Source organism: Pseudokordiimonas caeni, assembly GCF_026719705.1.
GTDB lineage: Bacteria > Pseudomonadota > Alphaproteobacteria > Sphingomonadales > Kordiimonadaceae > Gimibacter > Gimibacter caeni.
Genome location: NZ_JAPPRR010000003.1, coordinates 57,672 through 173,014, shown reverse-complemented (window position 1 = coordinate 173,014; position 115,343 = coordinate 57,672). Strand labels below are relative to the sequence as shown.

Below are 115,343 nucleotides of genomic sequence, written 5' to 3'. Positions count from 1 at the left end.
ACACAAGTTTATACAGAGGTGGACGGCGCCCGGCTTGAGGCCGTATATGCGGAAGCCTTCCGGAGACGCTGAAAGACCATGACACCCCATCACGACCCACGCATCGAAGCGCTTCGCGGCTATGGCCTCACCGCCCTCTATGCCTCGCTCGGCCTTTTGGCCCTTATGCTGGTCTTCGCCGCCTTCCGCCTGTGGCCGGCCGCCCACAGCGCCGACGCCAATATCGAAGTGATCGTGCTGGTGCTGGCGGGCGGGGCGACAGCGCTCGCGTCCGGCCGCACCACGATCCTTTACTGGCGAGGCCTGCGCGCCAAGCCGCCGGCCTGCCCGCCCCTGAAGCTCGCGCCCTTTTACCTGATGGCCTTCACCCTGCTGATCGCCAGCGTCTATTTCACGGGCTTCTGAGCTTCCCGACAGAAGTCCGAAAATCGCGAGTGATGATGGCCGACTTCCGCTATCATCCCGCCCATGACCGAAGACCGACATATTCTTTATGAAGCCCTGCTGCACCGTGACGAACGGTATGACGGCAAGCTCTTCTTCGCGGTGACGACGACCGGCATCTATTGCAGGCCGATCTGCCCGGCACCCAAGCCAAAGCCGCAAAATGTGCTGTATTTCGCAAGTGCCGAGGACGCACAGGGAGCCGGCTTCCGCGCCTGCAAGCGCTGCCGCCCTGAAACCCGTCCCGGCAGTCCGGCATGGGAAGGCAGCAAGACAACGGTCGTGCGCGCGCTGCGCCTGATGGCCACGGGCGACGCCCCCGAAACGCTCGCTGAACTTGCCGACAAGCTCGGTGTCACGGACCGGCACCTGCGGCGACTTTTCGCGACCCACGGTGAGGAAAGCCCGGTGAAGAAGGCACAGGAAAACCGCCTGTCGCTTGCCCGCGTGCTGCTGGCCACCAGCGACGCGCCGATCGCGGATGTGGCCTTCTCGGCCGGATACAAAAGCCTGCGCCGGTTCAACGAAGCCTTCAAGGCGAGCGAGGGCATCAGCCCCACCGCCTGGCGCAGCAAACAGACGAACCAGAAAAAGGATCCCGGGTCATGACAGCCCTTGAACGTACTTTTATCGAAAGCCCTATCGGCAACATCACGCTGGTGCTGGAGGATGGCAAAATCGTCATCTGTGAATTCAGCGACCGCGACACCCGTGTCGTCCGCCAGCTTGCAAAGCGCTATCCCGGCAGGCCGGTTGTCGAAATCGATGCCCCTGCGCCTGTGAAGACTGCCTTCGACGCCTATTTCAAAGGCGACCGTAACGCACTCGACATCCTGCCGAGCGCACCGAAGGGCACGCCCTTTCAGGAACAGGTCTGGGCAACGCTCAAGCGCATTCCTGCGGGCGAGGTCTGGAGTTATGCCGATCTCGCGGACGCAGTTGGATCACACCCCCGCGCGGTTGGCGGTGCGAATGGCGCCAATCCCTGTGCGCTCCTTCATCCCTGTCACCGGGTGATCGGCGCGGATGGCAACCTCACCGGCTATGCTGGCGGCCTGGAGCGCAAGGCATGGCTACTCGCGCATGAGGAGTATCAAATAAAGGCCTGACTCTCCGTGCTTGCATCAAGACTTGTTCCTGTTTAGGAATCCAGATAGCCAAGTGTATGAGTAACAGGATGGGGACGGCCCTTGTCCATGCGACAGTATCTAGTAGGGAAAAGCGCCCTTATCGCTTTCAGCAATCGTCAACTTGCCAAACTTGTGCGGGATTTCCTGCGGTCAAACGGTGTTGAATATTGCGCCATAGCCGAAACATCACAAGCTGCGGTTAGCCTAACCGAGGCCCGACCGGTCGACCTTTTCTTCGTCGACTATGATCTTGAACCGATTGGTGGAATCTTCTTCGTAAAATTTCTGCGGATGCAGCCGACCGCCGTGGCGGAGGCCCCTTGCGTGATGGTGATCCCCTCCCCTTCGAAGGAAAAAGTGTGGGAAGCGCGCGATGCTGGCGTCAACGAAATCCTCGGCCTGCCGCTTACGGCCGAACTTCTGAAAAGCCGACTGAGCAAGATATATACAGAGCCACGCCCTTTCATCCGGGCATCCACCTATATCGGGCCGTGCCGGCGGATTCGGCAGGTGCAGATATATCACGGGCAGGAAAGACGGAAGCAGAAGGGCGGCAAGTAGCTCCCCGCATCTGCCGCGTATCATAACCCTGGGTTATCCTAGCCCCTTGCCATTACAGGCGAGTACCGCTAGCCTTGCCGACGATCAGCATGGCCCGCCGCCCCGATGGAGCGACAATGTCGGTTCGCCCTTATGTCGAGAAAAAAACTGCGCTCATCATTCTGAAGAATGATCATCTGGCGCTTTTCGTACGGCACTTTCTGCGGGCCAATGGCACCGATCAGACCACCATTGTCTACAGTACCCGCGAAGCGCAGGAAGCGATGCGGAACTATGATTTCGATCTCTTCTTCATCGATTACGACATGGAAGAGCCGACGGCGGTGGAATGGGTCCGCGCCCTGCGCCTTTCAGACGGGCCGGGCTCGGAAGTGCCGGTCGTGATCATCATTCCTGCTGCTTCGAAGGAAAAGGTGTGGGCAGCGCGCGACGCTGGGGTGAACGAGATATTGGGGCTGCCGATCACGTCGAACCTGCTTGAGGCCCGCCTCACCAAAATGTACGCTCACCCCAAACCCTTCATCCGCGTGCCCACCTATATCGGCCCCTGCCGCCGCCGCGAGGTGGTGCAGATTTATCACGGCGACAACCGCCGGGGCGGCAAAGGCCGGAACGGCGAGGAGAGCCTTCTCGGGGATGACTTCGATACCGCCGCGCTGGTGGCAGCCTCCGCCGCCGATATGCCCTCTCTGGCCCGAGAAATAAAAGGCCCGGCGCGATTGAACACGCCGGGCAAGCGTCAGGACTGATCCCCTATAACCGATCAGATGTGGATCGGGCGTCCGTGCACCGCGAGGGCGGCTTCCTTCATGGCTTCCGTTTCGGTCGGATGCGCATGGCAGGTCAGCGCGATATCCTCGGCTGAAGCGCCAAACTCCATTGCTGTTGCCGCCTGCGCAATCATGTTGCCGGCGTCAGCGCCGATGATATGGACGCCGAGCACGCGGTCGGTCGTCTTGTCGGCAAGAATCTTCACGAAACCTTCGGTCTGCCCGTTTGCCTTGGCGCGGCTGTTGGCCAGGAAGGGGAACTTGCCGACATTATAGGCCACGCCAGCGGCCTTCAACTCTTCCTCGGTTTTGCCGACAGAGGCAACCTCGGGCGAGGTATAGACGACACCCGGAATGATATCGTGGTTCACCACGCCGTGCAGGCCGGCGATATTCTCGGCGCAGGCCACGCCCTCGTCCTCGGCCTTGTGAGCGAGCATGGGGCCTGCGATCACGTCACCGATGGCCCAGATGCCCGGCACGTTTGTCGAGAAATCGTGACCGGTTTTCACGCGGCTACGGTCGTCCATCGCCACGCCAACTGTTTCAAGACCAAGGCCGTGGGTGTAGGGACGGCGGCCAACCGCCACCAGCACCACGTCACAGTCGATCGTCTGGGCGTCGCCGCCCTTCACGGGCTCGAACGTCACCTTCACGCCCGACTTCGACTTCTTCACCTCGGTCACTTTCGAGGAAAGATTGAGCGTCATGCCCTGCTTCTTGAGGATCCGGCCGAACTGCTTGCGCACCTCGCCGTCCATACCCGGCAGCACTTCATCCATGAATTCAACAACGGTGACCTCAGCACCAAGGCGGCGCCACACCGAGCCAAGCTCGAGCCCGATCACGCCGCCGCCGATCACCACCAGATGCTTCGGCACCTTCGGGAGCGACAGGGCACCCGTCGAGGAGACGATCTGCTTCTCGTCGATCTCGATACCCGGCAGGTTTGCGACATCAGAACCCGTCGCGATGATCGTGTTCTTCGCGGTCAGGGTGCGGGTGCCGCCGTCATTCAGGGCAACCTCGATCTTGTTTTTGGCGGTGAAACGGCCGGTGCCCTTCAGCCATTCGATCTTGTGCTTCTTGAAGAGGAACGCAATACCGCCGGTGAGGCCGGTAACGGTGTTGTCCTTGTGGGCCAGCATGGCAGCAAGATCCAGCTTCACACCGGTCGCCTTGATGCCGAATTTTTCGAACTCGTGATTGGCTTCCTCAAAGAGGTGCGAAGCATGCAGCAGCGCCTTCGAGGGCATGCAGCCCACATTGAGGCAGGTACCGCCAAGCGTGTCGCGCTTGTCAATACAGGCCACCTTAAGCCCAAGCTGGGCACCACGAATGGCTGCCACATAACCGCCGGGGCCGGCACCGATCACAACGAGGTCGAAATCATCAGACATTGCTCTTGTCCCTTACTGATACCGTCATGCCGGGCCTGACCCGGCATCCAGTCCTAGCTTTAAAAACTGGACCCCGGATCAAGTCCGGGGTGACCAAGATTTTTTACCAACCAGCTTACATATCCAGCAGCAGGCGGGTCGGGTCTTCCAGCGCTTCCTTGACGCGGACGAGGAAGGTAACTGCCTCGCGGCCGTCGATCAGACGGTGGTCATAGGAAAGTGCGAGATACATCATCGGGCGGATCACGATCTGACCATTTTCCACAACCGGGCGGTCCTGGATCTTGTGCATGCCAAGGATACCGGACTGCGGAGTGTTGAGGATCGGGCTCGACATCAGCGAACCGAAGATACCGCCGTTCGAAATGGTGAAAGTACCGCCCTGCATGTCTTCCACGGTCAGCTTGCCGTCCCGCGCCTTCTTGCCGTAATTGGCAATCGCGAGCTCGGTATCGGCGAAGGACATGTTCTGCGCGTCCTTCAGGACGGGCACAACAAGGCCGTTCGGGGCCGACACGGCAACGCCAATGTTGGCATAGTTGAAGTACACGACTTCATCGCCATCGATCTGGGCGTTCACCGACGGGATTTCTTTCAGCGCCAGGCAGCAGGCCTTGGTGAAGAAGCTCATGAAGCCGAGCTTGATACCATGCTTCTTGGCGAACAGGTCCTTGTAACGCTCGCGCGCGGCCATCACGGCCGTCATGTCCACCTCGTTATAGGTGGTGAGCATCGCGGCGGTGTTCTGGGCTTCTTTCAGGCGCTCGGCGATCCGCTTGCGGAGGCGGGTCATCTTCACGCGCTCTTCGCGCGGGCCAGTCGAGGCAGCCACTGCACCACCGGCAGCGGGGGCCGAAAGGGTCTTGGCCGTACCGCTTTCGATGGCAGCGAGGACGTCGCCTTTCGTCAGGCGGCCGTCCTTGCCGGATGCCGGGATGGTCGACGCATCGAGGTTATATTCCTCAACCAGACGGCGCACCGCCGGAGCGAGCGGCATGGCATCCTTCGCAGAACCACCGCTTGCGGCAGGTGCTGCAGCCGGTTCAGCCTTGGCTTTCGGGGCCGGTGCTTCAGCCTTCGGGGCCGGAGCAGCTTCAGCTTTCTTTTCAGGCGCCTTGGCAGCAGCAGGTGCAGCAGCCGCACCCTTGCCCGACGTGTCCACACGGGCGATCAGCGCACCGATTTCCACCGTATCGCCTTCGGCAACCAGCGTTTCAATCAGAACGCCCGCCACCGGGCTCGGCACTTCCATTGCAACCTTGTCGGTCTCGACCTCGACGATCGGCTCGTCGGCGGCAACAGCGTCGCCCACCTTCTTCAGCCAGGAGCCGATGGAGCCTTCGGTGATCGATTCACCAAGCTGCGGGATTACAATATCTTCGATAGCCACCTTAACGGTCTCCTACCCTGTTAAATCGTGAGTGCAGCGTCAACGAGCGCGGCCTGTTCAACCGCGTGTTTCGACGCCAAGCCCGTTGCGGTCGCGGCACTTGCGGCCCGACCGGCATAAACGGGACGTTTGACCTTCATATCGAGCGACACGAGCGACGCTTCAATATGCTCATTGATATAGCTCCAGGACCCCATGTTACGGGGTTCTTCCTGGCACCAGACGATCCGCTCGGCATTCTTGAAGCGGCCGAGCTCCTTCGCCACGGCATGCGCCGGGTAAGGATAGAGCTGCTCCACACGCAGCAGATAGGTATCGGTCTGCTCGCGCTTGTCGCGCTCGTCGAGCAGATCGTAATAGACCTTGCCGGTGCAGAGGACGACGCGCTTGATCTTGTCGTCCGCCTTAAGCTTGAGGGGCGAGTTGCCGCGCTCGGCATCATCCCACAGCACGCGGTGGAATTCCGAACCCGGACCGAAGTCTTCAAGCTTCGAAACCGCCATCTTGTGACGCAGAAGCGACTTCGGCGTCATCATGATGAGGGGCTTGCGGAACTTGCGCAGCATCTGGCGGCGCAGGATGTGGAAATAGTTGGCCGGCGTGGTGCAGTTCGCCACCTGCCAGTTATCCTCGGCCGAGGCTTGCAGGAAGCGCTCGAGACGCGCCGACGAATGCTCCGGCCCCTGGCCTTCGTAACCGTGGGGCAGCAGCATCACGAGGCCCGACATACGCAGCCACTTGGCTTCGGCCGACGAGATGAACTGGTCGATGATGATCTGCGCGCCGTTCACGAAATCGCCGAACTGGGCTTCCCACAGGGTCAGCGTCTTCGGCTCAGCGAGCGAGAAACCATATTCGAAGCCAAGCACGCCAAACTCCGAAAGCGGGCTGTCGAACACGTCGAATTTCGCATTGCTCGAAACATGATCCAGCGGGATATGACGCGCCTCGGTTTTCTGGTCCACAAACACGGCATGACGCTGGCTGAAGGTGCCACGGCCAACGTCCTGCCCCGAAAGGCGGACGCCGTAACCTTCACGCAGGAGCGTGCCGAACGCCAGTGCCTCGCCGGTTGCCCAGTCGAAGCCCTCGCCGGTTTCGAACATCTTGTCCTTGGCTTCCAGCACCCGCTTCAGCGTGCGGTGGATATTGAAGGTCTCGGGATATTCGGTGAGCTTGTGGCCCACTTCACGCAGCACCGTCTCGCCGACGCCGGTTTCAGCGCGGCGGGCTTCCGGGTCCTGGGCTGCAAGGCCAAGGCCCTGCCATTTGCCTTCAAACCAGTCGGCCTTGTTGACGCGGTAATCCTTCGCGGCCTCGAACTCGTCCTCAAGATAGCTGATGAAGTCGCTGCGCATCTTCTCCAGCATCTCGTCGGTCAGCACGCCTTCTTCCTTCAGGCGCTTGGCATATACGTCCACCACGCCCGGATGGGTCTTGATGGCGGCATACATCAGCGGCTGGGTGAAGGCCGGCTCGTCGGATTCGTTGTGACCGAAGCGGCGATAGCAGATCATGTCGATCACGACGTCGCGCTTGAAGGTCTGACGGAATTCGGTGGCAAGCTTCGTGGCAAAGGTCACGGCTTCCGGGTCGTCGCCATTCACATGGAAGATCGGCGCCTGCACCATCTTCGCAACATCGGACGGGTACGGGGACGAGCGGGCGAACTGCGGGCTCGTCGTGAAGCCGATCTGGTTGTTGACGATGAAGTGGATCGTGCCGCCGGTATTGTAGCCCCGAAGGCCCGACATGCCGAAACACTCGGCCACAATACCCTGGCCCGCGAAGGCGGCGTCGCCATGCAGGAGGAGCGACGCCACCTTCGTGCGGGTCAGGTCATCACGCTGCGCCTGCTTGGCACGAACGCGACCGATAACCACGGGGTTCACCGCCTCGAGATGCGAGGGGTTGGCATTGAGCGTCAGGTGGACCTTGTTGCCGTCAAATTCACGGTCGGCACTGGTGCCGAGGTGATATTTCACGTCACCCGAGCCCTGAACATCATCAGGCTTGAAGCTGCCGCCATGAAATTCGTTGAAGATGGCGCGGTAAGGCTTCTGCATGACGTTGGCGAGGACGTTCAGGCGGCCGCGGTGCGGCATCCCGAGCACGATTTCCTCAAGGCCATGCTGGCCGCCGGTTTTCATCACGGCTTCAAGGGCCGGAACCATGCTTTCGCCGCCGTCGAGGCCGAAACGCTTGGTGCCCGTATATTTGCGGCCCAGGAATTTCTCGAATTCCTCGGCTTCGATCAGCTTGTTGAGAATGGCGAGCTTGCCCTTCTCGGTGAAGTGGATTTCCTTGTCACGGCCCTCGATATTGCGCTGGATCCACGCCTTTTCCTCGGGGTCGTTGATATGCATGAACTCGACGCCGATGTTGCCGCAATAGGTGCGGCGCAGGATCGTGATGATCTCGGCGAGCGTCGCTGTCTCGAGGCCAAGGACGCCGTCCATGAAAATCTTGCGGTCCATGTCCTTCGGACCGAAGCCATAGGTCTCGGGCTCCAGCTCCACATGCAGCGGGCGTTCCTCAAGACCGAGCGGATCAAGATGGGCCATCAGGTGGCCACGCACCCGGTAGGTACGGACCAGCATCAGGGCACGGATACTGTCGATGGTGGCGTTGCGCACGTCGGCGGCGGAAAGACCGCCCCCCTTGGCGTCGACCTTCGATTTCTCAGCCTCGATGAACATGTCACCGGCGTCGAGCGCCTTGAACCGTTCGTCTGCGGGCTTCAGCGGCCAGTCGCTGCGCGCCCACGAGGGGCCTGCGGCGCGAATGCCGGCTTCGAGTTCCTCGAAATAGCGGGCCCAGGTCTGGTCAACCGAGAAAGGGTCGGCCTGATACTGGTCATAAAGGGATTCAACGAAGGCGGGGCTGACACCCTCGAGGGCGGAAATGCGGTCGAATTCTGCACCCATGTCCCAAACGCTCCTTTGGCGCGATGCGGCCTTGACTGTTACGTGGCCTTGTAACGGTTACAGGGGCGGCCCCGAAGCCACCCCTGCCGGATTGGTTCCTCAGGCACCCATGGCCTTGAGGAGGGTCTCGCCGAGGGCTGCCGGGCTGTCCGAGACAACGATACCGGCCGACTTCATGGCCTCGATCTTGTCTTCGGCGCCGCCTTTGCCGCCCGAAACGATGGCGCCGGCGTGGCCCATGGTGCGGCCCTTCGGTGCCGTGCGGCCAGCGATGAAGCCTGCAATCGGCTTCTTCGTCTTGGACGCTTTCAGGAATTCGGCTGCCTCTTCCTCGGCCGAACCACCGATCTCGCCGATCATGATGATCGCTTCGGTTTCCGGGTCGCCCAGGAACATGTCGAGGCAGTCGATGAAGTTGGTGCCGTTCACCGGGTCGCCGCCGATACCGATACAGGTCGACTGGCCGAGGCCGGCTGCGGTGGTTTGCGCCACGGCTTCATAGGTCAGCGTGCCGGAACGCGACACGATACCGACCTTGCCACGACGGTGGATGTGGCCGGGCATGATGCCGATCTTGCACTCGCCGGGGGTGATCACACCCGGGCAGTTCGGGCCCACAAGACGGGTGCCCGAGTTTTTGAGCGCGCGCTTCACACGGACCATGTCGAGGACCGGGATACCTTCGGTGATGCAGACAACGAGCGGCAGCTCGGCGTCGATCGCCTCGAGGATCGCGTCAGCCGCGAACGGCGGCGGCACATAGATGACCGAGGCATTGGCGCCGGTTTTGGAGACGGCATCGGCCACGGTGTCGAACACCGGCAGGTCCAGATGCTTGGAGCCGCCTTTGCCGGGGGTCACGCCGCCGACCATCTTGGTGCCGTAAGCGATTGCCTGCTCGGAGTGGAAGGTGCCCTGCGCGCCGGTGAAGCCCTGGCAGATGACCTTGGTGTCCTTATTGACGAGAACAGCCATTTACGCGGCCTCCTTCACTGCTTTCACCACCTTCTCGGCGGCGTCATTGAGATTGTCGGCGGCAATGATCGGCAGGCCGCTGTCGGCCATGATCTGCTTGCCGAGCTCGACGTTCGTGCCTTCAAGGCGCACGACAAGCGGTACCGAAAGTGCAACCTCGCGGGCAGCCGAAACTACGCCCTCAGCGATAACATCGCAGCGCATGATCCCGCCGAAGATGTTGACGAGGATGCCTTCAACGTTCGGATCCGACAGGATGATCTTGAAAGCTTCGGTCACGCGCTCTTTGGTGGCGCCACCGCCCACATCAAGGAAGTTCGCGGGTTCGCCGCCCTTCAGCTTGATGATGTCCATGGTGGCCATCGCGAGGCCTGCGCCGTTCACCATGCAGCCGATGTTGCCATCGAGGCTGACATAGTTGAGGTCGTATTTGGAGGCTTCGATCTCTTTCGGATCCTCTTCCGACTCGTCCCGCAGCTCTTTCACATCCGGATGGCGGAAAAGCGCGTTGCCGTCGAACGACATTTTGGCATCAAGGACGACCATCTTGTCGTCTTCGGTCAGCACCAGCGGGTTGATTTCAAGGAGCGAGGCATCAAGCTCGGTAAAAGCCTTGTAGATGCTGGAGATGAGCTTGATGCATTCCTTGGCGGCATTGCCTTCAAGGCCGAGGCCGTAAGCAACGCGGCGGCAGTGGTAAGCCTGCAGGCCGGCAACCGGATCGATGGTGATCGTGTTGATCTTTTCGGGGGTGTGCTCGGCCACTTCCTCGATGTCCATCCCGCCTTCGGTGGAGGACACGATGGCGATGCGGCTGGTGGCGCGGTCAACGAGCAGCGAAAGATAATATTCTTTCTTGATGCGGCAACCGTCTTCCACATAGATCCGCTTGACTTCCTTGCCCTCGGGGCCGGTCTGGTGGGTCACCAGCGTCTTGCCGATCAGTTCCTTGGCCATCGCCTCGACATCGTCGAGCGACTTGACGACCTTCACGCCGCCAGCCTTGCCGCGGCCGCCTGCGTGGATCTGGGCCTTCACGACCCAGACCGGGCCGCCGAGCTTCTTGGCGGCATCCACCGCTTCGTGCGGCGTGTAGGCAACACCGCCATCAAGGACCGGCGCGCCGAACTTCTTCAGAAGGCCCTTGGCCTGATACTCATGGATATTCATTGTCCCTCAACTCCTGTTCGAAGGGAGCCCCCGCCCTCAGGCGAGGGTCGGATCGATTGCTTTACAGGCGTCCATCAGGCCCTTCACGGCATTCACCGAATGATCGAAGCCCGTCTTTTCTTCGCCCTGGAGGTCGATCTCGACCACTTTCTCGATGCCGCCTTCACCGATGATCACCGGTACGCCGACATACATGTCCTTCAGGCCGTATTCGCCCGCGAGGAACGAAGCGCAAGGCAGCAGGCGCTTCTTGTCCTTCAGGTAGCTTTCCGCCATTTCGATGGCGCTGGTGGCCGGCGCATAGAAAGCCGAACCGGTTTTCAGGAGGCCAACGATCTCGGCGCCGCCGTCACGGGTGCGCTGCACGATCGCGTCGATCTTTTCCTGCGTGGACCAGCCCATCTTGATAAGGTCCGGCACCGGGATACCGGCCACGGCCGAGTAGCGGGTGAGCGGGACCATCGTGTCGCCGTGGCCACCGAGCACGAAGGCGGTGACGTCCTGAACCGACACATTGAATTCTTCAGCAAGGAAGTGGCGGAAGCGGGCGCTATCCAGCACACCAGCCATGCCGGTGACCATGTGGGTCGGCAGGCCGGAGAATTTCTGCAGCGCCCAGACCATCGCGTCCAAGGGGTTGGTGATGCAGATGACGAAAGCGTTCGGGGCATATTTGGCAATGCCTTCACCCACCGACTTCATGACCTTCAGGTTGATGCCGAGAAGGTCGTCACGGCTCATGCCCGGCTTGCGCGGCACGCCGGCGGTGACGATCACAACGTCGGCGCCCTTGATGTCGGCATAATCATTGGCGCCTTTGAGTTTCGCATTGAAGCCTTCAACCGGACCCGACTGCGCGAGGTCCAGCGACTTGCCCTGGGGCAGCCCTTCAACGATGTCGAACAGGACAACATCGCCCAGTTCCTTGAGCGCAGCGAGATGCGCGAGGGTGCCACCGATCTGGCCGCCGCCGATCAATGCAATTTTCTTACGTGCCATGAGAATGCTCCAGCTTAGCGTGTGAGGCCCATTGGGGATGAGGCCATACCACTGAAAACAGGGGAATAATAAGGGTGGTTCCTAGCGCGTTTGGCATGCACTGGCAACCGGGAAACCGCTTTCCGTCCCAAGTTTCAAAGTCAGCCGGACCACTCTAAGCCCTGAGGGACGAAAAGCACGTTCTTTTTTAAGGGGTCAGCCATGTGCCGGACGCATGGAACGACAAGGCCCGCCACCGGACCAATCGGCAGCGGGCCTTATCAATTCCGCGTGAAAGCCACCTCAGGCCGCCAGCACCACCCGGCGGCGACGCACCGCGACACCGGCAAGGCCAAAGCCCAAAATCAGGGTGAGCCATGTGGCGGGTTCGGGGACGGCGGGGGCGAGGGACATGGTGATGTTGGTAATATTGAGACGAGTGCGTTCTCCACTCTCTGCCCACAAATCGTCATACCCGTGGCCATACAATCCGTCAGAGATCGAGCCCCCATCGAGAAACTCGTAAATACCCGCAGCGTCGCCACTCTCAAAAAGATGCTCATTTGAACCGGACTTCAAATCAAATCCGAAATAAAGGTCTTCGTATTCGCTGCGATATCCATTGTTATATTTCAGATACGGCGTCCATATGCTTACACTATCCCCAACATCGTAAATACCATCCTGGATGCCGTCCAAGAAATATATAACGACCTCGTCATCTCCAAAAGAGAAATCCAGACCACCAATCATCATAGTCAAAGATTCTGCCTGGTAGTAAATCTCCCTGAACTCGTACAGAAATTCTCCATGAACTTCTCTATACACGTGATCGACACCGAGCGCGTCAGCCAACGTCTGGCCAGTATCAAGCTTTAAGACTGCGCTGAATTGGCCGAGAGTTGAGCCATGCACTCCGAACGCTTCCGCCATTGCTGACGTGCCAAAATCGACATCACCGCGAAACACAAACGTCTCAACGGCTGCCTGCGCTCCCGCGCTTAATCCCGTTGCGACCAGCACCGCAGCGATGGCTTTCTTCAGAACAGACATGAAGACCCCCGAAATGGATTCTTGAAAAAAAGCGCCGTGGCAACACCACCATGACGCACACCGGGTGATTTGCACACGCAGGGGGCGTATCGGTCAATCGAATTTTAATGAAGTTTTAACTGTAGGCCCCGTCTGCATAATTTCGGCGGAATTTTCATGGCATGCAATGGCATGACTGTCCCGATTTGGGACATGCGTGCTTCATCTCGCGAGCGGAAATCACAACCACAGATGAATCTGCGGCACTGCCTTGCGTTCAGCCCTGCGCCTCCGGCACGCCGTGGCCGCGGGCGAGATAGTCTTCGGATTGCATTTCCATGAGGCGCGATACGGTGCGCTCGAATTCAAAGGCGCCGTCGCCTTCGGTATAAAGCGCTTCGGGTGGCACCTCGGCGTTGCACAGAAGCTTCACGCCGTGCTCATAGAGCGCATCGATGAGCGTGACAAAGCGCCGGGCCTCGTTCCGCTTGGCGGGGCCGAGCTTCGGGATCGCGACCAGGATGACGGTGTGATAATGCCGCGCGATGGTCAGGTAATCGGCAGGGCCAAGCGCCGAGGCGCACAGCCGCTTGAAGGAGAAAACCGCCACGCCCTTCGCCGCCTTCGGCACGAAAACTGTGCGGCCAAGCACGGTCAGTTCCTCGGACGGCACCTTGTCGCGGTCCGATACGTCGCGGTCAGTCAGTTTGAAGAAGGCGGCCGAGAGCCGGTCGGTGGTTTCCTGATCAACGGGCACCAGATAGGTCTCCACACCCTTCATGCGGTCCAGCCGGTAATCGACAGGACCATCGAGTGTCATCACGTCAAACTCGGCCTCAAGCCGCGCGATGAAAGGCAGAAAGAGCTGGCGGTTGAGGCCATCTTTATACAGGTCCTTCGGCGGGCGGTTGGAGGTCGCCACGATCACCACGCCGCGCGACATCAGGCCTTCAAAAAGGCGCGACAGGACCATGGCGTCGGCAATATCGGTCACCTGCATTTCATCGAAGCACAGGAGCGTCGCCTCATAGGCGATCTGGCGGGCAATCGGCGGGATCGGGTCGTCTTCAGTGGCGCGTGCGCCCATCTTCAGCCGTTCGGCCGGGCTCATCTGGCGCCAGGCATTGAGCCGCGCATGGATATCCAGCATGAATTCGTGGAAATGGACCCGCTTCTTGGCTTTCACCGGGGCGGTCTCATAGAACAGGTCCATCAGCATGGATTTGCCGCGCCCGACACCGCCATAAAGGTAAAGCCCGCGCGGCACCTTTTTCTCGTTATTGCCCCAGCTGAAAAGCGTGGAAAGCCGCCATGACCGCACACTGAGGCCGGCGGCATGCCCCGAAAGCTCGGGATAGTCCTTCAGTTCGCGCCACAGCCGTTCCAGCCGCGCCACCACCCGCGCCTGATCGCCATCCGGTCTGATCTCGCCTGCCGCCTGCAGGGCCTGATAGCGGGCGGTTGGCCCTGAAGGGTCGAAACTGGCTGTCACACACGGGCTCCCCGAGTCTCATCGTCTTTCCTGTGTCCTAGCATGCGCCGAAAGCCGCCAGCAACGCCAAAGCGCGGTATGCGGCCCGCAGGGCCCGCCCTGTTGACAGCCCCCTGCCCCGCTTCCACACTGGAGCCAGAACAGGAAAGAAAAGATGCCAGAAAGCCTAGACCTCCCGAGACGACTGATCCCGCTGACCGGCGTGAAGAATTTGCGCGACCTTGGCGGATACCACACATCGGACGGCCGCCAGACCCGCTGGGGTACGCTGTTCCGGTCCGGCCACCTTGCTGACATGACCGAGGAATGCGGCACCGAAATGTGCGTGCGGGATATCGAGACCGTGATCGATTTCCGTACCGACCACGAAAAGGTGCGCCATCCCGTCCACTGGCCCTGCATGTGGACGCCGCGCTATCACGCCGTGCCCATCGGCGGCAATGTGGCGGCCCGCATCAAGGAACTTTTCGACAGCCTTACCGCCGGCAGCGTGTTTCCGGCGCACGAGCTGGACGAAGGCTTCCGCGCGGCGTTCGAGACGATCCCGATTGCCAACGCATCCGGCCTGAAGCGCATGATGGATGTGCTGATCGACGATCATCAGGGCAATGCCGCCCTCATCCATTGCACCGCCGGCAAGGACCGCACCGGCATCGGCTGCGCGCTTGTCCTCACCGCCCTTGGCGTGGACGAGGATGAAGTGATCGAGGATTTCGTTCTGACCAACAGTGCGGTGGACCGCGACGCCGCCACAGAACGCATGTCCGATTATATCTTCGCGAAATCCGGCCACCGCGTGGCGCCGCGCGCGCTGCGCCCGCTTGTGGGGGTGGAGGCCGACTGGCTGATGCGGGCCTGGCATGCGATGGAGCAGAGCTTCGGCTCGGTGGATGGTTATCTGCTAACCGCCCTCGGGCTGGATGATACCCGGCGCGAGAAGCTGCGCGAGCGCTTCCTCAGCCCGTGACGCCGCTGCCTAGTGCGCCTTGCTCGCGCGCAAGGCCGTGCCGATCAGCGCATCGATCCGCCCGTCCGATTTCATGCGGGCGATGGCGGCATTGAGCTGCGGCAACTGGTCCGCATGATCCTTGTGCACCCGGATGCGCAGGCCATAACGCTGGGTGACCGGGCCAAGGACTACCGGCAACCGGTTGGCCGCCTGCATCCGGAAAAATTCCTGCACGCCGAACACGGTCACGTCCGCCCGGCCATCGGCAAGTGCGGCAAACGCATCCTCGATCGTGTCGACCGGCACCCGCAGGCGGATCTGGTCATCGAGCGTATAGTTGAAACCCTTCACCGCGGCGAACCGCAGCCCCTCGAGATTGAGGGGTGCGCCTTCTGCGGGCTTCTTCACATTAGGGCCAAGGATCAGGTGATCGGCCGCTACGAAGAAATGGTCGCTGAAAAGCTGGACTTCGGCTTCGTCGGCCCGGGTGCGCCATTCGGGGATGGAACAGCAATCCATATCCAGTTCGCCGCGCACAAACTGCTCACGCAATATATCAACGGTCTCATGGATGATTTCGGCTTCGAACCCGGCTTCCTTGACGATGGCGACAATCGCATCGTCATAGATGGTGCTGTCGATCAGGCCGACCCGCAAGGGCTCGGCCTGCGCGGCGGGCACGAATGCCAGCGGCGACAGCAGCAGGGCCGCGAGCCCCGCAGCCATGTTCGAATTTCCCCACTTCATCAATCGGCACCACACTTCAAAACACAGGGGCAGTGCCTGTCTGCCCGATCCCTGGCGCCTTTATCCGCGCCAACCCTTAAAAAATCCTAAAAATTTATTGAATAAGCGTAAACGCCAGAAGGCTTCCGGCCTGGCCCGACACAAAGAAAAAGGGCCGGCGAAAGCCAGCCCTTTGATCCGGTTGATGAAAGGCCGAGATCAGCCCTTGCGTTCCACCATCATCTTTTTGATTTCGGCGATGGCCTTGGCGGGGTTCAGTCCCTTCGGGCAGGCGTTCGCGCAGTTCATGATGGTGTGGCAGCGATAAAGCCGGAACGGATCCTCAAGGTTGTCGAGGCGGTCGCCGGTGGCTTCGTCGCGGCTGTCGATGATCCAGCGGTAAGCCTGCAGGAGGATAGCGGGGCCCAGATATTTGTCGCCGTTCCACCAGTAGCTCGGGCAGGAGGTCGAGCAGCAGGCGCAAAGGATACATTCGTAAAGACCGTCGAGCTTTTCGCGGTCTTCCACCGATTGCAGGCGCTCTTTCTCCGGCGTCGTCGATTGCGTCTGCATCCACGGCTTGATCGAGGCGTACTGCGCATAGAAGTTGGTCAGGTCCGGTACCAGATCCTTCACCACCTCGAGATGCGGCAGCGGGGTGATTTTCACATCGCCCTTCACGTCCTCGATGGCGCGGGTGCAGGCCAGCGTGTTCTTGCCGTCGATATTCATCGCGCAGGACCCACACACACCCTCGCGGCATGAACGCCGGAAGGTCAGCGTGCTGTCCATCTCGTTCTTGATCTTGATAAGGGCATCAAGAACCATCGGGCCGCAGCTGTCCATGTCCACCTCGTAGGTGTCCATGCGCGGGTTTTCGCCGTCGTCCGGGTTCCAGCGGTAAACCTGGAACTTGCGGATATTCTTGGCGCCCTCAGCGGCCTTGACGGTTTTGCCCTTGCCGATCTTCGAGTTTGCAGGAAGCGAGAATTCAGCCATTTGTTTTCATCCCTTCCTTAGTACACCCGGGCCTTCGGCTTGATATAGCCGATTTCCTCGGTAAGCGTGAAATCATGGACCGGGCGATCGCCAAGCGTCACCTTGTTGCCGTCGAACCAGCAAACGGTGTGCTTCATCCAGTTCTTGTCGTCGCGGTCAGGGAAGTCCTCGTGCATGTGGGCACCGCGGCTTTCCTTGCGGTTTTCAGCCGAATGCATGGTCAGCACGGCCTGGCCGATCAGGTTCTGCAGTTCCAGCGTCTCAATGAGGTCGCTGTTCCAGACAAGGCTACGGTCGCTGGTCTTCAGGTCGCCCATGCCGGCGGCCACATCGTCGATCAGCTTCACGCCTTCCTCAAGGACTTCCTTGGTGCGGAACACCGCGCAGTTGTTCTGCATGGTGCGCTGCATCTTCAGGCGCATCTCGGCGGTCGGGGTCGAGCCCGATGCGTAGCGAGCGGCGTCGAGGCGGCTGAGCGCCATCTCGGCATAGCCTTCGCTGAGAGCCTTCTGGGTCGCACCCGGCTTGACGATCTCGGGCACCCGTTTGCCGACGGCGCGGCCGAACACCACAAGGTCAATGAGCGAGTTGGAACCCAGGCGGTTGGCCCCATGCACCGACACGCATGCCGCTTCACCAACTGCAAAGAGGCCGGGCACAACAGCGTCCGGATTGTCCTTCGTCGGGTTGATGACCTCGCCATGATAATTGGTCGGGATACCGCCCATATTATAGTGGACGGTCGGCAGGATCGGGATCGGCTCCTTGGTCACATCGACGCCCGCGAAGATTTTCGCGGATTCCGAAATGCCCGGCAGGCGCTTGTGCAGCACATCGGCCGGCAGGTGCTCAAGGTGCAGGAACATGTGATCCTTGTTGGCACCAACGCCGCGGCCTTCGCGGATCTCGTTCGAGATCGAGCGCGAAACCACATCGCGCGAAGCCAGATCCTTCGCCGACGGGGCATAGCGTTCCATGAAACGCTCACCTTCGGAGTTGCGAAGAATGCCGCCTTCACCGCGGGCACCCTCGGTGATCAGCACGCCAGCGCCGTAGATACCGGTCGGGTGGAACTGGACGAACTCCAGATCCTGCAGCGCAAGACCGGCGCGCAGTACCATACCGCCGCCGTCACCGGTGCAGGTGTGGGCGCTGGTTGCCGAGAAATAGGCACGGCCATAACCGCCCGTCGCCAGAACGGTTGCCTGCGCACGGAAGGCATGGATCGAGCCGTCTTCCATATTCATGGCAATCACGCCGCGGCATTCGCCGCCTTCCATGATCAGGTCGATGGCGAAATATTCGATATAGAAGTCGCTGTCGTATTTCAGCGACTGCTGATAAAGCGCGTGCAGCATGGCGTGGCCGGTACGGTCGGCGGCAGCACAGGTGCGCTGGGCCGCCGGGCCTTCACCGAATTTCGTGGTCATGCCACCGAACGGGCGCTGGTAGATCTTGCCCTCCTCGGTGCGGCTGAACGGCACACCATAGTGTTCCAGTTCGTAAACCGCTGCCGGAGCCTCACGGACCATATATTCGATCGCGTCCTGGTCACCGAGCCAGTCGGAGCCCTTGACGGTGTCATACATATGCCACTGCCAGCAGTCGTCGCCCATGTTGCCGAGCGATGCGGCAATGCCGCCTTGCGCTGCCACGGTATGCGAACGGGTGGGGAAAACCTTGGTGATGCACGCCGTCTTGAGCCCGCTTTCAGCGAGGCCCATGGTCGCGCGGAGGCCCGAGCCACCGGCGCCGACAACAACGGCATCATAGGTATGAAGGGTAATGGGATAGGCCTTGGACATCACTTATCCCCCAAAGGCGATCTTGAGAATGGAAAAGGCGCCAAGCGCCGCGAGCAGGACCGTGCCGAAGGTGATTGCCGTCATCACGATAATCTTGTTCATCTTCGTGTGGACATAGTCTTCGACGAAGACCTGAAGGCCGAGGCGCAGGTGCCACGTCACGTTCAGCACGAAGAGCAGCATCAGCACGGCGACGAGCGGCTGTTGCAGCCACGCCACCCAGTCAGCATAGGGCTTGCCTGCGTTGCCGATGAAGGAAGTGACGACAAACAGCGTCAGCGGAATGTTGGCTACACCGCTCATGCGTTGCACCCACCAGTGATGGGTGCCCTCTTTGGCGGAGCCAAGGCCGCGGACCTTGGCGAGGGGGGCTTTGAAATCGCTCATGATCAGATCATCCCCAACATGCGGTAGCCCATCGCCCAGATCACGACCGTGGCGACGGCAGAGAACACGAAGGTAAATTTGGCCGAGGCCGCATTGACCTTCAGGCTATACATACGGCCGCTGTCCATGATCAGATGCCGGACACCGGATGCAAAATGCTGCATCAGGGCCCATGTGAGGCCGAAAAGCACGAAACGTCCCAGAGGGCTCGCCAGACAGGTCATCACGGTTTCGAAGCTGTCGGGCCCCGAAGCCAGAGCCATGAGCCACCAGACAAGGATGACCGCCCCCACCGCGAGCGCCGAACCGGTCGCACGGTGAAGGATGGAGGCTGCCATCGCGGCGCTCCAGCGGTAAACCTGCAGGTGGGGAGAAAGCGGGCGGTTCGCCTGTGCCATGAGAAATCCCCTAGAAGAAATACAATGTTGAGGCGGGCACGGCCCTCGATCCGGGCCCGTCATCGTCCGACGCCCCTTTTAACGCCGCGCTGCCTTGTTCCGCAAGGCGGATATTCAACAAACGCCCAACTTTCGCCACGCTTCGGGTGACGCGAAATTTTCACAACCCAAACGATTGCGCATTGAAACTTTGGTTGGTAGCTTCGATCGATAAAATTGTATTCATGGATTTCATCTTCTATGCGCCACTATCTGCGGCCCCTGGCCCTTGCCTTCGCCCTTTCCCTGCCAGCCCTTGCCGATGAGACAATCGCACCGCCGCCCCTTTATCCGGTGGAGCAGTTTGCCGCCCTCGCCCGCGTGAACCAGCTGACCGTCTCGCCGGACGGGGAATTCATCGCCTATGTCTCGCCGCTTGACGGTCGCCAGCATGTGATAATGCACCGGCTGGGAGAAAAGGATTTCAATAAGATGGTCATCCTGCCGCCGATTGACGAAGGCCGGCTGACCGCCGACGTGAGCTGGATTGGCTGGGCCAACAATGAGCGGCTGTTTGTTTCCTACCGTTTCACGAACGACGATGCCTTCAGGCGCTATGTCCGCACCGCCATGTTCAGCGTACCACGCGAAGGCAAGATGGAATGGGTGGACATGGCAAAGCCAACCCGCGAGCAGCGGCAACAGGGATACAAGGCTTCGCCCGCCCAGTTCAAGGATGACATTATAGATCAATTGCCGGACGAGCCGGACTTCGTTCTGCAGGCTATCGATGCCGACCGCGATGGCAGCGCCGAAATCCGCAAGGTGAATGTCCGCAACGGCAAATATTCCGTGATCACGGAAGGTCGCAGCGACATTCAGAACTGGCTCGTGGACGCCAATCACGAACCCCGACTCGGCTGGGGGTTTGACCAGTATTCCAACAGCAAGACGGTGTACCGCAGCCCCGAAACCGGCAAGTTCATCGACCTGACGGACACCGAATGGCTTGATGCCGAGCGGATCGACCCGATCGGCTTCACCGAGGATCCGCGCATTGTCTATGCCCTTGAAACCATCAGCGATACGGCCAAGCGGCTGGTGACGTTCGATGTGCTGAACGGCAAGGTGAAAAGCATATTGTTCGAGCGCGAGGGCGCCACGGCTACCGGCCTGCGCCGCCACCCGGTCAATGATGCCGTCATCGGCTATACCTACATTGATGAAGATGGGGGCGACACCTTCTATACCGACCCCTTCCTGAACAAACTGAAAGCGCGGATCGATCAGCTGCTGCCGAACGGTCATAACCGGATCGTCGATTTTGTGCCCGCGCGGAACCAGTTTTTCATCCTGCACAGCAATGAGCGCAACGACGGCACCTATTATATCCTCGACCTGAAAGCCAAGACGCTTACGCCCGAAATCAACCGTCGCGACTTCGTCCCGGAAACCATGGCCGAAACTGTCAGCTACACCGTGACCGCCCGCGACGGGCTCGAGTTCGAGGCCATGCTGACCCTGCCGGTCGGCCGCAAGGCTGAAAACCTGCCGCTCATCGTGATGCCGCACGGCGGCCCGCATTCGCGCACCCCCGGCGGCTTCCAGTATCAGCGCCAGTTTTTTGCCAACCGCGGCTATGCGGTGCTTGAGCCCGATTTCCGCGGCTCCACCGGTTATGGCAAACAGTTCATGGAAGCCGGCTTCAACGAATGGGGCGGCAAGATGCAGGATGACGTGACCGACGCCACAAAATGGGCGATCAATGAGGGTATCGCAGACCCCAAGCGCATCTGCATCGTCGGCGGTTCCTACGGCGGTTATGCGGCCCTCATGGGCACCATCGCGGCACCCGGCATGTATGCCTGCGCCGTCAGCTTCAACGGTGTGGCCGACATCCCCGGCATGCTGCGGTTCGACCGTTACTTCCTGGGTGGCCGCGAGTGGAACAAGAAGATCATCCCCGAAGGCCGCAAGGCGGAGGATATCTCGCCGGTCGACCGCGCCGGGGAAGTTTCGGCCCCCGTGCTGATCATCCATGCCAAGGACGATCCGGTCGTCCGTTTCGACCAGGGCAAGGGCATGTATTCGAAGCTCAAGTCGCTCGGCAAACCTGTCGAGTTCGTCGAACTGAAATCCGGTGACCATTATCTCGATACCGCCGAGGCCCGCCTCACCACGCTGACCGCGATGGAGGCGTTCCTGAAAACACATTTGGGCGCCCCGGCGTCCTGATCCCAATTTATACATTCGGAGACTTTATGAAATCGTCCCATGCCGTGTTTGGCACATTTGCCAGAAGCACCATCCTCGCAGCCGCACTCGCGGGCCTTTCCCAGGCTAGCGCTGCCGATGCAGTCCCAGCCCTGATTCCGGTTGAGCGTTTCGCAGAATTGCCATCTGCGCAGCATTTCAACCTTTCACCCGGCGGCGACTATGTCGCCTATGTCTCGCCTATCAACGGGCGCCAGCATGTGTTCATGCATCCGATCGGTGACACGAGCCCCGAGACGCTTGTGGTCCTGCCGCCGATCGATCAGGGGCGGATTACCGCCGACATTTCCTGGATAGACTGGGCCAACAATGAGACGCTTCTCATCGCCTATCGCTTCACCGACCGCATCCGCGGTGAAGAATTCACCCGCACGGACATGTTCAGCCTGAACCGCAAGAAGGGCTCGAAATTCATGAGCATGGCGCGCCCCAGCAAACGTGAGAAAGACGAAGGCCTCACGTCCTCGCGCGCCCAGTTCAAGGACCGGGTGATCGACATGCTGCCGGATGACCCCGATCATATTATGACCACCCTCGACCCCGAGATGAACGGCAAGTACGAAATCCGCAAAGTGAAGGTGAAGAACGGCCAGTTCAGCGTGATCAGCGATGGCATGCACGGCATTCAGCAGTGGATGACAGACCAGAACCACGAGCCCCGCATCGGCTGGGGTTACGACCGCACCGAATTCCATATCGTCTACAAAGACCCGGATACCGACCGCCTTGGCGACATTCAGGATTCGGGCATGATGGCGAGCGGCGAGATCGAACTTCTAGCCTTCACCGAGAATCCCAAGGTCGCCTATGCCCTGCATCTGCAGGAGGACGGCAACCATACGCTTGTCACCTACAACATTCCCATGGGGCAAATCGTCGAAACCCTTTTTGCGCCAGAGGAAGGCGATGTGACCGGCCTGAAGCGCGACCCCGAAACCGACGCCATCATCGGCTATCGTTATAACGACCCGGACGGCGGGCGGGTTCACTATATCGACAAGCAGATTGCCGGCCTGAAGGCCAGCATCGACAAGCTGCTGCCGGACGGACTGAACGAGATCACCGATATCGTGCGCAGCCAGAAGATGTTCCTGATCCTGCACAGCAGCGTGCGTGATCCGGGCAGCTACTATCTCCTCGACCTGAAATCGAAGCAGCTGGCGCCAATCACCCGCATCCGGAATATCGACCCCGCTGCGCTGACCGATATCGAGGTGCAGAAGATCGCCGCCCGTGACGGATTGGAATTCGAGGTGCTGGTCACCAAACCAGCTGACCGCGAGGCGAAGAACTTGCCGATGGTCGTTTTCCCTCACGGCGGGCCGCATTCACGCAGCTCCATCTCCTTCCACTATATGGCGCAATTCATGGCAAACCGCGGCTATGTGGTGCTACAGCCGAACTTCCGGGGCTCAACCGGGTACGGGGATGCCTTCATGGAAGCCGGCTACAACGAATGGGGCCGCAAAATGCAGGAAGATGTGACCGACGCCACCAGGTGGGCGATTGAACAAGGGCTTGCCGATCCCAAGCGCATTTGCATCGCCGGTGGCTCCTACGGCGGCTATGCAGCCCTCATGGGCGCTGTTACCGAACCGGATCTTTACGCCTGCGCCATCAGTTTCAACGGGGTGGCCGATATTCCGCGCATGATCGAAGCCGACAAGGGCTTCATCGGCGGGAAATTCCGGGTAAAGAAAATCATCCCCGAAGGGATGAATAAGGAAGACATCTCGCCGGTGCACCGTGCTGGCGAGATCAACGCGCCGATCCTGCTCATTCACGCGAAGGACGATCCGGTCGTGCCGTTTGACCATGGCCGCGCCATGAACAGCAAGTTGAAAAGCCTGCACAAGTCGGTCGAGTTCGTGGAGATGGATTCCGGCGATCATTTTCTGGAATCAGCGGAAGCGCGGCTCATGACCCTGAATGCTATGGAAGCCTTCCTCGCCCGCCACATTGGCGGGGTGGCGGCGGGGCGCTGAGCCCCGCCAGTCATCTGAATTCAAAAATCTGCCCGGTGCCTCAGGCGCCGCGCAGTTCTTTCAGGAATATCTCGACCCGCTCGCTGAGCGTTTCGGCTTCGGCCGACAGGCTTTCCGCCGCCAGGCCAACCTCACTGGCGCCGCGCTCGGTTTTCGCGGAAGCCGTGCTCACGCTTGCCACATTGTGGGAAACTTCCTGCGTGCCCTGCGCCGCTTCGCGCACGTTGTTCGATATCTCGCCGGCCACCACGGTCTGCTCATCCACCGCGCTCGCGATGGTACGTGCACTTGTGCCCACGTTGGCGATGCGGGTGTCGATGGTGCGGATGGCTTCGGCGGTTTCGTCTGATGCGGTCTGCATCGCGGCAACCTCGGCGGTGATTTCCATCGTCGCCTGGGCCGTCTGGTTCGCGAGGTTCTTCACCTCGTTCGCCACAACGGCAAAGCCCTTGCCGGCCTCGCCTGCACGCGCCGCCTCGATGGTGGCATTCAGCGCCAGAAGGTTGGTCTGGTCGGCAATCTTGCGGATGAAGGTCAGCACGCCGCCGATCTTTTCAGCTGCTGCCGCCAGCCGGGTCACGGCTTCGGTCGCAGCACGCGAGGCGGTCACGGCCTGTTCGGCGGCGCCGTTCGTCTCGGCGACCTGACGGTTGATCTCGGTGATCGAGCCCGAAAGCTGTTCGGTCGCTTCCGCCACCGTCTGCACATTGGCCGACGCCTGCTCGGACGCCGCCGCCATCGCAACCGCAAGGCCGCTCGTTGTCTGGGCGTCTTCCTTCAGGGCGCTTGCAGTTGCATCCAGCTGCGCGACAGATGCCTTCAGCGTGGAGACGACCCCCATCACATGGGCGTGGAATTCCTGTGCCAGCGTCTCGCGGCCAGCCTGCTCCTCCGCTTCCATCTGTTGCATGCGGGCTGCGGCCCGGTTGATGATGGCAGCCCCCCGGCCGAACGCGCCGCGCATGCCGGTGGTCAGGAACTTGCGGTGATAACGTCCTTCAACCGCCGCATCGAGGGCCGCCGCGCTTTCACGCACATAGGCGTCCGTCAGGTCGAGCATATGGTTGAGGTCGCGCAGCACCTCGGCATGGGGGCCGTGGCTCTGCCAGCCGATGATGCGGGCCTCGCTGTCGCCCTGACTGAAGCGACCGGAGACGGCCGCAATGGCGTTGAAGGCCCGTTCATAGTCCGCGAGCTTGTCTTCCAGATCCCGCACATAGGCCGGATCATATTTCGGGGCGCTCGCTACAGTCTTGTCTTTCAGAAAACCGATCATCTTCCTCTACTCCTGCAGCGACCAGACAAATTCGTCATAAGTGACACCCGCATCCGCAAGCGTCTTCACCAGCAGCGCTTCACCGGCTGCGAGCCCTGCCTTGGGGTCGCCGTGGCGCTTCTCTTCCGCCAGAAGCGCTTCATAGATTTTGGAAATCTGCGCGACCGCCTTTTTCGACGGTACCCGGCGGTTTGAGTGATAGCCGATGATCTCGCCGTTCTGATCCAGCGTCGGGGTCACATGGGCAAACACCCAGTAATAGCCACCGTCCTTGGCGATATTTTTCACAAAGGCGAAAATCTCGCGCTTCGATTTCAGCGTTTCCCACAGCAGTTTGAAGACCGTCCGCGGCATGTCCGGATGGCGGATCAGGCTGTGCGGCTTGCCGATCATCTCGTCTTCACGGAAGCCCGAAATCTTGCAGAAAATGTCGTTGGCATAGGTGATCCAGCCGCGCGGGTCGGTTTTGGAAACGATGATTTCGTCATCGCCGAAACGATGCTCGATATTGGTCGGCTGGATAGGATGATGATCCATTGAATGTTCCCCAAAAACATTGCCAAGTATGTGTAGAATCACAGTACGGGCGAGAGCCCGCATCCTGCACACCAGTGGTTAACGCGGAGTTACCCCAGCGAGCCCGCCGCGCGCAAGAACGCGTCGTGCCTCCTCCACATGCAGGGCTTCGATCATGCGGCCATTATGCACGGCAACGCCCTTGCCTTCCACTGCGGCGCGTTCGAAAATTTCGACAAGCTCTTTCGCTGCCTGCAGCTCGTCAGCAGACGGTGAAAATGCCTGCAGAAGCAGCGGGGTCTGCGCGGGATGGATAAGCGATTTGCCATCGAAGCCGAACTCCAGCGCCTGCCGGCATTCGGCAGAAAAGCCGGCTTCATCGCGGAAATCGGCGTAAACCGCATCGATCACGCCGATCCCGGCGGCCCGTGCAGCCGTCACCACCTGCCCCATGGCATAGAGGAGCGGCGCCCGCCCCGCCACATGCCGCGCCCGCATCTCCTTCACCAGATCATTGGCCCCGAGGATCAATCCGGCAAGGCGCGGCGAGGCGGCAGCAATGGCGACAGCGGCCAGCACGCCCTTCGGTGTTTCGATCATCGCCCAAACGCGGGCAGGCGATTGTGCGACATCAAGTCGCACGGTGAGATCGGCCATCGCAGCCGCCGTTTCCACCTTCGGCACAACCAGATGCCGAGCGCCGGCCTCGATCACGGCAGCGAGGTCCTCTCCGCCCCACGGGGTATCAAGCGCATTGATGCGGATCGCTACAAGCCTGTCGCCGAAGCCCCCTTCGCGAACAGCCGCCACCGCCTGTTCGCGGGCAATCGCCTTGGCATCGGGGCTTACGGCGTCCTCGAGATCAAGGATGATGGCGTCTGCCGACAGTCCCCGCGCCTTCTCGATCGCGCGGGCGTTAGAAGCGGGCATGAAAAGCGGCGCGACCGGGATTCTCGTTTCAGGTGTCATAGTTGCAATCTTCCGACTTCGTCTGGTTGAATATTGCTAATTCTTTGGAATTACTCGATCAACCATCCCTGATTGAATTTTTTCTTGTAGGCATTTCTGCCGATCTGAACGATACTTCTGTCATACATGGATGACAGAATCATATGAATTCCGGCGTATCTCATGACCTTCATCGCCCCGATCAGCAGCAACAGGGAAACGGGTGACAGCTTGGTTGCCTCTTTATCAGACCTTGGCGGCATGAGCTATATGACAGCAGCCCTTGGCGCTATCGGCAAGGCCGTTGACGCGCGCCTTGTGGTGCTGATGCCCCCGGCCCGCGCGGCGGATGAACTAGCCGTCAGCCTTGCCGCCGTGGACCGCGACGGTGCCACCGATCCGATCAAGTTCCGCACCCTGCCGAGGGAAGCCGACTGCCGCTATATGGTCACGACCGAGAAGCTTGCAACATGGGAAGCTGCCGACAGCGTCTATCTTTCGCTTGAAGATGCCGACTACCAGCCTCTCGGTTACATCATCGCGCTGACGGCCAAACCCGCCACACACAAGATGCTCGTCGATGCCGTCAAATCGCTCGGTCTGCGCTTCATCGAGGAAGTCCGGCAGCTCGAACAGCTCGCCCGGCTGGAGCTTGCGTTGCAGAACGAGCGCTTCACCAACCAGGCCAAGTCGATCTTCATGGCCAATATCAGCCGCGAAATCCGCAACCCCTTAAGCGCCATCATCGGTTACGCCAGCCTCCTGAAGGGGCACGAACTGCCGCCCGAGGAAATCCATGAATTCGCGCTCGAAATCGCGCAGACCGGTGAACAGCTGCTGGCGCTGATCAGCGACATTCTCGATCTTTCGACCCTCGACCTTTCAAGCGGCGTGGCCAAGCAGGAAAGCTTCGACCTCAGCGAGGTGGCCCGCGCCGCGCGCCGCATCATGCTGGAACAAGCGGCGTCCCGGCATCTGGATTTCCCCGGCAGCGAACGCGGCGAACCGCTGTGGGCGCTCGGCGACATGGAAATGACCCGCAAAGCGGTGCTGGTGCTGGTGTCGAATGCCATCAAATACACCAACAAGGGCGAGGTCAGGATCGACCTTGAGGAACGCCCCGGCGGCGAGGTGGCGCTCATTGTGCGCGATACAGGCGTCGGCATGACGGCGGAGGAGCTGAAGCAGGTGACAACGCCCATCGGCGCCCTCGACACCGCCTATAGCGTCCATAGCGACGGCTCGGGCCTCGGCCTGCCGCTGAGCTTCCTGTTTGCAGAACGCCAGGGCGCGCGCATCGTGATCGACAGTGAAAAAGGCGTTGGCACATCCGCCGCCATCATCTTCCAGCCGGGCAAGGCGCCATCGTCGGATGAGGACAGTTTCATCTGACGAAAAAGGGGGCCATGCGGCCCCCTTCTCATGAAATCTTTTCGGTGCGTCTTATGCAGCGGCCTTCAGGAGACCCTGATTTACGAGGCTTTCTGCAATCTGCACCGCATTGAGCGCAGCGCCCTTCCTGAGGTTATCCGACACGACCCACATGTTGAGGCCGTGTTTCACGGTCGGGTCCTTGCGGATGCGCGAGATGAAGGTTGCATAGTCGCCAACGCACTCAACGGGGGTGATGTAGCCGCCGTCTTCGCGCTTGTCGATCACGAGGCAACCCGGAGCCTCGCGCAGGATATTGCGGGCCTGCGCATCGGTGATCGGGTTCTCGAACTCGATATTGAGCGATTCCGAATGGCCGACAAACACCGGCACACGCACGCAGGTGGCCGTGACCTCGATATCGGGGTCCAGCATCTTGTGCGTTTCGGCGATCATCTTCCATTCTTCCTTCGTATTGCCGTCTTCCATGAAGACGTCGATATGCGGGATGACGTTGAAGGCGATCTGCTTCGTGAACTTCTCGCGCTTGATCTCGTCATTGACGAAAATCGCCCGCGTCTGGGTGAACAGTTCGTCCATCGCCTCGTTGCCTGCACCCGATACCGACTGGTAAGTGGACACAACAACGCGCTTGATCTTGGCGGCGTCATGCAGGGGCTTCAGCGCCACCAGCATCTGCGCGGTCGAGCAGTTGGGGTTGGCGATGATGTTCTTCTTCTTGTAACCGGCCAGTGCGTGCGGGTTCACCTCGGGCACCACGAGCGGCACATCGGGATCCATGCGGAAATGCGAGCTGTTGTCGATGACAACGGCACCGGCTGCAGCCGCCTTCGGGCCATATTCCTTGGAAACCGAACCGCCAGCGGAGAAGAGCGCGATATCGACGCCTTTGAAATCGAAGGTATCAAGGGCGACCACCTTCAGTTCCTTGTCGCCATAACCCACGGTCTGGCCAATCGATTTTCGCGACGCAATGGCGATAATCTCGGTGGCCGGGAAGTCCCGCTCCGCCAAGATATTCAGCATTTCGCGCCCGACATTGCCGGTTGCGCCTACGACTGCGACACGAAAACCCATTTTATTTCTCCATAGTGGGTCGTTTGGGAAGTTGTTCAGTTTTTCTGAAGCTCGGCGAGGATAGCGTCGCCCATGCCTTTGGTGCCGACACGGGTCATGCCCTCGCTCATGATATCGCCGGTGCGGAAGCCTGCATTGAGGGCGCCGTCCACGGCTTTCTCAATCCGGTCGGCGGCCTCGCCAAGGCCGAGCGAATAGCGCAGCGCCATCGCCATCGACAGGATCATGGCGATGGGGTTGGCCACACCTTTGCCCGCGATATCGGGGGCCGAGCCATGCACGGGCTCGTAAAGGCCCGGACCACCGTCCCCGAGCGACGCAGACGGCAGCATGCCGAGCGAGCCCGTAAGCATCGCGGCCGCATCCGAAAGGATATCGCCGAACAGGTTATCGGTGAGGATGATGTCATATTGCTTGGGCGCGCGGACAAGCTGCATGGCGCAGTTGTCAGCCAGCACATGCTCAAGCGCCACATCGGGATATTCAGCGTCGCGCAGCTTGGTCACTTCTTCGCGCCACAGCACGCCGGATTCCATCACATTCGCCTTGTCGGCCGACGCCACACGGCTGCCGCGCTTGCGGGCCATTTCGAACGCCACGCGAGCCACTCGGATGATCTCTTTGTCGGTATAGCGCTGGGTATTGATACCCACACGGCCACCTTCCGGCAGGGCCTCGATCCCGCGGGGGGAGCCGAAATACACGCCGCTTGAAAGCTCGCGCACGAAAAGGATATCAAGGCCCGCGACCAGATCGCGCTTCAGGCTGGAGGCATCGGCGAGCGCATCGAAGCAGATGGCAGAGCGCAGGTTGGCGAATACATCAAGTTCCTTGCGGAGCTTCAACAGGCCGGCTTCGGGGCGCTTGTCGTAAGCAACCTTGCCGTCCCACTGCGGCCCGCCGACCGAGCCCATGACGACCGCATCCGAGGCCTTCGCCTTGGAAAGGGTTTCATCCGCGAGCGGCACGCCGTATTTCTCGTAGGCACAACCGCCGATCAGGTCTTCGCTCACATTGAAGGTCACGCCATAGGCGGACGCCGCCCAATCGAGCACGCGGCGGGCCTGGTCCATGATTTCAGGGCCGATGCCATCGCCGGGCAGCAGCAGCAGATTGAAAGTCGTCATCAGGCATTCCCTCCAAACAGCCAGGGCGTCTTCGCGGCCTGTTTGGCCTCATAGGACTTGATAGCCGGGCTTGCTGCCAGCGTCTGGCCGATTTCATCCAGCCCCTCAAGCAGCATTTTCTTGTGCACCGGGTTAAATTCGAACGCGTAATGGGCGTTGCCTGCCGTCACGGTCTGGTCTTCAAGGTCCACCGTGATCGCCACGCCGCCTTCGGCCGCCAGCACAAGCGCGTCGACTTCTTCCTGCTTCAGCGTCACGGTCAGCAGGCCGTTCTTGATGCAGTTGCCGGCGAAAATGTCGGCAAAGCCCGGTGCAATCACCACACGGAAGCCCATGTCGGCAAGCGCCCACGGGGCATGTTCGCGGCTTGACCCGCAACCGAAGTTGCGGCCGGCGATCAGGATTTCGCTGCCCGCATATTTCGGGGCATCGAACACGTTATCGGCGATATGGCTGCCGTCCGCCCGGTAGCGAACGGTTTCAAACGCATGCTTGCCAAGGCCTGAACGCGTGATCGTTTTCAGGTGTTTGGCCGGAATGATGATATCCGTATCCACATTCATCCGCGGGAAGGGCACAGCCTTGGCGGTGACTTTGGTGAAAGCGCGCATGAATCTTCTCCCTTCCCTTAAAACTTGCGGACGTCGACAAAGTGGCCGGCAATGCCTGCCGCCGCCGCCATCGCGGGGCTGACAAGATGCGTGCGCGCACCCGGCCCCTGACGGCCCACAAAGTTGCGGTTCGAGGTGGAAGCCACCCGCTCGCCCGGCCCGGCCTTGTCGGGGTTCATGCCAAGACACATGCTGCAGCCCGGATCGCGCCACTGGAAGCCGGCGTCGGTGAACACACGGTCAAGGCCCTCGGCCTCGGCCTGTTCCTTCACAAGGCCCGAACCCGGCACCACGATCGCCTCGATCACATGGCCCGCGAGCTTGCGGCCCTTGATGACGGCAGCGGCGGCGCGCAGATCCTCGATCCGGCTGTTGGTGCAGGAGCCGATGAACACGCGGTCCACCTTCACGTCGGTCATGGGCTGGCCTTCGCTGAGGCCCATGTATGCGAGTGCCTTTTCAGCCGCGTCGCGCTTGTTCTCGTCTTCGAAGCTCGCGAGTGTGGGCACAGCGCCCGTCACCGGCACCACGTCCTCGGGGCTCGTGCCCCAGGTGACAAGCGGCACGATTTCGGAGCCATCGACCGTCACTTCACGGTCGAACACGGCGCCCGCGTCCGATTTCAGCCCGCGCCAGAAAGCAACGGCCTTGTCCCACGCTTCGCCTTTGGGCGACATGGGGCGGCCTTCCAGATACTCGAACGTCTTGTCATCGGGCGCCACGAGACCTGCGCGCGCACCGGCCTCGATCGCCATATTGCAAACGGTCATCCGGCCTTCCATGGAAAGCGCCTCGATCACCGGGCCTGCATATTCGATCACATGGCCCGTGCCGCCGTTGGTGCCGATTTTGCCGATGATGGCAAGCGCCACATCCTTGGCCGTGCAACCTTCAGGCAGCTCGCCCGTCACCGTGACGCGCATGTTGGCAGCTTTTTTGAGGAGCAGCGTTTGCGTGGCCAGCACATGCTCCACCTCGCTTGTGCCGATACCGAAGGCGAGCGCGCCGAAAGCACCATGCGTGGAGGTGTGGCTGTCGCCGCAAACGAGCGTGACGCCCGGCAGCGTGAAGCCCTGCTCCGGCCCGATCACATGGACGATGCCCTGCCGGCGATCATCCATGGGGATATAATTGAGGCCAAACTCTTTGGCGTTCGCATCCAAAGCGGCAAGCTGGGCGGCAGACATATCGTCCGGGTTCGGCCTGTCGCGGTCTTTCGTCGGCACGTTATGATCGGGTACGGCAAGGATGCTGCTCACACTATGAACGCCGCGGCCGGCCGCGCGCAGGCCATCGAATGCCTGCGGGCTTGTCACTTCATGCACTAGGTGGCGGTCGATATATAGAAGTGCGACGCCCTCGCCCCGGTCTTCAACACGGTGCAGGTCCCAGATCTTGTCATACAGCGTCGTCGCCATCTTCTATCTTCCTCAAACAGTTGTCGGCCCCGTTCAGGCACCCTTGTAAAGGTGTCCGGCTGGCTCTCGCCTATTGAAAGGGATCAGGCCCCTGAAGGCCCGCCCCGGCTTCATATCCGCCCCGGCAAACAAGCGCAACAAAAAATCGCCGGAACGCTGATTGTTGAAATTTATGGAAAGTTTCCATATCCAACAATCCAAACAAAAAGGCCGCCCGGTGGGGCGGCCTTTGCAGTTCTTGCCTTGGAAACCGGGGGCGCCCCGGCCCCTCGCGTTACTTCGTATAGTCGCGCTTCTCGGTAATACGAGCCGCCTTACCACGAAGGTTACGGAGGTAGTAAAGCTTGGCACGGCGCACTTTACCGCGACGGACAACGGTGATACCGGCAACGGTCGGGCCATAAAGCGGGAACACGCGCTCAACGCCTTCGCCATAGGAAATCTTGCGAACGGTGAAGTTCGACGAGATGCCTTTGTTCGAACGGGCGATCACGACGCCTTCGTAAGCCTGGATACGCTCGCGGGTACCCTCGACCACTTTCACGTCGACGCGCACGGTGTCACCAGCCTGGAAGTCCGGAATGGTCTTGCCATCGGTGAGCTTGGCGATTTGTTCTTGCTCGAGTTTTTGAATGATATTCATCTTATTCAGTCCTTTTGTTTCTTGTCCCGGACATAGGTCGACCACAAATCGGGCCGGCGTAACCGGGTGAGCTCTTCACTTTGTTGTCGCCGCCACTCGGCGATTCTCTTGTGGTGCCCACTGGTGAGCACCTCCGGGATTTCCCGGCCTTCCCAGACCACCGGTCTGGTATAGTGCGGATACTCAAGGAGCCCGCACTCGAAACTTTCTTCATGCAGCGTTTCGGCTGCACCCATCACGCCGGGCAGCAACCGCACCACCGCATCCAGCATGGCAATCGCCGCCGGCTCACCGCCCGAGAGGATGAAATCGCCAAGGCTGATTTCTTCCACGCCACGGGCATCCAGCACGCGCTGGTCGACCCCTTCGAAGCGACCGCAGATCAGCGTCACCCCGCCGGCATCCTTCCAGCGCACCGCCTCATTCTGGTCGAAGCGGCGGCCGCGAGGGCTGAGATAAAGGAGCGGCCATTCAGGCGCTGCTTCAGCCCGGGCCGCATCGATCGCCATGCCCAGAATATCGGCGCGGAGCACCATACCGGGGCCGCCCCCGGCTGGGGTGTCGTCCACGGAGCGGTGCTTATCGCTCGAAAAATCCCGGATGTCCAGCGTTTTCAGCGCCCATTTACCCTCATCCAGACCCTTGCCTGCAAGGGACTGGCCAAGGGTTCCCGGAAACATTTCCGGGTAGAGGGTCAAAGCCTGCGCCGTGAACATCGGATTCATGCGTCGTCCCCGTCCTCGCCCTCTTCGGACTCCGGCGCGAACCCGCCTTCTTTCATGGCTTCCACCCAGTCGGCAAAGGCGATGACAACGCGGCTGCCCCTGATATCCACCACGGGCACGAAAATCTTGCGGAAGGGCACGAACGCGAAGCGACCGATGCCCTCGACAGGCGCTTTCAGCACGATCTCGACAAGGTCTTCGGCGCCAAAGTTTTCAACGGCGCGTACGAAGCCGATCTCGGTGCCGTCCTGATCCTCGGCGGTCAGGCCGATGAGGTCAGCGAGGTAAAACTCGTCTTCGTCGGCGAGGTCATCAAGGGCCTCGCGCGGCACGAAAAGCTTGCGGCCCTTCAAGGCCATCGCATCTTCGCGGGTCTTCACCCCCTCGACCGCGACAACGAAGCCGTCGTCCTTGTCGTCGCGCTTCTTCTTCAGCTTCACGAGCGGACCATTGGCGCCGCGGTGCAAGGCCTTGAAGGCGAAAAGGTCGGTCGGGTCTTCGGTGAAGGCGCGGACCTTGATGTCGCCGTGCACACCGTGCGCGGGGCCAAAGGCACCCACACAGACCCAGCCTTCTTCAAGGCCCTGGTTGCGGCGTTCGGTCGAACCGTTGGACATGGCGATCAGATCCCATAGGGGGCCACAAACACATCATGCCGGGGCTGGCCCGGCATGATGGTATTCAGTCGGAAGTCGCAAAAAGCCTCAGGCTTCGGTCGCTTCTTCAGCAGCAGCTTCAGCAGCCGGAGCTTCCTCGGCGGCAGCTTCTTCAACGGCCGGAGCGGCAGCAGCAGCGGCCGCAGCTTCAGCGGCGTCAGCAATCTTCTGGGCTTTCTCTTCAGCGCGCTCGACAGCTTTCTGGCCCGGCTTGCCCTTGTTCGGGTTGTTGCGGGTCTTGGCTTCGATGACGCCGGCCTTTTCGAGAAGGCGGGCAACGCGGTCGGTCGGCTGGGCGCCTTTCGACAGCCAGTGCTGGATGCGCTCGGTCACGAACTGGGCGCGCTGGTCGCTGTCTTTCGGGAGCATCGGGTTGTAGGTGCCGACTTTCTCGATGAACTTGCCATCGCGCGAGGCACGGCTGTCAGCCACGACAACGCGGTAGTAAGGACGCTTCTTCGCGCCACCACGGGCGAGACGGATTGCAATTGCCATTTTAGTCTTCCTTTCAAAGTGCCGTCCTTTTTCCTGATAATTATGGACGGCGGGTCGTTAGGTTAGCGGTCTCTCCTGGCCTCGTGGCGCGAGATCAGGGGAGAAACTTGTCAAAACCCGGTGGCATCGCCCCCGGCATCATCGGCATCCGTCCGGATTTACCCATCTTGGACATCTGCTTCATCATCTTGGCCATCTGCATATGTGCCTTGAGGAGCTTGTTCACCTCGGACACTTCAACACCGGCCCCCGCAGCGATCCGCTTCTTCCTCGAAGCATTCAGCACTTGCGGTTTCTTGCGCTCGGTCGGCGTCATCGAATTGATGATCGCCTCCTGGCGCCGGAATACCTTGTCGTCGATGCTCGCGCCGGCCATCGCCTGCTTGATCTTGCCCATGCCGGGCAGCATCCCGAGGATCGACTGAACGCCGCCAAGCTTCGACATCTGGCGAAGCTGGGTGCGCATGTCATCCAGATCGAATTCGCCCTTGGCCATTTTCTTGGCCATTTTTTCGGCGTCTTCTTTCTCGATCGTCGCTGCCGCCTTCTCGACAAGGCTGACCACGTCGCCCATGCCAAGGATACGGCTTGCCACGCGCTCGGGATGGAAATCCTCAAGCGCGTCCATCTTCTCGCCGAAGCCCGCAAGCTTGATCGGCTTGCCGGTCACGGCGCGCATCGAAAGCGCAGCACCGCCACGGCCGTCGCCGTCCATACGGGTCAGCGCCACGCCGGTGATGCCGACCTCGCCGTCGAACGCCTTGGCCACATTCACCGCGTCCTGACCGGTCAGGCTGTCGGCGACGAGCAGCGTTTCAAGCGGCTGCGACGCATCGCGAACGGCCTTCACCTCGGCCATCAGCTCGGCATCCACGTGCAAGCGGCCGGCAGTATCCAGCATCAGCACGTCGAAGCCCTGCAGGCGCGCGGCATCCATCGCGCGGCGGGTGATATCGACCGGCATCTGGCCCGCAACGATCGGCAACGTCTTCACGCCGATCTGCTCGCCCAGCACCTTCAGCTGCTCCTGTGCGGCCGGGCGGCGGACGTCCAAGGACGCCATCATCACCTTCTTGCCTTCCTTTTCGGTCAGGCGTTTGGCGAGTTTGGCGGTGGTCGTCGTTTTACCCGAGCCCTGCAGACCGACCATCAGGATCACGACAGGCGGCACACCGAGAAGGTTGATGCCGCTGGCTTCAGCACCCAGCATGGCGACAAGTTCGTCATGGACGATCTTGATGACCTGCTGGCCGGGCGTCACCGATTTCAGGACCGACTGGCCAATGGCCTTGTCCTTCACGCGGCTGACGAAATCCTTGACGACGGGCAGTGCCACATCGGCTTCAAGGAGGGCGACCCGGACTTCCCGAAGCGCGTCGGAAACATCCGATTCCTTCAGCGCGCCACGGCGCTTCAGGCCATCGAAAATTCCGCTCAACCGTTCGGAAAGGCTATCGAACATAGGGTCGCGTATCCTTGACTAAACTCTTGTTTCAACACCCGAAAAACCGGCACAGACCAAACCAAGCAGTAATGGCACCAGTGTGCGAAACTCGCTGACTGGTGGGCACCCTCGGGCGCGCGATGGTCTATGGGCTTCTCAGGAAGCGGAGCCGGAAGTAAGCCAGAACGGCAGCAGAGTCAAGTCAGGCCTTGCTTTCCATCGCTTTTTCGATGGCGGAGAAAAGCGCCTCGCGGCTGATCGGCTTCCCGATCACGCCGTCGATCCCGACATTCAGATATTGTTCCATGTCGTCGTCCGACACATTGGCGGTGAAGGCGAGGATGCAGACGTTGCCGCGTGTGCCCTCGATCGAGCGGATGCCCTCGGCGGCCTCGACCCCGCTCATCCCCGGCATCTTGATATCCATCAGCACGAGATCAAAAGGCTGCTTGCTGAAGCGCACGGCATCAATGGCGTCGAATCCGTTCGACACCATATTCACCTCGAAATTCCCAAGTTCAAGGAAACGGCGGATAAGGGCCTGATTGATCTTGTTGTCTTCGGCAACCAGCACCCTGCAGGAGCGCTTTGCAACTTCGGGGTAGCGTGGCACCTCGACTGGTTCGAGAGATTCCATATAGCCTGGCCTTAAACTCTATACTCAACCCCCGCTGTGCACTTTACCCTAAGCTGTGCCTGACGCCAACAGGCTTCTGCCGGCCCTGCTTCCACGCGGGCTTGATCGGCGCGACCCTTGCCCCTAGTGTCGGCCCGTGAGGGGAGATTTGCATCGATGACAAGCCAACAGGCGCCGGCCGCCGCAGCCGACCGTCCGCTTTACCAACGCATCGGCCTCGTGGCCGGGCCGCTTCTCTTTGCGCTGATCCTCCTGATGGATGCGCCCGAGGGGATGAGCAACACCGCATGGAAGACTGTCGCCGTCGCCACATTGATGGCGGCCTGGTGGGCGACCGAAGCGATCCCCCTGCCGGTGACGAGTCTGTTGCCCATCGTGATGCTGCCGATGCTCGATGTCGTGCCGATGAAGGCGGCGACCGGGCCTTACGCGGCACCCGTCATCTTCCTTCTGATGGGCGGTTTCATCGCGGCGATGGCGATGCAGCGATGGCACCTGCACCGGCGAATCGCGCTCGCCATCCTCTCGCTTGCCGGCGACAAGCCGGGCGCCCTGATCGGTGGCTTCATGGCCACCTCCGCGATCCTTTCCATGTGGATTTCGAACACGGCAACCGCGCTTCTCGTGGTGCCCATCGCCATTTCGGTGGCGGAAACCATCCTCGGGCCCCGCGTGGAAGGCCACCGTTTCCTGATCGCACTGCTGATCGGCTGCGCCTGGTCGGCCTCCATCGGCGGCCTTGGCACCTATATTGGCACCCCGCCCAACCTGTTTGTTAAAGGCTTCATCCTTGACGCCACCGGCCGCGACATCCAGTTCCTTGAGTGGATGGCCTTCGCCATTCCCGTCGTTGCCGTCATGGTACCACTGGCGTGGTTCGTGCTGACCCGTATCTGTTTTCGTTTCGATTCCGAAACAGCAACGGGTGGTGCGGCTGTCATTGCCGATGAACGCGCCGCCATCGGCGGCTGGACGAAACCGGAGCGCCGCGTTGCCCTCGTGATGGGTGCCATGGCCTTCGCCTGGAGCTTCCTGCCCTTCTTCAAGGATGTCCTGCCCTTCCTGTCGGGCGTCGACGATACCCATGTGGCGGTTGCGGGTGCCATTGCCATGTTCCTTGTGCCGTCGGGCAACCGGGACGGCAACATGCTCCTCGACTGGCCGACTGCGGTGCGCCTGCCGTGGGGGGTGATCCTCTTGTTCGGTGGCGGGCTCAGTCTTGCCGCTGCCGTGCAGGCGACCGGCCTTGCCGAATGGCTCGGCACCAGCATGAGCGGCATCACGGCCGCGCCGCTCATCCTCATCATGTTCTCGGTGACACTGTTGGTGATCTTCCTGACGGAACTGACCAGCAACACCGCAACCGTGGCCGCCCTTGTGCCGATCATGGCCGCATTGGCGGCGAGCGCACATATCGATCCCCTTTATCTGGCGGCCCCCGTGGCGCTGGCGGGATCATCCGCCTTCATGCTGCCGGTGGCGACAGGGCCAAATGCGGTGGTCTTCACCACGGGATACCTGCATGTGCCGGACATGGTGAAGGCGGGGCTGATCATGAATGTCCTCGGCACATTCGTCATTACCGGGCTCTGCTTCTGGCTGTTGCCAATCATCTTCCCCTGAAGATTCTGTCAATAGACTCTTCACCCCTGCGGCTTTATAAGCACGCGCATGAGTGAACGCGCGCCACATACGCCTTTTCTGAAGATGCATGGCCTCGGCAATGACTTTGTCATTTTCGATGCGCGTCGTCGCACGCTCGATTTCGATGCCGGCCTCGTGCGCCGGCTGGCGAGCCGGCGGCGTGGCATCGGGTTCGACCAGATGATCGTGCTGCGCCCGTCCACCAGGGCAGACGCCTTCATGGAAATCTGGAATGCCGACGGCAGCGAGGTCGCGGCCTGCGGCAATGCCACGCGCTGCGTGGGCAAACTGCTGATCGCTGAACATGGCGGCGACAAGGCGACGATCGAAACGAAAGCGGGGCTGCTGTCCGCCGTGCGTGCGGACGAACGGATCAGCGTCAACATGGGCCCTGCGCGGCTGGACTGGCAGGAAATCCCCCTGGCGCACGCCGCCGACACGCTGCATATCCCCTATGCGATGGGCATGCTGGATGATCCGGTTGCCGTGAACATGGGCAACCCGCATGTGGTGTTCTTTGTGGAGGACGCCGATGCCGTGCCGCTTGGTGAACTCGGCCCCCAGATCGAAACCGATCCCCTGTTCCCCGAACGGACGAACGTGTCGGTCGCCAGCGTGAAGAACGGCCATATCCGCCTGCGCGTCTGGGAACGCGGGGCCGGCATCACCGAAGCCTGCGGCACCGCCGCGTGTGCTGCCACCGTTGCCGCTTTCCGCCGCGGTCTCACTGACCGGCATGCGACCGTCGAACTGGACGGCGGCACACTTGAAGTCGTCTGGCTGCCCGATGGCAGCGTGCAGATGACCGGCGACGCCGTGCTCACTTACGCGGGCGAGGTAGCGCTGTGAGCGAGAAAGTGGACATCGTCACCTTCGGCTGCCGCCTCAACGCTTATGAAAGCGAAGTGATGCGCCGCCACGCCGAAGCCGCGGGCCTTGAGGATATCATCATCATCAATACCTGCGCGGTGACCGCCGAGGCGACCCGTCAGGCCCGCCAGTCGATCCGCAAGCTGAAGCGCGAGCGCCCGGACGCCAAAATCGTTGTCACCGGCTGCGCGGCGCAGGTCGACCCCGGCCAGTTCGCCAGCATGGAAGAAGTGACAAGCGTGATCGGCAATCAGGAGAAGCTCGAGGCCAAGTCCTTCGCCTCGCTCGCCACCAACGGGCTTGAGCGTGTGGCGGTAAACGATATCTTCTCGGTGAAGGAAACCGCCGGCCACCTGATCGACGGCTTCGGCGAGCGCGCCCGCGCGTTTGTGCAGATCCAGAACGGCTGCAACCACCGCTGCACCTTCTGCATCATCCCCTATGGCCGCGGCAACAGCCGCTCGGTTCCTATGGGTGAGGTGATCGACCAGATCAAACGCCTCACTGATCGTGGCTTCAAGGAAGTGGTGCTGACGGGCGTCGACATCACCTCGTTCGGCGAGGACCTGCCGGGCACGCCGTCCCTCGGCGCGCTTGTGCAGAAAATCCTGAAACTGGTACCGGACCTGCCCCGCCTGCGGATATCGTCGATCGACAGTATCGAGGTCGACGAGCCACTGTATGACGCCATCACCGGCGACGCCCGCGTGATGCCGCACCTGCATCTGTCGCTGCAGGCGGGCGACAATATGATCCTGAAGCGGATGAAACGCCGGCACTTGCGCGAAGATGCCATCGAGTTCGCGACCCGCGTGCGTGCCCACCGCCCCGATATGGTGTTCGGCGCCGATATCATCGCCGGTTTCCCGACCGAGACCGAAGGGATGTTCGAAAATTCGCTGAAGCTTGTGGACGAGTGCAACCTCACCTGGCTGCATGTCTTCCCCTATTCCGAACGCGAAGGCACACCCGCCGCCCGCATCCCCGATCAGGTACCCAAGCAGATCCGCAAGGACCGCGCGGCCCGCCTGCGTGCGGCTGGCGAGAAAAAGGTCGCCGAGCTTTTCGCCGCAAGTGTCGGCCGCGAAGCCATGGTGCTGGTGGAGCGCTCCGATGCCGATGGCAAAGCAACCGGCCACAGCGAACAATTCATCCCCGTCGTCCTCGACCGCCCGGCCGAGCCCGGCGATCTGGTGAAAGTGCGCCTCTCCGCGCTTTCGGATGCCGTGATGGCGGGCACAACAGTTTAAGCCGTCACGCCGGGCTTGACCCGGCATCCAGCATGTTGCAACACCCTCTGGACGCTGGATCAGGTCCGGCGTAACGAAGGACCAAAGGATTTCCATGTCGGACACGCAGAAGAAAAGCTGGTTCCAGCGCCTGAAGGATGGCCTCAAACGCTCCACGGGTGCAATCTCGACAGGCATCGGCAACATCTTCACCAAGCGCAAGCTGGATGACGACACGCTTGAAGAGCTGGAAGACCTGCTGATCACCGCTGATCTTGGCGTGTCGGTGGCAGGCAAGCTCACCAAGGCGCTCGCCAAGGGTCGCTACGACAAGGAAATCGATGAGGAAGAGGTGAAAACCGTCCTCGCCGCCGAGATCGAGGCAATGCTGGCGCCGGTCGCCAAGCCGCTTGATGTGAACAAAGGCCATAAGCCCCATGTGATCCTGATGACCGGGGTGAACGGGGCGGGCAAAACCACCACCATCGGCAAACTGGCCAAGCAATATCGCGACGCCGGCAAGCGCGTGATGATGGCCGCCGGCGATACGTTCCGCGCCGCCGCCGTTGAGCAGCTTGTGGTGTGGGGCGAGCGCGCAGGTGTGCCTGTTATCACCAAGGAAATCGGGTCGGACGCTGCTGCCCTTGCCTTCGAGGCGGTGGAGCGCGCCATTCAAGAAGGCGTCGATGTGCTGCTGATCGACACCGCCGGCCGTCTGCAGAACCGCCGCGAACTGATGGATGAACTGGCAAAGGTCGTTCGCGTGATCGGCAAGAAGCTCGACGGCGCCCCGCACGATACCGTCATCGTGCTCGATGCCACCACAGGCCAGAATGCGCTGCATCAGGTGGAGGTTTTCAAGGAAATCGCCAAGCTGACCGGCATCGTGATGACGAAGCTGGATGGCACCGCGCGCGGCGGCGTTCTGGTCGCCTGCGCCGAGAAATTCAGCCTGCCTGTCCATGCCATTGGCGTGGGCGAGGGGATCGAGGACCTGCAGCCCTTCTCCCCCCGCGATTTCGCCCGCATGATCGTCGGACTGGAATAAGACAAAGCCCCTCCTCCCTTTGCGGCAAATCAAAAAATTGCCGCCGGCTTGGGTTAGAGTTACCCTCAAGGTGAACTCTGGGAGGGGTAGACATGAGCACCAGCACAACCAATCTGTCGAAGCAGCCGATCACCGGCCCGGCGCTGAACCACATCACGCTTGAAAGCCCGTGGAAATGGCTTGCCGCCGGCTGGAAGGACCTTTGGGCCAACGCCAGCCTCAGCCTGATGTATGGCGCACTGTTTGCCGGCGTTGCCGTGCTTCTGTTCTTCGGGCTGATGTCGGTGGATATGACGGCGCTCATCCTCGTGCTCGCCGCCGGCTTCCTGCTCTTGGGCCCGATGCTCGCCGTCGGGCTTTATGAAGCGAGCTGGCGGATGGAAACCGGCCGTCCCGTCACCTTCGCCGACATGCTGATCGTGCGCACCAAGTCGCCCGTGCAGCTTGCCTATATCGGCCTCACGCTCGCCTTCATGTTCCTTGCGTGGGTGCGGATCGCGTCGCTCCTTTACGCCATCATGTGGGGGGACCAGCCTTTCCCGCCGATTGATGATTTCATCCCCACACTGCTGAATACCGCGCGCGGGGCGATCATGCTGGCGCTTGGCACCATCATCGGCGGCGCCATCGCCTTTGCCGTGTTTGCGGTGAGCGTGATTTCGGTACCGATGCTGGCGCACCGCAACACCGATTTCATGACGGCCATCATCACCTCGATCCGGGCCGTGCGCGAAAACTTTTGGCCCATGGCGCTCTGGGCATGGCTGATCGCGCTTCTCTCGGCCTTCGGCATTGCGTTCCTGTTCGTCGGCCTCGTGATTGTGTTCCCGCTTGTGGGCCACGCCACGTGGCATGCCTACCGCGATCTCGTAACGGCGAACGACTGAACGAATTGCAGATAGCCTTTGGCTTAGGCCGCCGCTAATCTTCCCCCACAGCTTTTGTGGGGGAATTTTCATGCGCCAGACCATCCTTGGTGCCGCGTTCGTTGCGGTGCTTGCCATCCCGTCCCATGCGGACGACGCCCTTCCGTTCAAGGAAGCCGATCTTGACGCCAGCGTCGCGGCCGCCATGCAGGCCTTTGAAACACCCGGCGTATCCATCGGCGTGGTGAAAGACGGCAAGCTCGTCTTTTCCAAAGGCTATGGCATTGCCAATGTGGAAACAGGTGCGCCCGTCACGCCCGATACGATCTTCGGCATCGCCTCGCACACCAAGGCCTACACCGCAGCGGCCCTTGCCATGCTGATCGATGAAGGCAAGCTCAGCTGGAACGACCGGGTGATCGACCATATCCCCGAGTTCCGCATGTCGGACGCGTGGGTGACCCGCGAGTTTACCATCAAGGATCTTCTGACCCACCGGTCGGGGCTCGACCTTGGCGCCGGCGACCTGCTCATTTTCCCCGAGGTGGAAACCGGCCGTGACGAGATCATCAAAGCGATGCGGCACCTGAAGCCGGTCTCGTCCTTCCGCGACAAATATGATTACGATAACCTCCTCTACATCATCGCGGGCGAAGTCGTCGGTCGTGTGTCCGGCATGCCATGGGAAGACTTTATCGAGAAGCGCATCTTTGCGCCCCTCCATATGGACAGCTGCCGCGCGCTGCCCGAGAACCTGCCGGCAGATGCCCCGCGCGCCTATCCGCACATGACGGTGGACGGCAAACTGACCGTCACCAAATTCGACAAGGGCGACCCGACAACAGCGGCGGGCGCCATCAATTGTTCGCTCACCGACCACGCCAAATGGGTGGCCGTGCAGCTGAACGGTGGCAAGATGGCCGACGGCACCCCGCTGTTCTCGGAAGCGCGCCATAAGGAAATGTGGACGCCGATCACCCCGCTGGGCGGCGATGCCTTCGGTCGCCCGCCCTATAACACCCACTTCAAATCCTATGGCCTTGGCTGGTTCCTTGATGACATGAACGGCCAGCTGCATGTCTATCACTCGGGCGGGCTCATTGGCATGGTGACCTATACGAACCTGCTGCCTGAGGAAAATCTCGGCGTCATCGTCTTCACCAACAATATGAACGGCTACACGATGCGTTCGCTGACGAACGAGCTTCTGGACGCTTATCTTGGCGTTGATAATGGCGACTGGGTCGAGCAATCGAAAAAGGATTATGCCGAACGGCTGGCAAACGCCGACAAGGTGGTGGCGGAAGCCAAGGCCGTAGCCAGCGGCGCCAAGTCGAAAGCCCAGAAGGCCGATGCCTACACCGGCACCTACCGCGATGCCTGGTACGGCGACATGGTGGTGACGGCCGAGAAGGGCAAGCTTCGGATGACTTCAAAACGCAGCGCGCAACTGAAGGGCGACATGGTGCATTTCAACCGCGACACCTTCATCGTGCGCTGGGATGACCGCACCCTTGATGCTGATGCCTATGCCACCTTCCAGTTCGGCCCGGACGGCAAGCCGACGAAAGTCGAAATGAAGCCGGTCTCACCGCTCACAGACTTCTCGTTCGATTTCCAGCATCTGGATCTTCAGCGGGTTGCTGACTGATCGCTGTCTTTACCTTCGGGCGCATCCTCTTCATCATCGATGAGGATGCGTTCGGCGGCGCCGTCCAGATCATCGAACTGGCCGGACTTCATCGACCAGAGGAAGGCGGCAAGGCCAAGCCCGCCCAGAAACAAGGCGATAGGGATGAGGAACAAAAGGGCGCTCATGCAGCTTCCTCCCCCGCTTTGGCGCGCCTGAGCCGAAGCGCATTTGCCACCACCACGATAGACGAACCCGACATGGCAATCGCCGCCACCATCGGCGTCACATGGCCCAGTACGGCAAGCGGCACGGCGATCACATTATAGCCGATGGCGAGGCCAAAGTTTTCGAGCGTCAGCCGCTTGGTGCGCTTTGCGATCGACAGAAGCAGCGTGACAGCCTTCAGGCTCTTGCCCTGAAACACAAAGTCCGCCGCCGTCTGCGTGACATCCGAGCCGGACGCCGGCGAAATGGAAACATGTGCTGCCCGCAGGGCCGGCGCGTCATTGAGCCCGTCACCGACCATCAACACCTGCGCCCCCTTGGCTTTCAGTTCTTCCAGGGCCGCTATCTTGTCGTCAGGGTGGCAGCCGCCGCGCCAGTCAGCGATGCCAAGCTCGCCCGCGACCTTTTCGGCGACCTCCGCCCGGTCACCAGAGAGGAGCATAACATGGATGCCCTGCGCCTTGAGCGTCGCGATGGCTTCAGCCGCACCGGGGCGGATATCATCGGCGAAGGCGAAATGCACGGGGGCAGCGTCCCCGCGTTTCAGCCAGAGTTCCGGGCCGGTTGCGGGGAGGGCATCGTCGCCGACCCCCACATGCTTGCGGCTGCCAAGGCGCACTTCGCTGCCCTGATGGAAACCGACGATGCCCGCACCCGGTATCTCGCGCACGTCATCGAACATCGGCATGCGGCCCTTCGATGCCGCCTTGTTGACAGCAACCGCCAGCGGGTGGCGACTGGCGGCGGCAAGCCCGCCTGCGAAGGCAAGATCGGCGGAGGCGATGGCGGTGGGATCAAGCAGTGTCAACTCCCCCATCGTCAGCGTGCCGGTTTTGTCGAACACGACCGTATCGATGGTGGCAAGGCGCTCAAGCCCGTCTGCCGCCTTGATCAGCACCCCTGCCATCAGGAGCCGCCCGGCAGCCACCACCTGCACCACGGGTACTGCAAGGCCAAGCGCACAGGGGCAGGTGATGATCAGCACCGCGATGGCGCGCATCAGGCCGGTATGGGCGTCCAGAAGCCCCCACCATGTGAGGAAGGTGATCGCGGCAAGAACGTGAACAACCGGGGCATACAGCCGGGCCAGCCTGTCAGCGAGCCGCACGAAGCGCCCCCGGCCCTGTTCGGCGGCTTCCATCAGGCGGACAATTTCAGCAAGCAGCGTGCTTTCACCGCGCCCTTCGACCCGTACCTTGATCGGGGCATTCAGGTTCAGCGTGCCCGCAAACACCTTGGTGCCCTTGCCCGCCGTCACCGGCATGGTTTCCCCGGTCACGAGCGAGGCGTCGATATCGCTGGTGCCGTCCTCGACGACGCCATCCACCGGCACGCGCATGCCGGTGGCGACAAGCACGAGTGCGCCTTTTTCCACCTCGTCCGCCGGCATGGTCCGGTGGGTGCCATCGGCTTCGATCACCGTGGCGGGCACAGCCTTCAGCGCCAGCAGGTTCTGGGCGGCGTCTGACGCCTTCGCGCGCATCCGGTGATCGAGATACCGACCGATCAGCAGGAAGAAGAGCAACATCACACCGGCATCGAAATAGACATGCTCGGCCCCGCGCATGGCCTCCCCGATGCTGGCGAAATAGGACAGGATCACCGCAAGCGAAATCGGCACATCCATGTTGGTGTGGCCGGTGCGCAGAACTTCCCAAGCGCTTCGGAAGAAGGGCTGGCCGGCCACCGAAATGCCGAGAAGGGCGATGAGCGCCGACACCCAGTGGAACAGCCCGCGCGTGCCCATATCCATCTCGCTGCCGTCCCATACGGACACCGAAAAGAGCATGATATTCATGGTGGCAAAACCGGCAACCGCGAGCGCAATCAGCAGCCGGCGGGCCTCGCGGTCCGTGCCCGCCTTGTCGACCGCTGCCCGGAAGGGTGTGGCCGGAAAACCGAGCGCGCCAAGCTTGCCGACAAGCCCGTCAAGATCGAGCGCCTTGGGGTTGAAGCGCACGCTGACCCGGTGGGTCGTCAGGTTCGCCCGTGCGCGGTCGATCCCGGCTTCGCCGCCAAGCCCCTTCTCGATCCGGGCGATGCAGGCCGCACAGTGCATGGAAGGCACCAGAAGCTCAGCTTCCGCGAGTCCCCCCTCCACAGGGCGGATATAGGGATTGAGAACAGCTTCACTCATAACGTTTCAGCGACCGCCTATTCACAGCGGATCGGCATGTTTTCGCCGATCATCACGGCATCGTCCTGCCGGAAGACGACCTGCCCGTCGCGCTCGAACTCGGTGCGCAGGCGCCAGCAGCCTTCAAGCGGCATTTTCGCCACGCCTTCATAGCGGCCTTCACCGGTTGGCTGCAGGGTGATGATCTCGTCCAGATCCTGCCGCGCCGGGCGGCGCACCAGCACCTTTCCTTCGCGGAAGAATACGGGGTCGTCCGCCTTGTCGCGCAGGCGCACAGCGATTTTCACCTGCCCCGGCCCGCCGACGGTCGAAAGCCCAAGGCGCCAGCCAAGCGCCGCCTGCGTTTTTGCTGATTCGATCTCGCGGTTATAGTCGCGGCCGCGCTTGTAGGCCTCGTCCGTTTCAAGGCCTGAGAAGCTGTCGATCGCTTCAAAGACCATCATCCCGTTGGCGAAAAAGACGACGCCGAAGAAGGCAAGGATGGCAATCAGCGCATGGCGGCCGGTGAACCGGCCTTTTTCTTGAGGCTCCGACATGGAAATCATGACCTTGGTCCGTTGAAGGGGGCATTCTGCCGCGAGATGACATGGCCGTCCATATCGACAATCTCGAAAGTGATTTCGCCTTTGCCAGATGTCAGTACACCCTCGCCTATCGCTTCTGCCGGCAGCACAGCAAACACCTTGAAGGCAGCCGAATCGTCAGGCGGCAGGCTGACCTGCAATTCCTTGCCTTCCGCATGGTCGGTCGACCGCAGCGTCAGCCCCTTCAGGCCGCTCGCCCGGATCGTCAGCGGCCGATCGGCATGCTGCTTGTTCATCAGGCGGATCACATAGCCGTTCCGCACATCGCCCGAAGACAGGCGGACGAAAAGCGGGTTCCGGTCCTTGATGATATTCACGTCAAGGTCCGCCCGGACAATGAGCGAGGCGAGCATGATGCCGCCCACAAGCACAATAAGACCCATATAGATGAAGGTACGGGCGCGGAAAATGAGGCCCGTGCCTTTCTTCGTCACGTGCTCCTCGGGCGCGTAGCGGATCAGGTTGCGGGGCCGGTCGATCTTGTCCATCACACCGTTGCAGGCATCAACGCACAGCGCGCACTGGATGCATTCAAGCTGGAAGCCGTCGCGGATATCGATACCTGTGGGGCACACGGCCACGCACTGTTTGCAATCGATGCAGTCGCCCAGCACTTCGCCCGCCGCTGCCGCCTTCAGGCTGCCGCGCGGTTCGCCGCGTTTCTTGTCGTAGGAAACAAGCAGGGTGTTTTCATCGACAAGCGCGCCCTGGATACGCGGCCACGGGCACATGTAAATGCACACCTGCTCCCGCGCGATGCCGCCCAGAAGATAGGTCGAGAAGGTGAGACCGCCTGCGAACAGATAGCTTGTAAGCGGCGCGGTGCCGGTGAGGAATTGTTTGGCGAGCGTCGGGGCATCGCCGAAATAGAAGACGAAGGCGCCGCCGGTAAGTGCGGCCACCACAAGCCACGCAAGATGCGTCGACACCTTCAGCAAAAGCTTCTTCACGCCCCACGGCGATTTGTCGAGCTTCATACGCTGGTTCCGGTCGCCCTGTATCCAGCGTTCGATATGAACAAAGAGGTCAGTCCAGACCGTTTGCGGGCAGGCATAGCCGCACCAGGCACGGCCGATGGCCGATGTGGTGAGGAAAAGCCCGAGGGCGGCGAGGATCAGGAGGCCGGTCGCGTAGTAAACCTCCTGCGCCCAGATCTCGAGCCCGAAGAAATAGGCCTTGCGGGTCGGGAAATCGATCAGGAAGGCCTGATCGGGCACACCGGGGCCGCGATCGAACCTGATCCACGGCAGCAGATAGTAAACCGAGAGCGTCAGGGCCATCACGACCCATTTGATCATCCGGAACTGGCCGTACACCCGCCGCGGGTAGACCTTCTTGCGGTCGGCATAAAGCTGGTCGCGCTGGTCAGCACGGTTGACGGCTGCGGCATCCGGGGTGCCGAGGGGGCTATTGATCGGATTCAGTTTTTCCATGGTTTTCTTCCACCTGGCTTCGAGGCCATCGGCCCCGTCGGAAGATCGCGGCGGCACCCCTCAATGCCGCCGCAACCGTTGGCTATGCGGGAAAGCCTCAGCGGCTTTCCATGCTCTCCACCGGGGCGGCTTCACCGCCACCGAGGCTGTAGACATAAAGGGCGAGCTGCTTGATGGTCGCCTCGTCCAGGCGGCCAGCCCATGCCGGCATCACGCCGCGCCGGGCATAAGCCACCGTCTCGTAAACCGCAGCCCGGTCGCCGCCGTAAAGCCAGATGGCGTCGGATAGCTTCGGCGCACCGAGATCATGGCTGCCTGCACCGCCTTCCATATGGCAGGCCACACACTGCTCTTCATAGATTACAGCGCCGCGGGCAACGCGGGCTTCATCTTCGGCCTTGCCCGACAGCGACAGGACATATTCGGTGACATCAAGCACACCGTCACGGTCCAGAATGCCATCCGCCAGGAAGCGGGGCATGTCGCTGAGGCGGGTTTCGGGATCGGTTTCCGACCGGATGCCGTGCTGGATCGTGGTATAGATGGCGTCGATAGTGCCACCCCACAGCCAGTCATCGTCATTGAGGTTCGGGAAGCCGGTGAAACCCTGTGCGCCCGAGCCATGGCAACCGGCGCAATTGTCGCCGAATGCCGCCTTGCCGCCCTGCAGGGCGAAGTCGTGCAGTTCGTCGTTCGCCGTGATGGCGGCGAAGTCGGCGCTGCGGATCTCGTCCACATATTTCGCCTGCTCCGCCTTCACGGCGCCGATTTCCTCCGCCACATCCGTGCGCTGGGCATAATCGGCCGTGCCTTTCACATAGGTCCAGCCATCACCCGACGGGAAGGGCCAGGACGGATAGACGATTGTGTAGCCGATGGCGAACAGGATGGTGGCATAGAAGGTATAGAGCCACCATTTCGGCAAGGGATTGTTGAGTTCCTTGATGCCGTCCCATTCATGACCCGTGGTCTCGACACCCGAGATCTGGTCGATGTCCTTTTCATGCTTGTCGCTCATGACCGGTCTCCTTTGCCGCCGGGGGCGGCAGGCATGTCATCATCGTCGCGGAGCGGCGCGGACGCCGCCCGGTTGAACTTCGCGCTGTTGCCCGGCCAGAGGGCGTAGAAAACCGCGACCACGAAGAGGGTGACCAGAAGGACGAGCCCTCCCGTTTCCGCGAAATAGATGGCGTCTTGATAAGTCATCAGAGCCTCCCGTCAGCGCGCGTTCTCTTCGGCCTTGTACAGGTCGAAGTCGACAAGCGTGCCAAGCATCTGCAGATAGGCGACAAGGGCATCAAGCTCTGTCGGGCTACCCGGCCTGGTGTCGAAGTTGCGGATCTGCACCTTGTCGCCGTAGCGGCCGACAAGGCCGTCATAACCCTCCGAGAAGGGATCAAGCTGGGCTTCAAGGTCTTCCTTGCCAGCCTCGACCATCTCGTCCGAATAGGGCACGCCCACGGTCTGGTGTGCCTTCATCAGCGCTTCGACATGCTCGTACTTGAGCGGCGTGGAAGCGAGGAAGGGATAGCCCGGCATTACCGTTTCCGGCACCACGCTCGAAGGTGCTGTCATGTGCAGGACATGCCATTCATCCGAATATTTGCCGCCGACGCGGGCAAGATCCGGCCCCGTGCGTTTTGAGCCCCACTGGAAGGGATGGTCATACATGCTTTCCGCCGCCAGGCTATAGTGGCCGTAACGTTCGACCTCGGCCCGAAGCGGGCGGACCATCTGGCTATGGCAATTGTAACAGCCCTCGCGGATATAGATCTCGCGCCCCATCAGTTCGAGCGGGGTATAGGGCCGCATGCCCTCCACCTTTTCGATCGTGCTTTTGATAAGGAACAGGGGAACGATCTCCACAAGGCCGCCGATCGCCACGACGATCAGGACAAGCACCAGCATGAGGATCGAGTTTCTCTCGATGGTTCCGTGATTGAAGGCCATGATGTGCGCCCTCCTATTCTGCGGCCGACAGGGCGGGTTCGATAACTTCCTCGCCCTTCCTGACGTCGCCCTTGATGGTCTTGTAGATGTTGAAGGCCATGATCAGCGAACCGATCACAAAGAGGAGGCCGCCGCCGGCGCGGATCACATAGTAAATGTGCATCTGCTCGACGCTCTCGACGAAGCTGTATTTCAGGAAGCCGAGGTTATCGTAGGCGCGCCACATCAGGCCCTGCATGATACCGGCAACCCACATCGACGAGATGTAGAGAACGATGCCGAGCGTCGAGACCCAGAAGTGCCATTCAACAAGACGGGTGGAATAAAGCTGCTTGCGGCCCCAGCACCATTTGGCAAGGCAATAGATGGCACCGAAGCTGACATAGGCCACCCAGCCAAGTGCGCCAGAATGCACGTGGCCGATTGTCCAGTCCGTATAGTGGCTGAGGCTGTTCACCGCCTTGATCGACATCAGCGGACCTTCAAAGGTGCTCATGCCATAGAAGGCGATCGAGACGACCATCATGCGGACCACGGGGTCGGTGCGGAGCTTGTCCCAAGCACCCGAAAGCGTCATCAGGCCGTTGATCATGCCGCCCCACGAGGGCATCCACAGCATTACCGAGAAGACCATGCCGAGCGTCTGCGACCAGTCGGGCAGCGCCGTATAGTGCAGGTGGTGCGGGCCGGCCCAGATATAAAGGAAGATCAGCGCCCAGAAGTGGATGATCGACAGCCGGTAGCTATAGACCGGGCGACCGACCGCTTTCGGCACGAAATAATACATGATGGCAAGGAAGCCGGCAGTGAGGAAGAAGCCCACCGCATTGTGGCCGTACCACCATTGAATGAGCGCATCCTGCACACCCGAGAAAAGCGCGACCGAACGGCTCGAGAAGGGGCTGATCGGCACCGCGAGGTTATTACCCAGATGCAGCATGGCGATGGTGACGATGAAGCCGAGATAGAACCAGTTGGCCACATAGATATGCGGCTCCTTGCGCTTCATCAGCGTGCCGAGGAAGACAACAAGATAGGAAACCCAGACGACGGTCAGCCAGAGGTCGACGTGCCATTCGGGTTCGGCATATTCACGGCCCTGGGTCGCACCCATCAGGTACGAGGTTGCAGCCATCACGATGAAGAGCTGGTAGCCCCAGAAGACGAACCACGACAGGCCGTTGCCGAAAAGGCTGGCCCGGCTGGTTTTCTGCACGACATAGAAGCTCGTCGCGATCAGCACGTTACCACCGAAGGCAAAGATCACCGCGCTGGTATGCAGCGGCCGCAGGCGCCCGAAGTTCGTGAAGGACGTATCCAGATTGAGGGCCGGGAAGGCCAGTTGCAGGGCGATCACCAGCCCGACAATGAAGCCGACCACACCCCAGAAAGTGGACGCGATCACGCCCGCGCGGACGACCCGCTCGCGGTAGGCGCCTTCGGGCGTGTTAAGCGTATCGCTGCCGAGGAAGACCACGGCACCCACGCAGAAAGCGGCAAAAAGAAGCGCATGCAGCTGCATCACGCTGTCCCAGGCCCCCGCCGAGACAACCACGCCGCCGAGCGCCAAGACTGAAAAAAGAATGGTGAAAATCAGGGTCGAGGCTGATTTGCCCCGCCCGGTTCCCACCTCGGTTGCTCCATCGCATCCCATCGTTTGTCCCCTAGCTCAAGTGTGAAGGGCAGGCCGCCCCAATAGGGAGCCGCCTGTCGATGCTCCCTTGTCGCCTGATTTGCGCGACAGTCTATTGATCAGGATCAAACTTTCGCTGCGGCAGGCTGTCGCAGAGGCGGAACGTCGCACCACATGTCGCACTTCGGGGAAAGTACAACAAATTGAAGAATATGGGAATTGGGGGTTGTAAGCGTGGGCGGATCAGCCGAAGCCAGCCGCCAGTTCCTTCACCCGCGCCCATGCGGCCAGAACATCGCCCCGCGTGGTGCGGAAGGCACCGACGGAGACACGGATGACGGGCCGCCCTTTCACCTTGGTGCGGGTGAGATAGGTGAAGCCGTCGCTGTTGACGGCCTCGAGCAGCGCCTCGGTGCGCGCATCGGCATCCTTGCCCGTAAGGCGGAAGGTCAGAAGCGCGAGATTGGGGCCGGTGACCAGCTCAAAAGCCTTGTCGGCCCGGATGAGGCCGGCAAGCTCTGTGGCCCACGCCACATGGTTCCGCACCATCTGCGCGATGGCCTCGGTGCCGTAGGAACGCAGGACAAACCACAGTTTGAGCGCGCGGTTGCGGCGGCCGAGCTGGATGCCCCAGTCTCGGTAATCGGTCACACCTTCCGTTGATTTCAGATACTCGGGCAGGATCGTCAGCGTGCGGATCAGGGTTTCCTTGTCGCGCACGAAATGGGCCGAACAATCGAAGCCCACGCCCATCCATTTGTGCGGATTGAAGGCATAGCTGTCTGCGACCTCAAGCCCGTCCATCAGGTAGCGGAACTCGGGCGCAATCATCGCCGTGCCCGCCCATGCGGCATCGACGTGATAATAGCAGCCATGCGCCCGCGCGATGATGCCGATGGCCTTGAGGGGATCACACGCGCCAACGCCCGTGGTGCCCACGCTTGCCACCACCATGGCCGGCTGGATGCCGACGGCCTTGTCTTCCTCGATCATGCGGGAGAGAGCCCCGGGATGCATCGCGAAACTGTCGTCCGTCGGCACAATTCGGAGGCTCGCCTTGCCAAGCCCCGCCATCTTCACCGCTTTTTCCAGGCTCGAATGGGTTTCGGCGGAGGTATAGATACCAAGCTTTGGCCCTGCATACAGGCCTTCCGCGTTCACCTTCCAGCCCGTGGCGCGCTCGCGGGCGGCAAGAACGGCACAGAAAACGGCGGAGGAGGCGGTGTCCTGAATAACTCCCTGCCAGCTGGCCGGCAGGTCCATCGCCTGCTTCAGCCATTCCATCATGCGTTCCTCCAGCTCGGTCGCCGCCGGGCTCGTTTCCCAGATCATGGCGTTCACGCTCATGGCTGCCGTCAGCATGTCGGCGAGGATCGAGGGCGGTGTCACGTTCGAGGGGAAATAGGCCAGAAAACGTGGATGCTGCCAGTGTGTGGAGCCCGGAACGATGATGTCCTTGAAATCCTTGAAGATGGCACCGAAAGCCTCGCCTTCCGTGGGCACTTGCTTACCGAGCTTCGCCGCAATTTCGCCGGGGGCAACCTGCGCCCGCACCGGATAATCGCGCACGCCCTCGAAATAGTCGGCGATCCAGTCGACAAGGGCATGGCCCTGACGTTTGAACTCTTCGGCGTCCATATCGCCCTCCCCCTTAACCGCTTTCTCACACATTTCTGCTAGCACTGGCGCGCCCCGGCGCTTTCGGTTATAAGCCGCGCGCCTGACCGTAGAATAGAAAGCACACGATGAACAAGCCTTCCAAAGTGGGTTTCGTTTCCCTTGGCTGCCCCAAGGCCCTTGTCGACAGCGAGCGCATCCTGACGCAGCTCCGCTCCGAGGGCTATGAGATTGCCGCCGACTATGACGGCGCCGATGTTGTTGTCGTCAACACCTGCGGCTTCATCGACAGCGCCAAGGAAGAGAGCCTTTCGGCGATCCGCGAAGCCATGGAAGAAAACGGCCGGGTGATCGTCACCGGCTGCCTCGGCCCCGAGGAAGAGAAAATCCGCGAAGTGGCGCCGGGCGTGCTTGCCGTCACTGGCCCCCATCAGTATGAGGCCGTGGTGAACGAAGTCCACAAGGCTGCCCCCCAGCCGCATGACCCCTTCACTCATCTGGTGCCGCCGCAAGGCCTGCGCCTGACGCCGCGCCATTATGCCTATCTGAAGATTTCGGAAGGCTGCAACCACCGCTGCAAATTCTGCATCATCCCGTCGTTCCGCGGCGATCTAGTCTCACGCCCCGTGCGCGCAGTGCTGCGCGAGGCTGAAAAGCTGGTGGAAGCCGGTGTGCAGGAAATCCTCGTCATCAGCCAGGATACCTCGGCCTACGGGGTCGACAAGAAACACGCAGCCGAGAAATGGAAGGACAAGGACGTCCGCGCCCACATGACCGACCTTTGCGCCGCGCTTGGCGAAATGGATGTCTGGGTGCGGCTCCATTATGTGTATCCCTACCCGCATGTGGACGACGTGATCCCGCTGATGGCGGAAGGCAAGATCCTGCCGTATCTGGATATTCCCTTCCAGCATGCGAGCCCCAAAGTGCTGAAAGCCATGAAGCGCCCGGCCAACGAACAGAAGGTGCTGGAACGCATCCACAAGTGGCGCGATATCTGCCCCGAGATCGTCATCCGCTCCACCTTCATCGTCGGCTTCCCCGGCGAAACGGAAGAAGACTTCCAGTATCTCCTCGACTGGCTGAAAGAAGCCCGGCTCGACCGTGTCGGCTGCTTCAAATACGAGCCCGTTGAGGGTGCGGCCGCCAACGAGCTGCCGGATCAGGTGCCTGAGGACGTGAAGCAGGACCGCTGGAACCGCTTCATGGAAGTGGCGCAGGCGATCTCGGCCGAGAAACTTCAGGAACGTGTCGGCCTTGAAATGGCTGTGCTGATCGATGACGTGGACGACGAGGGTGCCGTTGGCCGCACCTATGCCGACGCCCCGGAAATCGACGGCAAGGTCTATCTGCCCGGCGCCACCGACCTGATCCCCGGCACCATGGTGATGGCCTATATCACCGAGGCGACCGACTATGACCTGATCGGCGAAGTTGTATTTGATGACGAGGACGAAGACGACGACTGGTAAACTTTAAGCCATTGATTCTTCGAAAGGTTGACAGTCGTATACCCGACGCGTTCTAGTAAGCTCGGGGTAGGTAACAGGCAGGCATGACCGTGGCTCGCAAGCGCCGCCATCTCTCAGCAGCATTCGGGCTCGGCCTTGTGGCCCTGCTCGCAATTCCCGCAGCCGCCGATGAGGCCGCCTGCACCCCCATGACCGTGGCGGTGCCCGAAGCGCTGGCCGCCTCCCCCCTTAATACAGTGGTCGAGCGCGCCTACGGGATGGCGGGCGTGGATGCCGAATTTCGCGTCCTCCCCAACCGCCGCACGGCAGCGAGCCTTTCGGTCGCCGAGGTCGATGCCATCCTTATTTCGGCGGAACCCCGCATCGAAGACGCCGAGAATTTCCTGCCCGTGCCAGTGCCGGTCGCGCGGGTCACCTATTATCTGGCGAGCTATTCGCTTGGGCCCAATGATGTGAAGACGCTCGAGGACATCACCCGCTACCGGCTGGTGCTGCCATCGGGCTTCACCCATCTCGCCAATCTCCTCGGCCACCGGCGCTGGGTGGAAATGGGCACCTATGACGCCATCCTGAAACTGCTGAGGCACGACCGCGCCAATCTTGCCCTCGGCACGCTCAGCTTCGCGCGCTACGCCGAAACGCAGGATACGGACCTCAACATCTTCCCCGCGCCGATCACCCCGCGTTTTGGCTATCACATGGTTCGACCCGCCTGCAGCGATGCGTTTGCAAAACTGCACGCTGCGCTTCGCACCCTTGTCGAAAATGGCGACATGGCTGCCATGTATGACGCACAAGGTGCACCCGAGTCCGCTATCACGCCTGAAATGCTCGATACCCTCGGTCCCACGGGCGGACTGGAACCCGCGCTTGCAGGCGAGACCGAAAAACTGCTGCAAGCGCCGACCCCTGAAGGGGACGCCGACCCGGATCCTACAAGCTCTTGATTTTCATACGAATCCCGTGGGAGAATCGCGGCGATCTACTCGCTGTTCGTCAACAACGACAGAAAAGACACTGGATCATGCGCTTTACCGGGATTGCCATTACCCTGGCGTTTACAGTCTTCACGACCGGGGCCACCCTGCCCGCCGTCGCGGAGCAGCCGGTCATTCGACTGGCCGTTTCAGAACTGACGACGGACGCACCGGTCATTCGTGTCCTCGAGCAAGCTTACGCGAAACTCGGGATGAGACTGGAACTTGCCCACCTGCCCCGCAAACGGGCGCCGGCACAGGCGAACGAAGGCGTTTATGACGGCTTGCCGGTCGCCCTTGGCATGGGAGCTGTGGCCTATGAAAACCTCGTGCCCGTTCCAGTCCCGCTCTGCAAGATCGGCTTCCGGCTCTATACCACCCGGCCGCTGCCATCGCCGGAGATGACCCTCGCCGACCTCAAGGCATACGAGGTCGCCACCATTCGGGGCGTTCGCATGCTTGAACTCAGCCTTGGCGACCTCAATCTGATTGAGGCGCCAACCTATGGTCACCTGTTTGGAATGTTGCGGCGCGGCCGGATCGACATTGCGCTTTCGCCCACCAGCCTGCAGCTTCTCGAACAACATATCCCCGGCGGATTCCATAGCCAGCCGGCTCCCTTGAACCCGGCTTTCTGCTATCACGTCCTGCACAAGTCCCACGCGTCCCTGTTGACGGACGTGGCGGAAAGCCTGCGCGGGATGATCCGTTCGGGCGAACTGGCCGCCGTGTACGCGGCCGCAGGCGCCCCGGAAGCGGCGATCACGATGGATGATCTTGATCGGCTCGGCCCGTCCGGCGGTATCGACCAGCTGAGGGAAGACTGGCGCACCACGAACGATGCGCCAGCCGATTGATCAACCCGCGTCTTTCAGCAGATAGATCGCCAGCGCCTCGCGCTCGGCGTCCGAAAGTTCATACGTGGGCATCGGGCCAGGCGGGTTGGCCAGCAGTTCCTTGAGGCCTGCGATATCGAACCGGGCTTTCAGGTTTTTCAGTTCCTTCACGGCCACCCCTTCGGGTGCGGCCTCCTGCACATGGCAGGACGCACATTCGTTGCCGATGAACAGGAGCTTGCCAAGCCCGGCGCGTTCCTCGATCCGGGCGGGATCGATACCGGCGAGCGGATCGGTCGCATCCGCCGCCGCGCGGTCCATGGTGCCCGCCTCCATGCCGCCCCAGGTGACGCGGTAGATGGTGCCGGAATAATCGTCCGACACATAGATGGCGCCGTCCGGTCCCTGCACCACATCGACCGGGCGACCGATGACATCCTCATCCTTCTCGAAACCGGTCATGAAATCGCGTTCGGTGATTTTGCCATCCGGCCCCCAGTGCAGGCTGACAACCTTGTAACCAACGAGGACCGAACTGTTCCACGAGCCGTGCTCTGCCACCAGCGCCGCCCCTTCATAGCCTGCAGGCTCCCGCCCCGGTGTCAGGAACCGCATGCCGAGCGGTGCGCGGTGGGCGCCGAAGCCATGCACAGGCGCGATGGAGCGCGCAACATCCGCCTCGTGCCCCTTGCCCATGTCGGGGTCGATTTCCTTGTCGTTATTGGCGAAGGGCCAGCCATAGAAACCGCCGTCCACAACCTCGTTCAGCTCGCAGTGGGGATAGTTGTCACCGAGCAGGTCGCGGCCATTGTCGGTTGCGAACAGCTTGCCGGTTTCGGGCTGCCAGTCGAACCCGACCGAGTTCCGAAGCCCCGTTGCATAGGTGCGAGCCTCCGAACCATCCCGGTTCATCACGATCATTTCAGCGCGGTAAGGCTCGGTTTCGATACAGACGTTGCAGGTGGACCCCACAGTCACATAAAGGCGCCCGTCTGGCCCAAGTCCGAGCGTGCGGGTGCGGTGGTTGCCGCCGTCCGGCATGCCGGTGAAGATGGTTTCCATCTTGCCCATCGTGCGGGTGGCAGCGTCAAACGGCGCCCGGCTCACCTGCGTTTCCTCGGCGATATAAAGATACTCGCCGTCGAGATCGATGCCCGACGGCAGGTCGAGTCCGTCCGCCAGCAGCGTGCGCCCGTCGGCACGGCCGTCACCGTCCTTGTCAGCGTGCAGCAGCACGATCTTGCCGTCGCGGTGCGTGGCGACGATCATGTCGCCCGCTGCCGTGAAGCGCATCATGCGGGCCTTCTCGACCCCGTCGGCATAAATGCCGACCTTGAAGCCTTCAGGCACTTGCAGACGGTTGTTCGCGGTTTGCTCGTCAACCGCACTGGCTTCCTTGCCCGTCAGGAAATCGAGGAACGGGCCGTTGATCGTCGGCGCCGCCCACCAGAGGCCTGCCACCGCCACACCAACAACAGCACCAGCGCCGATAATCCATTTCTTTTTCGACATAGCATTTTCCCCCGGTCATTCGTGGGGCGAGACTATCGCCGTGAGCCCCTTATCGCAAGGAAAGGCGGCGTGACGATGGCGATTCGTCAGAGAGCGGATGGATGAGCGAGGCCAGCAGTTCAAGACTGTCCACGAGGCGCGGGCCTGGCCGGTTAAAGAGGCCATTGCCATCAACGATCCGCACCCTGGTGCCGGCGTGTTCAAGGGCGGCGAGCGCTGCGGCAGCTTCACCGAGGGCTGCATCGGCGCGGGTGCGGGCGGGCTCGAACCCGCACATGGCGAGGATCAGATAATCGGGCTGCAGGGCTGCTACCTCGTCCCAGTCCGTACGGCGCGAGGGCGCCCCTGAAAGACCCGACACATCGACCCCGCCCGCGAGCGTGATGAGGTCTGCAATCCAGTGGCCTCCCATGAAGGGGGGATCGAGCCAGTCAAGCAGCAGCACGCGCGGGCTGGTTTCATGCCGGGCGACGCGGGCAACGACCCTGTCGATCCGCGCATTCAGCCGCATCACCAGTTGCTCGCCGCGTTCGGGCACGCCAGCGGCCACTGCCACCGCATGGATGGTTTTCAGCACATCGGCAAGGGTGACAGGCTCCAGATTGACAAGCCGGGGCTTTGAGGCAATCGCACCAAGGGCGGCTTCCACATCCTCGCCAGAAACCGCGCACACGTCGCACAAAGCCTGCGTGACGATCAGGTCTGGCTGCAGCTTTTCCAGAAGATCAGTATCGAGCGCATAGAGGGCGGCGTTATCCGCCAGATGCGCACGCACGATCCGGTCGATCTCTGCCTGCGGGGCCGCCTTGTCAACGACGCTTGAGGTCAGCACCGGCAGGCCTTCAACGCCTGCCGGATAGTCGCAGCAGTGTGACACGCCGACGAGATTGCCCCTGAGCCCGAGAGCGGCGATGATTTCGGTAGCGCTGGCGAGAAGAGAGGCGATCCGCATGGGCTCCGCTTCCTCAGGCCGCGTGGCCGCCTTCATTCCGTCGGGCTTCCCGCATGTGGGCGATCGCGGCCTCCCCACCGAACAGCAGGGTCGCATAGACGGCATCGCCGGCAATCGAGGCCATGAGCATCGGCAAGCCGGCCACATAGCAGGCCATCAGGTCCGCGAAGGTCGGCGGATAGAAGGCGATCCAGTTGCCGATGTTGGAGATAAGATAAAAGGCGATGGCATTGACGAGTACGGCAGATGCCACCGGCACGACACCCCGCCGGGCGCGCAGCATCGCCCGCCCGATCAGGGGTCCGGCCAGAAAGCCGATGTAAACGGCAATCAGCACACGGGCGTCATAGAAGCCCGTGATGATATTGCCGACAAGAAGCGCGATGACCGGCAGCGCCAGCGCCTGCAGGAGGGGCATCCGTGCCCCGGCAAAAAGCCCGAAGGCACCGATGGGCGTGAAGTTCATCGGGTGCGGCAACAGCCGCGCCACCACCGCAAACAGGATCAGGAACCGGGTCATCGCGCTTCTCCGTCTCTTAAAGGGCGCTTAAAGGGCGATGCGGAGGCCGGCGTAAGCCGCTGCCCCCGGTGTCGCGAAGCCGACGATATTCTCGTACTTCTCGTCGAAGACATTCTCGACCCGCGCCGTGACGCTGACATGATCGTTGATGCGGTACGCGCCCGTCACACGGGCGAGCACATAGGATTTCAGCGTCAATGTTTCAGAGGCGAGCGGCCACGGCGGGAAGAAGGTATCAAGCGCTTCACCGGTGTAGGCGGCACTCGCCGTCAGGGTTAGCGCACTTGTTGCTTCCCATGTGGCGACGATGCTGCCGCTATGCTTCGGGCGCCGCAGTTCACGCTGGTAGCCACCCGCACCATCGGGCTCCTTCGCATTCACGAAGGCATAGCTCGCCGAAAGGCTGAAGCCATCCACCGGGCGGGCGTCGGCGGTCAGTTCAAAGCCGTCCCGTTTCGATTTGCCGTCCACATTGCCAGCGGTATAAAGCCCGCTTGCAGGATCGAACACGAAACCGTTGATCTCGTCCTTCAGGCGGGTGCGATAGACGGCGGCACCGAGCGTCAGCTTCTCGGGCACCAAATCGAACGAACCGCCAACCTCGACCGAAACACTGCGTTCGGGCGTCAGGTCCGGGTTGCCGACAAACTGGTCGGAATAGAAACCGAAGCGTTCCACAAAGGTCGGGGCCTTCTGGGCGCGGGCCGCACTCGCATAGACCTTGCCGCGACCGTCCATCAGGTCCTGCGACAGGGCAAAGCGCCAGCTGGTGAAATTCCTGAAGTCGCTGTTGTCATCGTGGCGGACGCTGGCATTGAGCGTAAGACCCTCCAGAACATCACCCTGATAGGCGGCCACAAAGCCCGTCACATCCATCGAGCGTTTCTGGTTCGGATCACCCCACGGCTGGGCGATGCCTTCCTGCGTGAAATCGGTGTTTTCATGATCAACGGCAAACGTCAGCGTATGGCCTTCGCTGAGCGTGAAGGCTGCATCGGCGTAAAGGCCAAGGCGCTGGGCGCTCGTGGCGCCGTCCGCTGCTTCACCCACATAATTGTCGATCGATGTATCAAGGAAGGTGACCCGCAGGCCCTGCTGCCAGCGGCCATCCAGCAGGCTGATGCGTGCGGCGGCACCCAGGGTGGTCGAGTGGTTTTCCGTGCGGTTGTCGCTGTCCGCCGGCAAGCCGGTCGCGAAATCGGTACCGTCGAACTCGCTTTCAGCGTCTGTGTGGCGCAGCGTCAGGTCCAGCCGGAAATCCTCGCTCGGGGTCACGCCGATGGCGCCCGAAACGGTGAGGTTCTCATAGCCGTCATCCTCGTCTCCCGTGCGGGAAACATTGGTGCCGTCCGATTTGCCGTAACCGACAGCAAGTCGGCTCGTGAAGGTTTCGCTGCCGGCGCCCACGGCGCCGTACAGGCGTTTGGTGTCGAACGCGCCATATTCGCCGCCCACATGGCCCTGCACGCCCTCCTCGGCACGTTTGGTGATGATGTTGATCACCCCGGCTACGGCATCGGAACCCCAGACGGCAGAAAGGGGCGCACGCGCCACTTCGATCCGTTCAATGTCAAGGCCCGTCAGGTGTTCGAACTGGACTTCATCGCCAGCGGCGGGGTCGTTCAGTTCCACGCCGTCCACCAGCACCAGCACCTGGTTGGCTTCGGCACCGCGCAGGCGAAGCTGCGTCTGCCCGCCGACCGAGCCGGCGGTGGCGGCGGCCATGCCCGGCACTTCGGCCAGCACATCGGCAAGGCGGTAAACCTGCCGGTTTTCAAGCGCGGTGCCATCGATCACGCTGAGGCTGACACCGGCGCGGGAGAGATCACCCGCGCGGACGGCGGTCACTTCGATGGTTTCCACCTCGCCGGCCGCGATGGCGGCGGGGGTGAGAAGGGTGGAGAGAAGCAGAAAAAAAGTCAGTTTCGTCATCGTCAAATAGCCTTGTTCCCGGCCGAAACGGCCGGATGGACCCAAAGCCGTGGCGGAAAGGACTGGCGCTGATGACGAAGCAAAGGTCGTCTCGGCGGGCCCGACGCACACGGCAACACATACGTGTCGCCGGTACGGATACCCGCTCCCTTGGACTGACCCGGTCCCGGGATCGACGACGTGACGGCAGGCTTCCTGACTATGCGGGTCTCGGCTTCGGTCCGCCTTCCCGGTTTGCACCAGTGGCATTTCGGACCATCGCTCGCCGCTTACAGTTGCGGGTACAGTCGGGGATTTCCACCCCGTTTCCTTTTATCCCCTCTCCCGAGGGGCACCGTCACGCATTGGTATAGGGGGGAATATGGGCGGGGGCAATATGCCATTTCGTCACCCCGAACCTGATCCGGGGTCCATGTCGGCCACCTGTACGACTGGATGCCGGGTCAAGCCCGGCATGACGGAAGGGGTGGCCAGCTTACTCCACCACCCAGGTCTCGCCGGCCTTCATGATGTCCTGCAGGCTGCGGCGGCCCTTGGCGCTGGCGACGCGACCGAGGACGGCTTCGGTGTAGGTCTCACCGCGTGGCGCGGCGTAGATCACCCCCATGGCGACCGGCTCGCCTTCCTTGTGGCCGAGGCGGGCGACCATCTGGGCGAGCGGCAGGCTGGTTTCGTCATGCACCTGGATATGCTCAAGGTCGACGCCGTTGCCGAGCGTGACAACCTCAAGGCTGAAGGTCGCGGGGTTGAAGCGAATGCCCTTCTCATTGTCCTTGCCGAACAGCATCGGCTTGCCATGCTCCAGATGCAGCTGGTGATCGGGGGCCGAGGCCTTGTCGGTCACCTTCGCCCAGACATCATCGTTATAGACAATGCAATTCTGCAGGATTTCCACGAACGCCGTGCCCTTGAACTGATGGGCGCGGGTGAAGACGATGGGCATATGCTTCTGTGCCGTATCCACCGTGCGGGCCACGAAGGGCGCGTTGGCACCGAGCGCGAAACTAATCGGATCAAGCGAAGGGTCAAGCGAGCCATCGGGGGTGGAGGGCGAGCGGGTGCCGACGTCCGATGTCGGGCTATATTGCCCCTTGGTGAGGCCGTAAATCTTGTTGTTGAAGAGCAGGATCTTGAGGTCCACGTTACGGCGCAGCGCATGCATCAGATGGTTGCCGCCGATCGAAAGCCCGTCGCCGTCCCCCGTGACGACCCAGACATCCAGATCGTTGTTGGCGAGCTTCAGCCCCGTCGCAATCGCCGGCGCGCGGCCGTGGATCGTGTGGAAGCCGTAGGTATTCATATAATAGGGGAAGCGGCTGGAGCAGCCGATCCCTGAGACAAACACGGTGTTTTCGCGCGTCACGCCGAGGTCCGGCAGGGTGCGCTGCATGCATTTCAGGATCGCATAGTCCCCGCAGCCGGGGCACCAGCGCACTTCCTGATCGGTCGCAAAATCGGCGGGCTTCAGCGGTTCATTCATCTTGGCGGCGCTCATGTCGTTCATGGCTTCGCTCCCTCGATTATGCGCCGAGCATGGCGCGAATGCCATCCAGGATTTCGACAATCTTGAACGGCTGGCCGGATACTTTTGTGAAGGGCTTGGCGTCGACAAGATAGGTGTCGCGCAGCACCGTCTTCAACTGGCCATGGTTCATTTCCGGCACCATGATCTGTTTGAAGCCCTTCATCAGGTCCCCGAGGTTCGCCGGGAAGGGATTGAGATAGCGGATATGGGCGTGGGATACCTTCAGCCCTTCGGCGAGCGCGCACCGCACGGCTTCCGAAATCGGGCCGTAGGTGGAACCCCAGCCGACGACCAGCAGGTCGCCCGTCGCCTCGCCCTGATCGATTGTTTGCGCCGGGATATCGTTCGCGATACCGGCAATCTTGTTGGCGCGGGTATCGGTCATCTTCTGATGGTTGGCGGGGTCGTAGGAGATGTGCCCCGTCGCGAAGCTTTTCTCGATACCGCCGATCCGGTGTTCGCAGCCCGGTGTGCCGGGGATCGCCCAGTTGCGGGCCAGCGTCTTCTCGTCCCGTTTGAAAGGGTTGAAGCCCGCCTCGCCCGGCTCGGTCACGAACTGCACCTTGAAGGGTGCGTAAGTGGAAAGATCGGGGATCTTCCACGGCTCGGCAGCGTTCGCGATGAAGCCGTCGGTGAGCAGCATCACGGGGGTCATGTATTTCACGGCCAGCCGGCAGGCCTCGATGGCGGCATCGAAACAGTCACCGGGGGACGAGGTGGCAACGACCGGCAGGGGCGCATCGCCGTTGCGGCCATAAATGGCCTGATAGAGGTCCGACTGTTCGGTTTTGGTCGGCAGCCCGGTCGAGGGGCCGCCGCGCTGGCTGTTGATGATGACGAGCGGCAGTTCGGTCGAGATGGCAAGCCCGATGGCTTCGCCCTTGAGCGCGATACCGGGCCCGGACGAGGATGTGACACCAAGCGCCCCGCCATAGGAGGCCCCGAGCGCGGCGCAAACTGCCGCAATCTCATCCTCCGCCTGGAAGGTGACGACGCCCAGTTCCTTCATGCCGGAAAGTGTGTGCAGCACGGGCGATGCCGGGGTGATGGGATAGGAGCCGAACATGACATTAAGCCCGGCAAGTTCCGCCCCGGCCACGATGCCCCACGAAATCGCCTGACTGCCTGTGACGGTGCGGTAAAGGCCGGGTTCGGATTTCACCGCGTCGATCTGATAGCGCTTCAGGGTGGCCGAAAGCTCGGCCGTTTCTCCAAAAGCGTGGCCGGCGTTGAGCGCGGCGATATTGGCGTCAGCGAGCGTCGGCGCCTTCGAAAATTTCTTCTGCAGCCAGTTTGTCACCGGCTCGCGTTTGCGGCTGAACATCCAGAGCATCAGGCCGAGCGTCCACATATTCTTGCAGCGCAGGGCCTCCTTGTTGCCAAGGCCGAAATCCTTCACGGCTTCGAGCGTGAGCTTCGAGATATCGATCTCGATCAGCTGGTAATCCTTCAGGGTGCCAGCCTCGATCGGGTCGGCATCATAGCCCGCCTTCTGCAGGTTGCGCGGGTTGAAGGTGCCGGTATCCACCACCAGCACACCGCCCGAGCGCAAATCGCCAAGATTGGTCTTCAGGGCTGCCGGGTTCATGGCCACCAGCACATCGGGGCGGTCGCCCACCGTCATAATCGCCTTGGCGCCGAAATTGATCTGGAAGGCAGACACGCCGAAGGTGGTGCCGACGGGCGCCCTGATCTCGGCGGGGAAATCGGGGAAGGTCGCAAGGTCGTTCCCCGAGAGGGCAGTCGTGGCGGTGAAACGGCCGCCCGTCAACTGCATGCCGTCACCACTATCACCTGCGAAGCGAACCACGGCGGATTCTAGATGCTGGATCTCTGCACTCATATGGATCGTCCTTGTTTTTTACTACGGCACAAATACTAAAGCCGGGCCCCTCCCTTCCGTCGTACCTTGAATATCGTTGAAAGGCGACGGAGAAAAACTAATAACACTCGCCATATGCGCTTGTCGCGGGCGATATTGCCGCACCCCCCATGCTGCGGCCTGATGCCTAATTGCTGCGCGGCGTGCGCATCAGTACAAATTCTTCGGCCGCCGACGGATGCACCGCCACGGTGCGGTCGAAATCGGCCTTGGTGAGACCGGCCTTCACCGCAATCCCCACCCCCTGAATGATTTCTGCTGCATCCGCGCCGATCATGTGAGCACCAAGCACCTTGTCGGTTTTCCGGTCGACAACGAGCTTCATGAAAGCGCGCTCAACGCCGCCGGCGAGCGTCTGTTTCATCGGCCGGAAGTCGGACACATAGACCGTCACCTCATGGCCCATTGCAACGGCATCTCCTTCCGACAGGCCGACCGTGCCGATGGGCGGCTGCGAGAAAACGGCGGTCGGGATCGCGTCATGCTCGGGCGATGTCGGCGTGTTGCCATAAAGGGTCAGCGCGAAGGCGTGGCCTTCCTTGATGGCGACAGGGGTCAGCGCCACCCGGTTTGTCACGTCGCCCACCGCATAGATCGCCGGGTTGGTGGTGCGGCCATATTTGTCGACAATCACCCCGCCCGCATCATCAAGCGCGACACCGGCCCGGCGCAGGCCCAGATTTTGCGTATGCGGATTGCGGCCGGTGGCAAACATCACCGCACCCGCGTCAAGCGTTGAACCATCGGTGAGCTTCAGGTGCACACCCGACGCGGTCTTTTCGATTTCGGTAACATTGACCCCGCACCGCAGGTCGATCCCCTTGGCTTGCATCTCGGTCGCCAGCCGGCTGCGCAGGTCATCATCGAAACCGCGCAGGATCTGTTCGCCCCGGTAAAGCTGGGTGACCTTCGCGCCCATGCCGTTGAAGATGCCCGCGAACTCGACCGCGATATAGCCCCCGCCCACGACCACGACATGGTCCGGCAGGTCCGGCAGATGGAATGCCTCGTTCGAGGTGATGGCATGCTCGGCCCCCGGGATATCCGGCACGGTCGGTGTGCCGCCGGTGGCGATGAGGATGGTTTTGGCGGTGACCAGCTTGTCGCCCAGCGTCACTTCATGCGGACCGGTGATGACGGCGCGGCCCATCATGATCTCGACACCCGCATTCTTCAGCGTCTGGATATAAAGGCCGTTCAGCCGGTCGATCTCGGCATCCTTGGCGGTGATAAAGGCTTTCCAGTCGAAGTGGGCCTCGCCGACCTTCCAGCCAAAGCCCCTTGCCATTTCGAACTCCTCGGCGAAGTGCGAGGCATAGACCATCAGCTTCTTCGGCACACAGCCGCGGATCACGCAGGTACCGCCAACGCGATATTCCTCGGCCACCGCCACGCGTGCACCAAAGCCCGAAGCGATCCGCGCGGCCCGCACGCCGCCCGAGCCTGCACCGATGACGAAAAGGTCATAATCAAAACTGTCGGCCATGTCTCATATCCTTCTCAAATCCGGCTTCAGCCTATACGGCAGCGCACCCCATTTGCAAACGCACGGGCGTTCACGAACGGGCGAGGCTCCCTGATATGCCCCATCCGTTATGGCTGCTGCGGCATTTGCGTCTTGTTAGCATGGCTAACTGTTCCTAATGTGACGCCAGTTCAGGAATTTGGAGGATACGGGAATGGTACGTCGGCTGATTCTGTCTGTTGTGGCGCTTCTCGCGGTTCTGGCCGCCGTCATGGTTGGCCGCACACTGATGGCGCCGGGCATGCCCGCACCTGTCGCTGCCCCCGAAGCCTTCGCGGTGAACGAAGAAGAAGCCGTCGCCAAGCTCGCCAAGGCGCTGACTTTCGAGACCATCTCGCGCGCGCCCGGTGCCCCTTATGACACCGAAGCCTTCGATGCCTTCCACGCCTGGCTTGGCGAGGCCTTCCCAAATGTTTTCTCGCAGCTGAAGGTCACCCGCATCGCGGGCCACAGCCTCCTCATCGAATGGCCGGGCAAGGACACAAGCCTGCAGCCCGCCATGTTCCTCGCGCATATGGACGTGGTGCCGGTGGACCCCGCCACACTCGGTGAATGGACCCACCCGCCCTTCGCCGGCACGGTGGCGGATGGCATGATCTGGGGTCGCGGCGCGCTTGACATGAAAGGCCCGCTGATCACGCTTCTGGAGGCCACCGAGACGCTCCTTGCCCGTGGTTACACCCCCGCCCGCACCATCCTTCTGGGCCTCGGCCATGACGAGGAAGTTGGTGGCTCAGGCGCTGTCGCCATTGCCGCACACCTGAAGGAAACCGGCATACGGCCGGCCTTCGTGCTCGATGAAGGCGGCGCTGTTGCGACCGACGGCCTGTTTGGCGGCACCAGCGAACCGGTCGCGCTGATAGGCGTTGCCGAAAAAGGCTATATGAGCGTGAAACTGACAGCGCGCGGCCAGGGCGGGCATTCGTCGCGCCCCGGCAAGGATACGGCGATCAGCCGCCTTGCGAAGGCCATCCAGCGGCTGGAGGGTTACGAGTTCCCGAACGATGCGCGCTTCCTACGCTCCACGCTTGAGCCCGCGATGCCGCTGTTGCCGTTCGGGCAGCGGCTGGCGGTTGCCAACCTGTGGCTGACCGAACCGCTTGTTGTGGCGCTGATGAAAGAAGCCCCCGACATGGCGGCGAGCCTACATACAACGAAGGTGCCGACGATCCTTTCGGCCGGCATCAAGGATAACGTGATCCCGACCGTGGCCGAGGCCACCGTCAACCTGCGCCTTTTCCCCGGCGACGCGCCCGAGGCCGTCCTTGCCACCCTGCGCGAGGTGATCGCGGACGACATGATCAGCGTGGAGCCTGCAAGCAGCGTGATGACGCCAGCCTCACCCGTCAGCCCCACCGATAGCGACGCTTACCGGCTGATCAGCGACACGATCAAGGGCATGACCCCCGATGCGCCGCCGCCGGTTGCCACCATGCTGGTGCTGATGGCCACCGACGTGCGCCATTATGCGGGCGTCAGCGATGCGCAATACCGCTTCAACTATGTGCCGATGACCCCGGCGCTGATCAGAACGCTGCACGCCGAAGACGAGCGTGTGCCGGTTTCGGCGATCCCCGACATGGTCCGCTTCTTTGGCCGGATGATGCTGGGCGCCGGAGGTTAAAGGTCCAGCACCCGGTCGATATCCTTCGGCAGGCTTTTCGGCTTGTCGAGCAGCGACACGATGATGAAAAGCGTGAGGGACACGAGAAGGGCCACAAAGCCCGGATCCATCCCGTGGGGCGGTCGCACACCGGCGAGATAGAAACCGATATTGATGGCGAGTGCGGCAACGATGGCCGCCACCGCCGCCCTCGCCGACGCGCGCTTCCAGTTGAGCCCAAACATCACGACCGGCAGCAGTGCCGAGGCGAACGTGCCCCAGCCGAACACGCCAAGGAAGCCGATCAGGGCGCCGTTTTCATAGAAGCTGTAAAGAGCGAAAAGCGTCGCGAAAATGCTGAGCCCGATGGTCGCTGCCCGCGCCCAGAAAAGCTCGGCAGTGAGCGACCGGCCTCGGATCGCCTTCGGGATATCATGGATGATCGCCGCCGCCCCGATATTGAGGAAACTGTCGGCAGTGGACATGATCGCCGCAAACAGCCCGGCAAACACGATACCTGCAAGGATCGGGTTGGCAAATTCGCGCAGGAACACGGGGGCCGCTTCATCGGGCGCGCCAAGCGGGGCATGCATGTCGCCAATCACCAGCGCGCGCATCACCATGCCGATCGATACCCAGAGAAGGGCCGCGAGCACGTAGCCGATCACGGTGATGGGCACGACGATGCGATTATCGGAAAGCCGGCGGTTCATCATCATCTTGGTCGTCACATGCGGCTGGCCGGACAAGCCGAAGCCAAAGAGGAAGAACCATGAAAGCGCCGCCATCGGCCCCATGGTGCCAAAGGGCAGTGCCGATTCCGGGTCCTTGTCCATCAGGATCTGGCTCGCCTCGCCAAGCCCGCCATCGAACACGCCGATGGCCGCAATGACGACGAGCACACCGGCCACCATCATCACGAAACCCTGGATCAGGTCGGTGTAAACGGACGCAATGATGCCACCCGTGACGCAATAGAAGATCAGCACGGCGGACGAGATCGCCGCACAGGCCGCAAGGCTGATCCCGGCGAACATGGCGGTATCGGCAAGCAGCGATTGCAGCACCATCGCCATCGCAAGGATCTGGGTTGCCAGATAGCCGATGACACCCAGAAGGATCGTCAGCGCCGAAAGGCCCCGCGCCCAGTTGCTGTCATAGCGCGCCATCACAAGGTCGGGCAGGCTGACCGTATCGCGCAGCTCCGCGATCATGCGGATGCGCTTGGCGATCAGATAATAGCCGATCCCGAAGCCGAGGGCCGACACGGTCGCCATCCACATCGAGGAAAGGCCGGTGGCATAGACAAGCCCCGGCCCGCCGACGAACCCGAAACCCGACAGGGTGGAGGAGAAAACGGCAAGCGATACGACCCACGGCCCAAGGCCGCGACCGGCGACGAAAAAGTCCCCCGCCGTGTGGGTGCGTTTCATGGCCCAAAGGCCAACCCCGATACAGAAGACCATGTAAAGGGCAACGAAGCCGAGGATGATCTCGTGTGCGTAAGCGTCCATCACGCGCCCTCCCCGCGTTCCGCCTTCATCTCGGCGACGAGCGCGGCGAAGGCGGCTTCATCGTCTGCATGCAGGATGAAGCGACGGAAACCCCACACATAGAAAAGATCGAACGCAAGCATCGATCCCCAGACACCCCAGATGGCGACGGTGGAAGGCCACGGGAACCCGAGCACAATTGCCGGCTCGTCACCGCCAACCGCTGCGCGGTAGCCAAACCAGATGGCCGTCCAGACAGCAGCTGCCGCAAGCGCCAGCAGGGTGAAGCCGACGCGCGCGGCGCGAATGCGGCGGTGTGCGGGCAGCGAGAAATCATAAAGGATCGCGACAAGCGCGATGACGATCAACTGCATGAAATAGGGTGCGTTTCCGAGCGCATCGAGGCGCGCAGCCGCGTCACCGCCCACCTTCATGCCATCAATCGTGGCGTGTGGCAGGCCGGTCGCCCCGGCGGTCAGCGGTGCTTCCCATACGAAGGCGACAATGCCCAGAAGGACAATCAGCAAACCAAGGATCAGATAGATATGCCGCACTGCTCGCCCTCCCCCTGACTGACTGCGCGGGGGCGAGAGTGGCACGGCAGGGCACCGGAGCGCAAGACGCTCCGATGTCTTAATTCAACAATTGTTGAAAATTAGCGACCGAGTTTGGCAACCGCCGATTTGGCAAGCTCGCCAACTGCAGCCGGATCGATCTTGCCGTCGCTCCCGCGCGGGGTCAGCCACGAGCCACCGACAACAGCAACGTTATCAAGCGCCAGATAGCTCGGCGCTGAGGCTTCGGTCACGCCGCCTGTGGGGCAGAAAGTAAGGTCCGGCAGCACGGAGCCGACAGCTTTCAGGAACGGCACACCGCCTGCAACTTCGGCGGGGAAGAATTTCAGCTCGCTGAAGCCCCATTCGCGCGCCTGCATGGCTTCGGAAAGCGTCGCCACACCCGGCAGGAAATCGAAACCGAGCGCTTTGACGGCATCGGCAAGCGTCTCGGTCAGGCCCGGGCTCACGCCGAACACGGCGCCAGCGTCCTTCGCCTGTTTGGCAAGTTCGGGCGTCAATACAGTGCCGGCACCCACCACGGCATCCGGCAGCGCTTTGGCAACCGCCGAAATGCTTTCAAGCGCCGACGGGTGACGCAGGGTAATTTCCAAGACCTTCAAGCCATTATCGTAAAGCGCTTTCGAGACGGCAACAGCCTCCTCGGCACTTTTATAATTCAGCACCGGGATCACGGGTGCGAGCGTCATGATGGTCTTGATATCGGTCATGGGTCGAGGTCCTCAGAAAGCCTGATGGGTGAATACGCTGGCGCCTTCGCCCGCGGGGGAAACAAGCGCGCGGAAGCCGGTGAACAGGTCTCGGCCGTAGGTCAAGGGTTGCTCGGGGCCCTTCGATGGCGTGCGGGCGGCAAACTCGTCCGCATCCACCAGAAGCTCAAGCGTGCCTTTCACGGCGTCGAGCCGGATCATATCGCCATCCTGCACGCGTGCAATAGGCCCGCCCATCGCAGCCTCGGGGCTGACATGGATGGCGGCCGGCACCTTGCCAGATGCGCCGGACATGCGGCCATCGGTCACAAGTGCCACCTTGAAGCCCTTGTCCTGCAATACGCCAAGGGACGGCGTAAGCTTGTGAAGTTCCGGCATGCCGATGGCTTTCGGGCCCTGATAGCGGACCACGGCCACAAAATCGCGCTCCAGCTTACCAGCCTTGAAGGCGGCCAGAAGATCGTCCTGATGCTCGAACACGATGGCCGGTGCCTCGATCACCCGGTGTTCGGGCTTCACGGCGGATACCTTGATCACACAGTCACCAAGCGGCCCTTCAAGGATTTCAAGCCCGCCTTCGGCCTGGAAGGGGTTGGTGGCGGGGCGCAGCACGGTATCGTCACCAGGCGTCGCAGGAAGCGGCTTCCATGTGGCGCGCTCACCTTCAAGCTCGGGGAAGGTGCCCCATGCTTCAAGGCCCTTGCCGAGGATCGTTTCGCCGTCGTTATGAAGTAGGCCAACCGACAGCAGTTCCTTCGTGACCCACGGCGTCCCGCCCGAGGCATGAAAGGCATTCACGTCGGCGAGCCCGTTCGGGTAAACGCGGGCAAGAAGCGGCACGATCTTCGAAAGGTCTGCGAAATCACCCCACGTGACCTTGATGCCAGCGGCTGCCGCAATCGCCACGATATGGAGCGTGTGGTTGGTCGACCCACCGGTTGCCAGAAGTCCGCAGATGGCGTTCACGATGGCGCGTTCGTCCACCATGTCGGCCAGGCCCTTCGGCTTGTCGGCGGCAGCCAGCGCCACAGCGCGGGCGGAGGCGGCATCATTGAGCGCGGTGCGCAGGTCGGTGTTCGGCGCCACGAAGCTCGAACCCGGCAGTTGCAGGCCCATCATTTCGAGCATCATCTGGTTGGTGTTGGCGGTGCCATAGAAGGTGCAGGTTCCGGGGCTGTGGTAGGCGCGGCTTTCCGATTCCAGAAGCTCGGCGCGGCCAACCTTGCCTTGGGCGTATTCCTGACGGACCTTGGCCTTCTCGCTGTTCGAGATGCCGGTCGGCATCGGGCCGGAGGGCACAAACACGAACGGCAGGTGGCCGAACGAAAGCGCACCCATCAAAAGGCCCGGCACGATCTTGTCACAGATGCCCAGAAGCAACCCGCCATCGAAGACATTGTGGCTCATGGCGATTGCCGTCGCCATCGCGATCACATCGCGCGAGAAAAGCGACATTTCCATGCCCGGCTCACCTTGCGTGACGCCGTCACACATGGCGGGCACGCCGCCCGCCATCTGGGCCACACCACCTGCATCGATGATCGCGCGTTTCAGCTCGGGCAGCATCGTGTGATAGGGCTGATGGGCCGAAAGCATGTCGTTATAGGACGAAACGATGCCGATGTTCGGCACCTTGCCATCGGCAATCTGGTGCTTTTCCGCTTCGCCGCAGGCAGCAATCGCGTGGGCGATATTGCCGCAGGACATGCGGCCACGCTGCGGGCCGGCATCACGCATCGCCTGGATGCGCGCCATATAGGCGGCACGGCTGGCGGTCGAGCGTTCACGGATACGGTCGGTTATCTTGAGAAGGCGGGGGTCGGTCATCTCTTCAGTCCTTGGGTGTTCAGGGCGGATCAGGCCGCCCAATAGACGCTGAGCCTGTCGCCCAGCGCCCGTGCAACGCGCCCGATGGGCAGGTTGCTTGAGGGGTCGGTTGCGGCATCATACACCGCTTTCTTGTCGTCCCCCGTGATCATCAGCTGTACGGCGCCGGCGCGGGTGAGCGCACCAAGCGTGAGGGTCAGGCGCAGCACCTCATCCCCCGTCACCTCACTGCGGTTGGCACGGATCGCCCGCACGGTCGCCGCACCGTCGGGCTGCATCGCGGCTTCAAGGCCTTCAGCTGCCGGGAAGAGCGAGGCTGTGTGTCCGTCCGGCCCCATGCCGAGGAGCACCAGATCAAACGGATCAAGCGCCTTGTAGGCAGCGTCCACTTGCGAAGCAGCGGCAAACGGGTCATCCCCCGGCACCTTCATCGGCGTGAAGGCAGCATCTGCCGCCTTGCCCGTCAGAAGCGTGCGACGAAGGAACGCGGTGTTCGAGCGGGCATGATCGGCTTCCACCCAGCGTTCGTCAACGAGCGCGACCTTCACATTTTGCCAGCCGAGATCAGCATCCGCCATTGCAGCAAAGAGCGGTGCGGGCGTCGAGCCACCGGAGACAGCCCAGCGCGCTTCACCACGTTCTCCGAGGGCGGCTTCAAGCCGGGCGCGTGTGTCGGCGGTGATCGCCGCCACCATCGCCTCGCGACTGTCGAACGACAGGAAGTTTGCCACCCGCCTTACTCCGCGCTGCCGTCGTGATACCAGGTGCGGCCATCGCGCGACATAAGGTCGTGCGCCTCATACGGCCCCCATGTGCCAGCCGAATAGGTCTTGAGCGTGGCGGGCTTGGCCTGCCAGTGTGCGATGATCCGGTCGACCCAGCGCCAGGCGTGGGCGACTTCGGCACGGTGCACAAAGAGGCTCTGGTCGCCGCGGGCGGCATCAAGGATGAGGCGCAGGTAAGGCCCCATCCGCATCGGCCCCTTGGCGCCGACGTCATCAAGCCGCAGCTCCACCTCTTTCAGTTCGTCCGACGACGAATCGTGGTTTTTCATCATCACGCGCAGCGCCAGATGATCCTCGGGCTGCAGGCGGATGATGAAACGGTTGGGGTTGATGCTGGCGCCCCACGCCGCGTTCGGCGAGTGCGGAACATCCTTGAACTGGATGACGATCTCGGCAAAGCGCGCGGGCAGCCGCTTGCCGGTGCGCAGGTAGAAGGGCACGCCGGCCCAGCGCCAGTTCTGCAGGTGGGTTTTCAGCGCGATGAAGGTTTCGGTCTGACTTTTTTCCTTGAGGCCAAGGTCAGCCGCATAGCCCGGCACAGCCTTGCCGTTGACTGCCCCTTCAGCATATTGCGCGCGCACCACGTTGCGGTCGATGGCGTCGCCTTCGAGGGGCTCGAGCGACTTCAGCACCTTCAGTTTTTCGTCGCGGATGCTGTCGGCGTCCAGCCGGGCGGGCGGCTCCATCGCCACGAGGCAAAGAAGCTGCAGCAGATGGTTCTGCACCATGTCGCGGATCGCACCGGTGCCTTCATAGAAGCCGGCGCGGCCTTCAACGCCGATATTCTCGGCAGCCGTGATCTGGATATGGTCGATCGTGCGGTTGGACCACAGGCGTTCAAAAAGGATGTTCGAGAAGCGCAGGGCCAGAAGGTTCTGCACGGCTTCCTTGCCGAGATAATGGTCGATCCGGAAGGTCTGGTTCTCGCCGAAATGACGCGCCACGTCGGCATTGATCGCCTCTGCGCTGTCATAATCATGCCCGAGCGGCTTTTCGAGCACCACGCGGGCGCGCTCGCCGTTCAGGCCGTTGGCGCCAAGCTGGTCGCACACGCTCGTGAACAGAGACGGCGGTACAGCGAGGAAATGAACAAGCGGACGGTCATCCTGCTTGTTGATATCAGCGGCGAGTGCCTTCCAGTCATCCCCGCCCTCGGCGAGATTGAGCTGCACGAAACGCACCATCGATGCGAAAGCAGCGAAATGATCGTCCGAAATGTAGCAGGCTGGTGCTGTTTCGGCGAAAACCTTGGTCAGCCAGCTGGCGACCGTTTCGTCCGACGCCGAACGCGAGGTGAGATAGATCCGGCTTTCCGGGCTGACCCGGCCCGCCACCACACCGGCAATGAGCGCGGGCAGCAGCTTCTTGCGCGACAGGTCCCCCGTGCCGCCGAAAATCACCAGATCGAATGTCTTCACCATAACGTGCCTCTTGAAGCCTTGCTGCGCCTGAAGTTCAATGACAGCGCAGGACAAAAATGAGCTTATCAACGGTACCACTAAAGCACAACATAGAACCAATGTCAAAATTGGTATTTCATTGGTTCTTAAAATATGCTAATCAGTGAGGACAGGAAACCTATGGGGAGCTTTAAGCCCATGTCGCTCAAGGAGATCGCCGGACCGCTCGATGAAACGAGCCGCCTGCCGCTGTATCAACAGCTGCAACGCGCCATCCGCAAGGCGATTGAAGAGAGCGCCCTTTCCCCGTCGGATGCCCTGCCGCCCGAACGCGACATAGCCACGGAATATGACGTTTCGCGCATCACCGTGAGGAAGGCGCTCGACGGCCTTGTGCAGGACGGGCTTCTGGCCCGCCGTCAGGGGGCTGGCACCTTTGTCACCGCCCACCTTGAAAAGCGCCTGACCCGGATTTCAAGCTTCTCGGAAGACCTCGCAGCCCGCGGCTGGGTCGCGCGCTCGAAAGTGCTTGAACGCATCAAGGGCACGGTCACCCCGGAAGAATCGCTGAGCCTCAGCCTCGCCCCCGGCGAAGGCGTGTTCCGCTTCCGCCGCATCCGCTACGCGGACGATGCGCCGATGGCGATCGAAACAGCGGTTGTCCCCGCCTTCTGCCTCAATTCGATCGAGGATGTGCAGGGCTCCTTATATGACGCGCTGGAGCGCACCGGCAACCGCCCGGTCCGCGCCCTGCAGCGGATCAAGGCTGTCGCCTTTTCCGAAACCAATGCCCGGCTTCTGGGGATCACCCCCGGTGCGCCCGGCCTGCTTCTTGAGCGGCGCGGCTTCAATGCCGAAGGCCGCGCGGTGGAAATCACCCAGTCCTATTACCGCGGCGACGCGTACGACTTTGTCGTCGAACTGACCGCATAGAGACAAAACCCCGGCCCCCTCGCAGACTGAACGGACAGAAGGGCGCCGTCCAGACAAGGATGACAACGATGTCAAAAAAACTTCAGGATAGCGACACCAAGATGTTCGCCGAGGCCGGCACCGCCGGCGCTGTGGTTGCCCGGCAGATTGCCGCCACCGCCGGCATCCTTGCAGACCTTGGCGCCAGGCTCCGCGAGATGAAGCCGCGGGCCGTTGTCACCTGCGCGCGCGGCAGTTCGGACCATGCCGCGACCTATGCCAAATATCTGATCGAGACGAAGCTCGGGCTGCTTGTTTCCTCCGCTGCCCCCTCGATTGCATCCGTTTACGCCGCCCGCCAGATGCTGGAAGGCACCCTTTTCATCGCCGTGTCGCAGTCCGGCAAAAGCCCTGATCTGTTGCTCACCGCCGAAGCAGCCAAGGCGTCAGGCGCCTTTGTCGTGGCGCTTGTGAATGTGGCCGACAGCCCGCTTGCCAAGCTCGCCGATGTGGTGGTGCCGCTGTCGGCGGGGCCGGAACTGAGTGTAGCCGCCACCAAAAGCTATATCGCGACGCTTGCCGCCATCCTTGGCCTTGTCGCGCACTGGAGCGCTGACAAGGAGCTGATGGCAGCCCTTGAGGCCCTGCCCCGCAACCTTGAAGCCGCCTGGGGCCTTGACTGGTCGGGCGCTGCCGAGCGGCTGATTTCGGCCCGCAATATGTTCGTCATCGGGCGCGGGCTCGGTTTTGCCGTCACGCAGGAAGCCGCGCTCAAGTTCAAGGAAACCTCCGGCATCCATGCTGAGGGTTTCTCTGCGGCCGAAGTGAAGCATGGCCCGATGGCCATCGTCGGCCACGGCTTCCCGGTGCTGGTGATGAGCCAGAAGGACGAAAGCCGCGCCGGCATCCCGGATCTTGTGAATGATTTCGAAGCGCGGGGTGCGGCGGTGATGACAGCCGGTGTGGGCCTGAAGGGCGGGCTCGAACTGCCGGTCATTGAAGGCGCGCACCCGGCCACCGAACCCATTCTGTTCATCCAGAGTTTCTATCGTATGGTCAATCGACTGTCGGTGCTGCGCGGGTATAATCCTGATACACCGCCGCATCTGAACAAGGTTACGGAGACCGTCTGATGCCTGAAGAATCGACCCTGATCACCGGCGCCCGCGTTCTGCATGCCGGCCATTTCCGCGAAGGGCTCGCCGTGCGCGTCAGCGGTGGCCGCATCAGCGATATCGGCCCCGCCGACATGCTGGACACCCACGACGACACCAACGTGATTGAGGCCGACGGGCTGACCCTCGTGCCCGGCTATATCGACGTGCAGGTGAATGGCGGCGGCGGCGTGCTGTTCAACGACGAGCCCACAAAAGCGGGCGTTGAGGCCATCATGGCTGCCCACCGCACCTATGGCACCACGGGCATGCTGCCAACCCTGATCAGCGACGACTTCTCCGTGATGCGAAAGGCGCTCAAGGCGGTGGATGACGCCATCGAAGCGGGCATACCGGGCATCCTTGGCATCCACCTTGAGGGACCGTTCCTTTCGGAACCCAAGAAGGGCGCACATGACGCGAGGCATTTCCGCCCCATCGACGCGGAAGCTTTCGAAATCCTGACGAGCCTGAAACGCGGCGTGACCCATGTGACGCTGGCGCCCGAGGAAACGAACCCGGAGACCATCGCCGCACTCACCAAGGCCGGCGTCATCATCTCCTTCGGCCACACCAACGCCACTTACGAGCAGGCGGTGGCCGGTATCAGGGCGGGGGCGACCGGCGTGACGCACCTTTATAACGCAATGACACCGACAACGAGCCGCGCCCCCGGCGTGGTCGGCGCCGTGCTGGAAGACAATGACATGTTCGCCGGTATCATCGTCGATGGTTTCCACCTGCATCCGGCCAGCATCCGGGTCGCCATGAAAGCCATGGGCGCCGACCGGCTGATGCTGGTGACGGACGCCATGCCATCGGTCGGCATGCCGGAAGTGGATGGCCGCAAGGAGTTTACCCTCACCGGGCGCACCGTGCATGTAGTGAATGGCCGCTGCACCTATACCGATGGCACCCTCGCCGGGTCGGACCTCGATATGGCAGCCGCCGTGCGCAACGCGATCCGCGATGTGGGCGTAAGCCCTGAGGTGGCGGTGGCGATGGCGAGCCACAATCCGGCGAAGTTCCTGCGGCTGGATCGCACCCATGGCCAGATCGCGCCGGGCTATTTGGCGGATTTCGTGCTGGTGGACGATCAGTGGAATGCGATCAAAACCATCATCAGCGGCGAGGTTTACTGACCCGCCGCCCCGTTTCGGATGTAACAATTCTTTCTTTTGCGATGCAGCATCGATGTGCTAGCAAAGCAACAACAAAGATAAATATTGCCGTCCAGAAAACCGGTTGCCCAAAGAGGCTGCCGGCGCCCTGTTTTCAAGAGCAAAGAGTACGGCAACCATGATAAATGTACGTCCCGGGGACGCCGCCAATGCGGCAGAGGACACCACCATCGACGAGATGGACCCAGCCCAGATCATCGCGCTGACCGCCGATGTGCGCGGCACCACCGACAGCAAGATCACCGAGATCCAGGCCGTCACCGGCCGCACCAAAATCCTCGCCCTGAATGCGCTGATCGAAAGCGCGCGGGCGGGTGAAGCGGGGCGAGGCTTCGCCGTTGTCGCGAACGAGGTGAAAGGCGTCTCCGAGGAAATTGCCGAGATTGCCGTCACGCTGCGCAACGAGCTTTCCTCGAAGGTCGCGCTTCTCGATCTGATCGGCCGCAATATCGTGGATCACCTGCGCGGCCAGCGCATGGTGGACCTCGCCCTCAACGCCGTCGAACTGATCGACCGCAACCTTTATGAACGCACCTGCGATGTGCGCTGGTGGGCCACCGACAGCGCGGTCGTCGATTGCCTCGCCGCGCCCTCCCCCGAAGCCTCGGCATATGCCTCAAAGCGCCTCGGGGTGATCCTGTCGGCCTATACCGTTTATCTTGATCTCTGGATTGCCGACACCAAGGGCCGTGTGATCGCCAACGGACGGCCCGGCCAATACAAGGTCGAAGGCGCCTCGGTTGCCGATGAAAGCTGGTTCCGGGAAGCCATGGCGACAAAATCGGGGGACGATTATTCGGTGGCGGACATTGCCCGCAACCGGCACCTCGATAACGCGCCTGTCGCCACCTATGCCGCCGCCATCCGCGCGGGCGGCGAAGCGGACGGAGAAATCCTCGGCGTTCTCGGCATCCATTTCGACTGGGGCCCACAGGCCCGTACCATCACCGAAGGCGTGCGCTTCTCGAAACAGGAAGCCGGCCGCTCCCGCGCGCTCCTCCTTGATGCCTCGATGCGGGTGATTGCCGCGTCGGACGGCAAGGGGCTGCTGACAGAGAAAATCGATCTGGACACGAAGGGCGAAACCGCGGGCCATTACAGCCTGCCCGATGGCACCATCATCGGCTTCCACCGCACACCGGGCTACGAGACCTACGAAGGCCTCGGCTGGTACGGCTGCATCATTCAGGCGCCGTGATCCCAAAACCCGTCACCCCGGACCTGATCCGGGGGCCATGCCTGCAGCAAACACCACTAGATGCCGGGTCGAGCCCGGCATGACGGCGTGGGTTATTCCGCGGCTTCCGTTTCGGCTTCTTCGTCGAGCCCAAGGAAACCGCCCGACTGGCGGGACCAGAGACGGGCATAGATGCCATCCTGCGCGATCAGGTCGGCATGGCTGCCTTCCTCGACGATGCGGCCCTTGTCGAGCACGATAAGCCGGTCCATCGCCGCGATGGTGGAAAGCCGGTGCGCGATGGCGATCACCGTCTTGCCTTCCATCAGCTTCGAAAGCTGGCCCTGGATCGCAGCTTCAACCTCGCTATCAAGCGCCGAGGTCGCTTCATCGAGCACAAGGATCGGCGCATTTTTCAGAAGCACACGGGCAATCGCGACGCGCTGGCGCTGGCCGCCTGAAAGCTTCACGCCGCGCTCGCCCACATGGGCGTCGTAGCCCGTGCGGCCCTTGGCGTCTTTCAGTTCCATGATGAAGTCGGCGGCTTCGGCCTGTTCAGCGGCGGAGAGCATTTCCTCGTCCGTCGCGTGCGGGCGGCCATAGGTGATATTGTCGCGCACCGACCGGTGCAGCAGCGACGTATCCTGCGTGACAACGCCGATCTGGGCCCTAAGCGAATCCTGCGTCACATCGCGCACATCGGTGCCATCGATGGTGATGCGCCCGCCATCGAGATCATAGAAGCGCAGCAGCAGGTTCACGAGGGTCGATTTGCCCGCCCCCGACTGGCCGACAAGGCCGATCTTCTCGCCCGGCTTGATGGCGAGATCGAGCCCGCAGATCACGGCTTTGGTCGGGTCGTAATTGAAGACCACATCCTCGAACCGGATTTCGCCCTTCACCGGCGGCAGCAGTTTGGCGTCCGGCGCATCATTGATGACGCGCGGCAGCGAGATGGAGCCGATGCCGTCCTTCACCGTACCGATATTTTCAAAAAGCGCGGAGACTTCCCACATCAGCCACTGGGACATGCCCATGATCCTGAGCGCGAGTGCCATGGCGATAGCAATGGCCCCCGTGGAGACCGCCCCCAGCTGCCACAGCCAGATGCCGAGCACGGCCAGCGAGAAAACGGTGCCATAGTTGAGGCAGTCCCGCGCCGTGTTGAACCAGGTGACAAGGCGCATCTGGCGGTGAACCGTATCCAGAAACTCCCCCATGCCTTCGCGGGCATAGGCTTCTTCGCGCTCGGAATGCGAAAAGAGCTTCACGGTGGCGATGTTCGTGTAGCTGTCGACGATCCGGCCGGTCATCATCGAGCGGGCGTCGGCCTGCTCCTGCGCCACCTTGCCGAGGCGCGGTACGAAATAGACCATCAGAAGCCCGAAGATCACGACCCACGCTGCAAACGGCATCATCAGGCGCCAGTCGGCGGTGGCAACCACAAACAGGGTGCCCGCCATATAGACGATCACATAGTTCGCCACATCCAGCACCTTGATCACGGTTTCCCGCACGGCAAGGGCCGTCTGCATCAGTTTGGTGACGATGCGGCCAGCAAACTCGTCCTGGAAATAGCTCATCGACTGATGCACCAGATAACGGTGCACGTTCCAGCGGATGCGCATCGGGAAATTGCCGAGAAGCGTCTGGTGAATGACCGCCGACGACAGGAAGCTCATGATCGGCATGGCAACGATCAGCACAAAGGCCATCAGCGCCAGCTTGCCGCCTTCTTCCGCAAAGAAATCTTCGGGGCTGTGCGCTTCCAGAAGATCGACGATGGAGCCGAGGAAGCTGTAAAGCGACACTTCGGCAATCGCGATCAGCGTGGTGAGCACCGCCATGAAGGCGAGCCAAGGCTCGGTGCCACGCATATAATGGCGGCAGAAGGCATAAAGCGTCTTGGGCGGCTGTGTGGGCAGTTCGCGCGGGAACGGATCAAGGCGGTTTTCAAACCAGCGGAGCATGTCGTGACGTCTTTTCTTATTTCATGATTTGGGCCGGATACTTTAGTCCCGAATGCCTGGAAGTCATGACATTTTTGCGAGCAGACGCCGCCGACGTGATCACAATTGCGCTAGATTGTCACCCGATGCGCAGTTGCCGCCCCCGCCGCCGCACCGCCATGCCCGCGAGCCCGAAGCCTATGATCATCGTCAGCCAAGTGGCCGGCTCGGGGATGGCAGGGGCACCGATCTCGGTAATCTCTGTCACCGACATTTTGAAGAAGTAGACGGTGCCAAGTTCCGTGTCGAAAAACCCATTGGTCTCGAATGCAGGACTGATCAGGGACCCGATACTTGCAATATCGGTGCTTGAGATATTGTCTCCGCCTTGTGCGAAAGCCCATGAATTGAAATAGGAGACCGTAAGACCGTTGCCCGTCAGGACATCTTCCGTCGCATTAAAATTGATTTCTTCATAGCCGTACTCATAACCATCCGTCCGGTCGAAGATTTCGGCATAATTGCCAGGGTCCACAATGCCACCAGAATACTGCCAAGTTTGATTACCCACTGTCACCTTCATCGAGGTGTAGTGATAGGCAGCAAAGTTGCCGTATGCGTATGACTTGGTTCGCACGGCATCGTCGTCTGTCAGATAGTCAGAGAACTCAAGGTCAATAGAAATTGTACCCATCTTGCTCTGGCTCTCGCCAAATTTGTTCGCCAGAGCCTCGGAATCGTACCACGCAATATCGCCTTCCAGATGGAAGTTAACAGCTGCGCTGGCCGCACCCGACCAACCGGCAACAGCTACGCAAAACACCAAGAACAGATACTTCATCTCGCGACCCCCAAGATTGCGTCAGAGCTGCAGATCGGTGCCGCCCCTTTAAACTCCCGAGTTTCAGGAAGTGATGACAAGGGTGCCGCTCAAGCGCTCAAAAAGTTAACAAATCATTAACGGTTGTATATTTCGTTAACGGATAGAATGCAAGCTGCATTCTGTCGGAAACCATCGCTTTCAAGCCCACTTTTCCCTTGCCTCCGCAGCCCAAAGACTTCATATTTGTGACAACGTTGTCAAACATCAGCAATCCCGGACGCCGTGGGGGCATGGCGGGGTGGCTGTTCACACTTTCCGGGGAGGGGTGCCTTGCATCTGACGGCTCTCGACTGGGCGATTGTTGCCCTTGTGCTTTTCGGCAACCTTGCGGTTGGCCTTTATGTCACCAAACGGGCGAGTGCGAGTAGCGCCTCCTTTTTCCTCGGCGGACGGCATATGCCCTGGTGGCTCCTTGGCACCTCGATGGTCGCCACTACCTTCGCCGCCGACACACCGAACCTCGTCACCGGGCTTGTCCGCACCGGCGGTGTGGCCGCCAACTGGGCCTGGTGGTGTTTCCTCCTGACCGGCATGCTGACCGCCTTCGTTTACGCCAAGCTGTGGCGGCGGCTCGGCGTCACCACCGATAACGAATTTTACGAGCGCCGCTATTCCGGCAAACCCGCCGCCTTCCTGCGCGGCTTCCGGGCGGTCTACCTTGGCATCTTCTTCAATGTGCTGATCATGGGGAACGTCACGCTCGCCGCCATCAAATACGGCGCCGTACTGTTCAACGTCAGCCCCGTGATGGTGGTGCTGGTGGCGGGCGGCGTGACGGTCATCTTCTCGGCGGCGGGCGGTCTCCTCGGCGTGCTTGTCACCGACATGATCCTTTTTGTGATCGCCATGGCGGGCGCCATCATCGCCGCCCTCTATGCGCTCGATCATCCATCCGTCGGCGGGCTTGACACGCTCCTCGCGCACGCCAATGTCGCCGACAAGCTGCCCATGGTGCCGGACATGAGCGACCCGGCGGTTTATGTGCCGCTTCTCCTCATCCCTCTCGCCGTTCAGTGGTGGGCGAGCTGGTATCCGGGCTCGGAGCCGGGCGGCGGCGGCTACGTGGCGCAGCGCATGCTGGCGGCCAAAAACGAACGCCATGCGGTGGCGGCAACCGTCTTCTTCAATCTCGCGCACTATGCCCTGCGCCCGTGGCCGTGGATCATTGTGGCGCTGGCCTCGCTTGTCGTCTTCCCCGATATCGCGAGCCTGAAGGCTGCCCTGCCGCAAGTGCCGGAAAATATCATGACGGACGACTTGGCTTATCCCGCCATGCTCACCTTCCTGCCCGCCGGCCTTCTGGGCCTCGTGATGGCGTCGATCGTCGCGGCCTATGTGTCGACCATCTCGACGAGCCTCAACTGGGGGGCGTCGTATGTGGTGAACGACGTTTACGTTCGCTTCATGAAGCCGGATGCGACCGACAAGCAGCAGGTGATGGCCGGCCGCGTCGTCACCGTCCTGCTGATGGTGCTCGCGGGGCTTTTCGCGCTGACGCTTGAAAGCGCCAACCAGGGCTTCAACCTACTTCTGTCAGTTGGTGCCGGCACCGGGCTTCTGTTCATCCTGCGCTGGTTCTGGAGCCGCATCAATGCCTGGTCAGAAGTGGCCGCGATGGTCATTTCCTTCGCCGTTTCGATCCTTCTGGACCGCATCGACCTCGGCCTTGCCTCGCACGAGAAATTTGTGCTGGCGGTCGCCATCACCACGGCGGGCTGGGTGATCGTCACGCTCCTGACGCCCAGAACCGATGAAGCCAAGCTCAAGGCCTTCCAGGCGGAGACGAAAGCCTTCACCGAACCCGGCGTGGTCGGCAGCGGTGTGCGCGCCGCCGCGTGGGGCGTGGCAGGCGTTTATTCCCTTCTCTTCGGTATTGGCCAGCTTCTCTATGGCAACCTGACAGCGGCAGGCCTTCTATTGTTCGTGTTCACGCTTGCGACAATGCGAGTGCTCGGCGCGATCAAGCGAGTGCCGGTGGCGGAGGACGCCCCCGCACCCTGACGTATCAGAAGCATAGAGACCGTCTCGCGGGGCTGATCCTCCCCTCCCCTTCCAGCCCCGAGACGATAAAGGCCGCGACATTCCCCTCCCTGTCGCGGCCTTTTCATTTTAGGGAAAGAGCTCGGTCAGACGAGCAGTTCGAAGCCGAAAACCCGGCTCGCCTCGGAAAGCCGCTGCCGGATGTCGTCGGGTGTCTCGCTCAGATCCTGCATCAGGATATCGATGCCGCCACCGGCCTTGCGGTTGATGCGGAGCCTGGCTGTGCCTTCGTTGTAAAGAATGATCTTTTCAACTTCATCCCAGCCCAGTTTGCGGCGCGTGGGCAGGCGCAGTTCGGCCCCCTTTTCCGTCAGCACCAGATAATCGGTACGCACCATGAAGGCGTCCCGCGCACTCCTGAAAAGGAAGACAAGCAGCAGCCCGAAGAGAATGGCGAACAGATAACTCGCACCATTCGGCGGGTCGACCGTATCGCCGAATCCGGCGAGCGAAAGGAACAGATCAGCCGAGAACGCAAGAGCGGCGAGCGACAGAAGCGCGGCCACCACCAGCCGGCGTTTCAGATAGATGACCTTGGCGTGAAGCGTGACAATCATGGGCAGGCTTTGTTTGGCGATTGTGGATCAGGACGCGAGACCGAGCGCACCCGCAAACTCGCGGGGGCTTTCCACGCTCAGGATATAGCGTTTGCCGTCGCGAAGCTCGAAGAAAACGGCGGCGGCGGGATCGGTGACCAGCACGAAGGCAGCCTTGCCGTCCTTCAGCCGGTAGGTGCCAACCTTCAGGTTCGGGAGCCCGGTACCATTCAGCCGGAGCGACAGGCCGAGGGCCTCGTCGGTTTCAAGGTCAACCCGACGGAAAGAGTCAGGCAATATCTCGGCCCGCGGTACGATCTGCTCATAGGGGAAAAGACGGATGTTCAGAACCTTCTCATCCACAAGATAGGCATGCCGCGTGCCATACTGGGCGAACAGCACCAGTGCCGCATAAAGCAGGGCCAGCGGCACCAGCACATAAAGCGACCACATCAGGCTCGGCACCAGATCGACGGCCGGGGCGGAAAAGGCGACTTTCATTCATAACCTCCATCCGAAAGGGTCCCGTGGGGTGACAGGACCCTTGTTGGCGAAGATTACGGCATTTTTGGGCCGACACAATCTTTGGGTGTTATTTCACACCTAATTAGCGATAAGTTCTACCTTGTGAATGGCCCAGAGCGGATCGAATCCCGGCCGGGTGAAGCGGAAGCACAGGGTTTCCATCTCGCCCTGCGGTGCGATATCGGCCTCGATGGCGGCCACGCCGGTCTCGCCGGTGATCGGCGCAAGCGGCAGGGTGGCGATGCGGTCACCGCCACAACCGGGCGCCGTGACGATCAGCTCGCCGCCCGGTGTTTCTTCCGGCATTACCTCCACCGCCGCGATCCCCGAGGCGAGCTCGAAATTGAAGGGCAGTTCCGAGACACTAACACGGATTCTGGTCACGCCTTCCATATCGGCATCTTCGTAAAGCCAGCAAGGCTTCATGATATCGATATTGAGGGGCACGCGCACACCACCAAGCGGGCCGTCGTCTTCGAGCCTGAGACGCAAGGCATTGTCGCAATGCTTCAGATCACCCCCCATGCGGGTGCGAAGGGAGGCGATATCGAGCCCGAAGTCACGCGGGGCGGCAATCTGCACGCTGCCCGCAAAGGTCGCGGCCCGGAGGACACCTTCAAGCGGCAGGTCGAGCGGGGCAGTCACTTTGGGCGAGGCCAGTGTCGGCGCGCTGCCATCAAGCGTGTAGCGGATGTCGCCGTACCCGAGCTGGTTTGTGACCGTCACACTCACCCGGTCGCCGCTGCGGTCCGCCGCAAAGGCCGGCGCGAAGCCGGTGTCGGAAACCCGGACCCCCATGGCCTGCCAGCGACCAAGCTGATCGACAAGGCGCGGCAGGAAGGCTGCAAAATCGCGCTTGCCTTCTTCGGTCCATGCCATTTCGGCGAGCGCTGCAATACGCGGGAAGATGGCGGTTTCAACCCGGTCATCCGTGCGCATATGTTCACTCCAGACATTCGCCTGCGCGCCGAGGATATGGTGGCGCTTGTCCGCCGCCAGTTCGGCCGGCACGGGCTCGAACTCGTAAACCGTTTTCAGCGATTGGGCGATCGGGCGGCCCGGCTGTTCGTCGGCGCGTTCTGTGGCGAGGAAATCGAAATACAGGGTCGGCGACGGGCTCATCACCACGTCATGGCCGTGGCTGGCGGCCTCAAGCCCGCCTTCGGTGCCGCGCCACGACATGACAGTCGCGTTTTCCGAAAGCCCGCCTTCAAGGATTTCATCCCAGCCGATGAGAATGCGGCCGTGCGACGAAAGCCATTTATCGAGCCGTTCGACAAAATAGCCCTGCAGGGCCTCCTCGTCCGTCAGGCCCTTTTCCTTGATGAAGGCCTGCACGCCGGGGCTTGCCTTCCACTGGTCCTTCACCGCCTCATCGCCACCGATATGCACATAGCGACCGGGGAACAGGTCGACGATTTCAGTGAGCACGCCTTCAAGGAAGGTGAAGGTCGGCTCATAAGGGTTAAAGAGCGTCGTATAGACCCCCCATTCGGAGCCTGCATGGGTCGGCGCCGTCACGCCCGGAATATCGTTCACGGCCAGTTCCGGATAGGCCGCAATCGGCGTGGTGGCATGGCCGGGCACCTCGATCTCGGGCACGATGGTGATGGCGCGCTCGGCGGCATAGGCCACGATTTCGCGGATCTCATCCTGCGTATAGAAGCCGCCATAGAGGCGCGGCTTGCCGGTTGCGGGATCGATATCTTCCGCTGCCGCGCGGCCTGCCGGCACGCGCCAAGCGCCAACCTCGGTCAGTTTCGGGTAGCCCTTGATCTCGATCCGCCAGCCTTGGTCGTCCACCAGATGCCAGTGGAAGGTGTTGAGCTTCAAAAGCGCCATCTGGTCGAGCAGTTTCTTGACGAAATCCTTGCCGCGGAAATGGCGAGCTTCATCGAGCATCAGGCCGCGCCAGCCGAAGCGGGGGGAATCCTCGATGGTCAGGGCCTTCAGCTGCACACCAGCCGGGGCGGGCACGTGCCCCAGCAGTTCAAGGAAACTGACCCCGCCATAGAGGAGCCCCGCATCAGTTGAAGCCTCAATCGTGACACCGTCACCGGAGACATTCAGACGGTAGGCTTCTGTCCCCAGGCCGTCACGCCGCACGAAGCGCACGGCACCTTCAGTACCCGTTGTGAGGGTGATGCCAACCAGTTTTTCTGCATAGGTGGCGACGAAGGCCGCAGCTTTTGCCGCCCCCTCGTCGCCCGCTGCCACAGCGATCCCTGCCTTGGGGGGCAGCACGAACAAGCCCTCGTCGGCGAATTGCAGAAGGCCCGGTGTCGGCAGCAGGGAAACCGGCACATCAAGGGGGTCCGCCCCTTTGCCTGCCTCATCAACCCGGTCGCCGCAGCCCCACAGCATCAGTACCGCCACCGCGCCGCCGATCCATTTGCCTGCCTTCATCGTCGCTCCCCCTTCTTGTCCAGTCTCTGCGGGGAAAAATCGGCGGAGCTTCATCCGAAGCCCCGCCCAGTTCCCCAATATCAGCCGGAGAAATCGAACCGGCCGATCCCTGATGGCGCCAGGCATCACATATGCAGCTGGCGCAGATAATCTCCGTGTGGTGCCGTGTTCTTCACCGCCGTGTCGCCCATGCGGGCAAGATCGGCGAAAACAGCTTCCGTCTCGGCCGGGTCGGCGCGGGTCCAGAGGTCCGGCCTGTGATCCATGCCATAAAGGATGTAGCGGTAATTCTCGTCCGTGAAGATGGTCGAGAAACTGCCCGAAAGGTCCGAAAACTCACAGATCTTGTGCCGCCATGCTTCAAGCTGCGCCTTCAGCCACGGGGTATTGTCAACCGTGGCAGGCGCAGCGCGCCAGAAGTCGCTGTCGTCGCGGTCGGTAAGGCAATAATGCAGCACAATGAACTGCTTGAGGTCCTGATAATAGCCGCGCATCAGGCGGTTGAAACTGTCACGGACCGACTGGTCGGGCGCGCCTGAAAGGTGGGTCCCCATCAGCCCCGCCGCCAGATTGATGAGATGCAGGCCGGTCGATTCCAGCGGCTCGATAAAGCCTCCTGCAAGCCCGGTGGCGATACAGTTGCCGACCCAGAATTCGCGGCGGCAGCCCACTTTCATGTCAAGGTGAGTGCATTTCAGCACCTTGCTTTCAGGCCCAAGGAAAGCCCGGAGCTCGGCTTCCGCCTCTTCACGGGTCAATCGGTTGCCATCGTAAACATAGCCCGTGCCCTGCCGGTTCACGAGATCGATCTGCCACGCCCAGCCGTTCGTCAGTGCGGTGGCGGTCGTATAGGGTTTTGGTGCTTCGCCGGGAGCCAGTTCCCGCTGCAGCGCGACCGCGCGGTTGCACGGCAGGGCGTCTTCAAAACTTTCCCAATTGTCGGCCTTCAGCCGGTCGATCAGCAGCCCGCGGAAGCCGGTGCAATCGACAAAGATGTCGCCCTCGAACCGCTTGCCGTCGTTCGTCACAACCGCCTTGATCGCCGCGCCGTCGCAATCGACATCGGCGACTGTTGCCTCCACATGGCGCACCCCAGCTTCAATAGCCTTGCGACGCAGAAAGCGCGCCATCAGGGTCGCATCGATATGATAGCCATAAGGCACCACGCCCTGATAGGCGCGGGAAGTCATGGTCTTCGGCCCGCGCCGCGCTTTCATGAGGGCGGCTGAAAGGCTCACACCCTCGTCATAGCGCTCCGCCCCCGCCCGCTCGCTTGTCAGCCACTGGCTGGAGATATCGAGCGTGCGACCGAGCGGCTGGTGCTCGAACGGGTGGAAATATTCATGGGGTTTCCCATCCACCGGCTTCATCCAGTTGCGGAACAGGATGCCAAGCTTGAAGGCACCGTTCGTTTCCTTCAAAAGCTCGGCTTCATCCAGCCCCATCTGGGCGAAGAAGAAGCGCACGCTGTGCACGGTGGCCTCGCCCACGCCGATGATGCCGATATCCGGGCTTTCGATCACCGTGATATCCATGTGCCGACCGGCCAGATTGAAACGACGGTTGAGATAGATGGCGGTCATCCAACCGGCCGAACCACCGCCCACAATCACCATCGATTTGCGTGCCTCTGCCATCCCCGCCCCTCAGATCGTTTGCAGGCCGTACCGCTTGATACGGGCAATCAGTTCACGGTGCGGCAGCAGTTCGCCGCACAGTTCGCGTGCCTCGCGGCCGATATCATCAAACAGGCGGCGGGCGGCATCGGCCTCGCCGTAGCGTCCGGCGAGCGGCACCATGTCGGTTTCGAACTCCATGCCGTACAGGACATAAAGATAATTCTCGAGATTGAAGATCTCGTACCTTGTGGCGAAGTCATAGGCCGTCGGCGGCTGGTGGCGCCAGACTGCCAGTTGCTCGGCAAGGTGCTCCGGAATGCCATCCTCGCACCGGTTATCCTGCCAGAAATCGCTGTCGGTGCGCTTTGTCAGGCAATAATGCAGCTTGATGAAATCGATCACCCGGTCCCAGCCATAGCGGACCCGTTCGTTGAAGCGACTGGCGACCGCATCCATCGCCGCGCGGGTGCCTGGCATCTGTTCGGCCAGCATCCGGGCCGTAACGTCATAGACAAGGATGCCAGTGGCCTCGAGGGGTTCCACAAAGCCCTGCGACAGACCGATGGCTACGCAATTGCGCTGCCAGAACTTCTCGCGCATGCCGATGCGCATGGGGATACGGCGCGGGGTCACCTCGTCAGCCATTTTGCCGATTGTCGGGCGCAAGTATTCGCGAAGGGCGGCTTCCGCCGCCTCGTGGCTTGTATGCGCCGAGGAGTAGACATAACCGGTGCCCCGGCGGTCGGTGAGGCCGATATCCCATACCCAGCCGGCATCAAGCGCGGTCGCATGGGTGCAGGACGGCAGCGGCTCATCGGGGCTCGCATAAGGCACCTGCACGGCAAGCGCATGCTCGCAGAAAAGCACATCGCTTTTGGGCACGAAGCGGACACCCATGGCGCCTTCGATAAGCTTTGCCGAAAAGCCGGTGCAATCGACGAAAAGATCAGCATCCACCCGCCCGGCGCGGTCGGTTTCCACTGCTGCGATATCGCCACTTTCGGCCATCTCCACGCCCGTAACATTCGCGAGGATATGTTTCACACCGAGCTTTTCGGTCGCGTGGCGCATCAGGAAGGCGGCAAGCTTCGGGGCGTCCAGATGATAGGCATAATTGGTGATGCCTTCATATTCGGGCTGGGTCATCAGCTTGGGGCCAAGATGCTGGTCGATAACCTGCCCCTGCACCGAAACAGCATCCACATAGCTTTTGTCGCCCGCTGCCCCCATCAGCCAATAGGGCGTAGGGTCCAGGCCGTCCACGGCCGGATAATCGAACACATGGTGATAGGCGCGTGTGGGGTGGCTGCCGGGATTGTGGACCCAGTCCACAAAGCGGATCGATTGCTTGAAGGTGGCATCGCATTCGCGGATGAAATCGGTTTCGCGGATGCCGAGATGCTTCAGCGTCTGGCGGAAGGCGGGCACGGTGCCTTCGCCTACGCCGATGATCGGGATATCGGGGGATTCAAGAAGCGTGACGGCGACACCCTCCGGGTCTGTCGCCCGAAGGCGGCGGGCAAGATGGCTGGCTGCAAGCCAGCCAGCCGTCCCGCCGCCGACGATCAGGATATGGCGGATATGGCCATCAGGCCGCATTACGCCCCGCCTTGAGGGAAGCCAGTCGGCGCACCTGCTGCAGCGAGAAAAGATGCGCATAGATGACCGGCAGGATGCCGCGCTTGCGGAGGTCAAGGAACTTGTCGTCCGCCAGTGCGTTCAGTTTGGATTCGTCAATCAGATAGATGCCATCCAGCTGGATGCGCTGACCCTTCACATCAACGCCGAGGCTTTTCTGCACAAAGAGATCGAGATCGACAAAAAGCTTGATGATGCTGTTGGTGATCATGTCCTGCTCGACATAGCTTTGCAGGCCCTGCTTGCGCATCTGCAGATAGTCGGTTTCGGTACCGTTTTCGTAAAGCGCGTCGCCTTCGTCGCCAACCAGCGGGCTCGCGTCATCGATGCCATAGACCAGGCGGCCGGTGCCATCTTCGAGATTCACGAGCTTGAAGGGCATGTTCATCACGATTCGCGGCACATAGACATCGGCCCAGCCATCGGGGCCGGCGAAAAGATTTTCCTTGCTCTCGAGCCCGAGCAGGGCAACTGCCTGAAACTGACCGGTTTCGCCGTTCTTCACAAAAACCACAGGCATGTCGGCAGCTGCGGCCGGAATTTCCTGAATGACGAGCGGCAGAATCTGGCTGTCCAAAATCACTGCGGAACGCGGATCCTTGACCTTGATCTTGTCGTGGATGGTGGCCTGCAGGGGCACAATATTGATAGTCATGGTGTCTCCTTTACCTCGAATGCCGTATTGGTAAAGCTTTGCCCGCTACAGTCCAGAAAAAGGGGAACGTATTCCCCTTTTTCTTTGCTTACATGGTTAATGCTCAGAACTTCACAGCTGCGCCAAGCGTGATACGGCGCGGCATCTCGTACTCATAGAGCGGGAAGCCGTTGGTGAAGCCGCTGTTCGGTGTACGCGCAGCGTTGTTGCCGAACTGCTTGGAGCTTTCCTCGAGGATGTTGTTCACATCCAGTTTCAGCGAGATATTGCTGGTGATGAACCAGGACGCGCTGAAATCGAGGCTGCCATAGTCGTCATGCAGGCGGTTGCCGTAAGAGCCCGACTCACGCAGCATGTAGGCACTGCGCCAGTTGTAGGCGAGACGCGCCTGGAAGTCCTCGTTCTCATAGTAACCGGTCAGGTTCAGCGAGTGCTTGGAGCTGTCCGACAGGATGCGGTTGCGGTCCGTGAAGGTATCGCGGTCCGTCTTGGCATCGGTGAAGGTATAGTTGGCGATCGCGCCGAAGCCGTTGCCGAATTCCTGCTGATACTGGAATTCGAAGCCCTTGGCGGTGGCGGCCTTGCCGTTCACCTTCTCCTGCACCGTCCAGCCGGCAGCAATCTCGTCCGGGCGCAGCACACCCGGGAACGGTACGTCAGCATCGTCGGCATGATATTCGGTGAAGTTCACGAAGTTCTTCACGTCCTTCATGAAGACAGCCGCCGACAGAAGCGAGCCTTCAGCGAAGTACCATTCCACGCCGACATCAAACTGGTTTGCCACGAACGGCTTCAGGCCGACGTTGCCGATGATCCAGTACTGGTTGTTCGGCAGGTCGTCGTTGGAGCCCACAACGTTCGGGTTCACATACATGTCGACATATTGCGGACGCGCCATCACGCGGGCAGCCGAAGTGCGGACGATCACATTCTCCGCCACATCGAAGGCCACGTTCAGGCTCGGCAGGAACTGGTTGTAGCTGCCGTCCGTATCGGTTTCGGTGCCGCCGACGAAATAGGTCGAAGTGGCATCGGTATGGATGAAGCGAACGCCGAAGTTACCGCGGAAGCCGTCACCCTCGAAGGAGCTCATGCCGTAAGCGGCAAAGTTCTTCTCGGTCACTTCCGAATAGGCACCAAGGTCTTCGACTTCGCCGGTGATGCTGGCTTTTGCCCAATCCTTGATCGCCTCGGAATCGAAGCGGATCATCTTGTAATCGCCGGCGCCCACGTCATAGGTGCCGGTGGCGAGACCCGAAGTCGAAAGGATGTTGTCGAAGCCCGCAGCCTGCGTGAACTCGAAGCGGCGGCTCGTGGTATTGTGGTCGGCATATTTCACACCGGCCTTGAAGGTTTTCAGCACGCCAAGATCCAGATCCCACTCGGCATCAGCCTGGACATACCATTCCTTGTCGGTCTTCGGCGTCTTGTTGAAGGCCGAGCCAACACCCATGGCAAGCGAACCCGGATCGTAGGTTTCAAGGTCGAAGCCTGCGAGATCCCACGTCTGGTTGCCATTGCGGAAATCATAGGTGCCGCCGGGGATCGGGGTGCCGCCGGTGCCATCATCCACAACCATCTCGAAATCGGTACCACCGGTCGAGCTGGTGCGACCCACCTGGAACCAGGCTTTGTAGCCTTCGCCCGTGTAGGTGGTCGACAGGTCGATGACATCCGAATTCATGGTCGCTTCACGCGGACGGGCCTGATAATAGGCCACATTCAGCGGGCCGGCGACCGGGGTGCCGAACAGCTGCTCGTCGGGCGCCACATCAACGCCGCACCAGGTGCAGTTGCCCTGCGTCAGCCACAGCGCATAGTTGGTGTTGTCCGCCTTCATCTGCATGTCGGTGGCATTGAGGACGATGTCGAGTTCCTCGGTCGGGCGCCACTGAATGGTGGCGTTGAGCGCGCGACGCTTGCGGTTCTGTTCAAAGCCGACCGGGCCAGCGCCCCATTCCCAGAATGCTTCGTTACCCTGACGCTGCAGGTGACGCTGCTGATACACGCCCGAAACGAGGATACCGAGGGTTTCCTCGGCGTTTTTCCAACTGTACAGGGCCGACGCCTGCGGATCGACCTCGCCCGAATCTTCCTGATACTGGCCTTCAACCGACGCGTAGAAAGAGCCTGAATCCATTTCAAGCGGCTTGCGGGTGTTGATCACAACGGTACCGCCGACGCCGCCTTCAGCAAGGTCAGCCTGGCTCGACTTGTAAACCTGGATATTGCCGACAAGCTCCGACGGCAGCAGTTCATAGTTGAACGAGCGCTTGGCAGGCTCGAGCACGAACCAGCCGGTCGAGGCCACGTTCTGGCCGTTGAGCGTGGTCAGTGTCAGATCCTGGCCCGCACCACGGATCGACACGCCGGCGCCTTCGCCGAACTGCCGCTGGATGGTAACGCCCGGTACGCGCTGCAGCGATTCCGCCACGTTGCGATCCGGGAATTTGCCGATATCCTCGGCCGAAATGGCATCGACAATGCCATCGTTGTTGCGCTTGACATCAAGCGCTGCCCTGAGGCCGCCGCGGATGCCGGTTACGGTGATTTCCTCGAAATCGCCGTTGCCTGCTTCCTGGGCCTGCACCGCGCCAGCGGCCGCCCCGATGAGCGCAAGCGCGCTCACACTTTTCATGAATGACTTCCGTGTAACCCTCATGTCTTCCTCCTGGTTCCCTCGGTAAAGTTTCGCCGCCCCGGCCTTGCCTGGGTCAGCTTCGCCCTTGGTAGTCTCGAGGCCGCAACTTCGGCCCTTCTTCAAACTCCCGGCTTTGATGCCGGGTAACTCAAACTCGCAACTCGGTGTTCACGTACCACCCGGCTGCGCCGATCACGCCCAACTGGCCGTGGTCGATAAGCCGCACCGGGATGTCTTCCAGAAAAGGGCGCATGGCCCCCTTGTCCGCGAACCGCTCCATGAAGCGGCTCGCCAGAAGATAGTCGCGGATCGATGGCAGGATGCCGCCGGCGAGGTAGAACCCGCCGCGCGCGCCGAACGCGAGCGCGAAATCGCCCGCCGCGCTGCCCATCAGTTCGCAGAATTGTTCAAGTGTCTCAGCGGCAAGCTGGTCGCTGCCTTCAAGGCCAGCGGCGGAGACCGCCTCGGGCGTTTCAAGCCCTGCCGCCCGCCCGGTCACATCGGCCATGGCATGGTAGAGGCGCAGCAGGCCCGGCCCCGAAAGCGCGGTTTCGAGCGAGACGAAGCTGTGACGCTTCTTCAGCGCTTTCAGAAGCTCGATCTCGCGGTCCGTCACCGGGGCAAGCGAGGCCTGGCCAGCTTCGGTATTCAGCGCAAGGACAGTGTCGCCGCTGTGCGCCAGCACCGCAGCCCCAAGGCCGGTGCCCGGCCCCATAACGCCGATCGTATCGCGCGGGCTGGTCTTGGCGCCCTTGTTGAGGATCACTGTCTCTTCGGGCTTCAGATGCCGGGTGCCATAAGCGACCGCGACGAAATCGTTGATGGTGCAGATGTCGGCAAGACCGAGCTTGTCGCGGATATCGGAAAGCTTCACCGACCACGGCAGGTTGGTGGCGATAAGGTCATCCCCCACCACATAGCCGGCACTGGCAAGCGTTGCGGCCTTGATGCCGGTCGGGCCGGTGGCAGCGACAAAATCTTCAACGATGGCGGCGAGGCTCGGGAAATCGAGGTTGCGGTATTTTTTATAGTGATGGATCGACAGGGCATTGCCATTCACGTCGGCATCAATCACCGCGAGGCGGGCATGCGTACCCCCTACATCGGCTGCAAACAGACGATAGCCGGACACGGCCTGTGCGTTTGGCCGTTTGCCAGAAATGTCCAGTCCCGTCATGGCCTGCATATGCAAGTCGCCCCTTCACTTCCCGTCGGGCACATCGCTGCGCCCTGTCCCGTTCGCATGGCGGATAACGCCGCGCCCGAAGCCACGCCCCCGCGTGTCATCTGATTGTCATGCTTATTGATTATGACAACGTTGTCTAGTCTATTTTTTCATGTATGCTTACGATGTCATTCATAATGACGACGTTATCATTGAATTATCGTGACGAGTCATGGGGATAGGCCGTACACTGCAACCAGCCCGGTAGCATTGACGCATTCAAAGCAGCCAGCCATAAGGGTGATCGGGGACAAACGACCCGCCGGAAACAGGCGGATGAGTCTCGGCGCCGCACCCGGCGACTGGAGAGGGGAACAAGCTTGAGCAAGGCAACGATCAAGGATGTGGCGCGACAGGCCGGAGTGTCGCTCAAGACCGTTTCCAGGGTGATCAACAATGAACCGACCGTTCGCACGGAGACGCGCGAAAAGGTGCAGGAAGCCATCAATAATCTCGGCTATCAGCCCGATATGGCAGCCCGCAACCTGCGCGGCGCCACCTCTTATGCGGTTGGCCTCGTTTACGACAACCCCAACCCATATTATGTGGTCGATATCCAGCAGGGCGTGCTGAAATGCTGCCGCGAACTTGGCTACGGCCTGCAGATCCATCCGTGCGATGCCGCCTCGCCTCAGCTGATCGACGAACTGGCCGACCTCGTGCTGCATTCGCGCCTCGCAGGCCTCGTCCTTGCGCCGCCGATTTCGGAAAATGACGATATCGTGCAGGCACTCGCCGACCGCGGCATCCATGTGGTGCGGATCGTCTCGGGCGCCGAGGCACCGGGCGGCCCTGCCCCCGCCGTGCATGTGAATGACCGCGCTGCGGCCTACGCACTGACCGATCATCTTGTCCAGCTCGGCCACCGGCGCATCGCTTTTCTTTCGGGGGAAGAGGAACACCGCTCCACGCCCGAACGGCGCGCCGGTTATGAAGCAGCCCTCCGGGCACACGGCCTGCCTGTCGACCCCGCGCTCATTCTGCCCGGCCGCTATACCTTTGATTCGGGCTTCAACCGCACGCAGGCGCTGCTTGCCGGGACCGACCGCCCGACTGCCATTTTCGGCTGCAACGACGAGATCGCGGCAGGCGCGTTGGCCGCCACCCGCGCCAACGGCATGACGGTGCCCGGTGACCTGTCGATCGCCGGCTTCGAGGATAGCCCCTTCTCGCGGCAATCGAGCCCGCCCCTGACGACCGCAGCCCAGAAGACTGAAGCCATCGCCCGGCAGGCCATGCTGCGACTCATCGGCGCCATGCGGCCCCACACAACGGAAGATATGGGTGCCGGCCCCGAGGCAGACGTGTTTGTCCCGAATCTGATCGTTCGCCCGTCAACCGGGCCGGTGACCAGTCGCTAGGCATCGGTTTCACCGCAGGTACATCTGAACAGAAAAAGGCGGCCCACATGGAGCCGCCTTTTCAAATTCATTGGACGTGTCGCTTCGCGTCAGGCGCGGCGGGTTTCCGCCGCGATCGATTTGCGCCGACGGCGCACCATCGAGGCCACACCGGCGAAGCCCAGAAGCATGGTCAGCCAAGTTGCAGGCTCGGGGATCGCAGGGACACTGCCGCCCGGATTGCCACCGCCACCGGGGTTATTGCCACCGCCACCGGGGTTGCCGCCTTCGCCGCCACCAGTCGGATCTTCAGGGTCGAACGGACCATCCGGGCCATCATCGTCGTCACAACCGTCAATCAGGCAGGAGTCGTCAGGAATTTCGATGGTGTTGTCGTCATCGTCGTCATCGCCGCCGGGGCCATCGGGATCGCCGCCACCGCCGCCGTTATCACCATCATCTCCACCGCCGCCCTCGTCGCCGCCACCCTGGTCGCCACCGCCACCATTGTCACCGCCGCCGCCGTTGTCACCACCTTCGCCATCATCTTCATCATCGGGGTCTTCGGGTGAGCCGCCTTCACCAGCGCCGCCACCGCCGCCACCGGGGCCGCCTGCACCACCGCCGCCGCCACCGGAACCGCCGCCGGAGCCACCACCCGAGCCGCCCTCGTCGCCAGAGCCATCGCCCGAACCGTCGCCAGCACCATTGCCGCCTTCGCTCAGGCCCGTGGCGCTGCTATCGCCGCCATCGCCGCCGCTGCCGTCGCCTTCACCATCAGCACCAGCCAGCCGGTCAAGGCCCTCCTCGCCGGACACGGCGTTAAAGAGATAGCTCTCGCCACCTTCTTCACCTGCGCCGACCGGGCGCCGCTCAGCATAAAAGAAAATGTCTTCCCAAGGCTCGCCTGCCGGGTTTGTGCGGCCGAAACCGGCTGCCGGCAGAAGATCGTTGGCAAGGCGTGCCGCAAGCGCCGCGAGATCGAAACCGCCAGCCGAACCGCCCGGGCGCAGCGCGCCGGCATTGCCAGCATTCGGAGCCGTACCGCCGAGGCCACCGCCGCCGCCAAGGCTGATATAGCTGGAGGTCGCCAGAAGAACAACCAGCAGGGCAGCTGCCTTCTTGCTCACACGGCTTTTCGATTTCACTAGCGTCTTACTCATGGTCTGTACCCTTGTACATCCCGCCGGTTACCCGGCGCATCGAGCACACCGCACTTGGGGCGCACTCTATTAAACTTCAGTTAACCTCGGACTCGGGACAGTGTCCACACATTGCCGACATATCACCGAGATACAGTTAACGATTGCCTAAAATTGTATCAAATCGGCACAAAATCAAAAGAAAACAGTTTCTTCCGCCGATTTTGCCAAAAGCTGTGACACGAAACCAACACAAGGCCTTGCCAGAGTCGTGACGCTGAAACCGCACATCTTGGAGGCGAAATCCTATTTGCTTTTATGACAGTTTCATTATCATGGAAGGAGCGGGCGGCCCTGTGGTGCCGTAATCCGGGTTGTTTCCGGTCCGCATGGAGCATGGAATGCCTTTAGCGACGAGTCTGGCCGACCTGAATCAAGCGGCCAATCATTTCACCGGCAAGTGGCCCGTGAGCGAAGTTGTTCTCCTCAATGCACTGAACACCGGTCATTCGGCCGACGACATTGCCAACCGGTTTGGCGTGACGGTCGAGGACGTGGTGCGCCTGTGCGACGAGTATGATCTGCAGAGCTGCCTCGGCGAATCGTGACCCAGCTGGTTCCGCCAACCCTGCGGTTGGCGCCGTTCGTGGCCCCGCTCGGGGTCGACGAAGGCCTGCTTGACGATCTGATAGCCAGGCTGGATGCGGCGGAAGAAGCGACGGAGACCCGGCTTGCCGGGGGCGTCGCAGATCCCAATGTACGAGCCTCCACCAGCCTCTGGCTCGATCTCGACACAATCCCGGATCTCACATCTGCCCTCATACGGTTCGCTTCGGCGACCGTCGATGAAGCTTTTCCTTTTGCCATCGACGGGTTCGAGGAAGGCATCCTCCTGCAGCGCTACCGCGCACTTGGAAGTGCTGCCCCGCTCGGCGACCATTATGACTGGCACGTCGATATCGGTGCGGCCGGCACCACGCGCAGCCGCAAGCTTGCGCTTGTCGTGCAGCTTTCGAACCCGGCCGATTATATGGGTGGCCTTCTGGAAGTGAATCTCGATGGCATGCCTGTCGCTGCCCCCATGGAGCGCGGCGCCGCCATTGCCTTTCCAGCCTTCGCGCCGCATCGGGTGACGCCGGTGACAGTAGGCACCCGCTATTCGCTTGTGGCCTGGATGCATGGGCCGGCGTTTCGCTAAAAGTAAATTCCGCATATCGGAATTTGTGACATAAATAATTTCAAAAACAATAAAGCGCCCTCTTGCCAGCAGCAAGGCGGGCGCTTAGGTTATGGCCAACTTCATCCTTCCCTTTCAGGAGACGATCATGGCGCTCACGCTCAAGGACCCGAGCCTTCTGGCCACCAAGGCCTATATCAATGGCGAGTGGGTCGATTCCGATGACGGCAGCACGTTCGATGTGCTGAACCCCGCGACCGGTGAACTGGTCGCCAAGGTCGCAAGCTGCGGCGGTGCCGAGGCACGGCGCGCTATTGAAGCCGCCAACGCTGCCCAGCCGGCGTGGGCCAAGCTGACCGCCAAACAGCGCGCCGATATCCTGCACCGCTGGGCCGACCTGATCGTTGAAAACGCTGATGACCTCGCCGTCATCATGACCGTCGAGCAAGGCAAGATCCTCGCCGAGGCGAAGGGTGAGGTCGTATATGCCGCGAGCTTCATCAGTTGGTTCGCCGAGGAAGGCCGCCGCGTTTACGGCGACGTGATCCCGACGAACGCCAACGACCGCCGCCTGATCGCCATCAAGCAGCCGGTCGGTGTGGTGGCCGCCATCACGCCCTGGAACTTCCCGGCCGCGATGCTGACAAGGAAGGCCGGTCCCGCGCTCGCCGTCGGCTGTACCTTCATCATGAAACCCGCCAAGGAAACCCCGCTGTCGGCCAACGCCTTGTGCGTGCTGGCTGAACGCGCCGGCATCCCCAAGGGTGTGGTGAACCTCGTGTGCGGCAGCTCGGCAAGTGCCATCGGCAACGAACTGACCGGCAACCCGCTGGTGCGCAAGGTCACCTTTACGGGCTCGACCCCGGTTGGCAAGCTGCTCCTTGCCCAGTCGGCCCAGACGGTGAAGAAGGTTTCGATGGAACTGGGCGGCAACGCGCCTGTCATTGTGTTCGATGATGCCGATCTTGACCGCGCTGTCGCCGGTGCCGCTGCCGCCAAATACCGGAACGCCGGCCAGACCTGCATCTGCGCCAACCGTATCCTCGTGCAGGACACGATCTATGACGCTTTCGTCGAAAAATTCTCGCGCGTCGTGGCGGGCTACAAGGTCGGCAACGGCCTTGATAAAGACACCCATATCGGGCCGCTGATCCACGAAAAAGCCGCCACGGACGTTATCGGCATGGTGGACGACGCTGTGAAGGCTGGCGCCAAGGTGGCCGTCGGCGGCAAGCGCCACGCACTTGGCGGTTCGTTCCTCGAACCGACCGTCCTGACCGATGTGAACCCCACGATGCGTGTCTTCCGTGAGGAGATTTTCGGCCCCGTCGCCCCGGTCTTCAAATTCTCGACGGAAGAAGAAGCCATCCACATGGCGAACGATACCGAGTTCGGCCTTGCAGCCTACCTGTACACCGGCAACATGGGCCGTGCCTTCCGGGTATCCGAAGGGATTGAATATGGTATGGTCGGCATCAACGAGACCGCCATCAGCTCGGAAGTCATTCCGTTCGGCGGCGTGAAGGAATCCGGCCTCGGGCGCGAAGGCTCCAAATACGGGGTCGACGACTATCTCGAGATCAAGCTTCTCTGCATCGGCGGCCTTTGAACTGCCCAGCAAAGCGAGACGTTCGGATGGGGCCTCAGCGGCCCCATCTTTTTTGGGGAGACGACCATTGAAGCTCGCCTATCTCGGTGAAGCGAAAACAGGCGGGGAACCGTGGCATGTGGCAGTACTTGTCATCGCCGACCCTGACCTGCACTGGGCGGCGGTGGATGCGGCCTTCGCGGATATCCGGGAGGCGCACCTCCTGCCCGGGGACCGCACCACCTGCACCTTCAACCCCAAGGAAATCTTCCATGGCTCCGGCACTTTCGCGCGGGACCGCTACGAGTTTGAAACCCGCATCGCGCTCCTTGAAGCCCTGACCGACCTGCCTGCCGCCCTTGGCCTGAAGCTTTTTGTAGCGGCGGTCCCAGCGGAGAATTGCACGCAGGAAGACGCCCGCACGCTTGTCCTTGAAGCCCTCGATACGGATGAAGCCATGGCAGTCGTCACCGACACCGAAAGCAGCCTCAAAGCCAGCCCCTTCGGCCCGCCCCTGATGGCCGACCGCGCCACCAGCCCCCTCCTCCAGCTCGCCGATATCGCCGCCTTCATCGCCAAGCGCGCGGCAGCCGAGAAAGAGGATACAAAGGAGCTGTACGAGCGGCTGCTGCCGATCATTTGCCTTTCAGGCTTTGCCGGTAAGCCCATGTAGAGACTAGGAACATTGCCATCGACCCGGCTAGGTTTACTGCTAACTCGGCATGGCGGGGCTGCGGGCGGGTAGCCCTTTTCCCGGTGCCATGGGAATCTCCTAGCTTGTTTCGAATACTCGCGAGCTGATTTACGACAGCCTGACAGTTCCCAAGAATTGCCTTGAAGACAGGTTCATCATACTGGACCGGGGATAGCTTTAGCTGCTCAGCAGTTGCATTATACAACTTCGGAAGATCGTCTTTGTCACCATATGCCTGCCCAGCATCATCTAAAATATGTTTGCATACGGTCTCTACCAGTGACTTTGCCGCAGTGATGGCCCCGTCCGGATCCATGCTTCTACGCGACAAAGCTTTGTTCCACATGCTGTGCACGCTCTCCTCATCGAAGGTGAACAACGCGTCGGAAATGATTTGATCAGCCGGCATCTGAGCTGCAGGCGTCATTCCCACTACATCAAAGACAGGATACCCAGAGATTGAATTCGTTCGCGTCAGGCAGAAACCATCACGTTCAATTATTTTGTTAATCTCAGACACGATCTCATGCTGCGATTCCTCATCGCGCCTACGAGGGTGAACCACATCTTCTAAAAACCTAAAAATCTTGAACTGCGAAGCTTTATGAAACCCTACAAGCTTCAATACGTATTCGTTTTCAATGTCATAGTTATAAACAGCATGCTGTTGAATAAAGTCAAAGATGCTGGTGTTTTGCTCAGGAGATGCTTTCTCGAATCTAATGTCTGGCCAGTGTTTGGTTAGCAACTCCATTAAATCCTCACTACCCTCCAGCCGAATTGTATCCAGATAGCGCACAAGGTGTTTCCGAGATATTTCGGACAAGTAATTCTTGCCGCCCTTGGTATTACCAAGCGCTTTTTTGAGAGCTTCGGATGGGTGAGACTCCAGCACTTTTGCAGCTACAATTGCGACTTCCGAATTCGTAAGGATCGCCAATCGTTTCGTCACATAACGGCGTTTGCTACTGAATGCCTCGTTCTGAGAGCCACCATCCAGCCCCACTCGTACGCAGACATCTGGCAGCACATACGCGCTCTCGGAATAAAGAGCCTCAACGATTAAACTGCGAAGTTCGGCAGACACAGCGAAATTCCTTGGTAAGGTTTCGAAGTGATCAACGTTACTCACGCATATCAAGTACTGACAAGCTGGGATTTACTAGGTCAGGGGCGTCATTTCATCAAAGCGTCGCCAGAAATGCCCGCAGCGAGGCCTCCAGCCGCGCGACCAGATCGTCGCATTCGGCTTCCGTGATGCTCATGGGCGGGGAAACCATGATCCAGTCGCCGTTCTTGCCGCCGGCGGTGCGACGGGCGTAGATCATGAGGCCATGGTCGAGCCCGAGCGTGCGGACCTTGTCGATCACGTCGGCCTCCGCCGGGAAGGATGTTTTGGTGGCAGGATCAGCCACAAATTCAAGCGCCATCAGCATGCCGCGCCCGCGGATATCGCCGATCATCGGCAGGCGTTTCTGAAGGTCGGTGAGGAGCCCCTTGAGGTAGGCCCCCGTGGTGGCCGCCTTTTCAACCAGCCTTTCGCGTTCGTAGATATCCAGCACCGCAAGGCCGACCGCACAGCAAACAGGGTTAGCCGAATAGGTGTGGCTGACGTTGAACCCGGTAAGCTCGGCAAGCTCATCCACCATCGCGGCGGGCATCAAGGTGGCGGCGAGCGGCGCATAGCCGGCACCAAGCCCCTTGGCGAGCACGACGATATCGGGAAGCGCATTTGGATAATGGTGGCTCGCCAGGAATTTGCCGGTTCGGCCCGAGCCACAAAGAATCTCATCATGCACGATCCAGATGCCATATTTATGACAGACGGCATGCACGCCCCGGAAAAAGGCATCGGGCGCCACGTTGCAACCGGTGGATAGCCCGCCGACGGGTTCGAACACGAAGCAAAGGATATTCTCGGGGCCAGCCGCAACAATCGCGTCCTCGAGCGCCTGCACGCAGTCTTCTGCATATTCCCCGGCATTCCGGTTGCCCGGTACGCGGTAGGTGACAGGGGCGGGGATCTTCACACTCGGGATCGAGAAGCCATCCAGAAAATTCGCATAGGCGTCATCCCCGGTGATCGACAGCGTGCCGATGGTGCCGCCGTGGTAAGACGGCCGGCAGCTGATGACCGTGCGCTTGGCTTTCATGCCCTTGGCGAGCGCATAGGTGCGCAGGAACTTGATCGCCGATTCCATCGCCTCCGACCCGCCAGAGGACAGCGTCACCCGCTCATACCCCGGCCCCGCGAGGGCTGCGAGCCGGGCAGTCAGCTCCATATTCGGGCGGTGGCGGCTGGTGCGGCTGTAGGCGAAGTCCATCGTGCGGGCTTGCGCTGCCATGCGGTCCGCGATCTCGGCCCTGCCGTGCCCGACGTTCGAAACGACAGGCCCCGAGGAGACATCGATATAGCGCTTGCCGTCCTCGCCGATCAGCCAGATGCCCTCGGCGCGCTCGATGATCGGCAAAGGCACCTTGTTCGAGGCCGAATAAAACAGGTCCTGCGGGCCGCCGGGCTCGGCACGGAACGCGCGGGTGATGGCGATGGCGTCGGTCATGGGAAAGCCTCAGACAGCGGTTTCAATCGCATGATTGATGTAAATCTCGCGCAGACGACGGGCCACGGGGCCGGGCGCACCTGCCCCCACCTTGGCGCTGTCGATGCGGATGACGGGGGTGACGAACGTAGTGGCGGACGTGATGAAGGCTTCGTCCGCGCCTTGCGCCTCGTCCACCGTGAAGGGGCGTTCCTCGATCGTCATGCCGGTCTCGGCTGCCAGCGTCACCACGCTCGCCCGCGTGATGCCGGGCAGGAGTGCGGTTGAAAGCGCACGGGTGATGATGCGGCCGTCCTTGACGATATAGGCATTGTTGGAGCTGCCTTCGGTGACATTGCCGTCCGCGTCCACAAACCAGGCGTCGTCCACGCCCGCGTCCGCCGCAGCCTGCTTGGCAAGCACCGCCCCCAGAAGCTGCACGGTTTTGATATCACAGCGCCCCCAGCGCAAGTCGGGCGTGGTGATGACGCGGATGCCGGTTTCCGCCGCCTTCGAGGCCACCAGACTTTTCACCTGCGTGAACATCACGAGGCTCGGTTTTGCAGCCTTCGGGAAGGGGAAATCACGATCTGCGGCACCACGGGTGACCTGCAGGTAAACCACGCCTTCGGTGAGGCTGTTTTTTGCGATCAGCTCTTTCTGGATCGCGGTGATCTCGTCACCGCTTGCGGGGAGGTCGATGGACAGGGCCTTGCAGGAGCGCGCGAGCCGCGCCAGATGCGCCGCATTGTCAATTAGCTTGCCACCGATCACCGAGGAGACTTCGTAAACGCCGTCCGCAAACAGGAAGCCCCGGTCGAAGACCGAAATCTTCGCCGCTTCTTCGGCCAAAAACTCGCCATTCACATAGACCGTCCGGCTCATCGCTTCACTCCCTCGGGCGTCAACACGGGGCGAACCTAGCAGCGCCCCAAGCCCCCTTCAAGCGCGACCCGCCCTTGTGCGAACAGTGGACAGTTGACAGACTGGCTTTGCCGTGGCCCCATGGCGACCGCATTAGTTAGGGAGGCTAATCATGCCGCATATTTTCAGCAGCCGCGATCTCGACTTCCAGCTGAAGGAAGTCCTGAATGTCGAGGAACTCACCGGATGGCCCGCCTTTGAAGGCCATGACACGGAAACCTTCGACGCGATGATCGAAACGGCCGCAAAAATGGCGGAGGACCTCTTTCAGCCGCACGCCGCGAAGGCGGACGCAAACGAGCCGACCTTTGATGGCAAGACGGTTTCGATGATCCCGGAGACCAAGGTCGCGCTCGACGCCTATGTCGAGGCCGGCTTCATGGGCGCAGGCTTTGCGGAAGAACATGGCGGGCTTGGCCTACCCACAACCGTCACTCGCGCCGTCGGCTTCATCTTCAACGCTGCGAACGTCGGCACCTCGGCCTATCCCTTCCTCACGGTGGGCGCCGGCAACCTCCTTGCCGCGCATGCCACGGAAGACCAGAAAGAACGCTTCCTGAAGCCGATGGTCGAGGGCCGCTGGTTCGGCACCATGTGCCTTTCCGAACCGCAGGCGGGCTCCTCGCTCGCCGATATCCGCACCCGCGCCGAACCGCAGGCTGATGGCACCTATCGCCTTTTCGGCAACAAGATGTGGATTTCAGGGGGCGAGCAGGAGCTTTCCGAGAATATCGTCCATCTGGTGCTCGCCAAGATCCCGGGCGGCCCGGCGGGCGTGAAGGGCATTTCGCTCTTCATCGTGCCGAAACGGCTGGTGAACGAAGACGGCAGTGTGGGCGAACGTAACGATGTGAAGCTTGCCGGGCTCAATCACAAGATGGGCTACCGCGGCACCACCAACACGCTCCTCAATTTCGGGGAAGCGGGCGGTGCTGTCGGCTATCTCGTCGGTGAAGCGAACAAGGGCCTCGCCTATATGTTCCATATGATGAACGAGGCACGGATCGGTGTGGGCATGGGGGCCGTGTCGCTCGGCTACACTGGATACCTCCACGCGCTTGACTATGCCCGCGGCCGCCCGCAGGGTCGCCCCCTTGATGGCAAGGACCCGACCGCGCCGATGGTGCCGATTGTGGAGCATGCCGACGTGAAGCGGATGCTGCTCGCCTCCAAATCCTATGTCGAAGGCGGCCTCGCGCTTGGCCTTTATGCCAGCCGGCTCGTGGATGAGGAACATTTCCACCCGGACGCAGCGCGCCGCGCCGAGGCGACAGACCTTCTCGATATCCTCACCCCCATCGTGAAAAGCTGGCCGTCGGACTATTGCCTGAAGGCCAACGATATCGCGATCCAGGTGCATGGCGGCTACGGCTATACCCGCGATTATCCGGTCGAGCGCCTGTACCGCGACAACCGCCTGAACCCGATCCATGAAGGCACCAAGGGCATCCAGGGCCTCGATATCCTCGGCCGCAAGGTACCGATGAACGGCGGCCGCAGCCTGAAGGCGCTGGTCGCCCGGATGACCGATACCATTACGGAAGCGAAATCAGTGCCGTCGCTTAAGGAGCATGCCGCCACGCTTGAAGCCCTGATCGCCAAGATGGGGGCAACGACCGCCGCGCTGATGCAGGCGATGGGCACGCAAGGCCCCGGCCGCGCGCTTGCCAATGCCAGCCTCTATCTTGATGCCCTTGGCCATATCACCGTCGGCTGGATGTGGCTCAAGCAGGCCTTGGTGGCGGAAAAAGCGCTGGCAAACGGTGCCAGCGACGCAGGCTTCTACGAAGGCAAACTCGCCGCCTGCCGCTATTTCTTCACCTATGAACTGAACACCATCCCCGCCCAGTGCGACACGCTGGCGATGGTCGATGATACGAACGTGGTGATGCAGGACGGCTGGTTCTGAAAACGGAAATAAAAAGCATAATAAGGAGAGGCGCCACATATGATCGTGGCGCCTTTTTATTTTACAAAATCCGCGAATTACAAAAATAAAAACAAAATACTCAAAAATGTATAAAAATAAATATGTCAATTCTTTAAATGAATGAAATAATAATCATATACATGAAATCGGCATACACCTGTCGAATTCAGAAAGATAATCAAATGACATATAAAGACATGAGCCAATCAGCGACAGCAGCTAACGACCGGACTTCCAAAGAGGCGCTGCCCGCGGGCGATGTGCCCGCAAGGCCGGTCGAGGGCGCCCCTGCCGCAGCCCCGGTCGAAGTGGCACCTGCGCCCAAAGCCTGACCGGCTATTTCGCCTGCACAGAATTCCAAGGAAGGGCTCTTGCCCTTCTTCACTCTTTCACCCCTTGCCCGGGAGGCAGGAATGACAACACGCACAATCTGCCAGACCGTTTATTTCGAGCATCCCTTCAGGCTGCAGGGATATGCGCGCACCCTGCCCGCTGGCACCTACGATGTCGAAATCGAGGAACTGATCCTCGATACCATGACTGCGCGGGCCTACAGGCAGGTTCAGGGGTCGATGCGCCTCCCGCCCGACCCCGACAGGCCGGGGGTTGAAGAAACACTGACATTCGACCCCCAGTCCCTGGACCTAGCCTTGATCGACGACATGAAACCCGCCTTGCCTGCCGAGGGTCTTCGTGGCCATAAAGCTTCCGGCATTTCTGCCGATATCGACCGCGCGGAGAACGAGGGAATGGCGCTCGCGCGGGTCTCCGGCGGCAGATCGCCCACGCATGACCCATCCCCGGCCAACCTGTTGAAAACATGAAAGAGAGCCCGCAATGACCACCGCCATATCTGTTCAAACAACCATCAGGCGGATGGCATTGCTCGCATGCCTGACGCTCATATCAGCCCCCACTTTCGCGCAGGCAAATGTCCCGTCAATGCCGGACAATGCCCACCTCAATATGGAAACGCAAAGCTGGGCGTGCGACACCGGATTCCGGCGTACCGGCAACCGGTGTAACAAGATCTTCCTGCCCGAAAACGCCTTCGCCACCGGCAAATCCTACGGCGCCGGCTGGGAATGCGAGCGAAACTACCGCAATGTCAGCAACAGCTGCGTGCTGATCAAGGTTCCCGCCAACGGCTATCTCAGCAACGATGTGCAAGACAAGGGCTGGGCGTGTAATCGCGGCTTTCGGGCAACTGAAACCGACTGCGTCGCCATCGATGTGCCGGCCAATGCTTACCTCAGCGACAAGCATTTCGGCGATGGCTGGAAATGCGAACGGGGTTACAAAGCGGCCGACGGAAGTTGCGCCCGGATTCAGGTCCCGGAAAACGGTTATCTGGTGGATGCCGAATTCGGACCCGGCTGGGAATGTGGGCGCGGCTTCCGCCCGGATGGCAACCATTGCCGTGCCATTGCCGTGCCTACCAACGGCTTTCTCAATAATTCAAGCTATGGCAGCGGCTGGGAGTGCGACAGGGGTTTCCGGGAAGACGGTGGCAGCTGCAAGCCGATCAATATCCCCGCCAATGCCTATCTGACGGACACGAACTTCGGGCCGGGCTGGAAATGCTCGCGCGGTTACCTGCCGGAAGGCAACACATGCCGGAAGGTCGAACTGCCCGAGAACGCCCACCTTGGCCGTAGCGGAACGGACTGGGACTGTACCGCCCCCCATGTTCGGCAGGGCGACCAATGCGTCCTGCAAAACTGAGATTTGGGATAGCAACTGTTCTCCATGCATACTTTCCCCTTGCCGGGATGCATGCCCCTCCCCTAGCCTGAGGGCCAATCGGCCAGTCAACTCGGGGGAGGCATCATGGCGGCACAAAACACGGGCAACGGCGCCTATTGGCGCGAGCATCTGAAGCTTCTCGGCATTCTTCTTGTCATCTGGTTCACCGTATCGTTCGGTGCCGGCATCCTGTTTGCCGAACCGCTGAACCAGTTCCATCTGTTCGGCTTCAAGCTCGGCTTCTGGTTCGCCCAGCAGGGTTCCATCTTCGTCTTCGTCGCGCTCATCTTCGTCTATGCCGCCCTCATGCGGCGGCTGGACAAGAAGCACGGCGTGGAGGACTGAGGCCATGGACCAGCAATCGCTTACCTACCTTTTCGTCGGCCTCTCCTTCGCGCTTTATATCGGCATTGCCATCTGGTCCCGCGTCGGATCAACCCGCGAATTTTATGTGGCCGGACGCGGCGTGCACCCCATCCTCAACGGTATGGCAACCGCCGCCGACTGGATGAGTGCAGCAAGCTTCATCTCGATGGCCGGTATCATCGCCTTTGCAGGCTATGACGGCTCGGTCTACCTGATGGGCTGGACGGGCGGCTTCGTGCTCCTTGCCCTCCTCCTCGCACCTTATCTCAGGAAATTCGGCAAGTTCACGGTGCCGGAGTTTATCGGCGAACGTTACTATTCCGACGCCGCGCGGCTTGTGGCCGTGCTGTGCCTTGTCTTCATCAGCTTCACTTATGTGGCCGGGCAAATGCGGGGGGTGGGCATCGTCTTTTCGCGCTTTCTGGAGGTCGATATCGATACCGGCGTACTGATCGGCATGGGGATCGTGTTCCTCTATGCCGTCATGGGCGGCATGAAGGGCATCACCTATACACAGGTGGCGCAATATTGCGTGCTCATCTTCGCCTACACCGTGCCCGCCCTTTTCATCTCGATCATGATGACCGGCAACCCCGTCCCGCAGCTTGGCCTTGGCGCTACCCTCAGCGACGGCTCAGGGATGAGCGTGCTTGAAAAGCTCGATGGCACGCTTGTCGACCTCGGCTTCGCGGCCTACACGGTCGGCGCCAAATCGACGATCGATGTGTTTGCGATCACCGCCGCCCTCATGCTGGGCACCGCCGGCCTGCCGCACGTGATCGTGCGTTTCTTCACGGTGCCGAAGGCGTCGGATGCGCGTATCTCCGCCGGCTGGGCGCTTGTCTTCATCGCGCTCCTTTATACGACCGCTCCGGCAGTCGGCGCCTTCGCGCGGATGAACTATATCGACAGCCTCAACGAGAAGACCTACGCCGAAACCCCCGACTGGATGAAAAACTGGGAAACACTCGGCCTCATTGGCTGGGCGGACAAGAATGGCGACGGTCGCATCCAGGTGCGTGCCGGCGTGCCGTTCGAGGGCGCGCCCGCCTTTGACGACACGGCCCGGGGCCCCTCGGGCGAGCGTGTGGTGACAAATACGCCCACAGCCAATGCCGCCGAGCTTTATATCGACCGCGATATCATGGTGCTCGCCAACCCCGAAATCGCCGGACTGCCGGACTGGGTGGTTGCCCTTGTCGCGGCCGGTTGCCTTGCAGCCGCACTTTCAACCGCGGCCGGGTTGTTGCTTGTTATCTCGACAGCCGTCAGCCACGACCTTCTGAAGCGCACCTGGATGCCGGATATCACCGACTATCAGGAACTGCGGGCCGCGCGGCTGGCGGCTGGTGTGGCCATCATTGTGGCAGGGTATCTCGGCATCAATCCGCCGGGCTTCGTGGCCGAAGTGGTGGCCTTCGCCTTTGGGCTTGCCGCCGCGTCGCTTTTCCCGGCGATCCTGATGGGCATTTTCGTGAAAAGCATGAACCGCGAGGGGGCGATTGCCGGCATGCTGGCCGGGCTCTTCTTCACCGCCGCCTACATCGTCTGGTTCAAGTTCATCTCGCCCGAGACGAACACCGCCGCCAACTGGCTGTTCGGCATCAGCCCAGAAGGCATCGGCTTTGTCGGCACGCTCGTCAATGTGGCGGTGGCCTTCACGGTCGCACGCTTCACCGCGCCGCCGCCTGCCGAGGTTGGCGAACTTGTGGAAGCGATCCGGGTGCCGTCGGGCGCGGGTGGCGCCCACCATCATTGATGCCCTCAGGGACATTCAAGCGTTGCACCGGCGTCCGGCTTCACCAGCCTGACGTCGGCGAGCGACAAGGCAAAGTCACCGCTTGTCGTTAGCATCAGGGGCGCGGTGAAACGCGAAAGATCGGCGCCCTTCTCAGCGAAGCAGGCAAGCGGCACCAGCGTGCGCTGCCATTCCCCCGTTGGTGCCTCAAGGAAGAAGCTGCTGATATCGACAAGGCCCGAACACCCAGCCCCGCAGCCAAGGCCAACCTCCACCTTGCCGAAGGGAATATTGTCGACCCGCCATTCGAAGGCCATGGCATAGCCGGCGGCGAGCTCGCGGCTGAGATCCACGGGCGTCGCCGACGCCAGCGCGATCGTCGTCGGTGCCTGACCCGAGAAAACGATCCCGAGCGCGTCGCCGTCACCTTCTTCCTCACGGTTGGTCACACGGGCGGAAATGCTGCCGTCGCGGCTTGCCACCCAGTCCCCGATGAAGGGGGTGCGGGTGCCATCCGCCGCGATCAGGTCTAGGATATAGGGATAGGTCGGCCGGGCAGCAAAAAAGACGCCGCGGGTTCCCGTGCCGCTTGCCGCCCCGACACCCTCGTCCAGTTGCGGCACGGCGCGGCGCTCCTGATAGCTGAGGCCGTAGCCGACCGGGAAGAGCGGATCATAATCCGCGTCGAACCGGTTCAGCCGGTACTGATCGGCCCGCTTCGGCCACGAGAAGGTAAGCTTGCCGCGAAAATCGTGCCGGATACGGCTGTTTGGTCCGGCCACGATCACATCGGCGATGCCTGCGCCTTCCTGTCCCGGCAGCCATGCCGCGACGAAAGCGTCGGACGCGTTGATTTCCGGGTTCACCCACAGGGGACGACCGGAAAGGAAAACCGAAACCGTAGCGATGCCTCGCTGCCGCAGCCGGGCCAGCAGGTTGAGGATATGGTCGTCGCCGGGGCTATAGTCGAGCGTATCGATCTCGCCCTGGAACTCGGCATAGGGCTCCTCGCCGTACACAAGGATGGCCACATCGAACTTGCCGGCAGCGTTGCCATCCTCGGAAAGCGTGGCTGTGCCGCCTGCAGCCTCGACCGCTGTCCGGATTCCCTCCCATATGGTGTTGACCCCGGGAAGGTCGGCACGGCTTGTGTCCGTGCCCTGCCAGGTGCGGGTCCAGCCGCCGGTTTGCATGCGCGGATTGTTCGCGCCTTCACCAGCCACCAGCACCCGCGCGCCGGCCCGGACGGGCAGGACAGCGCGGTTGTTTTTCAGCAGAACCAGCGATTTGCGGGCAGCTTCGCGGGCAAGCACGCGGTGTGCTGGCGCCCCCACAAGCGCGGGGTCCGCCCCGTTCCGCGCCGAAGGCTTGGCACCCGCCAGAAGCCCGGCCCGCGCCTTGACGGTGAGGATGCGGCGCACGGCTTCATCGACCCGCGCCTCCGTCAGGCGGCCCTCGGCAAAGGCTGTGCGCATGTTGGCATACAGCCGCCGCCAGTTTTCCCCCGCTGCCAGCATGTCGATCCCGGCATTGATCGCTGTGACGCAATCGTCTGCCATGCAGTTCGGCACCTCGGCAATCGCATCCCAATCGCCCAATAGAATTCCATCGAACCCGAGCCCCTGCCGCAATACACCAGTCAGGAGCGGCGCGAAGCCATGCAACGGAATACCCTGCCAACGCGCGGGTGAAGCAAGCAGCATCTGCGCCCCGCTGCCGACGCCCGAGGCGAAGCTCACCCCGTCGCGGTCGATCAGGCCATGTTCATCAAGGCTGATATTACCGCGTTCCTGCCCTCCGCCCGCGAGCCCGTCACCGAGGAAGGTGCGCGGCGCTGAAACAACGCGAGGCCCCCGCAGGAAATCACCGCTGCCAGGCTTGCCCTGCAGGCCCGTGACATAGGCCCCGCCGAGGCGGGCAGCGATCTCGGGCGCTTCGCTGAAACTTTCATAGACCCGGCCGGACCGGTCATCCTCCACCACATTGAGGCGCGGGCTGATAACGCAATCCGGCCCGCTTGCGCCGGTTTCAGCCGCAACGGCCATGGCCACCCGGCGCACAAGGGTTGCCTCCCCCGCGGCACCAAGCCCGATATTGTGCGGGAAGATCGTACCGCCCTTCAGCGCCGTGTGGCCATGCGCCATCTCGAGGCACCAGAAGGCCGGCACACGTCCGCCCCGGCCGGCGGGATCGGTAGCGGCGGCATAAAAATCGTCGGCAAGCGACAACCAGTCCACGATGCCGGCATTGCGGTCCCCCTCCGGGTAGCTGCCGGCCTGCGCGCGTATCATGCCAAAAGGCACCTGCCGCAAGTCGTCGGGCACGATATGGCGCATATCGACCTGCAGCATCTGAGCAAGCTTCGCATCTGTCGACATGCGCGCCACCGCGGCATTCACAGCGCGTTCGATCGCAGGGCTGTCCGCAGGACGGGCTACAGGGGCGGGCCAGATATCGGGATGCAGCATCGGCGGCATCGGCGCCCCGCGCGCGCCAAACTGGCTGGCCCCCGGCACCGACTTGTCTTCGGGCAGCTTTTCCGGCCCCACGGGCTGCCAGTCGCACGCGGCAAGGCCAAGGGCGGCAGCAAGGATCGGCAGGGTGAACAAACGGCGCATGGAGAAGCTTTTCCGAGGTTCGGGGTCAGTCGCGTTCGACCGCTGCCCAAGTAAGCAAACCGGGCCCGAAAAGGGAAGGGTCTTTATTGGCTTCAGGTGTCGCCCAGGCTCGATTGCCGTAGCCGTAGCTCGTGCGGGAAGGCAAGATTGGCGGGATTGTCTGGCTCCGCCGCCCCGGTCAGCCGGGCGATCACGCGGGCTGCTGCCTCGCGTGCCATATCAGCCACCGGCTGGCGCACAGTCGTCAGCGGCGGCCACACCTGCCGCGAAAGGGGACTATCGTCAAAACCGACAATCACAAGATCGGTCGGGATATGCAGCCCCTTGTCATGGGCCACCTGCAGGGCACCCGCCGCCATGTCGTCGTTCGCGGCGATGATGGCAGACGGCGGATTGGTACGCGACAAAAGATCCCGCGCGCCGTGGCGTCCGCTTTCGAAATCGAAATAGCCCTGCACCACCATGGCAGGGTCAATGGCAAGGCCATGCGCCTTCATGGCGGTTTCAAATCCGTCGCGGCGACGCGCTGCGCCCTTGTGGTCCGGGTGGCCGGCGATGAAGCCGATGCGCGTGTGGCCAAGGCCGATCACATGCTCGGTCAGGTCGCGCATGGCGGCACTTTCGTCGATCGTCACCGCAATGCCCGAAGGGCCGGCCTCATCGGAAATCACGGCATAGGGCACGCCGCGTTCCTCCACTGCCGCCATCAGGGCTGGTACATTGCAAACGGGCGGTGTGATGATCAGCCCATCAAGCCGCGCCTGCGCAAGAGCAGCCGACACGGCAGCCGGCATGCCCGGATCTTCATGGTGGCAAGGGTGGAGCGCGAGGCTGTAGTGGCTGGCCTCGCAGGCTTCCAGAAGGCCCGCCTGCACTTCGGCGAGGTAGGCCGGGCTCGGGTTGTCATACAGAAGCCCGATCAGATAGGACCGGCTGCCCGCCAGCCCCCGCGCCGAAAGGCTCGGCCGATAATTCAGCTCGCGCGCGGCGGAAAGCACACGGTCCCGCGTGCGTTCGCTCACGTTCGGTTCGTTGTTCATGACCCGCGATACGGTCTTGATCGAAACCCCGGCGCGCGCCGCCACATCATCGATGATAACTTTGGACATCCAGCCCGTCCCCCGACCTCCAGAATGGTGCAGAGACTAGCCATCTTCTGACAGCGCTGTCAATCGAAGCTCGTGTCCAAACCCCGAAAGTATCACGGAAAAGAAGAAACGGCCGGGCGGATACCCGGCCGTTTCACATCGCGAGACGGGAAAAGGTCAGGCTGCCTTCGCAGCCGCCGCCACATCCACAAGTGCTTTTTCCAGCATGTCGAGGCCTTCCTCGAGCTGGTCATCCGGCACGGTGATCGGGGCCAGAAGGCGGATCGTATTCGCCCAGTAACCGCACGACAGGATGATCAGGCCGTGGCTCAGCGCCTTGGCAACAAGCGCCGAGGTCGCCGCCGGGTTCGGCACGTTGCCACCCTTTTCGGTGACCAGTTCGAACGCCACCATGGCGCCAAGGCCACGGACGTCGCCGATAGGGGCAGTATCGCCCCTGACTTTCATGGCTTCCAGCCGTTCCTTCATGCGGGCACCGATCTTTTCGGCGCGCGCACAGAGCTTTTCTTCCGCGATCACATCCATCACGGCGTGGGCCGCGGCGATACCGATGGGGCTGCCGCCATAGGTGCCGCCCATGCCGCCCGGCAGCGGCGTATCGATGATCGACGCCTTGCCGATAAGGCCCGACAGCGGGAAGCCGCCGGCAAGCGCCTTGGCAACGGTGATGAGGTCGGGTTCGACATCATAATGTTCGGTCGCGAAAAGCTTGCCGGTGCGGGCAAAGCCGGTCTGGATCTCGTCGCAGATCAGGAGGAT

100 protein-coding genes and 1 riboswitch (2 of these 101 cut by a window edge) are annotated in these 115,343 nt (G+C 61.5%); of the genes, 35 read left to right on the top strand and 65 right to left on the bottom strand.

Features of this window, described 5'->3' with window-relative positions; genetic code table 11:
- From OU694_RS14020 to OU694_RS13995, 6 genes are all read left to right on the top strand, one after another.
- A protein-coding gene (locus OU694_RS14020; protein ID WP_308911639.1) for a tyrosine recombinase XerC crosses the window boundary here: on the top strand, positions 1-72 show its 3' end. Its footprint begins 894 nt before the window's first position; the window shows 72 of its 966 coding nt (coding positions 895-966); its start codon lies off the left edge, out of view; the stop codon is at positions 70-72.
- 6 nt (positions 73-78) lie between these two features.
- The gene (locus OU694_RS14015) at positions 79-405 is read left to right on the top strand and encodes a hypothetical protein (protein ID WP_308911638.1); all 327 of its coding nucleotides are present in this window, start codon (positions 79-81) and stop codon (positions 403-405) included.
- A 63-nt stretch (positions 406-468) separates the two neighbouring features.
- A complete protein-coding gene (locus tag OU694_RS14010; RefSeq protein ID WP_308911637.1) occupies positions 469-1,053 on the top strand; it encodes a bifunctional transcriptional activator/DNA repair enzyme AdaA in 585 nt (194 codons plus the stop codon).
- Positions 1,050-1,553, top strand: coding sequence for a methylated-DNA--[protein]-cysteine S-methyltransferase (locus tag OU694_RS14005; protein WP_308911636.1), 504 nt, complete (start codon positions 1,050-1,052; stop codon positions 1,551-1,553). The genes OU694_RS14010 and OU694_RS14005 overlap by 4 nt, the downstream gene beginning before the upstream one ends.
- 87 nt (positions 1,554-1,640) lie before the next feature.
- Positions 1,641-2,135, top strand: a complete 495-nt coding sequence (locus OU694_RS14000) for a response regulator (RefSeq protein ID WP_308911635.1) — start codon at positions 1,641-1,643, stop codon at positions 2,133-2,135.
- A gap of 116 nt (positions 2,136-2,251) precedes the next feature.
- Complete coding sequence (locus OU694_RS13995; RefSeq protein ID WP_308911634.1) at positions 2,252-2,884, top strand: response regulator; 633 nt, start codon at positions 2,252-2,254, stop codon at positions 2,882-2,884.
- Positions 2,885-2,898: 14 nt separating this feature from the next.
- On the opposite strand, the gene lpdA is transcribed toward OU694_RS13995, so the two are convergent.
- The 8 genes from lpdA to zapE all read right to left on the bottom strand — a co-directional run bounded on the left by lpdA (position 2,899) and on the right by zapE (position 14,269).
- Positions 2,899-4,305: a dihydrolipoyl dehydrogenase gene (gene lpdA / locus OU694_RS13990; RefSeq protein WP_308911633.1), complete on the bottom strand. Its 1,407-nt coding sequence runs from the start codon at positions 4,303-4,305 to the stop codon at positions 2,899-2,901.
- Positions 4,306-4,420: 115 nt separating this feature from the next.
- Positions 4,421-5,695, bottom strand: a complete 1,275-nt coding sequence (odhB, locus tag OU694_RS13985) for a 2-oxoglutarate dehydrogenase complex dihydrolipoyllysine-residue succinyltransferase (RefSeq protein ID WP_308911632.1) — start codon at positions 5,693-5,695, stop codon at positions 4,421-4,423.
- 20 nt (positions 5,696-5,715) lie between these two features.
- Positions 5,716-8,622 (bottom strand): 2-oxoglutarate dehydrogenase E1 component, encoded by a 2,907-nt coding sequence (locus tag OU694_RS13980; RefSeq protein WP_308911631.1) that lies wholly within the window; start codon positions 8,620-8,622, stop codon positions 5,716-5,718.
- Between the two features lie 99 nt (positions 8,623-8,721).
- Positions 8,722-9,597 (bottom strand): succinate--CoA ligase subunit alpha, encoded by an 876-nt coding sequence (sucD, locus tag OU694_RS13975; protein WP_308911630.1) that lies wholly within the window; start codon positions 9,595-9,597, stop codon positions 8,722-8,724.
- Complete coding sequence (gene sucC, locus OU694_RS13970) at positions 9,598-10,767, bottom strand: ADP-forming succinate--CoA ligase subunit beta (RefSeq protein ID WP_308911629.1); 1,170 nt, start codon at positions 10,765-10,767, stop codon at positions 9,598-9,600.
- A gap of 36 nt (positions 10,768-10,803) precedes the next feature.
- Entirely contained in the window at positions 10,804-11,766 is a 963-nt protein-coding gene (gene mdh, locus OU694_RS13965; RefSeq protein WP_308911628.1) for a malate dehydrogenase, read from the bottom strand.
- Between the two features lie 282 nt (positions 11,767-12,048).
- Positions 12,049-12,798: a PEPxxWA-CTERM sorting domain-containing protein gene (locus tag OU694_RS13960; protein ID WP_308911627.1), complete on the bottom strand. Its 750-nt coding sequence runs from the start codon at positions 12,796-12,798 to the stop codon at positions 12,049-12,051.
- Positions 12,799-13,054: 256 nt separating this feature from the next.
- Positions 13,055-14,269: a cell division protein ZapE gene (gene zapE / locus OU694_RS13955; RefSeq protein WP_308911626.1), complete on the bottom strand. Its 1,215-nt coding sequence runs from the start codon at positions 14,267-14,269 to the stop codon at positions 13,055-13,057.
- 154 nt (positions 14,270-14,423) lie between these two features.
- Between zapE and OU694_RS13950 the strand changes: the two genes are divergently transcribed.
- Positions 14,424-15,236, top strand: a complete 813-nt coding sequence (locus OU694_RS13950; protein WP_308911625.1) for a tyrosine-protein phosphatase — start codon at positions 14,424-14,426, stop codon at positions 15,234-15,236.
- A 9-nt stretch (positions 15,237-15,245) separates the two neighbouring features.
- On the opposite strand, the gene OU694_RS13945 is transcribed toward OU694_RS13950, so the two are convergent.
- The 5 genes from OU694_RS13945 to sdhC all read right to left on the bottom strand — a co-directional run bounded on the left by OU694_RS13945 (position 15,246) and on the right by sdhC (position 19,533).
- Complete coding sequence (locus tag OU694_RS13945; protein WP_308911624.1) at positions 15,246-15,944, bottom strand: substrate-binding periplasmic protein; 699 nt, start codon at positions 15,942-15,944, stop codon at positions 15,246-15,248.
- Positions 15,945-16,163: 219 nt separating this feature from the next.
- A complete protein-coding gene (locus OU694_RS13940) occupies positions 16,164-16,943 on the bottom strand; it encodes a succinate dehydrogenase iron-sulfur subunit (protein WP_308911623.1) in 780 nt (259 codons plus the stop codon).
- A gap of 17 nt (positions 16,944-16,960) precedes the next feature.
- On the bottom strand, positions 16,961-18,748 hold the full coding sequence (gene sdhA, locus OU694_RS13935) for a succinate dehydrogenase flavoprotein subunit (RefSeq protein ID WP_308911622.1): 1,788 nt from the start codon (positions 18,746-18,748) through the stop codon (positions 16,961-16,963).
- Between the two features lie 3 nt (positions 18,749-18,751).
- Positions 18,752-19,135, bottom strand: a complete 384-nt coding sequence (gene sdhD, locus OU694_RS13930) for a succinate dehydrogenase, hydrophobic membrane anchor protein (RefSeq protein ID WP_308911621.1) — start codon at positions 19,133-19,135, stop codon at positions 18,752-18,754.
- 2 nt (positions 19,136-19,137) lie between these two features.
- Positions 19,138-19,533 carry a succinate dehydrogenase, cytochrome b556 subunit gene (sdhC, locus tag OU694_RS13925; RefSeq protein ID WP_308911620.1) on the bottom strand — a complete coding sequence of 132 codons (396 nt, stop codon included), beginning with the start codon at positions 19,531-19,533 and terminating at the stop codon, positions 19,138-19,140.
- 240 nt (positions 19,534-19,773) lie between these two features.
- Here sdhC and OU694_RS13920 point away from each other — a divergent pair, with 240 nt between their 5' ends.
- Positions 19,774-21,747 carry an alpha/beta hydrolase family protein gene (locus OU694_RS13920; protein WP_308911619.1) on the top strand — a complete coding sequence of 658 codons (1,974 nt, stop codon included), beginning with the start codon at positions 19,774-19,776 and terminating at the stop codon, positions 21,745-21,747.
- A gap of 26 nt (positions 21,748-21,773) precedes the next feature.
- The gene (locus OU694_RS13915) at positions 21,774-23,771 is read left to right on the top strand and encodes an alpha/beta hydrolase family protein (RefSeq protein WP_308911618.1); all 1,998 of its coding nucleotides are present in this window, start codon (positions 21,774-21,776) and stop codon (positions 23,769-23,771) included.
- 40 nt (positions 23,772-23,811) lie between these two features.
- On the opposite strand, the gene OU694_RS13910 is transcribed toward OU694_RS13915, so the two are convergent.
- The 3 genes from OU694_RS13910 to OU694_RS13900 all read right to left on the bottom strand — a co-directional run bounded on the left by OU694_RS13910 (position 23,812) and on the right by OU694_RS13900 (position 26,532).
- Positions 23,812-25,047: a methyl-accepting chemotaxis protein gene (locus OU694_RS13910; protein WP_308911617.1), complete on the bottom strand. Its 1,236-nt coding sequence runs from the start codon at positions 25,045-25,047 to the stop codon at positions 23,812-23,814.
- A gap of 6 nt (positions 25,048-25,053) precedes the next feature.
- Positions 25,054-25,584 carry a PAS domain-containing protein gene (locus OU694_RS13905; RefSeq protein WP_308911616.1) on the bottom strand — a complete coding sequence of 177 codons (531 nt, stop codon included), beginning with the start codon at positions 25,582-25,584 and terminating at the stop codon, positions 25,054-25,056.
- Between the two features lie 78 nt (positions 25,585-25,662).
- A complete protein-coding gene (locus tag OU694_RS13900) occupies positions 25,663-26,532 on the bottom strand; it encodes an HpcH/HpaI aldolase/citrate lyase family protein (RefSeq protein WP_308911615.1) in 870 nt (289 codons plus the stop codon).
- A 162-nt stretch (positions 26,533-26,694) separates the two neighbouring features.
- Here OU694_RS13900 and OU694_RS13895 point away from each other — a divergent pair, with 162 nt between their 5' ends.
- Entirely contained in the window at positions 26,695-27,903 is a 1,209-nt protein-coding gene (locus OU694_RS13895) for a sensor histidine kinase (protein ID WP_308911614.1), read from the top strand.
- A 51-nt stretch (positions 27,904-27,954) separates the two neighbouring features.
- On the opposite strand, the gene OU694_RS13890 is transcribed toward OU694_RS13895, so the two are convergent.
- From OU694_RS13890 to OU694_RS13845, 10 genes are all read right to left on the bottom strand, one after another.
- Positions 27,955-28,980, bottom strand: a complete 1,026-nt coding sequence (locus tag OU694_RS13890; RefSeq protein WP_308911613.1) for an aspartate-semialdehyde dehydrogenase — start codon at positions 28,978-28,980, stop codon at positions 27,955-27,957.
- A gap of 35 nt (positions 28,981-29,015) precedes the next feature.
- Positions 29,016-30,107, bottom strand: coding sequence for a 3-isopropylmalate dehydrogenase (gene leuB, locus OU694_RS13885; protein WP_308911612.1), 1,092 nt, complete (start codon positions 30,105-30,107; stop codon positions 29,016-29,018).
- Positions 30,107-30,718, bottom strand: coding sequence for a 3-isopropylmalate dehydratase small subunit (gene leuD, locus OU694_RS13880; protein ID WP_308911611.1), 612 nt, complete (start codon positions 30,716-30,718; stop codon positions 30,107-30,109). Before leuD ends, leuB begins: the two co-directional genes overlap by 1 nt.
- A gap of 17 nt (positions 30,719-30,735) precedes the next feature.
- Positions 30,736-32,136 (bottom strand): 3-isopropylmalate dehydratase large subunit, encoded by a 1,401-nt coding sequence (gene leuC / locus OU694_RS13875; RefSeq protein WP_308911610.1) that lies wholly within the window; start codon positions 32,134-32,136, stop codon positions 30,736-30,738.
- 274 nt (positions 32,137-32,410) lie between these two features.
- On the bottom strand, positions 32,411-32,779 hold the full coding sequence (gene rplS / locus OU694_RS13870) for a 50S ribosomal protein L19 (protein WP_308911609.1): 369 nt from the start codon (positions 32,777-32,779) through the stop codon (positions 32,411-32,413).
- A 5-nt stretch (positions 32,780-32,784) separates the two neighbouring features.
- Positions 32,785-33,504, bottom strand: a complete 720-nt coding sequence (gene trmD / locus OU694_RS13865; protein WP_308911608.1) for a tRNA (guanosine(37)-N1)-methyltransferase TrmD — start codon at positions 33,502-33,504, stop codon at positions 32,785-32,787.
- Complete coding sequence (gene rimM / locus OU694_RS13860; RefSeq protein ID WP_308911607.1) at positions 33,501-34,121, bottom strand: ribosome maturation factor RimM; 621 nt, start codon at positions 34,119-34,121, stop codon at positions 33,501-33,503. Before rimM ends, trmD begins: the two co-directional genes overlap by 4 nt.
- An 87-nt stretch (positions 34,122-34,208) precedes the next feature.
- Complete coding sequence (rpsP, locus tag OU694_RS13855) at positions 34,209-34,655, bottom strand: 30S ribosomal protein S16 (RefSeq protein WP_308911606.1); 447 nt, start codon at positions 34,653-34,655, stop codon at positions 34,209-34,211.
- Between the two features lie 94 nt (positions 34,656-34,749).
- Positions 34,750-36,117 carry a signal recognition particle protein gene (gene ffh, locus OU694_RS13850; RefSeq protein ID WP_308911605.1) on the bottom strand — a complete coding sequence of 456 codons (1,368 nt, stop codon included), beginning with the start codon at positions 36,115-36,117 and terminating at the stop codon, positions 34,750-34,752.
- Positions 36,118-36,301: 184 nt separating this feature from the next.
- Complete coding sequence (locus OU694_RS13845; protein WP_308911604.1) at positions 36,302-36,736, bottom strand: response regulator; 435 nt, start codon at positions 36,734-36,736, stop codon at positions 36,302-36,304.
- A gap of 156 nt (positions 36,737-36,892) precedes the next feature.
- Between OU694_RS13845 and OU694_RS13840 the strand changes: the two genes are divergently transcribed.
- The 6 genes from OU694_RS13840 to OU694_RS13815 all read left to right on the top strand — a co-directional run bounded on the left by OU694_RS13840 (position 36,893) and on the right by OU694_RS13815 (position 44,044).
- Positions 36,893-38,359, top strand: a complete 1,467-nt coding sequence (locus OU694_RS13840) for an SLC13 family permease (protein ID WP_308911603.1) — start codon at positions 36,893-36,895, stop codon at positions 38,357-38,359.
- A 48-nt stretch (positions 38,360-38,407) separates the two neighbouring features.
- Positions 38,408-39,229, top strand: a complete 822-nt coding sequence (gene dapF, locus OU694_RS13835) for a diaminopimelate epimerase (protein WP_308911602.1) — start codon at positions 38,408-38,410, stop codon at positions 39,227-39,229.
- A complete protein-coding gene (mtaB, locus tag OU694_RS13830) occupies positions 39,226-40,500 on the top strand; it encodes a tRNA (N(6)-L-threonylcarbamoyladenosine(37)-C(2))-methylthiotransferase MtaB (protein WP_308911601.1) in 1,275 nt (424 codons plus the stop codon). The genes dapF and mtaB overlap by 4 nt, the downstream gene beginning before the upstream one ends.
- Before the next feature lie 94 nt (positions 40,501-40,594).
- Positions 40,595-41,527, top strand: a complete 933-nt coding sequence (gene ftsY / locus OU694_RS13825) for a signal recognition particle-docking protein FtsY (RefSeq protein WP_308911600.1) — start codon at positions 40,595-40,597, stop codon at positions 41,525-41,527.
- Positions 41,528-41,619: 92 nt separating this feature from the next.
- Positions 41,620-42,414: a DUF2189 domain-containing protein gene (locus OU694_RS13820; RefSeq protein WP_308911599.1), complete on the top strand. Its 795-nt coding sequence runs from the start codon at positions 41,620-41,622 to the stop codon at positions 42,412-42,414.
- Between the two features lie 70 nt (positions 42,415-42,484).
- Positions 42,485-44,044: a serine hydrolase gene (locus OU694_RS13815; RefSeq protein WP_308911598.1), complete on the top strand. Its 1,560-nt coding sequence runs from the start codon at positions 42,485-42,487 to the stop codon at positions 44,042-44,044.
- Here the strand turns inward: OU694_RS13815 and ccoS are convergent.
- From ccoS to OU694_RS13770, 9 genes are all read right to left on the bottom strand, one after another.
- Positions 44,026-44,211 (bottom strand): cbb3-type cytochrome oxidase assembly protein CcoS, encoded by a 186-nt coding sequence (gene ccoS, locus OU694_RS13810; RefSeq protein WP_308911597.1) that lies wholly within the window; start codon positions 44,209-44,211, stop codon positions 44,026-44,028. The two genes, OU694_RS13815 and ccoS, sit on opposite strands and share 19 nt — an antisense overlap.
- The gene (locus OU694_RS13805; protein WP_308911596.1) at positions 44,208-46,388 is read right to left on the bottom strand and encodes a heavy metal translocating P-type ATPase; all 2,181 of its coding nucleotides are present in this window, start codon (positions 46,386-46,388) and stop codon (positions 44,208-44,210) included. The genes ccoS and OU694_RS13805 overlap by 4 nt, the downstream gene beginning before the upstream one ends.
- Positions 46,389-46,405: 17 nt before the next feature.
- Positions 46,406-46,924 (bottom strand): FixH family protein, encoded by a 519-nt coding sequence (locus tag OU694_RS13800; protein WP_308911595.1) that lies wholly within the window; start codon positions 46,922-46,924, stop codon positions 46,406-46,408.
- Positions 46,925-46,929: 5 nt separating this feature from the next.
- Positions 46,930-48,405 carry a cytochrome c oxidase accessory protein CcoG gene (gene ccoG, locus OU694_RS13795; protein WP_308911594.1) on the bottom strand — a complete coding sequence of 492 codons (1,476 nt, stop codon included), beginning with the start codon at positions 48,403-48,405 and terminating at the stop codon, positions 46,930-46,932.
- A gap of 97 nt (positions 48,406-48,502) precedes the next feature.
- On the bottom strand, positions 48,503-49,423 hold the full coding sequence (gene ccoP / locus OU694_RS13790; protein WP_308911593.1) for a cytochrome-c oxidase, cbb3-type subunit III: 921 nt from the start codon (positions 49,421-49,423) through the stop codon (positions 48,503-48,505).
- Positions 49,420-49,611: a cbb3-type cytochrome c oxidase subunit 3 gene (locus tag OU694_RS13785; RefSeq protein ID WP_308911592.1), complete on the bottom strand. Its 192-nt coding sequence runs from the start codon at positions 49,609-49,611 to the stop codon at positions 49,420-49,422. The genes ccoP and OU694_RS13785 overlap by 4 nt, the downstream gene beginning before the upstream one ends.
- Positions 49,612-49,623: 12 nt before the next feature.
- Positions 49,624-50,355 (bottom strand): cytochrome-c oxidase, cbb3-type subunit II, encoded by a 732-nt coding sequence (gene ccoO, locus OU694_RS13780; RefSeq protein ID WP_308911591.1) that lies wholly within the window; start codon positions 50,353-50,355, stop codon positions 49,624-49,626.
- 13 nt (positions 50,356-50,368) lie between these two features.
- The gene (gene ccoN / locus OU694_RS13775; protein WP_308911590.1) at positions 50,369-52,009 is read right to left on the bottom strand and encodes a cytochrome-c oxidase, cbb3-type subunit I; all 1,641 of its coding nucleotides are present in this window, start codon (positions 52,007-52,009) and stop codon (positions 50,369-50,371) included.
- 222 nt (positions 52,010-52,231) lie between these two features.
- Complete coding sequence (locus OU694_RS13770; protein ID WP_308911589.1) at positions 52,232-53,626, bottom strand: pyridoxal phosphate-dependent decarboxylase family protein; 1,395 nt, start codon at positions 53,624-53,626, stop codon at positions 52,232-52,234.
- A gap of 107 nt (positions 53,627-53,733) precedes the next feature.
- Here OU694_RS13770 and rimO point away from each other — a divergent pair, with 107 nt between their 5' ends.
- The 3 genes from rimO (at position 53,734) to OU694_RS13755 (ending at position 56,911) form a co-directional block, all read left to right on the top strand.
- Entirely contained in the window at positions 53,734-55,077 is a 1,344-nt protein-coding gene (gene rimO, locus OU694_RS13765; protein WP_308911588.1) for a 30S ribosomal protein S12 methylthiotransferase RimO, read from the top strand.
- 83 nt (positions 55,078-55,160) lie between these two features.
- On the top strand, positions 55,161-56,024 hold the full coding sequence (locus tag OU694_RS13760; RefSeq protein ID WP_308911587.1) for a substrate-binding periplasmic protein: 864 nt from the start codon (positions 55,161-55,163) through the stop codon (positions 56,022-56,024).
- A gap of 77 nt (positions 56,025-56,101) precedes the next feature.
- Positions 56,102-56,911 (top strand): transporter substrate-binding domain-containing protein, encoded by an 810-nt coding sequence (locus OU694_RS13755; RefSeq protein ID WP_308911586.1) that lies wholly within the window; start codon positions 56,102-56,104, stop codon positions 56,909-56,911.
- On the opposite strand, the gene OU694_RS13750 is transcribed toward OU694_RS13755, so the two are convergent.
- The 7 genes from OU694_RS13750 to gor all read right to left on the bottom strand — a co-directional run bounded on the left by OU694_RS13750 (position 56,912) and on the right by gor (position 66,699).
- Positions 56,912-58,402, bottom strand: coding sequence for a PQQ-dependent sugar dehydrogenase (locus OU694_RS13750; RefSeq protein ID WP_308911585.1), 1,491 nt, complete (start codon positions 58,400-58,402; stop codon positions 56,912-56,914).
- A gap of 49 nt (positions 58,403-58,451) precedes the next feature.
- Positions 58,452-59,390: an ABC transporter substrate-binding protein gene (locus tag OU694_RS13745; protein ID WP_308911584.1), complete on the bottom strand. Its 939-nt coding sequence runs from the start codon at positions 59,388-59,390 to the stop codon at positions 58,452-58,454.
- A complete protein-coding gene (locus OU694_RS13740; protein ID WP_308911583.1) occupies positions 59,368-59,874 on the bottom strand; it encodes a DUF6580 family putative transport protein in 507 nt (168 codons plus the stop codon). Before OU694_RS13740 ends, OU694_RS13745 begins: the two co-directional genes overlap by 23 nt.
- 27 nt (positions 59,875-59,901) lie before the next feature.
- The gene (locus OU694_RS13735; protein WP_308911582.1) at positions 59,902-61,806 is read right to left on the bottom strand and encodes a TonB-dependent receptor plug domain-containing protein; all 1,905 of its coding nucleotides are present in this window, start codon (positions 61,804-61,806) and stop codon (positions 59,902-59,904) included.
- Between the two features lie 168 nt (positions 61,807-61,974).
- A riboswitch (cobalamin riboswitch) is annotated at positions 61,975-62,160 on the bottom strand.
- Between the two features lie 121 nt (positions 62,161-62,281).
- Positions 62,282-63,310 (bottom strand): 2-oxoacid:ferredoxin oxidoreductase subunit beta, encoded by a 1,029-nt coding sequence (locus tag OU694_RS13730; RefSeq protein ID WP_308911581.1) that lies wholly within the window; start codon positions 63,308-63,310, stop codon positions 62,282-62,284.
- A gap of 16 nt (positions 63,311-63,326) precedes the next feature.
- Complete coding sequence (locus OU694_RS13725; RefSeq protein WP_308911580.1) at positions 63,327-65,174, bottom strand: 2-oxoacid:acceptor oxidoreductase subunit alpha; 1,848 nt, start codon at positions 65,172-65,174, stop codon at positions 63,327-63,329.
- A gap of 166 nt (positions 65,175-65,340) precedes the next feature.
- Positions 65,341-66,699 carry a glutathione-disulfide reductase gene (gene gor / locus OU694_RS13720; RefSeq protein WP_308911579.1) on the bottom strand — a complete coding sequence of 453 codons (1,359 nt, stop codon included), beginning with the start codon at positions 66,697-66,699 and terminating at the stop codon, positions 65,341-65,343.
- Positions 66,700-66,892: 193 nt separating this feature from the next.
- On the opposite strand from gor, the gene OU694_RS13715 reads away from it, so the two are divergent.
- Positions 66,893-68,362 carry a M20/M25/M40 family metallo-hydrolase gene (locus tag OU694_RS13715; RefSeq protein ID WP_308911578.1) on the top strand — a complete coding sequence of 490 codons (1,470 nt, stop codon included), beginning with the start codon at positions 66,893-66,895 and terminating at the stop codon, positions 68,360-68,362.
- Here the strand turns inward: OU694_RS13715 and OU694_RS13710 are convergent.
- From OU694_RS13710 to zwf, 6 genes are all read right to left on the bottom strand, one after another.
- On the bottom strand, positions 68,359-69,855 hold the full coding sequence (locus OU694_RS13710; RefSeq protein WP_308911577.1) for a sodium/proline symporter: 1,497 nt from the start codon (positions 69,853-69,855) through the stop codon (positions 68,359-68,361). The two genes, OU694_RS13715 and OU694_RS13710, sit on opposite strands and share 4 nt — an antisense overlap.
- Positions 69,855-70,388, bottom strand: coding sequence for a hypothetical protein (locus tag OU694_RS13705; protein WP_308911576.1), 534 nt, complete (start codon positions 70,386-70,388; stop codon positions 69,855-69,857). The genes OU694_RS13710 and OU694_RS13705 overlap by 1 nt, the downstream gene beginning before the upstream one ends.
- A 101-nt stretch (positions 70,389-70,489) precedes the next feature.
- Positions 70,490-71,119, bottom strand: coding sequence for a bifunctional 4-hydroxy-2-oxoglutarate aldolase/2-dehydro-3-deoxy-phosphogluconate aldolase (eda, locus tag OU694_RS13700; RefSeq protein ID WP_308911575.1), 630 nt, complete (start codon positions 71,117-71,119; stop codon positions 70,490-70,492).
- Positions 71,120-71,131: 12 nt separating this feature from the next.
- A complete protein-coding gene (gene edd, locus OU694_RS13695; protein ID WP_308911574.1) occupies positions 71,132-72,946 on the bottom strand; it encodes a phosphogluconate dehydratase in 1,815 nt (604 codons plus the stop codon).
- Positions 72,947-72,975: 29 nt separating this feature from the next.
- The gene (pgl, locus tag OU694_RS13690; RefSeq protein WP_308911573.1) at positions 72,976-73,677 is read right to left on the bottom strand and encodes a 6-phosphogluconolactonase; all 702 of its coding nucleotides are present in this window, start codon (positions 73,675-73,677) and stop codon (positions 72,976-72,978) included.
- A gap of 5 nt (positions 73,678-73,682) precedes the next feature.
- The gene (zwf, locus tag OU694_RS13685) at positions 73,683-75,152 is read right to left on the bottom strand and encodes a glucose-6-phosphate dehydrogenase (protein ID WP_308911572.1); all 1,470 of its coding nucleotides are present in this window, start codon (positions 75,150-75,152) and stop codon (positions 73,683-73,685) included.
- A gap of 177 nt (positions 75,153-75,329) precedes the next feature.
- Here zwf and OU694_RS13680 point away from each other — a divergent pair, with 177 nt between their 5' ends.
- The 4 genes from OU694_RS13680 (at position 75,330) to OU694_RS13665 (ending at position 79,576) form a co-directional block, all read left to right on the top strand.
- Positions 75,330-76,064, top strand: a complete 735-nt coding sequence (locus tag OU694_RS13680; RefSeq protein ID WP_289503792.1) for a GntR family transcriptional regulator — start codon at positions 75,330-75,332, stop codon at positions 76,062-76,064.
- A 59-nt stretch (positions 76,065-76,123) separates the two neighbouring features.
- Positions 76,124-77,176, top strand: a complete 1,053-nt coding sequence (locus OU694_RS13675; RefSeq protein ID WP_373460380.1) for an SIS domain-containing protein — start codon at positions 76,124-76,126, stop codon at positions 77,174-77,176.
- Positions 77,176-78,339 carry an N-acetylglucosamine-6-phosphate deacetylase gene (gene nagA, locus OU694_RS13670; RefSeq protein ID WP_308911570.1) on the top strand — a complete coding sequence of 388 codons (1,164 nt, stop codon included), beginning with the start codon at positions 77,176-77,178 and terminating at the stop codon, positions 78,337-78,339. Before OU694_RS13675 ends, nagA begins: the two co-directional genes overlap by 1 nt.
- 157 nt (positions 78,340-78,496) lie before the next feature.
- Positions 78,497-79,576 carry a methyl-accepting chemotaxis protein gene (locus tag OU694_RS13665; protein WP_308911569.1) on the top strand — a complete coding sequence of 360 codons (1,080 nt, stop codon included), beginning with the start codon at positions 78,497-78,499 and terminating at the stop codon, positions 79,574-79,576.
- A gap of 92 nt (positions 79,577-79,668) precedes the next feature.
- Here the strand turns inward: OU694_RS13665 and OU694_RS13660 are convergent, their stop codons facing one another.
- Together OU694_RS13660 and OU694_RS13655 are read right to left on the bottom strand one after the other, a co-directional pair.
- Positions 79,669-81,525, bottom strand: coding sequence for an ABC transporter ATP-binding protein (locus OU694_RS13660; RefSeq protein WP_308911568.1), 1,857 nt, complete (start codon positions 81,523-81,525; stop codon positions 79,669-79,671).
- Between the two features lie 118 nt (positions 81,526-81,643).
- Entirely contained in the window at positions 81,644-82,345 is a 702-nt protein-coding gene (locus OU694_RS13655) for a PEPxxWA-CTERM sorting domain-containing protein (RefSeq protein WP_308911567.1), read from the bottom strand.
- Between the two features lie 312 nt (positions 82,346-82,657).
- Between OU694_RS13655 and OU694_RS13650 the strand changes: the two genes are divergently transcribed.
- On the top strand, positions 82,658-84,388 hold the full coding sequence (locus OU694_RS13650) for a sodium:solute symporter family protein (RefSeq protein WP_308911566.1): 1,731 nt from the start codon (positions 82,658-82,660) through the stop codon (positions 84,386-84,388).
- A gap of 125 nt (positions 84,389-84,513) precedes the next feature.
- On the opposite strand, the gene OU694_RS13645 is transcribed toward OU694_RS13650, so the two are convergent.
- The 8 genes from OU694_RS13645 to glk form a co-directional block, all read right to left on the bottom strand.
- The gene (locus OU694_RS13645) at positions 84,514-84,984 is read right to left on the bottom strand and encodes a hypothetical protein (protein ID WP_308911565.1); all 471 of its coding nucleotides are present in this window, start codon (positions 84,982-84,984) and stop codon (positions 84,514-84,516) included.
- A 27-nt stretch (positions 84,985-85,011) separates the two neighbouring features.
- The gene (locus OU694_RS13640; protein WP_308911564.1) at positions 85,012-85,464 is read right to left on the bottom strand and encodes a PH domain-containing protein; all 453 of its coding nucleotides are present in this window, start codon (positions 85,462-85,464) and stop codon (positions 85,012-85,014) included.
- A 102-nt stretch (positions 85,465-85,566) separates the two neighbouring features.
- Positions 85,567-87,894 carry a beta-N-acetylhexosaminidase gene (locus tag OU694_RS13635; RefSeq protein WP_308911563.1) on the bottom strand — a complete coding sequence of 776 codons (2,328 nt, stop codon included), beginning with the start codon at positions 87,892-87,894 and terminating at the stop codon, positions 85,567-85,569.
- Positions 87,895-88,019: 125 nt separating this feature from the next.
- Positions 88,020-89,531, bottom strand: coding sequence for a tryptophan halogenase family protein (locus OU694_RS13630; protein WP_308911562.1), 1,512 nt, complete (start codon positions 89,529-89,531; stop codon positions 88,020-88,022).
- Between the two features lie 9 nt (positions 89,532-89,540).
- Entirely contained in the window at positions 89,541-91,112 is a 1,572-nt protein-coding gene (locus OU694_RS13625) for a tryptophan halogenase family protein (RefSeq protein WP_308911561.1), read from the bottom strand.
- Positions 91,102-91,806 carry a SapC family protein gene (locus tag OU694_RS13620; RefSeq protein ID WP_308911560.1) on the bottom strand — a complete coding sequence of 235 codons (705 nt, stop codon included), beginning with the start codon at positions 91,804-91,806 and terminating at the stop codon, positions 91,102-91,104. Before OU694_RS13620 ends, OU694_RS13625 begins: the two co-directional genes overlap by 11 nt.
- A 103-nt stretch (positions 91,807-91,909) precedes the next feature.
- On the bottom strand, positions 91,910-94,444 hold the full coding sequence (locus OU694_RS13615; protein WP_308911559.1) for a TonB-dependent receptor: 2,535 nt from the start codon (positions 94,442-94,444) through the stop codon (positions 91,910-91,912).
- A gap of 151 nt (positions 94,445-94,595) precedes the next feature.
- On the bottom strand, positions 94,596-95,633 hold the full coding sequence (gene glk / locus OU694_RS13610) for a glucokinase (RefSeq protein WP_308911558.1): 1,038 nt from the start codon (positions 95,631-95,633) through the stop codon (positions 94,596-94,598).
- A gap of 359 nt (positions 95,634-95,992) precedes the next feature.
- On the opposite strand from glk, the gene OU694_RS13605 reads away from it, so the two are divergent.
- A complete protein-coding gene (locus OU694_RS13605) occupies positions 95,993-97,033 on the top strand; it encodes a LacI family DNA-binding transcriptional regulator (protein ID WP_308911557.1) in 1,041 nt (346 codons plus the stop codon).
- 89 nt (positions 97,034-97,122) lie between these two features.
- On the opposite strand, the gene OU694_RS13600 is transcribed toward OU694_RS13605, so the two are convergent.
- Complete coding sequence (locus tag OU694_RS13600) at positions 97,123-98,175, bottom strand: PEP-CTERM sorting domain-containing protein (RefSeq protein ID WP_308911556.1); 1,053 nt, start codon at positions 98,173-98,175, stop codon at positions 97,123-97,125.
- A gap of 446 nt (positions 98,176-98,621) precedes the next feature.
- Here OU694_RS13600 and OU694_RS13595 point away from each other — a divergent pair, with 446 nt between their 5' ends.
- The 4 genes from OU694_RS13595 to OU694_RS13580 all read left to right on the top strand — a co-directional run bounded on the left by OU694_RS13595 (position 98,622) and on the right by OU694_RS13580 (position 101,592).
- Complete coding sequence (locus OU694_RS13595) at positions 98,622-98,762, top strand: hypothetical protein (RefSeq protein ID WP_289503810.1); 141 nt, start codon at positions 98,622-98,624, stop codon at positions 98,760-98,762.
- Complete coding sequence (locus OU694_RS13590; protein ID WP_308911555.1) at positions 98,759-99,352, top strand: 2OG-Fe(II) oxygenase family protein; 594 nt, start codon at positions 98,759-98,761, stop codon at positions 99,350-99,352. Before OU694_RS13595 ends, OU694_RS13590 begins: the two co-directional genes overlap by 4 nt.
- Positions 99,353-99,479: 127 nt before the next feature.
- Positions 99,480-100,940, top strand: coding sequence for an NAD-dependent succinate-semialdehyde dehydrogenase (locus tag OU694_RS13585; protein ID WP_308911554.1), 1,461 nt, complete (start codon positions 99,480-99,482; stop codon positions 100,938-100,940).
- A gap of 67 nt (positions 100,941-101,007) precedes the next feature.
- Positions 101,008-101,592, top strand: a complete 585-nt coding sequence (locus OU694_RS13580; RefSeq protein ID WP_308911553.1) for a hypothetical protein — start codon at positions 101,008-101,010, stop codon at positions 101,590-101,592.
- On the opposite strand, the gene OU694_RS13575 is transcribed toward OU694_RS13580, so the two are convergent.
- From OU694_RS13575 to OU694_RS13565, 3 genes are all read right to left on the bottom strand, one after another.
- Positions 101,555-102,700 (bottom strand): abortive infection family protein, encoded by a 1,146-nt coding sequence (locus tag OU694_RS13575; protein ID WP_308911552.1) that lies wholly within the window; start codon positions 102,698-102,700, stop codon positions 101,555-101,557. The genes OU694_RS13580 and OU694_RS13575 overlap by 38 nt on opposite strands.
- Positions 102,701-102,797: 97 nt before the next feature.
- Positions 102,798-104,174 carry an aminotransferase family protein gene (locus tag OU694_RS13570; RefSeq protein WP_308911551.1) on the bottom strand — a complete coding sequence of 459 codons (1,377 nt, stop codon included), beginning with the start codon at positions 104,172-104,174 and terminating at the stop codon, positions 102,798-102,800.
- Between the two features lie 9 nt (positions 104,175-104,183).
- Complete coding sequence (locus tag OU694_RS13565) at positions 104,184-105,038, bottom strand: D-amino-acid transaminase (protein WP_308911550.1); 855 nt, start codon at positions 105,036-105,038, stop codon at positions 104,184-104,186.
- Positions 105,039-105,189: 151 nt separating this feature from the next.
- Between OU694_RS13565 and OU694_RS13560 the strand changes: the two genes are divergently transcribed.
- The 5 genes from OU694_RS13560 to OU694_RS13540 all read left to right on the top strand — a co-directional run bounded on the left by OU694_RS13560 (position 105,190) and on the right by OU694_RS13540 (position 110,878).
- Entirely contained in the window at positions 105,190-106,986 is a 1,797-nt protein-coding gene (locus tag OU694_RS13560; RefSeq protein WP_308911549.1) for an acyl-CoA dehydrogenase, read from the top strand.
- Between the two features lie 434 nt (positions 106,987-107,420).
- Positions 107,421-107,831: a hypothetical protein gene (locus tag OU694_RS13555; RefSeq protein ID WP_308911548.1), complete on the top strand. Its 411-nt coding sequence runs from the start codon at positions 107,421-107,423 to the stop codon at positions 107,829-107,831.
- Between the two features lie 118 nt (positions 107,832-107,949).
- Entirely contained in the window at positions 107,950-108,732 is a 783-nt protein-coding gene (locus OU694_RS13550) for a hypothetical protein (RefSeq protein ID WP_308911547.1), read from the top strand.
- Between the two features lie 105 nt (positions 108,733-108,837).
- Positions 108,838-109,098 (top strand): DUF4212 domain-containing protein, encoded by a 261-nt coding sequence (locus OU694_RS13545; protein ID WP_308911546.1) that lies wholly within the window; start codon positions 108,838-108,840, stop codon positions 109,096-109,098.
- A 4-nt stretch (positions 109,099-109,102) separates the two neighbouring features.
- Complete coding sequence (locus OU694_RS13540) at positions 109,103-110,878, top strand: sodium:solute symporter family protein (protein WP_308911545.1); 1,776 nt, start codon at positions 109,103-109,105, stop codon at positions 110,876-110,878.
- Between the two features lie 5 nt (positions 110,879-110,883).
- Here OU694_RS13540 and OU694_RS13535 read toward each other — a convergent pair whose 3' ends face one another.
- From OU694_RS13535 to gabT, 3 genes are all read right to left on the bottom strand, one after another.
- On the bottom strand, positions 110,884-113,475 hold the full coding sequence (locus OU694_RS13535; protein ID WP_308911544.1) for a glycoside hydrolase family 3 protein: 2,592 nt from the start codon (positions 113,473-113,475) through the stop codon (positions 110,884-110,886).
- Between the two features lie 92 nt (positions 113,476-113,567).
- A complete protein-coding gene (locus OU694_RS13530; protein WP_308911543.1) occupies positions 113,568-114,584 on the bottom strand; it encodes a LacI family DNA-binding transcriptional regulator in 1,017 nt (338 codons plus the stop codon).
- Between the two features lie 156 nt (positions 114,585-114,740).
- Positions 114,741-115,343 carry the final stretch of a 4-aminobutyrate--2-oxoglutarate transaminase gene (gabT, locus tag OU694_RS13525; protein ID WP_308911542.1) on the bottom strand. It continues 696 nt past the right edge of the window, so only the last 603 of its 1,299 coding nucleotides appear in the window; its start codon lies beyond the right edge, outside the window — the gene reads right to left on this strand; the stop codon is at positions 114,741-114,743.

Bases quoted from the DNA above. Each gene is read 5' to 3' on its own strand.
- OU694_RS14015 (WP_308911638.1), top strand. From the start codon at position 79: ATGACACCCCATCACGACCCACGCATCGAAGCGCTTCGCGGCTATGGC.
- OU694_RS14010 (WP_308911637.1), top strand. From the start codon at position 469: ATGACCGAAGACCGACATATTCTTTATGAAGCCCTGCTGCACCGTGAC.
- OU694_RS14005 (WP_308911636.1), top strand. From the start codon at position 1,050: ATGACAGCCCTTGAACGTACTTTTATCGAAAGCCCTATCGGCAACATC.
- OU694_RS14000 (WP_308911635.1), top strand. From the start codon at position 1,641: ATGCGACAGTATCTAGTAGGGAAAAGCGCCCTTATCGCTTTCAGCAAT.
- OU694_RS13995 (WP_308911634.1), top strand. From the start codon at position 2,252: ATGTCGGTTCGCCCTTATGTCGAGAAAAAAACTGCGCTCATCATTCTG.
- lpdA (WP_308911633.1), bottom strand. From the start codon at position 4,305: ATGTCTGATGATTTCGACCTCGTTGTGATCGGTGCCGGCCCCGGCGGT.
- OU694_RS13980 (WP_308911631.1), bottom strand. From the start codon at position 8,622: ATGGGTGCAGAATTCGACCGCATTTCCGCCCTCGAGGGTGTCAGCCCC.
- sucD (WP_308911630.1), bottom strand. From the start codon at position 9,597: ATGGCTGTTCTCGTCAATAAGGACACCAAGGTCATCTGCCAGGGCTTC.
- sucC (WP_308911629.1), bottom strand. From the start codon at position 10,767: ATGAATATCCATGAGTATCAGGCCAAGGGCCTTCTGAAGAAGTTCGGC.
- mdh (WP_308911628.1), bottom strand. From the start codon at position 11,766: ATGGCACGTAAGAAAATTGCATTGATCGGCGGCGGCCAGATCGGTGGC.
- OU694_RS13960 (WP_308911627.1), bottom strand. From the start codon at position 12,798: ATGTCTGTTCTGAAGAAAGCCATCGCTGCGGTGCTGGTCGCAACGGGA.
- OU694_RS13950 (WP_308911625.1), top strand. From the start codon at position 14,424: ATGCCAGAAAGCCTAGACCTCCCGAGACGACTGATCCCGCTGACCGGC.
- OU694_RS13945 (WP_308911624.1), bottom strand. From the start codon at position 15,944: ATGGCTGCGGGGCTCGCGGCCCTGCTGCTGTCGCCGCTGGCATTCGTG.
- OU694_RS13940 (WP_308911623.1), bottom strand. From the start codon at position 16,943: ATGGCTGAATTCTCGCTTCCTGCAAACTCGAAGATCGGCAAGGGCAAA.
- sdhA (WP_308911622.1), bottom strand. From the start codon at position 18,748: ATGTCCAAGGCCTATCCCATTACCCTTCATACCTATGATGCCGTTGTT.
- sdhD (WP_308911621.1), bottom strand. From the start codon at position 19,135: ATGAGCGATTTCAAAGCCCCCCTCGCCAAGGTCCGCGGCCTTGGCTCC.
- sdhC (WP_308911620.1), bottom strand. From the start codon at position 19,533: ATGGCACAGGCGAACCGCCCGCTTTCTCCCCACCTGCAGGTTTACCGC.
- OU694_RS13920 (WP_308911619.1), top strand. From the start codon at position 19,774: ATGCGCCACTATCTGCGGCCCCTGGCCCTTGCCTTCGCCCTTTCCCTG.
- OU694_RS13915 (WP_308911618.1), top strand. From the start codon at position 21,774: ATGAAATCGTCCCATGCCGTGTTTGGCACATTTGCCAGAAGCACCATC.
- OU694_RS13910 (WP_308911617.1), bottom strand. From the start codon at position 25,047: ATGATCGGTTTTCTGAAAGACAAGACTGTAGCGAGCGCCCCGAAATAT.
- OU694_RS13905 (WP_308911616.1), bottom strand. From the start codon at position 25,584: ATGGATCATCATCCTATCCAGCCGACCAATATCGAGCATCGTTTCGGC.
- OU694_RS13900 (WP_308911615.1), bottom strand. From the start codon at position 26,532: ATGACACCTGAAACGAGAATCCCGGTCGCGCCGCTTTTCATGCCCGCT.
- OU694_RS13895 (WP_308911614.1), top strand. From the start codon at position 26,695: ATGACCTTCATCGCCCCGATCAGCAGCAACAGGGAAACGGGTGACAGC.
- OU694_RS13890 (WP_308911613.1), bottom strand. From the start codon at position 28,980: ATGGGTTTTCGTGTCGCAGTCGTAGGCGCAACCGGCAATGTCGGGCGC.
- leuB (WP_308911612.1), bottom strand. From the start codon at position 30,107: ATGACGACTTTCAATCTGCTGCTGCTGCCCGGCGATGGCATCGGCCCT.
- leuD (WP_308911611.1), bottom strand. From the start codon at position 30,718: ATGCGCGCTTTCACCAAAGTCACCGCCAAGGCTGTGCCCTTCCCGCGG.
- leuC (WP_308911610.1), bottom strand. From the start codon at position 32,136: ATGGCGACGACGCTGTATGACAAGATCTGGGACCTGCACCGTGTTGAA.
- rplS (WP_308911609.1), bottom strand. From the start codon at position 32,779: ATGAATATCATTCAAAAACTCGAGCAAGAACAAATCGCCAAGCTCACC.
- trmD (WP_308911608.1), bottom strand. From the start codon at position 33,504: ATGAATCCGATGTTCACGGCGCAGGCTTTGACCCTCTACCCGGAAATG.
- rimM (WP_308911607.1), bottom strand. From the start codon at position 34,121: ATGTCCAACGGTTCGACCGAACGCCGCAACCAGGGCCTTGAAGAAGGC.
- rpsP (WP_308911606.1), bottom strand. From the start codon at position 34,655: ATGGCAATTGCAATCCGTCTCGCCCGTGGTGGCGCGAAGAAGCGTCCT.
- ffh (WP_308911605.1), bottom strand. From the start codon at position 36,117: ATGTTCGATAGCCTTTCCGAACGGTTGAGCGGAATTTTCGATGGCCTG.
- OU694_RS13845 (WP_308911604.1), bottom strand. From the start codon at position 36,736: ATGGAATCTCTCGAACCAGTCGAGGTGCCACGCTACCCCGAAGTTGCA.
- OU694_RS13840 (WP_308911603.1), top strand. From the start codon at position 36,893: ATGACAAGCCAACAGGCGCCGGCCGCCGCAGCCGACCGTCCGCTTTAC.
- dapF (WP_308911602.1), top strand. From the start codon at position 38,408: ATGAGTGAACGCGCGCCACATACGCCTTTTCTGAAGATGCATGGCCTC.
- ftsY (WP_308911600.1), top strand. From the start codon at position 40,595: ATGTCGGACACGCAGAAGAAAAGCTGGTTCCAGCGCCTGAAGGATGGC.
- OU694_RS13820 (WP_308911599.1), top strand. From the start codon at position 41,620: ATGAGCACCAGCACAACCAATCTGTCGAAGCAGCCGATCACCGGCCCG.
- OU694_RS13815 (WP_308911598.1), top strand. From the start codon at position 42,485: ATGCGCCAGACCATCCTTGGTGCCGCGTTCGTTGCGGTGCTTGCCATC.
- ccoS (WP_308911597.1), bottom strand. From the start codon at position 44,211: ATGAGCGCCCTTTTGTTCCTCATCCCTATCGCCTTGTTTCTGGGCGGG.
- OU694_RS13805 (WP_308911596.1), bottom strand. From the start codon at position 46,388: ATGAGTGAAGCTGTTCTCAATCCCTATATCCGCCCTGTGGAGGGGGGA.
- OU694_RS13800 (WP_308911595.1), bottom strand. From the start codon at position 46,924: ATGTCGGAGCCTCAAGAAAAAGGCCGGTTCACCGGCCGCCATGCGCTG.
- ccoG (WP_308911594.1), bottom strand. From the start codon at position 48,405: ATGGAAAAACTGAATCCGATCAATAGCCCCCTCGGCACCCCGGATGCC.
- ccoP (WP_308911593.1), bottom strand. From the start codon at position 49,423: ATGAGCGACAAGCATGAAAAGGACATCGACCAGATCTCGGGTGTCGAG.
- OU694_RS13785 (WP_308911592.1), bottom strand. From the start codon at position 49,611: ATGACTTATCAAGACGCCATCTATTTCGCGGAAACGGGAGGGCTCGTC.
- ccoO (WP_308911591.1), bottom strand. From the start codon at position 50,355: ATGGCCTTCAATCACGGAACCATCGAGAGAAACTCGATCCTCATGCTG.
- ccoN (WP_308911590.1), bottom strand. From the start codon at position 52,009: ATGGGATGCGATGGAGCAACCGAGGTGGGAACCGGGCGGGGCAAATCA.
- OU694_RS13770 (WP_308911589.1), bottom strand. From the start codon at position 53,626: ATGGACGCCGAAGAGTTCAAACGTCAGGGCCATGCCCTTGTCGACTGG.
- rimO (WP_308911588.1), top strand. From the start codon at position 53,734: ATGAACAAGCCTTCCAAAGTGGGTTTCGTTTCCCTTGGCTGCCCCAAG.
- OU694_RS13760 (WP_308911587.1), top strand. From the start codon at position 55,161: ATGACCGTGGCTCGCAAGCGCCGCCATCTCTCAGCAGCATTCGGGCTC.
- OU694_RS13755 (WP_308911586.1), top strand. From the start codon at position 56,102: ATGCGCTTTACCGGGATTGCCATTACCCTGGCGTTTACAGTCTTCACG.
- OU694_RS13750 (WP_308911585.1), bottom strand. From the start codon at position 58,402: ATGTCGAAAAAGAAATGGATTATCGGCGCTGGTGCTGTTGTTGGTGTG.
- OU694_RS13745 (WP_308911584.1), bottom strand. From the start codon at position 59,390: ATGAAGGCGGCCACGCGGCCTGAGGAAGCGGAGCCCATGCGGATCGCC.
- OU694_RS13740 (WP_308911583.1), bottom strand. From the start codon at position 59,874: ATGACCCGGTTCCTGATCCTGTTTGCGGTGGTGGCGCGGCTGTTGCCG.
- OU694_RS13735 (WP_308911582.1), bottom strand. From the start codon at position 61,806: ATGACGAAACTGACTTTTTTTCTGCTTCTCTCCACCCTTCTCACCCCC.
- OU694_RS13730 (WP_308911581.1), bottom strand. From the start codon at position 63,310: ATGAACGACATGAGCGCCGCCAAGATGAATGAACCGCTGAAGCCCGCC.
- OU694_RS13725 (WP_308911580.1), bottom strand. From the start codon at position 65,174: ATGAGTGCAGAGATCCAGCATCTAGAATCCGCCGTGGTTCGCTTCGCA.
- gor (WP_308911579.1), bottom strand. From the start codon at position 66,699: ATGGCCGACAGTTTTGATTATGACCTTTTCGTCATCGGTGCAGGCTCG.
- OU694_RS13715 (WP_308911578.1), top strand. From the start codon at position 66,893: ATGGTACGTCGGCTGATTCTGTCTGTTGTGGCGCTTCTCGCGGTTCTG.
- OU694_RS13710 (WP_308911577.1), bottom strand. From the start codon at position 69,855: ATGGACGCTTACGCACACGAGATCATCCTCGGCTTCGTTGCCCTTTAC.
- eda (WP_308911575.1), bottom strand. From the start codon at position 71,119: ATGACCGATATCAAGACCATCATGACGCTCGCACCCGTGATCCCGGTG.
- edd (WP_308911574.1), bottom strand. From the start codon at position 72,946: ATGACCGACCCCCGCCTTCTCAAGATAACCGACCGTATCCGTGAACGC.
- zwf (WP_308911572.1), bottom strand. From the start codon at position 75,152: ATGGTGAAGACATTCGATCTGGTGATTTTCGGCGGCACGGGGGACCTG.
- OU694_RS13680 (WP_289503792.1), top strand. From the start codon at position 75,330: ATGTCGCTCAAGGAGATCGCCGGACCGCTCGATGAAACGAGCCGCCTG.
- OU694_RS13675 (WP_373460380.1), top strand. From the start codon at position 76,124: ATGACAACGATGTCAAAAAAACTTCAGGATAGCGACACCAAGATGTTC.
- nagA (WP_308911570.1), top strand. From the start codon at position 77,176: ATGCCTGAAGAATCGACCCTGATCACCGGCGCCCGCGTTCTGCATGCC.
- OU694_RS13665 (WP_308911569.1), top strand. From the start codon at position 78,497: ATGATAAATGTACGTCCCGGGGACGCCGCCAATGCGGCAGAGGACACC.
- OU694_RS13660 (WP_308911568.1), bottom strand. From the start codon at position 81,525: ATGCTCCGCTGGTTTGAAAACCGCCTTGATCCGTTCCCGCGCGAACTG.
- OU694_RS13655 (WP_308911567.1), bottom strand. From the start codon at position 82,345: ATGAAGTATCTGTTCTTGGTGTTTTGCGTAGCTGTTGCCGGTTGGTCG.
- OU694_RS13645 (WP_308911565.1), bottom strand. From the start codon at position 84,984: ATGATTGTCACGCTTCACGCCAAGGTCATCTATCTGAAACGCCGGCTG.
- OU694_RS13640 (WP_308911564.1), bottom strand. From the start codon at position 85,464: ATGAAAGTCGCCTTTTCCGCCCCGGCCGTCGATCTGGTGCCGAGCCTG.
- OU694_RS13635 (WP_308911563.1), bottom strand. From the start codon at position 87,894: ATGAAGGCAGGCAAATGGATCGGCGGCGCGGTGGCGGTACTGATGCTG.
- OU694_RS13630 (WP_308911562.1), bottom strand. From the start codon at position 89,531: ATGGCAGAGGCACGCAAATCGATGGTGATTGTGGGCGGTGGTTCGGCC.
- OU694_RS13625 (WP_308911561.1), bottom strand. From the start codon at position 91,112: ATGCGGCCTGATGGCCATATCCGCCATATCCTGATCGTCGGCGGCGGG.
- OU694_RS13620 (WP_308911560.1), bottom strand. From the start codon at position 91,806: ATGACTATCAATATTGTGCCCCTGCAGGCCACCATCCACGACAAGATC.
- OU694_RS13615 (WP_308911559.1), bottom strand. From the start codon at position 94,444: ATGAAAAGTGTGAGCGCGCTTGCGCTCATCGGGGCGGCCGCTGGCGCG.
- glk (WP_308911558.1), bottom strand. From the start codon at position 95,633: ATGCAGGCCATGACGGGACTGGACATTTCTGGCAAACGGCCAAACGCA.
- OU694_RS13600 (WP_308911556.1), bottom strand. From the start codon at position 98,175: ATGAGTAAGACGCTAGTGAAATCGAAAAGCCGTGTGAGCAAGAAGGCA.
- OU694_RS13585 (WP_308911554.1), top strand. From the start codon at position 99,480: ATGGCGCTCACGCTCAAGGACCCGAGCCTTCTGGCCACCAAGGCCTAT.
- OU694_RS13570 (WP_308911551.1), bottom strand. From the start codon at position 104,174: ATGACCGACGCCATCGCCATCACCCGCGCGTTCCGTGCCGAGCCCGGC.
- OU694_RS13565 (WP_308911550.1), bottom strand. From the start codon at position 105,038: ATGAGCCGGACGGTCTATGTGAATGGCGAGTTTTTGGCCGAAGAAGCG.
- OU694_RS13560 (WP_308911549.1), top strand. From the start codon at position 105,190: ATGCCGCATATTTTCAGCAGCCGCGATCTCGACTTCCAGCTGAAGGAA.
- OU694_RS13555 (WP_308911548.1), top strand. From the start codon at position 107,421: ATGACAACACGCACAATCTGCCAGACCGTTTATTTCGAGCATCCCTTC.
- OU694_RS13550 (WP_308911547.1), top strand. From the start codon at position 107,950: ATGCCGGACAATGCCCACCTCAATATGGAAACGCAAAGCTGGGCGTGC.
- OU694_RS13545 (WP_308911546.1), top strand. From the start codon at position 108,838: ATGGCGGCACAAAACACGGGCAACGGCGCCTATTGGCGCGAGCATCTG.
- OU694_RS13540 (WP_308911545.1), top strand. From the start codon at position 109,103: ATGGACCAGCAATCGCTTACCTACCTTTTCGTCGGCCTCTCCTTCGCG.
- OU694_RS13535 (WP_308911544.1), bottom strand. From the start codon at position 113,475: ATGCGCCGTTTGTTCACCCTGCCGATCCTTGCTGCCGCCCTTGGCCTT.
- OU694_RS13530 (WP_308911543.1), bottom strand. From the start codon at position 114,584: ATGTCCAAAGTTATCATCGATGATGTGGCGGCGCGCGCCGGGGTTTCG.